Raw genomic sequence first — 114194 nt, forward strand, 5'->3', positions numbered from 1 at the left:
CTGACGGTAAGCGGCAACGGACATTCTGCCCCATTCGTTATCGGCTATCTCAGAACCTACCGGCCGTTATTTTGCAAAGACTGACGCATCCAAAAGCCAAGGTATGGGAAACGTCGGCCGAGCGTAATTGGTGCTTTTCCATCACCGTTGAGGACCCGAGTGGACCTTATCATGTCTTTTTTGAGGTAAGACGCGCTGCGCACGAAAAGCGCCAATGGCAGGAGTTGAATCTGGTAGTGGAGAGTGCGTATCACGAAGGAAAAGGCGGCGGTCCAAACCTGAAAGGATCAATGGCCTTTGCACTACTGTGCGGTAAGGTCTACTTGCGTCAACCAACCGCAACCAAACGTTAGAGGGAGAAACGAAAAAAGACGCCATGAGCGTCTTTTTCGTATTCGATAAAACAGATCCGGACACCACTTTCGAACCGCCTTGCGCGATTACGGCTTTCACCGCTGGGAAGCGCTCAATCTCATCCGGTCAGTCGCTTCGATGGACCAATCATATTCGAGCATGACAGTGTCGTCAATTGCAGCCACGGTCAGGCGCAGCCTGCGATGAGACGCGGAAAAACGCCCCAGCTCATTTCCGCCCGGCAGCAAAGGCTTCCAGACTGAACCCCGCCGCCAGGGTTTCCTTGGCGCTCTTGCGCAATTTCTTGATCAGCCGCTCCTGGCGCAGGGCCTCGCCCTTGTCGCGGCAGGCCTCCACATACACCAGCGCGACCGCCGGGCTGGAATAGAAGAAGCGCGCGCCCTTGCCACTTTGATGGGAGGCAAACCGCCGCTGCGGGTCATCGCTGATCCCGCAATACAGCGAGCCATTGGCGGCCCGCACCAGATAGACAAACCAGGGTTTGACCGCAGGCGCCGCCGGCTCGGTCTCGGCACTGAGCGTTTCGCTGATGTTCACGTGACAAAGGGCTTGATCGCTATTGAGGCCGCGATCTTAGCAGAACCTAGCGGCTCGCCTGGAAGGCCTTCAAACCTTTCAGGGCCTGGGCACGCACGGCGTTCTTGACCAAGGGCGTCCAACCCAGCAACAAGCCCTTGGTCCCCAATGCCTGACGCGACCAGCGCCACAGGTCGAAGTGGTCATGGTGCTCGCAGATCTTGCCGTCGCGGAACACAAAACGCGCATTGATATCGTTGACCACGGTGTTACCGGTCTGGCTGAACAGATAGGTCGCGACCCAATGCGCGCCGCCGCTGCGCTCGTCGGCACGGACATTGTCGAAGGTCAGGGAAAAGTCCTTGGCCCGGCTGGCCAACATGCGCCACATATCGCCAGCATCACGGCCACGCAACTCACCGAACGCCGGATCACTGAACACCACATCCTCGGTGTAGCAGGCACTCATGGCCTCGGCATCCAGCCGTTGGAAGGCTTTATAGAACTCAGTAATCAACGCGCTGTGGGCATCACTCATGAACGGGCTCCGTGCAGGTAAAAGGATCGCCTGCACGATAGTCTGCAAATGCCCGGCTGACTATCGGCATTCGCGATCCGAATACCGGGAGTGTGGGGTGATTCAGAGTTTTTCGCAGGTGACCTGGACATAACGCGCCCGACCGGCACCGAGCCCGAAGACGATAGCGCCCAGGCCGATCACGCCGAAGATCCAGCCCAGTGCCTCCCAGCCCCCGGTGAGGTCATGCACCAACCCCACCGCGAACGGCCCCATGGACGCCAGGGTGTAACCGATACCCTGGGCCATGCCCGAGAGGTTCGCCGCCACATGGGCATCGCGCGAGCGCAATACAATCAGGGTCAGCGCCAGGCTGAAGGTCCCGCCCTGCCCCAAACCGAGCAGGATCGCCCAGCCCCAGAGCCCTTCGAGCGGCGCATACAAGCAACCGTACAGGCCGCCCAACGTCAGCACCATGACCACGACAATCGCCAGCCGCTGATCCTTGCCCCGCGTCGCCAGCCAGGGCGTCGCCAATGAACTGATCAGTTGGATCAGAATCGAGCCGGACAGCACGATCCCCGCCTGGGTGGCGCTCAGGCCACGTCCGATCAGCACCGAAGGCAACCAGCCGAAGACGATATAGGCCAGGGACGATTGCAACCCCATATACAGGGTGACCTGCCAGGCCAGCGGATCGCGCAGTAAACCGCGCACACGGTAGGCCACGTGATGGGCACCGTGTTTCTGCCCCACCTGCGGCAACCAGAAAATCGCCGCGACCAATGCGGGCACGACCCAGAACCCCAGGCCGATCGACCAGCTTTCGCCAAAGTGTTGACTCAGCGGCACCGTGGCCCCAGCCGCCAACGCCGCGCCCAAGCACAGGGCCATGGTATAGACACCGGTCATGGTCCCGGCCTGCTTCGCGAAGTCGCGTTTGACGATGCCGGGCAACAGCACACCGATCACCCCGATGCTCGCACCGGCCAGCACACTGCCGGCAAACAGACCGAACTCACCCAGGGAACTGCGCAGGATGATCCCGCCGGCCAGGGTCAGCAAAATTCCCAGCACCACCCGCTCGCTGCCGAAACGCCGGGCCAGCCATGGCGCCAGGGGCGCCGCCAGGCCGAGGCAGAGCACCGGCAAGGTGGTCAACAGACCGGCCTTGGCCGCCGACAAGCCCAGGCTGCGGGACACCTCGCCGAGCAACGGCGCCATGCTCGACAACGCCGGGCGCAGATTCAGGGCCACCAACACCAGGCCCAGCAGCAACAGCCAGGGCCGGCGCAATACGGGTTGTTGCTGCTGGACCAGATCGTCATCGGCCTCGGCATCGATCAGCAGTCGATCAAGCTCCACAGGCCGCGAGTCGGCACCGGGTTCTACAGGAGCACGGGACAGGGGGCTCTCGTTTTCAAGGTTCATTGATCAAGCTCCGGCACAAGGCCTTGGCGCGCTCGGGGTCCTGTTGCTCCACCGCGTCGAGCATGGCCACATGCAGGTCGAACACCGATTGACGACGGGGGGTGATATCCAGGGTCTGGCGCAGGGCGCCGGCGATCACGCTGGAAAAGTAGCGATACAGTTCGCTGAGCATGGGGTTGTGCGCGGCGTCGATCAGGCGCTGGTGAAACACCAGGTCACAGCTGATGTAGCTGTCGAGATCGCCGTGATAGTGGTCGCCGCAGACATGCAGGGCCTCGCGCAGCCCCTTGAGGTCGTCCTCGGTCCGCCGCAGCGCCGCCAGGCCGACGGCCTCGACCTCAAAGCTGTGCCGGGTCTCGCGGGCCTGGTCGAGGGAACAGCGCGACAACGCCTGCATGGTCGTCAGCGGATCGATGGTCGCCCGCAGGTAGCTGCCGTCGCCCTGGCGGATCTCGATCAACCCGGAAAACGCCAGTACCCGCAGGGCTTCACGCATGGTGTTGCGGCTGATGCCCAGCTCCGCGGCCAATTCCGGCTCAGTGGGCAACCGCTCACCCACGGCCCAGGTGCCACGGCTAATGCGTTCGCGCAATTGCTCCAGGGCCTGGTCGACCAGGGAGCGCTTGATAAGAGGAATGCTTTGAGACATGGAAACTCGCCCTAACATCCAGTCATAGGATGAATTAGCCAAAAGGTTACTCCAAACCTGACTGCGAGTTCAAGAACCAACGTTTTCTACAACAGCGGAAAGCCCCCTCTGATCGATAAAACCCAGGCAAAAAAAACCCGGACCAGGTCCGGGTTTTTCATTCAACGTCAGCCGATCAATGCAGGATCTGGCTCAGGAACAGCTTGGTCCGATCGTTCTGCGGGTTGTCGAAGAAGTCGTTCGGTGCAGCCTGTTCGACGATTTCACCCTTGTCCATGAAGATCACGCGGTTCGCCACGGTACGGGCGAAACCCATTTCGTGGGTAACGCAGAGCATGGTCATGCCGTCTTCGGCCAAACCGATCATGGTGTCCAGCACCTCTTTCACCATTTCCGGGTCGAGCGCCGAGGTCGGTTCGTCGAACAGCATGATTTTCGGCTTCATGCACAAGGCACGGGCAATCGCCACACGCTGCTGCTGACCACCGGACAACTGGCCCGGGAACTTGTGGGCCTGCTCCGGGATACGCACGCGCTCCAGGTAATGCATGGCGATTTCTTCCGCCTGGCGCTTGGGCATCTTGCGCACCCACATCGGTGCCAGGGTGCAGTTCTGCAGGATGGTCAGGTGCGGGAACAGATTGAAGTGCTGGAACACCATGCCGACTTCACGACGGATCGCTTCGATCTGCTTGAGGTCGTTGGTCAGTTCCACGCCATCGACCACGATGCGGCCCTGCTGGTGCTCTTCCAGACGGTTGAGGCAGCGGATGGTGGTCGACTTGCCCGAGCCCGACGGGCCGCAGAGGACGATACGTTCGCCCTGCTTGACGTTCAGGTTGATGTCTTTCAACACGTGGAACTGGCCGTACCACTTGTTCACGCCCTGCATCTGAATAATGCCTTCAGGACCCACAGGCTGTTTGATCGCTTCACTCATGACAAAACTCCTAACGCTTGTGGCCTGTGTCCAGCTTGCGTTCCAAATGCATGGAATAGCGGGACATACCAAAACAGAAAATCCAGAACACCAGGGCGGCGAACACGTAGCCTTCGGTGGCCATGCCCAACCATTTCGGGTCGGCGGCGGCTTGCTTGACGCTGTTGAGCAGGTCGAACAGGCCGATGATGATCACCAGGCTCGTGTCCTTGAACAGCGCAATCAAGGTGTTGACGATCCCCGGGATCACCAGCTTCAAGGCTTGCGGCAGAATCACCAGGCCCATGGCGCGCCAGTAACCCAGGCCCATGGCGGCAGCGGCTTCGTACTGGCCCTTGGGAATGGCTTGCAGGCCACCGCGAACCACTTCGGCGACATAGGCCGACTGGAACAGGATCACGCCGATCAGCGCCCGCAGCAGTTTGTCGAAGTTCATGCCTTCAGGCAGGAACAGCGGCAGCATCACCGAGGACATGAACAGTACGGTGATCAACGGCACACCACGCCAGAACTCGATGAAGGTCACGCAGACCACCTTCACCGCCGGCATGTTCGAACGCCGTCCCAACGCCAGCATGATCCCCAGCGGCAAGGCCCCGGCGATACCGACGGTGGCGATGACCAGGGTCAGCATCAGGCCGCCCCACTCGGTGGTGGCAACGCTGGGCAAGCCCAGGTAACCGCCGCGCAGCAGGGTGAAGGCGATGATCGGGTACAGCACCAGGAAACTCAGGCCGTAGATCGCCTTGCGCGGGAAGCGCGGGATGAACAACGGCGCCACGCCGATGATCGCCAGCAACACGGTCAGGTCCACGCGCCAGCGCATCACGGGCGGGTAGTAGCCATACATGAACTGGCCGAAACGCTGCTCGATAAACACCCAGCAGGCGCCGCTCTTGGTGCAGTCGGCGCGGGTGGTGCCGACCCAGTTGGCGTCCAGGATGGCCCAGTGCAGCAGCGGCGGGATGATCAGGTAGATCAGGTAGAAGGCGAACAGGGTCAGCAGCGTGTTGAGCCAGCTGGAGAACATGTTCGCCCGCATCCACGCCACCACGCCGATACTGTTGCTCGGTGGTGGCATGTCGGGTTTGAAAGTATGCGAACTCATGGGCGTTTCCTCACCGCTCGATCAGCGCAATGCGCTTGTTGTACCAGTTCATCAGCAGGGAAATGCTGATACTGATCGCCAGGTACACGCTCATGGTGATGGCAATGACTTCGATGGCCTGCCCGGTCTGGTTCAGCACCGTACCGGCAAACAGCGAAACCATTTCCGGGTAACCGATACCGGCGGCCAGGGACGAGTTCTTCGCCAGGTTCAGGTATTGGCTGGTCAGCGGTGGAATGATCACGCGCAGGGCTTGCGGGATGATCACCTTGCGCAGGGTCGGACCGTTACGCAGGCCCAGGGAGCGCGCCGCTTCGGTCTGGCCGTGGCTGACCGACTTGATGCCCGAGCGCACGATCTCGGCGATAAACGCCGCGGTGTACACCGTCAGGGCCAGGGTCAAGGCCAGCAGCTCTGGGATCAATACCCAACCGCCGACAAAGTTGAACCCTTGCAGCTGGGGCATCTCCCAATGCACGGGGGCACCGAAGACCAGGGCACACAATGCCGGGATCACCAGGAACAAGGCCAGGCCGGCCCAGAACTTGTGGAACGGCACGCCGGTTTCTTCGAAGCGCTTGGTCGCCCAGCGGCTCATCAGCACGATGGCCACGATGGCCAACACGACGCTGATCACGAACGGCCAGAACCCCGCGGAAGCAATAGCCGCTGGCATATTCAGGCCACGGCTGCTGACGAAGAACATATCCCAGAAGTTATGGCTGTTGCGCGGTCCCGGCATGGTCAGGAATACCGCGAAGTACCAGAACAGGATCTGCAGCAACGGCGGGATGTTACGGAACACCTCGATATAGACGGTGGCCAGCTTGTTGATCACCCAGTTCGACGACAGTCGCGAGACGCCGATGATGAACCCCAGCAGGGTCGCCAGGATAACGCCGATCACGGTCACCAGCAGGGTGTTGAGCAGGCCGATGACAAACACCCGGGCATAGCTGTCCGATTCGGTGTAGTCGATCAGGTGCTGAGCGATGCCGAAACCGGCACTGCGCTCAAGAAAGCCGAACCCCGAGGTAATGCCTCGGTGTTGCAGGTTGGTCTGGGTATTGTGAAACAGGTACCAGCCCAACGAGACCACCGCGACAATCGTGATGATCTGAAATAGCCACGCACGCACTTTGGGGTCGCTGAGACTGAGTCTCTGCTTGGGTGCGCCGATTTTATTTTGCATGAAGTGCCCCAGGAAAAACGGAACAAGAACATCGCCCGGCAGTTGGCCTGCCGGGCGATAGGTCAATCAGCGCACAGGTGGTGCGTATTGAATGCCGCCCTTGGTCCACAGAGCGTTCAGGCCACGGTCGATTTCCAGGGGAGTGCTCTTGCCGAGGTTTTTCTCGAAGATCTCGCCGTAGTTACCGACCTGGGAAACGATCTTGACGACCCAATCCTTCGGCAGTTTCAGGTCCTTGCCGTACTCGCCGTCGGCGCCCAGCAGACGAGCAACGTCCGGGTTCTTGGTCGACTTGGCTTCTTCCAGGACGTTTTTCGAAGTGATACCGGCTTCTTCGGTGTTGAGCAGCGCATAGCCGACCCAACGAACGATCTTGGTCCACTCTTCGTCGCCGTTACGCACCACTGGGCCCAGAGGCTCCTTGGAGATGGTTTCAGGCAGAACCACGTAGTCCTTCGGCGAGGCCAGCTTGCTGCGCTGGGCGAACAGCTGGGATTTGTCCGAGGTCAGTACGTCGCAACGACCGGATTCCAGCGACTTGGCGCTTTCGTCGGAGGTGTCGAAGGTGATCGGGGTGTACTTCAGGCCATTGGCGCGGAAGTAGTCGGACACGTTCAGCTCGGTGGTGGTACCGGCCTGGATGCAGATGGTCGCGCCATCCAGTTCCTTGGCACTTTTCACGCCCAGTTTGGTGTTGGCCAGGAAGCCGACGCCATCGTAGTAGGTGATGAAGCCCGGGAAGATCAGGCCCATGCCGGCGTCGCGGGAGCTGGTCATGGTGGTATTACGCGACAGGATGTCGATTTCGCCGGATTGCAGCGCGGTGAAGCGCTCCTTGGCGTTCAACTGGCTGAACTTGACCTTGGTCGCGTCGCCGAAAACGGCAGCGGCCACGGCACGGCAGACGTCAGCGTCAATACCGACGATCTTGCCGGAAGCATCAGGCACCGAGAAGCCCGGCAAGCCGTCACTCACGCCACATTGAACAAAACCCTTCTTCTGTACGGCATCCAGGGTAGCGCCCGCTTGCGCGAAACCGCTGACGCCCAGTACGACGGCTGCAGTCACGACTGCCAGGGTGGATTTCAACATCTTCATTCAAACCTCCAGTTGCTCTTGTTGTGTCGGAGCTAGAGTCTAGCCGCACCCTTATGAGGCGTTGTTAACCCGTGCTGGCTTTTTTTTGGGTCAAGCGGCTAAAGACTTGAGCTATGAGTTTAGTAGGAGAAAGTCTCCCGTCTGTAAAACTCACCGCCCACCAAATTGGCCGAACGGGCCTCAGCCCTTTCCAGATTCGCTAAAGCCCTGCCGGCCCTCGGCGAACGTGAATCAGAACCCGCCGAGACGGATTCATTTGCTATCCCACGGCCAGCGGTAGACTGATAGTGTTACCGCCAGGGGTGAATGCATTCACTCGGTTCTCCCATAGCAAAGCCCGTACCATAGTGGCGGCTAAAGCGATTCAGCCACAGGTCAATAGAAAAACATTCAACAACGCGACATTTTATTAACAAATCAACTCTTTACGCACCATCACCGCGCACACATCTGGAGCGCACGCACACTAATGGAGCACACATGACTGAGCCGCTGATCATTCACCCCGCCAAGACCGCAGACGCCTGTGTTATCTGGCTTCACGGCCTGGGGGCCGACCGTTACGACTTCCTGCCGGTGGCCGAGACGCTGCAGGAGAGCCTGACGAGCACGCGCTTCGTCCTGCCCCAGGCGCCGACCCGCGCCGTGACCATCAATGGCGGCTACGCCATGCCCAGCTGGTATGACATCAAGGCCATGAGCCCGGCGCGTTCGATCAGTTTTGAAGAGCTTGAAGAATCCGCAGCGACCGTCATCGAATTGCTGGAAGCCCAGCGGGCTGCGGGTATCGACCCTTCGAGGATCTTCCTCGCTGGCTTTTCCCAGGGTGGCGCCGTGGTGCTGCACACCGCCTACCTGAGGTGGCAAGGCGCCCTCGGCGGCGTGCTGGCGCTCTCGACCTATGCCCCGACCTTCAGCGACTCCCTGCAACTTTCCGCCAGCCAACAGCGAATTCCGGCCCTCTGCCTGCATGGCCACTATGACGAGGTGGTCCAGAACGCCATGGGTCGAACCGCCTATGAGCACCTGAAGCGCCTTGATGTCACCGTGACATGGCAGGAATACCCAATGGGCCACGAAGTGTTACCCGAGGAAATCCAGGACATCGGTACCTGGCTGGCCGCTCGTTTGCGCTGATATCGGTAACGCACTACGCCGCGCCCGATTCTTGCATTACACTGGCCGGCGTACATTCCTTAACCAAATTAACGAGATGACCGTGCTCAAAGCACTCAAAAAAATATTCGGTAAAAGCGAGGCTGAGCAGCTCGCACCAGGCTCCAGCGCCCCTGTTCCCAACTCCGATAGCCGCCACCACGGCCAACCTGCGGAGCTCGCCGAGCCTGTCGCCAAACCGAAAGCCCCGGCCGCCATCCCGGAACAGCCCGCTGCGGCGGTTGAGGCGCCACGCGTCGAACAGCCGAAAGCCGAGCAACCGCGCCGTGAACGAGCGCCGAAGCCTCCCGTCAAACCCTGGAAACTCGAGGACTTCGTCGTCGAGCCCCAGGAAGGCAAGACCCGCTTCCACGATTTCAAGCTGGCGCCCGAGTTGATGCACGCCATCCAGGACCTCGGTTTCCCTTATTGCACGCCGATCCAGGCGCAGGTCCTGGGCTTTACCCTGGCCGGCAAGGACGCCATCGGTCGCGCCCAGACCGGTACCGGCAAGACCGCCGCGTTCCTGATCTCGATCATCACCCAGCTGTTGCAGACCCCACCGCCGAAAGAACGCTACATGGGTGAGCCGCGGGCGCTGATCATCGCGCCGACCCGCGAGCTGGTGGTGCAGATCGCCAAGGACGCCGCCGACCTGACCAAGTACACCGGCCTCAACGTCATGCAGTTCGTCGGTGGCATGGACTTCGACAAACAGCTCAAGCTGCTCGAAGCCCGTCACTGCGACATCCTGGTCGCCACGCCTGGCCGCCTGCTGGACTTCAACCAGCGCGGCGAAGTGCACCTGGACATGGTCGAAGTGATGGTCCTGGACGAAGCCGACCGCATGCTCGACATGGGTTTTATCCCCCAGGTCCGGCAGATCATCCGCCAGACCCCGCCGAAGAACGAACGCCAGACCCTGCTGTTCTCGGCCACCTTCACCGAAGACGTGATGAACCTGGCCAAGCAATGGACCACCGACCCGTCCATTGTCGAGATCGAAGCGCTGAGCCCGGCCAACGCCAACGTCGAACAGCACGTCTACGCCGTGGCCGGTGCCGACAAGTACAAGCTGCTCTACAACCTGGTCACCGACAATGGTTGGGAGCGGGTGATGGTCTTCGCCAACCGCAAGGACGAAGTGCGGCGGATCGAGGAACGCCTGGTACGCGACGGCGTCAATGCCGCGCAATTGTCCGGCGACGTACCGCAGCACAAGCGCATCAAGACCCTGGAAGGTTTCCGCGAAGGCAAGATCCGCGTGCTGGTGGCCACCGATGTGGCCGGGCGCGGGATTCATATCGACGGCATCAGCCACGTGATCAACTTCACCCTGCCGGAAGTGCCGGACGACTACGTCCACCGCATCGGCCGGACCGGACGAGCGGGCGCCGACGGCGTGTCCATCAGCTTCGCCGGTGAAGACGACTCCTACCAGCTGCCAGCGATCGAGACCCTCCTCGGGCACAAGATCAGCTGCGAAATGCCACCCACCGAGCTGTTGCGGCCGGTGGTGCGCCAGCGTCCGGCCTGATCGCCCAGGCCGAAAGGCACGCTGCACGACAAAACGTCGCCCGATACCCGGCGGCGTTTTTTTTCGTCCGGAGATTGCCAAATTAAACTAAAAGTCCATAATAGACAAATTAGTTTATAAAAATCATTCGGGAGCACCCCATGTCCGGCCACACCCCCTACGTGATCGACCGCCAGCAGGCCCATCGACTCCTGCAGCAGATCGACGTGCCGCAGATCCTGCACAAACTGTTTCGCGACCTGGCGGCCGGGCAGGCGGTGCAACCGGCGCAGCAGCTGGTGGAGTTCCCACAGGGTGCCGGCGACTTTATCAACTACCTCGGTGTGCTGGCCGACGACCAGGTCTATGGCGTCAAGACCTCGCCCTATATCGTCCGCGAGCAGGGTCCGCTGGTGACCGCCTGGACCCTGCTGATGTCCATGCAGACCGGCCAGCCGCTGCTGCTCTGCGATGCCGGCGAACTGACCACCGCGCGCACTGCGGCGACCACCGCCGTGGCCGTGGACGCCCTGGCTCCGCTGGACGCCAAACGCCTGGCCATCGTCGGCAGCGGTCCGGTGGCCCAGGCCCATCTGCACTACGCCAAGGGGCTGCGCGATTGGCAGGACATCAGCCTCTACTCGCCCAATGTGAGTGCCGACAAGCGCGCACGCCTGAACGACATCGAGCCCCGTCTGCGGATCGTCGAACACCTGGAGCAAGTCCTGGACGACGCCGACGTCATCCTGCTCTGCACCTCCTCGGCGACCCCGGTCATGGACCCGAGCCAGCTGCGCAAGCCGGCGCTGATCACCTCCATCAGTACCAATGCCGTGCGCGCCCACGAGGTGCCGCCGCAGGCACTGAGCGACATGCAGGTCTACTGCGACTATCGCAAGACCACACCGGGTTCGGCTGGAGAAATGCTGATTGCCGCCAGCCAGCACGGCTGGGACGCCGGGCAGATCCATGGCGACCTGGCCGAATTGCTGAGCGAGCAGACACCCCGGCCGACCTACGAACGCCATGTGTTCTTCCGCTCCATCGGCCTGGGCCTGGAAGACATCGCCCTGGCCAATGCGCTTTATCATCTGCATCACAAGGCAAGCTGAACACCAGCTCCCACAGGTTACGCATACAGCCTTTAGACCCCAGCAGGAGGCCTTGAATGAATCAGGCAGACTTCATCATCATCGGCGGCGGCATTGCCGGCGCCTCCACCGGTTTCTGGCTGGCCCGGCATGGCCGGGTGATCGTGCTCGAGCGGGAATCGCACCCGGGCTATCACTCCACCGGACGTTCCGCCGCCCTCTACACCGCTGCCTACGGCACACCCCAGGTGCGCGCCCTGACCCTCGCCAGCCGGGCCTTCTTCGACGCCCCACCGCCCGGCTTCGCCGAACACCCGCTACTGACCCCACGGGGCGAAATGACCGTGGACTTCACGGGCGACCCGGACGAATTGCAACAGCAATACCTCAGCGCCAAAGCCAGCGTGCCCGAGATGCAGTTGCTCAGCGCCGACGAGGCCTGCGCCCGCCTTCCGATCCTGCGCCGGGAAAAGGTCCACGGGGCGATCTACGACCCCAGCGCCAGCGACATCGACACCGACGCCCTGCACCAGGGCTATCTGCGTGGTATCCGCCGCCAGCAGGGGGAGATTCACACCGACTGTGAAGTCCTTGGCCTAGAGCGCGATGCCGACGGCCTGTGGCAGGTCCGCACCGCCGGGCAAACCTTCAGCGCCAAGGTGCTGATCAACGCCGCCGGCGCCTGGGCCGACCAGATCGGCGAACTGGCCGGTGCCCGTCCCCTGGGCCTGCAGCCCAAGCGCCGCGCGGCCTTTATCTTCGCCCCGCCCGAAGGCCTGGATAACCACGACTGGCCGATGCTGGTCAGCCTCGACGAATCCTTCTATATGAAGCCGGATGCCGGCATGTTCCTCGGCTCGCCGGCCAACGCCGACCCGGTCGAGCCCCACGACGTGCAGCCCGAAGAACTGGATATCGCCATGGGCATCTACCAGATCGAGGAAGCCACTACCCTGACCATCCGCCGCCCGACCCGCACCTGGGCCGGCCTGCGCAGTTTTGTCAGCGACGGCAATCTGGTCTCCGGTTTCGATCCCCTGGTCCCCGACCTGTTCTGGGTCGCGGCCCAGGGCGGCTACGGCATCCAGACTTCACCGGCGATGGGCCAGGCCAGTGCGGCGCTGGTGCGTGGCGAAGCCTTGCCCGAGCAGCTCGCGCAGTTCGGACTCGACGCCGCGATGCTTTCCCCTGCCCGTCTCGGATGACGACTGGCGCTGATTGCGGCACACTCGTTAGTACGCCCGTACCCGGGGCGCTACCCTTTCGCCGCTCGGTGATCAGGCCAACCTCCTGCGAGGCGACCGGATCACCGCACCAGCTGTTTTCCTTCGGCTCCCCCCCCAAGGATGCTGAAGTTGCCTGGAGAATCACCATGACAGCCAAACAGGCTCCCGCCCTGGATAACTTCCGGGCGATCGCCGATGCCATCGCCACGTTATTCTTCCCCCATGCCGAAGTGGTGCTGCACGACTTGCACACGCAACGGATCGACTACATCGCCAACAACATCTCCAAACGCGAGATCGGCGATGACGCGGCGCTGGAAGACATGCTTGAGGAAGGCATCAACGAGCGCAATATCGGTCCTTACGAGAAACTCAACTGGGACGGCCAGAAGATTCGCAGCGTCAGCACCATACTGCACGACGCCCAGGGCACGCCGTTGGCGGTGCTGTGCATCAACCTGAATATTTCCCTGTTCGAAAGCGCCAGGGCGGCGCTGGATCTGTTCCTCTCACCGAACAAACTGATCCCACAGCCCGATGCGCTGTTTCGCGATGACTGGCAGGAGCGGATCAATACCTTCCTGCACAGCTGGCTGCGTCAGCGGCAGTTGGGACTGAATCTGCTGACCCGCGACCACAAGCGCGAACTGGTGCTGGCGCTGCACGCCGAGGGCGCGTTCAAGGGCAAGAGCGCGGCCAACTATGTAGCCAATGTACTGAATATGGGCCGGGCGACGGTGTACAAACACCTGAAGGAGTTGAAGGCGGAGGTTTGAGGGCTCCCCATCGTCAATGTGATGTGAGTAGCCGATATTGATGCCAACACCGAACCTTGTAGGAGCAGGGCTTGCCCGCGAAGCTTTTGGCGGCCTCAAGGGCCCCTTCGCGGGCAAGCCGGGACGCCGGACCGCCTGCTCCTACAGGACCGTGTTCAGCCTTAAGTAACGGATATTGAAATTACGCCACGGTGCTACCCATCAGTCGCCGTAGATATCCGTCTTGAAGTACTTGCCCTCGATCTTCTGGTACTCGCCGCTGGTGCGCAGCCCGTCGATGGCCTTGTTCAGTTTGCTTACCAGCTCGGTGTTACCTTTGCGCACTGCGATCCCGGCGCCCTCGCCCACATACTTCGGATCTTTCAGCTCCGGCCCGACAAAGGCGTAACCGGCGCCGCGCGGCATCGAGAGGAAATCGTCCAGCGGGATGGTGTCGGCAAAGATCGCGTCCAGACGCCCGGACGCCAGGTCCATGTAGATTTCTTCGTTGTTGCTGTAGCGCATCACCTTGATGCCCAACGGCTCGAAGACTTCCGTGGCGTAACGGTCGGTGGTGGTGGAACGCTGCACACCGACGGTCTTGCCCTTCAGGCTGGCGTACTTGTCATCCACCACCGCGCCCTTCTTCATCACCAGGCGCGAGGACGTGAAGTAGTACTTGTGGGTGAAATCCACCGACTTCTTGCGCTCATCAGTGATGGTCATGGACGACAGCGCCGCGTCGATCTTCTTGACCTTCAAGGCCGGGATCAGGCCGTCGAACTCGCCTTCGATCCACTCGCACTTGACCTTCATCTGCGCGCACAGCGCATTGCCGATGTCGTAGTCGAAACCGACGATGGTGCCTTCGGCGGTCTTCGAAGCAAAGGGCGGGTATGCCGCCTCGATGCCGATACGCAAGGTCGGCTCGGCGGCAAACGCCGTGCTGCTGGCCAGCAGGCCCAATGCCAGGCCGCCGATCAGGGTGAACTTCTTCATGCTGGAACTCCCGCTCTTTATTTGAGGTGTTGTGGCAAGACAGTAGAAGGAAGACGATAACGCTATTTTGTACTTATAAATCCATCGTGGACTTATTAGTACAAATCGTCAACGAACAAATGCGTGCACTCTGTCAGAAAGCCATGCACGGATGAATGTTTGAGGGTGCCCGAATGGGCGGCGTAAGGTTCGAGGGCCTCTTCGCGGGCAAGCCCTGCTCCTACAAAGTGAGGTCGTTCACCGGCTTTGTGTACGACACCGCACTGTAGGAGCAGGGCTTGCCCGCGAAGAGGCCGGTTCAAACAATGCAAGACTCGGGAGCACCACATTGGCCTGCGCCGATCTCATAGACGCAAACCACTACTTCCAGCGCTCTGCCGCTGCCTGGTCGCTGACGCGCCCCTCGACCCAGCGCGGGCCGTCGGCGGTGTTTTCCTTTTTCCAGAATGGCGCCTGGGTTTTCAGGTAGTCCATGACGAAATTGCAGGCATCGAACGCGGCCTGACGATGGGCACTGGTGACCCCGACAAACACGATGGGCTCACCCGGCTCCAGGGCGCCGACCCGGTGCAGCACTTCCAGCCCGAGCAACGGCCAGCGTTCATGGGCTTGCGTGACAATCTTGCCCAGGGCCTTTTCGGTCATCCCCGGATAATGTTCGAGGAACATCCCCGCTACTTCACGCCCGTCGTTGAAGTCGCGCACGTAGCCGACAAAACTCACCACCGCGCCGATCCCCAGGTTGGCGGCATGCAGGGCATTGACCTCAGCCCCCGGATCGAACGCCTGCACCTGCACCCGAATCGCCATTTCAGCCTCCGGTCACCGTGGGAAAAAACGCCACTTCGTCGCCATCGGCCAACGGCTCGGCGAGGGAGCACAGGTCCTCGTTGCGCGCGCACATCAGGTTCTGTTCGCCAAGGACCTGTGTGTCCTCTCGTAACAGCAGGAACCGGCGGACATCATCGACGCTGGTGAAGTCCCCCTCCACCGCCAACTCATCCATCCCGAGCACTTCACGATAACGGGCAAAGAACTTCACCACGATCTTCATGGCGCATCCGCCAGGTAGTGCCCGCTCTTGCCGCCGAGCTTTTCCAGCAGGCAGACGTTTTCGATGATCATGCCGCGGTCCACCGCCTTGCACATGTCATAGATCGTCAGCGCCGCGACACTCGCCGCCGTCAGCGCTTCCATCTCCACGCCAGTCTGCCCGGACAGCTTGCAGCGCGCGACGATGCGCACGGCATCCTCGCCGTCGGCACTCAGCTCGACCTTGACGCTGGTGAGCATCAGCGGATGACAGAGGGGAATCAGCTCGGAAGTTTTCTTCGCCGCCTGGATACCGGCGATCCGCGCCACGGCGAACACATCGCCCTTGGGGTGGCCGCCGCTGACGATCATTTGCAGGGTCTCGGGCAACATGCGCACACGGGCCTGGGCCACCGCCTCGCGGAAGGTCACGGCCTTGTCGGTGACGTCGACCATATTGGCGCGACCTTGGGAATCGAGATGAGTCAGCACAGCGATACTCCTGATCAGGAGCGTCGATTGTAAACCTGCGGGTCAGCTTTGCGCGACAGGGCTAATAAAAAGGGCGGCCGCTTGGCCGCCCCTGGGTGTGGATGGGATTACAGGTGGGATTCGGCGTATTCGGCCAGGATCGAACGCGGCACGCCCTGCAGGGTGATGTGCACGCCGTTCGGGAAGTCCTTGAAGCGTTCGGTCAGGTAGGTCAGCCCGGAGCTGGTCGCGGACAGGTAAGGGGTGTCGATCTGTGCCAGGTTGCCCAGGCACACCACTTTGGAACCGGCGCCGGCACGGGTGATGATGGTTTTCATCTGGTGCGGCGTAAGGTTCTGGCATTCATCGATCAGGATCAGGCTCTGCTGGAAGCTGCGCCCGCGGATGTAGTTCAGGGACTTGAACTGCAACGGCACCTTGCTGAGGATGTAGTCGACGCTGCCATGGGTGCTTTCGTCATCCATGTGCAAGGCTTCGAGGTTGTCGGTGATCGCCCCCAGCCAAGGCTCCATCTTCTCCGCCTCGGTGCCGGGCAGAAAACCGATTTCCTGGTCCAGGCCCTGCACGCTACGGGTCGCGATAATGCGCCGATAGCGCTTGCTGACCATGGTCTGCTCGATGGCGGCGGCCAGGGCCAGGATGGTTTTCCCGGAACCAGCGGCACCCGTCAGGTTGACCAGGTGGATGTCCGGATCGAGCAAGGCGAACAGCGCCAGGCTCTGGTAGATGTCACGCGGTTTCAGGCCCCAGGCTTCCTGGTGCAACAGGGGTTCCTGATGCAGATCGAGAATCACCAGCACATCGGCGCGGATCTCCTTGACCCAACCGACAAAGCCTTGTTCGTCGATGATGAATTCGTTGACGTGCACCGCCGGCAGGTTGTCGGTCAGTTGCACCTGGTGCCAGGTGCGGCCATGGTCCTGGCGGGTCTCGACCTTGCTGACGCGATCCCAGAACGAGCCTTTGACGTCGTGATAACCGTTGGGCAGCAAGGACACGTCGTCGACCAACTGGTCGGTGCTGTAGTCCTCGGCCGCGATCCCGCAGGCGCGCGCCTTGAGGCGCATGTTGATGTCCTTGGTCACCAGGACCAGGCGCAGGTCCTTGTCCCGCGCATGCAGATCGATCAACTGATTGATGATGATGTTGTCGTTCAGGTGCTCCGGCAGCACCAGGTTCGGTTCGCTGCGCTTGCTCATCAGGATCGACAGCAGGCCCTTGGGACCGCTCTTGCCACGCTGGATCGGGACGCCCAGCTCGACGTCCTCGGGGCAGGCGTCGCCCAGGGTCTTGTCGATGAGGCGGATCGCCTGCCGGCATTCGGCGGCGACGCTGTGATGCCCGCCCTTGAGCTTGTCGAGCTCCTCGAGCACGGTCATCGGGATGGCGACATGGTGTTCTTCGAAATTGAGCAGGGCGTTTGGATCGTGGATCAGTACGTTGGTATCGAGCACGTAAAGGATAGGCTGGTTGGAAGAAGGAGTGCGTCCGTGATCATCCATACTCGGTCACCTTTGTGGGAGCCAGTCGACGCAATACCTTGACGGTGATGCGCCTCGAAGTGACCGCCGAATTCGCCTGTGAAGGGGCAGGCGTTCTGTGCACAAGTAGGGTCTTGTAAGACGCCACCTGTGTCGCAGGTTTCGGCGGTCTGACTCCGTAATACCGCAAAAGACATGACAGGAAAAAGCACTTTGACGTTTTTTTGAAGTTTATTTTTCAAGCTGACGAATAGCCCTTGGCGAGGCGCCCGGACACCGTTACAGTCGGAAGTCTGCCCGCACTGAAATCATCGCCTGTTTTTTCCCCGGCCCAACAAATACGGGCACTTGGGTTTTCCCTCTCTAACGAAACGCTTCCTTGCACTCCTGCCAGCCGATCCCGCTTTCGGCGGTCTGCTTGAGCAGCCAGGGCAACGCCGTGCGCGCTTTGTCCTGGGTGTCATGAAACACGATGACGCCGCGACGCCAGAGCAGCATCAAGGTCATCACCCGCTGGGCGGACTGCTCGGCGCTGAGCTTGCCGGTGGCGTCCGCCGAATCGATGTCCCACAAGGCGACCTGCAAGTGCTGGGCCTTGAAAAACGCCGCGCCGTCGGCCCGCCGCTGCCCGTAAGGCGGGCGGAACAGCGCGGCATAGTTGTTCGGCAAGGCACTCTGCACCAACGAGATGCTGCGCAGGATCGAATCCTCCCAGTCCTGCCATTGACTGTGGGAACGGTACTGCCAGCCTTCCACACCCACGCATTGCTGGCGGTAAAGCTCGCGCACCGCCGGCATCGAGGTCTTGTCCAGGCGGGCCTGCAAGGCATTGCCGAGGACAAAGAACAGGCCGCTCATCTTCTGTTTGCGCAGGTAGTCGGCCAACTCGTCGGTATTGCCCTGGGCTATGGTCGGCCCACCGTCGAAGGTCAGCAGGAACAGGCGGTCGTTGAAGCCTTCGCCATTGCGCTCGTGGTCGCCCATCAACTGGATTTCGCTACTGGTCTGCGGCAACAGCGCGGCCAGGCGCAGTTGCTCGTCCAGGTAACGTTCATTGAATGCCCGGGCCGGGTCGGCCCAGCGGGCATAAAAGGAATCATCGGCGACCCGGAACTTGCCGGCGGCTTTTTGCAGGCTGTCCATGTCCTCGACGTAGAAACAGAAGGAGGCATCCTCCTCGCAGCTCTGCTGGGCGGCGTTGTAGCTGGTCAGCAGGCGCTGCCACATGCGCTGGCGCACGGCGTCGATGGCGGTCATGTTGATCTGCTTGAGCCCCAGGCGCTTTTTCAGGGCCGGCTCGTCGAGCAGTTCGCTGACCAGCAGCAGATGGGCGAACATCAGGATTTGCGCGCGCGAGGCGACATCGAACAGCGCCGGGCTGCTCAGTTGTTCGGGCCAGGTGCTGCGGTCCAGGGTCGCGGGGTCGTTAGGCGCGGCAACGGCGGCGAAGCAGGCCAGCAGGGCCGAGAAGAAAAGAACGATACGCAAAAGGGTGCCTCCATTTCAGAACCCGCCGCGCACTATAGCCGATCTGACAGCCGGAGCCCTTGTGGTGGCTGTTGCGGCCTCTTCGCGGGCAAGCCCTGCTCCTACAAAGTGAGGTCGTTCACTGGCTTTGTGTACGACACCGCACTGTAGGAGCAGGGCTTGCCCGCGAAGAGGCCCGCAAGATCAACAAAGAGCTCCCAGGCAAACCACACAGCGACTATCGCCATCATAGGTGGAGTCAAACCGCCCAACCCCCTAGAATCCCTCGACGATTAAAGGAGACGACTTCATGCTGATGGTGATTTCCCCCGCCAAGACCCTCGATTTCGAAACACCGGCGGTGACCCAGCGCTTCACCCAACCGCAGTACCTGGACCACTCCCAGGAGTTGATCGAGCAACTGCGCACCCTCAGCCCGGCGCAGATCAGCGAGCTGATGCACGTCTCCGACAAGATCGGCGGCCTCAATGCCGCGCGTTTCGGCAGCTGGAACCCTGCCTTTACCCCCGACAACGCCAAACAGGCGCTGCTGGCGTTCAAGGGTGACGTCTACACCGGCCTCCACGCCGAAGACTTCAGCGACGCCGACTTCGACTACGCCCAGACCCACCTGCGCATGCTCTCCGGCCTCTACGGCCTGTTGCGCCCGCTGGACCTGATGCAGCCCTATCGCCTGGAAATGGGCACCAAATTCGCCAATGCCCGGGGCAAGGACCTTTATGCCTTCTGGGGCACGCGCATCAGCGAATGGCTCAATGATGCCCTGGCCGCACAAGGGGACGAGGTGCTGCTGAACCTGGCGTCGAACGAGTACTTCTCGGCGGTCAAACGCTCAGCCCTGAACGCGCGGATCATCAACACCGAGTTCCGCGACGAGAAGAACGGCCAGTACAAGATCATCAGTTTCTACGCGAAGAAGGCCCGGGGGATGATGGCGCGGTTTGTGATCCGGGAACGTATCCAGAATCCCGAGCAATTGAAGACCTTTGACGAACAGGGCTACCGGTTCAGTGCGGAACTGTCCAAGGCGGACAATCTGGTGTTTTTGCGCGATCGGGCGCCGGAGTAACGCAGTTCGTCGTAGTACCGCGTTACCGTTCTTCGCGGGCAAGCCCTGCTCCTACAAGTTTATGTCGTACACAAAATTTATGGACGACTGATAACTGTAGGAGCAGGGCTTGTCGGGACGCCGCACCGCCGCGAAGAGGCCAGCACAAACACCACAATCCCCCCAGACCAACACATCTGATGCCCTGCCCCACTCGGCGCACTACACGCAACGTGTAACCCCGACGATTCACCTCCACATCCCTCCTGCAACACCCCAAAAACCCAATTAATTGACGCCAATAAACCGCCTGTTACAACAATGAAAATTCTTTCACTCGACATTTCAAATTTTTCTGAGTAGTGGCACCAAATTTTTTCTCCATAGTGGCAAACCACCATCTCGGCATTTTCAATCCCCATAACTAAAGGGCGAAACGGAAAGTGCTATCAATATGAAGCCGTGCCATCTTTCATCCTGTTTCCAGGTTTCTCAGGAAACAGGATGAGCGGACTGGAACTTATGTTCCGAAACATTGCTCATACCACCCGTAACGATTCTCACAGAGCTTGTAAGAGAAGACTTACATGGAGGCGAGATGAAATGTTTAAGTTGCCAACAGCGACTTACAACCGCGCCCCACACTTTCAACCGACAGTAAAGGACAGGAGATACGCACCCATGATATCCCCTACAAAGGCCAAGGCAGGCCCTCAGACAAAGCCGTTGCGCGGCGGCCACAACCTGTTGATCCACAATAATTTTTCCGTGGATACAAGCAGGCACTAGGCACGCAGACAAAGGCCTTCCCGTGGAAGGCCGGCCGTATTCAAGGGCATGCCCCTAATAACAAGGCCACGCTGCGCACAACTTGAGTGCAATTATTTAGCCACTCGACACTTATATGCCTGCATTCGCAGCTGCGACCTCTTTGGGCCGCCCTGCGAGTGCGCCACGCTGACTGACTAACATCAACTTCGGCCATTTAATGGCGTGATCAAGATAGAGGTAAATGCAATGCGCATCAGCATATTCGGTTTGGGTTACGTCGGTGCAGTCTGCGCCGGTTGCCTGTCTGCACGGGGCCATGATGTGGTTGGCGTCGATATCTCCCAGGACAAGATCGACCTGATCAACAACGGCAAATCGCCGATTGTCGAACCCGGCCTGGAAGCCCTGTTGGCCCAGGGTATTGCCACCGGCCGACTGCGCGGCACCACCGACTTCGCCGAAGCGATTCGCGCCACCGACCTGTCGATGCTCTGCGTCGGCACGCCGAGCAAGAAGAACGGCGACCTGGAACTCAACTACATCGAGTCGGTGTGCCGCGAAATCGGTTTTGTCCTGCGGGACAAGACCAGCCGCCACACCATCGTGGTCCGCAGCACCGTGCTGCCGGGCACCGTGAAAAACGTGGTGATCCCGATCCTCGAAGACTGCTCGGGGAAAAAAGCTGGGGTCGACTTCGGTATCGCGGTCAACCCGGAATTCCTGCGCGAGAGCACCGCGATCAAGGACTACGACTTCCCGCCGATGACCGTCATCGGCGAATTCGACAGTGCCTCCGGTGACGTCCTGCAAGCCCTCTACGAAGAACTCGACGCACCGATCATCCGCAAGGACATCGAAGTGGCCGAGATGATCAAGTACAGCTGCAACGTCTGGCACGCCACCAAAGTGACCTTCGCCAACGAGATCGGCAACATCGCCAAGGCGGTCGGGGTCGACGGTCGCGAAGTGATGGACGTGGTCTGCCAGGACAAGACCCTCAACCTGTCCCAGTACTACATGCGCCCTGGCTTTGCCTTCGGCGGCTCCTGCCTGCCCAAGGACGTCCGCGCCCTGACCTACCGCGCCGGCTCCCTGGACGTCGACTCGCCGCTGCTCAACTCGCTGATGCGCAGCAACGAAAGCCAGGTGCAGAACGCCTTCGACCTCGTCGCCAGCCATGACAAGCGCCGCATCGCCCTGCTCGGCCTGAGCTTCAAGGCCGGCACCGACGACCTGCGCGAAAGCCCGCTGGTGCAACTGGCGGAAATGCTGATCGGCAAGGGTTTCGACCTGAGCATCTACGACAAGAACGTCGAGTACGCCCGTGTCCATGGCGCGAACAAGGACTACATCGAATCGAAGATTCCCCATGTGTCGTCCCTGCTCAACGCCGACTTCGACGAAGTGATCGACAACAGCGACGTGATCATCCTCGGCAACCGTGACGAGAAGTTCCGCGCCCTGGCCGAGAACGCCCCCCACGGCAAACAGGTCATCGACCTGGTGGGCTTCATGTCCAAGGCCACCAGCGCGAGTGGCCGGACCGAAGGTATCTGTTGGTAAACCAACCCAACCGCTGCGCGGTTGATCGCCAGCAAGCCGGCTCCTACAGGACGGGGCCGAACACAGGCATTACGTACGACTCCGCACTGTAGGAGCCGGCTTGCCGGCGATGGCGTCCGAAAGGGCGCCTCGCCTGCCTTAACCCCATCGAGCCCGCCGACAGGCTCGCCCGAGACAGAGACGGATGCAGATTATGCACAGGCTAAAACACGGCCTCCTCCAGGCCGCCGGTTGGCTGTTCTACTTGAGTTTGCTGATGGGCCTGGCCTTGTTGCTGCCTACCTCGACCTTCGACGCCGACTCCAAGGACTTTATCTTCCTGATCGGCGCCGTGGGCATCTGGCGCTACTCCATGGGCGCCACCCATTTCGTGCGCGGGATGATTTTCCTCTACATCGTCTACCCGCACCTGCGCCGCAAAGTGCGCAAGCTGGGCAAGGCCGCGGACCCGTCCCAGGTGTTCCTGATGGTCACCAGCTTTCGCATCGACGCCCTGACCACCGCCCAGGTCTACAGCTCGGTGATCCGCGAAGCCATCGACTGCGGCTTCCCCACCACCGTGGTCTGCTCCCTGGTGGAAATGTCCGATGAGCTGCTGGTCAAGAGCCTCTGGGCGAAGATGAACCCGCCGGAACGGGTCAAGCTCGACTTCGTGCGCATCGCCGGTACCGGCAAGCGCGACGGCCTGGCCTTCGGTTTCCGCGCCATCTCCCGCCACCTGCCGGACGACCGCGCGGTAGTGGCGGTGATCGATGGCGACACCGTGCTCAGTGAAGGCGTGGTGCGCAAGACCGTGCCCTGGTTCCAGCTGTTCGGCAATGTCGGCGGCCTGACCACCAACGAGTTCTGCGAAGTGCGCGGCGGCTACATCATGAGCGAATGGCACAAGCTGCGCTTCGCCCAACGCCATATCAACATGTGCTCCATGGCCCTGTCCAAGCGCGTGCTGACCATGACCGGGCGCATGTCGGTGTTCCGCGCCAGTGTGGTCACCGACCCCGGCTTTATCGCCGACGTCGAAAACGACTCGCTGCAACACTGGCGCCTGGGCCGTTTCAAGTTCCTCACCGGCGACGACAAATCCAGCTGGTTCAGCCTGATGCGCCTGGGCTACGACACTTTCTACGTGCCCGACGCGGCGATCCACACCGTGGAACACCCGCCGGAAAAAAGCTTTATCAAATCCAGCCGCAAGCTGATGTACCGCTGGTACGGCAACAACCTGCGGCAGAACTCCCGGGCCCTGGGCCTGGGCCTGCGCCGCCTCGGCCTGTTCACCAGCGTGGTGCTGTTCGACCAGCGCGTGTCGATGTGGACCTCGCTGCTGGGGCTGACCGTGGCCCTGATCGCCAGCTTCAAGTACGGCATCGCCTTCATCCTCGCCTACCTGCTGTGGATCGGCCTGACCCGGTTGATTCTGACCCTGCTGCTGGCCTGTTCCGGGCACAGCATCGGCCCGGCCTACCCGGTGATTCTCTATTACAACCAGATCGTCGGCGCCCTGATGAAGATCTACGTGTTCTTCCGCCTCGACCGCCAATCCTGGACCCGTCAGGACACCAAACTGAGCCGCGACCTCGCCAGCTTCCAAGGCTGGTTCAACACCTGGTCGTCCCGAACCATGACCTTCTCCGCCGGCAGCATTTTCGTCGCCGTGCTGATGACCATGGTTTGACCCGACCCGCCAGAACTCGCTAATGGAGCTATACCCATGAATTCCCAAGTCAATGCCAACGTCGTCCACGAATCCGAAGCCCAGCGCCAGCATGCGCGGGTGAAAATCCCGGCCAGGCTGCGCTTCCTCGGCAGCGAGAGCCAGCCCCTGGAAGTCCGGGTCCATGACCTGTCAGCCGGCGGCCTGAGCTTCAATGTCCCGCCGCAACAGGCCCTGAGCCTGAAGCTCGGCGAGGTGTACAAAGGCCGCCTGCAATTTGTCATCGACAACCTCGGCCTGGCCATGGACGTCGAGCTGCAGGTGCGCTCCTACGACCGCCAGAGCGGCCGGGTCGGTTGCCAGTTCCAGAACCTGGAGCAGCAGGACATCGGCACCCTGCGCCACCTGATCACCTCGCACCTGTCCGGTGACATCGTCAACATCGGCGACGTGCTCGCCACCCTGCAGCGCGATAACTTCACCAAGGCGCGCAAGAAAAAGGACGACGGCAGCGGCATGAGCCCGTTCGGTCGCCTGCGCGCCGTGACCTTCAGCCTCGGTGTGTTCGTGGTCGGCCTCGCGGCTTTCGGTTTTGTCCTGAAATCGGTGTATGGCCTGTACTTCGTCAGCCATGCCCAGGCAGGGCTGGTCAGCGTGCCGGGTATGAGCATCACCATGCCCCGCGACGGCACCGTGCAAAGCCTGATCCAGGAAGACGGCGTCGCCGCCAAGGGCGCACCGCTGGCGACCTTCAGCACCAGCATGCTCGACGTGCTCAAGGGCCATCTCGACGACAACCAGCTGGAGCCGGCCAAGGTCGAGGAGCTATTCGGCAAACAGATGACCGGCACCCTGACCTCGCCGTGCGATTGCACGGTGGCGCAGCAACTGGTCGCCAACGGCCAATACGCCAGCAAGGGCGATGTGATCTTCCAACTGGTGCCGAAAGGGAGCGAGGCGAATGTCGAGGCACGCTTCTCCTATCGCCAGTTCGGCGACGTGCGTCCAGGGACCCGGGTGAACTTCCAGATCGCCGGCGAAGAGCAGGTGCGCCAGGGCAAGATCGTCAGCAGCACCAGCCTGAAAAGCACCGACCTGTCCTCCGATATCCGCGTTTTGATCAAGCCTGACGAACGCCTCGACAGCACCCTCGCCGGGCGTCCGGTGGAAGTCAGCAGCGACCGCGGGCCAAGCATGAACTGGCTGATCGACAAAGCCATGGCCGCCGGTCTGTAAGCGGAGGACATGCCTGTGAACCATCGCCCCCCTTACGAGTGCCCTGCACTCGGTCGCGAGCAATGCTCCTACGATGAGCCGGTTTTCCGTGCTCTTGGCCGCGCCACGATCGCCTGTAGGAGCAAGCTTGCTCGCGATCGATCTCACGGCCAGCGCCGTCTCGCCCTGGGCACCCTGACCTTGGCCATCGCCCTGGCCGGTTGCGCCGGCCTGCCGGACCAGCGCCTGGCCAATGAAGCGCTCAAGCGCGGCGACACCGCCCTGGCCGAGCAGAATTACCGCCAGCTGGCGGACCTGGGCTACAGCGACGCACAGGTTGGCCTGGCCGATATCCAGGTGGAAAGCCGCGACCCGACCCAGCTCAAACTGGCGGAAGCGACCTACCGCGCCGCCGCCGACACCTCGCCCCGGGCCCAGGCCCGCCTGGGCCGCCTGCTGGTGGCCAAGCCCGGCGCCAGCGAAGCCGAACACCGCGAAGCCGAAGGCCTGCTGAAAAAGGCCTTCGCCAATGGTGAAGGCAACACCCTGATCGCCCTGGCGATGCTCTACCTGCAATTCCCGCAAAGCTTCCCCGAGGTCAACGCCCAGCAACAGATCAGCCAATGGCGCAGCGCCGGCTACCCGGAAGCGGGCCTGGCGCAAGTGCTGCTCTACCGGACCCAGGACAGCTACGACCAGCATCTGGACGAGGTGGAAAAGATCTGCAAGACCGCGCTCAACAGCAGCGACATCTGCTACGTCGAACTGGCCACCGTGTACCAGAAACGCGCCCAGCCGGACCAGCAGGCCGCCCTGCTCAAGCAACTGCAGGCCGCCTACAGCCGTGGCACCGTCGGTGCCCAACGGGTCGACAGCGTGGCCCGCGTGCTCAGCGATGCGAGCCTCGGCCAGCCGGATGAAAAGACCGCGCAAGCGCTGCTCGAGCAGATCGCCCCCGGCTACCCGGCGTCCTGGGTCAGCCTGGCGCAATTGCTCTACGACTTCCCCGCCCTGGGCGACGTCAAGCAGATGATGGAATACCTGGACAACGGCCGCGCCGCCGACCAGCCCCGCGCCGAACTGCTGCTGGGCAAGCTCTACTACGAAGGCAAATGGGTGCCGGCCGATGCCAAGCAGGCCGAGGCGCACTTCCAGAAAGCCGTCGGCAAGGAAGTCGCCGCCGATTACTACCTGGGGCAGATCTATCGCCGTGGCTACCTCGGCCAGGTCTACTCGCAAAAGGCCCTCGACCACCTGCTCAAGGCCGCCCGCAACGGCCAGAACAGCGCCGACTTCGCCATCGCCCAACTGTTTTCCCAGGGCCGTGGGACCAAGCCCGACCCGCTCAATGCCTACGTGTTCAGTCAACTGGCCAAAGCCCAGGACACCCCACTGGCCAATGAGCTGGCCCAACAACTCGACGCACAGCTGCCGCCTGCCCAACGCCCCGATGCCCAGCGCCTGTTGCAACAGGAACAGCGCCTGCGCGGGACCCTGAGCCGCAACCCGCTGGACCTGCAACAAGTCCTGCAGGAAGGCGACCGCGAGGAAAAAACCTTATGACTCTCAATCCTTTCGTCAAGGCCGGTATCGGCCTGAGCTTTGCCCTGCTCTGGTCCTGCCCGAGCCTGGCGGCGATCACCGAGACCAAGAACTTCGGCCTCGAAGTGAAAATCACCGGTCAATCCGAAGACGACCGCGACCTCGGCACCCTCAAGGGTGGCGACGTCAACGGCATCGGCCTGGACCTGCGGCCGTGGGTCTACGGCGAGCGCGGCAACTGGAGCGCCTACGCCATGGGCCAGGCCGTGACCGCCAGCGACATCATTGAAACCGACACCCTGCAACAGGCCGATGCCAGCCAGGAAACCTCGAGCAACGACGCCCGCAAGCCGGACAAAAGCTACCTGGCCCTGCGGGAATTCTGGGTCGGCTACAAGGGCCTGACCCCTTATCCGGGCGAGATGCTGAAACTCGGTCGCCAGCGCCTGCGCAATGACGACGGGCAATGGCGCGACACCAATATCGAGGCGCTGAACTGGACCTTCGACACCACCCTGCTGCGGGCCAACCTGGGCGCCGCCGAGCGCTTCAGCGAATACCGCACCGACCTCACCGAACTCGCGCCCCAGGACAAGGACCGCCTGCATGTCTACGGCGACGTCGCCTACCAGTGGACACCCGGCCAGTGGCTCGGCGTACGCGCCCACCACACCCATGACGACGGCAAGCTCGACTACCCGACACCCGGCGTCGTCGCCGACCCGCTGGACAAGAAGGCCAACGGCGACCTGACCTGGCTCGGTCTGGAAGCCGACAGCGATGCCTACAACTTCAAAAACACCAACACCGTCAACTACTGGGCCAGCCTGACCGGCATGAGCGGCCACCGCGACAGCGTCAACCTGCTCAACGCCGACGGCAGCCGCCCCGTGGATGCCAGCCAGGGCAGCCATATCAACGGCTGGGCCACCGACCTCGGCGTGCGCCTGCGCCTCGACCCGAACTGGCAGGTCGGCGCCGCCTATGCCCGCGCCAGCGGCGACTACGAACAGAACGGCCTGGAAAGCAACCGCTCGAACTTCACCGGCACCCGTTCGCGGACCCACCGTTTCGGCGAAGCCTTCCGTGGCGAAATGAACAACCTGCAGACCGCCACCCTGTTCGGCTCCTGGCAGCTGCGCGAGGACTACGACGCGAGCCTGATCTACCACAAGTTCTGGCGCGTCGACGGGCAGAAGGACGTCGGCAGCAACGGCATCAACGCCGTACAGGGCAACTACGACGACGCCACCGGCGCCCTGCTCTCCAGCGCCTCGCTGCCGTTGCAGGACGGCAAGAAAGACCTCGGCCAGGAAGTCGACCTGGTGCTGACCAAGTACTTCAAGCAAGGCCTGCTGCCGGCGGCCCTGAGCCAATCCATCGACGAACCTTCGGCGCTGGTGCGCTTTCGCGGCGGCGTGTTCAAGCCCGGCGATGCCTACGGCAAGAACGTCGATTCCTATATGCACCGCGCGTTTGTCGACGTGATCTGGCGCTTCTGATGCAGACCGCCAAGGGAGTGACCGAGATGAACCACAGCGCCCTGCAAGGCTCGCTCAGCGTATGGGCCGGCGCCCTGCTGCTGGCCAGTAGCGCGGCCTTTGCCAGCGTCGACGTGCCGCCGGTTAAAACCGGGCACGCACCGATCCTGGCCAAGGAACTGCAACAGGCCAAGACCTACACCATTGGCAGCGCGCCGACCGCGCCGCTGCACCTGGAAAAACCCAAGCTTCCGGACCTGCGCGGCTACACCGCCGAGGCCGTCGCGGCGAAGATCGTGCGCAGCCAACCGGGCAAGATCAGCGTGCGCCGGATGATGCAGGAAGATGCCCTCAAGGACTTTATCGGCGGTGACAACAAGATGGCCGAATGGGTGGTCCGCCAGCATGGCATTCCCCAGGCGATCTTTATCGACGACGGCTATATCAACCTCAAGGACCTGAGCAAGAAACTGCCCAAGCAATACATCAGCGAAACCTCGCCGGGGGTGTTCCTGGCCAGGCTGCCGATCGTGGTCGGACGCAAGGGCATCCTTGAAATCGACAAACAGACCCAGGAACTGCGCCTGTCCCAGGAAGGCGGTGCGTTCCTGATCAACGACGGCCAGCTATTTATCCACGACACCAGGGTCACCGGCTGGCGCGAAGCGGACAACGGCCCGGCGACCTTCCGTTCGCCCCAGGAATTCCGGCCTTTCCTGCTGGCCTGGGGCGGCACCGAGACCTATATCGTCAACAGCCGGATGGCCAGCTTCGGCTACGCCAACAGCAAGTCCTATGGCGTGAGTATTTCCCAGTACACGCCGAACATGGCCCAGGTGCTCAAGCGGCCCGAGCCGACCGGCTGGATCATCGGTTCCGAGTTCTCGGACATGTGGTACGGCTTCTACTGCTACGAGACCCGTGACTTCGTGCTCAAGGGCAACACCTACCGCGACAACATCGTCTACGGCATCGACCCCCACGACCGTTCCCATGGGCTGATCATCGCCGACAACACGGTGCACGGGACCAGGAAGAAGCACGGCATCATCATTTCCCGGGAGGTGAACAACAGCTTCATCTTCAACAACCGCAGCTACGACAACCACCTCTCGGGCCTGGTGATCGACCGTAACAGCGTCAACAACCTGGTCGCCTACAACCAGATCTACACGAACCATAGCGACGGCATCACCCTCTACGAGAGCGCCGACAACCTGATCTACGGCAACAAGGTGATCGGCAACAAGCGTCACGGCATCCGCATCCGCAACAGCGTGAATATCCGCCTGTACGAGAACGTCGCCATGGCCAACGGCCTGACCGGGGTCTACGGCCATATCAAGGACCTGAGCGACACCGACCGCGACATCGAGCTCGACCCGTTCGACACCGAGGTTTCGCTGATCGTGGTCGGTGGCGAACTGGCCGGCAACGGCAGCGGCCCGCTGTCCATCGACTCGCCGTTGAGTGTCGAGTTGTACCGGGTCTCCATGCTCGCCCCGACAAAAAACAGCGGCATCAGCTTCAGCGGGATTCTCGGCGAGCGCCAGGATGAAATTCTCGACCTGCTGGTGCGCCAGCAGAAAGCCGTGCTGATCGACCCCGTCGAACGCCAGACACCCCTGCGGGATTGAGGACGACCTTTATGAACCCACACCTGATCAAACTGCTCGGCCTGTCGGGCCTGGCCGCGGCGATCTTCGCCGCCAGCGGCAACCTCATGGCCGAGGAAGTCCAGGCGCCGAATTTTACCGCCGAGCCCTGCTGCAGCCTGTGCCCGGCAGCCCATGACGCGAAAAACTACGTCAGCCGCTACCAGCAGAACTTCACCACCCTGGTCCAGGCCCAGGGCGACTGGCTGTTCCGGACCCAGGAAGACCTGCGCACCGAGTTCGACACCAGCCCCGCCGGTTACCGGCGCCTGCAACAGCTCCACGATGCCTTCAAGAGCAAGGGCGTGGAGTTGGTGGTGGTCTATCAGCCGACCCGTGGCCTGGTGGATCGCAACAAACTGTTCCCGGCCGAGCGCGCCAAGTTCGACTATGAAAAAGCCCTGGGCAACTACCAGGCGATGCTCGGGCGCTTCGCCAAGATGGGCTACCACGTGCCGGATCTGTCACCGCTGACCAACGAGCAGCAGGCCCACGATTTCTACTTCCGTGGCGACCAGCACTGGACTCCGTACGGCGCCGAGCGCACCGCGAAGATCGTTGCCGAGACGGTGAAAAAGATGCCGGGCTTTGCCGACATTCCCCACCGTGAATTCGAGACCAAGGTCTCCGGGCGCATGGGCAAGACCGGCACCCTGCACAACATGGCCGGCCAGCTCTGCGGCACCAGCTACGCGATCCAGTACATGGAACAGTTCAGCACCGAGCCCAAGGGCGAAGCGGCGGACGGCGACCTGTTCGGCGATGCCGGCAACCCGCAGATCACCCTGGTGGGCACCAGCCACAGCGGCAAGAACTACAACTTCGCCGGCTTCCTGCAGCAGTACATCGGCGCCGACATCCTCAACGTCGCCTTCCCCGGTGGAGGCCTGGAAGGCTCGATGCTGCAGTACCTGGGCAGCGAGGCGTTCCAGAAGACCCCGCCGAAGGTGCTGATCTGGGAATTCTCGCCGCTGTATCGCCTCGACCAGGAAACCATCTACCGGCAGATGATGGCCCTGCTCGACAACGGCTGTGAAGGCAAGACCGCCGAGATGAGCGCCAGCAGCACGCTCAAGACGGGCAAGAACGAACTGCTGGTCAACAGCAACAACCGCGACCTGCGCAACAGCGGGCACCAGGTCGATATCCGCTTCGCCGACACCTCGGTGAAAACCCTGCACGCCACCCTCTGGTACATGAACGGTCGCCACGAGGACATCAAGATCGAGAAACCGCAAACCTCCGACACGGATGGACGTTTCGCCTTTGAACTGCGCACCGACGAAGACTGGGCCAACCAGAACCTGCTGGCCGTCGAAGTCCAGGGCCCGGAAGCGGGCACCGCGCCGCAGCAAGTCGAGGCGAAGATCTGCAAACGCAACGTATTCCCCAGCGCCGAGCCCCATGTGGCACAGGCCGGGTTATGAGGAGCCTACCGATGAAACTGCGCACACTGCTTGCCCCTTCGCTGCTCGGCCTGGCGATCATCGCCGGCTCGGCCCAGGCCGCCGCGCCACTGCGTCCGCCCCAGGGTTACCTGGCCGCCATCGACAAGATCAAGACCGGCGACAACAGCGACGGCTGCGACAGCATGCCCCCGCCCTACACCGGTTCGTTGCAGTTCCGCAGTAAATACGAAGGCTCCGACAAGGCCCGCTCGACGCTGAATGTGCAGTCGGAAAAGGCCTTTCGCGACACCACCTCCGACATCACCAAAATGGAGCGCGGCACCAGCAAGCGGGTGATGCAGTTTATGCGTGACGGTCGCCCGGACCAGTTGAGCTGCACCCTGAACTGGCTGACCGCCTGGGCCCAGGCCGATGCGCTGATGTCCAAGGACTTCAACCACACCGGCAAGTCCATGCGCAAATGGGCGTTGGGCAGCATGGCCTCGGCCTATATCCGCCTGAAGTTCTCCGACTCCCGTCCGCTGGCCACCCACCAGAAGGAAGCGCAGTTGATCGAGGCCTGGTTCAGCAAGATGGCCGACCAGGTGGTCAGCGACTGGGACAACCTGCCGCTGGAAAAAACCAACAACCACTCGTACTGGGCGGCCTGGTCGGTGATGGCGACCGCGATCGCCACCGACCGTCGCGACCTGTTCGACTGGTCGGTGAAGGAATACAAGATCGGCGCCAACCAGGTCGATCCCCAGGGGTTCCTGCCCAATGAGCTCAAGCGTCAACAGCGGGCCTTGGCTTATCACAACTATGCGTTGCCGCCGCTGGCGATGATCGCCAGTTTTGCCCTGGCCAATGGCGTGGACCTGCGCCAGGAAAACAATGGTGCGCTCAAACGTCTGGGTGACCGGGTGCTGGCCGGGGTCAAGGATCCTGGGGAATTCCAGGCCAGGAACGGCAAGGAACAGGACATGACTGACCTCAAGGTCGACTCGAAATTCGCCTGGCTGGAACCCTACTGCACGCTCTACACCTGCGCGCCGGAGGTGCTTGAACACAAACATGCGATGCAACCGTTCAAGACCTTCCGCCTGGGCGGCGACCTGACCAAGGTCTACGACCCTACCCATGAGAAGGGCAACAAAAGCAATTAGAAGAACACCACCGACCTGTAGGAGCGGCCGGTCGACGCTCGATTGCCCGCGAAGGGGCCCTTGAGATCGCTAAAAGCTTCGCGGGCAATCGAGCGTCGACCGGCCGCTCCTACAGATCGCGGTGGATTCGGATGTGATGCACCCCCCCATTTCCATGGGGGGTTTGGGGGGGCTTTCGGCCCTTGACCGTTGATGAAACAAGGAGAGCTCGGGATGGTCTTTTCATCCAACGTATTCCTGTTCCTGTTCCTGCCGATCTTTCTCGGCCTGTACTACTTGAGCGGGCAACGCTATCGCAACCTGCTGTTGCTGATCGCCAGCTACGTGTTCTACGCCTGGTGGCGGGTCGACTTCCTGGCGCTGTTCGCCGGCGTCACCCTGTGGAACTACTGGATCGGCCTCAAGGTCGGCGCCGCCGGCGTGCGCAGCAAACCGGCCCAACGCTGGCTGCTGCTGGGCGTGGCCGTCGACCTGGGCATCCTCGGCTACTTCAAGTACGCCAACTTCGGGGTCGACAGCCTCAACGCGATCATGACCTCGTTCGGTCTCGAACCCTTTATCCTGACCCACGTGCTGCTGCCGATCGGCATCTCGTTCTACATCTTCGAGTCCATCAGCTACATCATCGACGTCTACCGCGGCGACACCCCGGCGACCCGCAACCTGATCGACTTCGCCGCCTTCGTGGCGATCTTCCCGCACCTGATCGCCGGCCCCGTGCTGCGCTTTCGCGACCTCGCCGACCAATTCAACAACCGCACCCACACCCTCGACAAATTCTCCGAGGGCGCCACGCGGTTCATGCAGGGCTTTATCAAGAAAGTCTTTATCGCCGACACCCTGGCGGTGGTCGCCGATCATTGCTTCGCCCTGCAACACCCGACCACCGGCGACGCCTGGCTCGGTGCCCTGGCCTACACCGCGCAGCTGTACTTCGACTTCTCCGGCTACAGCGACATGGCCATCGGCCTGGGCCTGATGATGGGCTTCCGCTTTATGGAGAACTTCAAGCAGCCCTACATCAGCCAGTCGATCACCGAGTTCTGGCGGCGCTGGCATATCAGCCTGTCGACCTGGCTGCGGGACTACCTCTACATCACCCTGGGCGGCAACCGCAAAGGCACGCTGACCACCTACCGCAACCTGTTCCTGACCATGTTGCTCGGCGGCCTGTGGCACGGTGCCAACCTCACCTACATCGTCTGGGGTGCCTGGCACGGCCTGTGGCTGGCGCTTGAAAAAGCCCTGGGCATCGACACCTCGCCACGCCGTTTCAACCCAATCCGCTGGGCCCTGACCTTCCTGCTGGTGATCATGGGCTGGGTGATCTTCCGCGCGGAAAGCCTCCATGTCGCCGCCCGCATGTACGGCGCCATGTTCAGCTTCGGCGAGTGGTCGCTGTCGGAACTCAACCGCGCCAGCCTCACCGGCCTGCAAGTGGCGACCCTGGTGCTGGCCTACGCGACCCTGGCGTTCTTCGGCCTGCGGGACTTCTACAGCAACCCGCCCGCCGCCAAGGCCAAACCCGCCGATGGCCCGGCCAGCGCACAACCCGGCCTGATCAAGGCCGTCCCCGGCGAAGCGGCCAGCAGCATCCACGAACACGGCTACAGCGTCGGCAGCGAGGCTCAAGTGCAACCGGCCTACTGGGTCGCCGAATGGCCGCGTTATGTGATGCGCACCCTGGTGCTGCTGCTGTTTATCGCCTCGATTCTCAAACTCTCGGCGCAAAGCTTTTCGCCGTTTCTCTACTTCCAATTCTGAGGGAGCCGACCATGACCCGCTCATTACGCATCCTCTACATCGCCCTGTTCCTCGCCACCTTGCTGGCGCTGGGGCTGTGGTCGCTGCGCAGCTTTATCGGCTTCAGCACCAACGCCGACGCCACCCTGCTCGACGGGCGCTGGACCAAGGCGGTGGAAACCCGTTACGACGGCGAATTCCCGATCAAGCGCCTGGGCACCAACCTCTGGGCCGCGCTGGACTTCAAGCTGTTCAACGAAGGCCGTCCCGGCGTGGTGCTGGGCCGTGACCAGTGGCTCTACAGCGACGAGGAATTCAACCCCATCGCCGGCGAGCAGCAGAACCTGCAAGACAACTACGCCCTGGTCGAAGGCGTGCGCCAGACCCTCAAGGCCAAGGGCGTGAAGCTGGTGATGGCGATCGTTCCGGCCAAGGTCCGCCTGTACCCGGAACACCTGGGCGATGTCCGTCCGGCGAGCATCCACGCCAACCTCTACCAGGACTTCCACGCCCGGGTCGCCGCCGACCGGATCCTCGCCCCCGACCTGCTCGGCCCGCTGCAACAGGCCAAGGACCAAGGCCGGCAAGTATTCCTGCGCACCGACACCCACTGGACCCCGGACGGCGCGCAAATCGCCGCGACCCAACTGGCCGACGCCATCGGCAAGCACGCTCCACTCAGTGGCGAGCCGCAACGCTTTGTCACCGAAGCCGAGAAGATCGAACAGCACAAGGGCGACCTGACCCTGTTCCTGCCGCTGGACCCGCTGTTCAGCAACCTGATGCCGCCCCAGGAGCCCCTGGAAAAGCGCACCACCCGCGCGGTGGACGATCAGCCGGCCGGCGAAGACGCATTGTTCGCCAACACCGAAGTCCCGGTGGCGCTGATCGGCACCAGCTACAGCGCCAACCCGAACTGGAACTTCGTCGGCGCGCTGAAACAGGCCCTGCACCGCGACGTGGTGAATTACGCCGAAGACGGCCACGGCCCGATCCTGCCGATGCTTGCCTACCTGGAAAGCGACGCCTTCAAGAACAGCCCGCCGCAGTTGCTGATCTGGGAATTCCCGGAGCGCTACCTGCCGGTCAACAACGAAATCGGCGATGCCGACCCGCAGTGGGTCGCGCAATTGAAAGCCGCTGGAATCCGTCAACAGAACCTGGTCCAGAACACATCTAAATCCGAGTCGCCTATACGGGCGCAAAACTGAAAGAGGTACTTACCATGACCTTCAACATCACTCGTAAAAACACTCAACCGCGCATGGTCAAAACCCTGGCCCTGACTGCCGGCCTGAGCCTGCTGTCCCTGCCGGTCTGGGCGGGTGGAGATGCCGCGCTGTACGGCCCGGTCGCGCCGAAAGGCTCGAGCTTTGTGCGTATCTACAACGCCAGCAACCAGGAAGTCAGCGCCACCATCGGCGCCACCGCGATCAATGACGTCGCCCCGCTGGCCAGCAGTGATTTCAGCTTTATGCCCGGCGGCGACTACAGCGCCAAGGTCGGTAGCCAGGCCCTGCCGCTGAAACTGGCCGCCGACCACTATTACACCCTGGTCAACAACGCTGGCGGCCAGCCGCAACTGATCGAAGAGCCGCCGTTCAAGAACAAGCAGAAGTCCTTGGTGCGGGTGCAGAACCTGAGTGACAAGGCCCTGACCCTGAAGACCGCCGACGGCAAGACCGACGTGGTCCAGGCGGTGGCGGCCAAAGGTCGCGGAGAGCGTGAGATCAACCCGGTGAAAGTCAGCTTTGCGCTGTACGACGGCGGCACCAAGGTCAGCGACCTCAAGCCGGTGGCCCTGGAGCGCGGCGAAGCGGCGGTGCTCTACGTCACGGGAAACGGCAGCAACCTGTCGCCGGTGTGGGTCAAGCGCCCGGTTTCGACCCGCTAATGAATTCGCCGGACGAAAACAGGCCCCACGAACACCACCGACCCATTCGCCGAACAACCACAGGAGCCACGAACACCGCCGACCTGTAGGAGCAGGGCTTGCCCGCGAAGGCGTCCTTGAGGGCGCCAAAAGCTTCGCGGGCAAGCCCAGCTCCTACAGATACGGGTGTTCTCAGGATCAGTGACCGTCCGGCCCGAAACAACAACAACAAGAGTGAAACGACAGAACGCAGTAGCTCTAACCCATAGATCGCTTAAAGGAGTAACACCATGATTCCAGTAATCCTCTCAGGTGGTAGCGGCTCACGTCTTTGGCCGCTTTCGCGCAAGCAGTTTCCCAAGCAATTCCTCGCCCTTACCGGCAAGGAAACGCTGTTCCAGCAAACCCTGGAACGCCTGGTATTCGACGGCATGGAAAGCCCCATCGTGGTCTGCAACCTGGACCACCGTTTTATCGTCAACGAACAACTGAGCAGCCGTCAGCTCACCACCCAGCGCATCCTGATGGAGCCCTTCGGCCGCAACACCGCCCCGGCCGTGGCCCTGACCGCCATGCTGCTGGTCAACGAGGGCCGCGACGAACTGATGCTCGTCCTCCCCGCCGACCACGTGCTCGAAGACCAGAAAGCCCTGCAACGCGCCCTGGCCCTGGCCACGGTAGCCGCCGAGCGCGGTGAAATGGTGCTGTTCGGTGTCCCGGCAACCAAACCGGAAACCGGCTACGGCTACATCAAGTCGAGCAACGACGCGCTACTGCCGGAAGGCGTCAGCCGAGTCTCGCAATTCGTCGAAAAGCCCGATGAAAAACGCGCCATCGAGTTCGTCGAAGCCGGCGGTTACTTCTGGAACAGCGGCATGTTCCTGTTCCGCGCCAGCCGCTTCCTCGAAGAGCTGAAAAAGCACGACCCGGACATCTACGACACCTGCCTGCTGACCCTGGAGCGCAGCACCCAGGACGGCGACGGCGTGATCCTCGACGAAGCCACCTTCGCCCAGTGCCCGGACAACTCCATCGACTACGCGGTAATGGAAAAAACCCAGCGTGCCTGCGTGGTGCCATTGAGCGCCGGCTGGAGTGACGTGGGTTGCTGGTCATCGTTGTGGGACGTGCATGAAAAGGACGAAAACGGCAACGTCAGCAAGGGCGACGTGGTGATCCAGGACAGCCACAACTGCATGATCCACGGCAACGGCAAGCTGGTCTCGGTGATCGGCCTGGAAGACATAGTCGTGGTCGAAACCAAGGACGCCATGATGATCGCCCACAAGGACAAGGTTCAGGGCGTGAAACAGATGGTCAACACCCTCAACGAACAGGGCCGCAGCGAAACCCAGAACCACTGCGAGGTCTACCGGCCCTGGGGTTCCTATGACTCGGTGGACATGGGCGGGCGTTTCCAGGTCAAGCACATCTCGGTCAAGCCGGGGGCCTGCCTGTCGTTGCAGATGCACCACCACCGCGCCGAACACTGGATCGTGGTCAGCGGCACGGCCGAGGTGACCTGCGACGAGAAGGTGTTCCTGCTGTGCGAGAACCAGTCGACCTACATCCCGATTGCTTCGGTGCACCGCCTGCGTAATCCGGGGAAGATTCCGCTGGAGATTATCGAGGTGCAGTCCGGTAGCTACCTGGGTGAGGACGATATCGAGCGGTTTGAAGATGTGTACGGGCGTTCGACGGCGCCGGAGCAGGAGGTGAAAACCATCGCCCAGTAACCTACAGTGTTCCACTCACCCCCGCCTCGCTGGCTGCGTACCCCCTATCCGCAGCCAGGGAGTCGGGGGTGTTTTTTGCCCACTTACTCACACCGAAAACGTATTTCCTCGCGGTGAGTTGTATCCGGTGGCTCAGATCTCGACGACCTTGTTCCATGTGAACAACGGGTTTTCAGGTGCCCTCGAACGTTGATCGCTATATCCACGCGGATTACAGATCACACGTGTTCCTTCTGCGAAATAATCGAATGCGGTATGGGTGTGACCATGGACCCACAGCGCAACCGGCGCGCGCACGAGGGAAGGCAGATCGCTCACATAACCCGCCGAGGCGCGATCCGTCGCGAACTTCTCCGCCAGGCTTGGCCTGAGCGGCGCATGGTGCGTGACCACAATCGTCTGGCCATCGAAGGGTTTTACCAGCTCATCTTCCAGCCATGCTCGCGCTTGCTTGTGGAGCGCCAGCGAGTCGCGGGGAGTAAACGAACGTAGCGGGGCTTCGAGTTCGGGCGATGAGACCTGAATCACACCCTGGTAGTCGAGTATGACCCGCTCGGCCTCTGCAATGGACTCGCGCAGCGCCACATCGCCAGCGCCGAACAACGAGAAGTCTGTCCACAACGTAGTACCGAGGACCCGCCATTGGCCATTTCGCTCCGTGAACGTTGTGTTGTTCAGGAAATGCACATTGGGCAAGCTGCGCGCGGCGGCTTGCATCGCGCTTTCGAGTGCAGCGAATTCACCACCGTAATACTCGTGGTTGCCCGGCACATAAATAACCGGCACCTGTGAATCGAAGTTTTCCGCCGCCCAACGCAGGCCTTTCGCATGGTTGTGGATATCACCGGCCAGCACGACGAGATCGGCCTCCACGTGCGGGATGGCAAGCGGTTCGTCGTACTCAAGATGCAGGTCGGACAGAACGCGAATCTTCACGACGTGGTTCTCCTCAATGCTGTTCCCGATGCATCTAAGTATGAATGCCACCGATCAAACCGACCTGACTCAGGTTCTGCTGGGATACCGGATCTAGTAATCACCTGATCCACGCTGCCGGCTACTGTCAGAAATGACAGGCCCGATAAATGGTATTGAGCTGCCCACGGTCCAATGTCAGGCAGTCAAGAAAATGGGATATTGAAAACACTACGCAACTTGTAGGAGCAGGTCTTGCCCGCGAAGCTTTTAGCGATCTCACGGGCCTCTTCGCTGGCAAGCCAAGCTCCTACAGGGACCGTGTTCGCCTTAACGGGTAGGTATTTGCTCATAGCCGGAGGCTTTCCGAAAATGAGTTCGGATCTGAGCCGGTAGGATATTCACGAAGACTATTCCCTTTCGCCGCCCTTGGGCAGCGACGGCGGCGTGATGCTGAAGTTCTCTTGTGGGTCCATCGCCGGGCTCCAGGCAGATCTGCTGGGAGCTAATGTGGGCGCAATCCGGGGGCCTCATCTACTGTCAGAAATGACAGTTTTTTAGTGATTAACGAAATAAGAAAGCGCCAAACAGGGCATATGCCGGCCGGCCCAGGCGATAACGTGACCCCATGACTCACTATTAACGACCAAGATCGAGCATAAAACGACCCATCCATTACAACGCAGCCCCCCGATTTCTGACCACAACCCCTTGATTTTATGGAAGTACACCTGCGGTAACACTCTTTCAGCCGACTCGCTCAGCAATGATGGCGCTTTGACACCCGTCATTTCTGACAGGTTACATTGGATCACATTTGACGTTGAATACTCCCCAACACCGAAACAGGGCGGCAGGGCATCGAGCATGAAAGGGACGAACACGGTCATCGAGATAAAAACTCGACAAGCGTTCAGGGCAGAGCTGGGCAGCCTGGAGGTGCCATTGATCCGGCCCCGACCCGCCGTGGTGCTGGTCTATAGACGTAACTGTCCACCGTGCGACAAGCTCAAGCCCTTGCTTGAGGCCCTGGCCGCGGGCCCCTACCGGGATCGGGTGGCGTTCTATCAGATCAGTTACCCGATTTTCAAACTGTTCCAGCCGGAGATCAAACTGGAGTACCTCCCGGCCCTGTTTTTTCTGGATGGTCATGGCAACCAGACACACATGTATGGCACGCAAAAGGACGAGGTAAAGAAGGGCCTCGATTCGCTCATTTTTGTCTCGGACGGGGTATTCTCAGAGATCTTCGACTCTCGACAAGCCCACTAAGGAAGTGCCATGCCCGTTGCCCTGATTACCGGATGTTCCAGCGGCATCGGCCGCGCGTTGGCGGATGTGTTCAAGCACGCGGGTTACCAGGTCTGGGCTTCGGCGCGTCGGGCCGATGATGTGGCGGCGCTCGCGGCAGCCGGGTTCACCGCCGTGCAGTTGGACGTCAATGATGGCAATGCCCTGCAGCGACTCGGCGAACGGCTCAACACCGAGTGCGGCGGCCTTGATGTACTGATCAACAATGCCGGTTACGGCGCCATGGGACCGCTGCTCGATGGCGGGGTTGAAGCGATGCGTCGGCAATTCGAAACCAATGTGTTCTCCATTGTCGGGGTGACCCGGGCGATGCTCCCGGTGTTGCGCCGCGGCCGAGGGCTGGTGGTGAATATCGGCAGCGTGTCCGGGGTGCTGGTGACGCCGTTCGCCGGGGCTTATTGCGCCTCGAAGGCGGCGGTGCATGCCTTGAGCGATGCCTTGCGCATGGAGTTGGCGCCGTTCGGGATCCGGGTGATGGAAGTGCAGCCCGGGGCTATCGATACCAGCTTTGCCAAGAATGCCGGGCATGAGGCTGAACAGTTGATTGGCGAGCAATCGCCCTGGTGGCCGCTGCGCGAGGGGATTCGCGCGCGGGCCAATGCCTCGCAAAACAATCCGACCCCGGCCACCAGCGTGGCCGCCGACTTGCTCAAGGCCGTGCAGCAGGACCGACCACCACGGCTGTTGCGCCTGGGCAATGGCAGCCGGGCCTTGCCGTTGATGGCCTGGTTGCTGCCCAAGGGGCTGCTGGAAAAGGTGTTGATGAAGCGCTTTGGTTTGGGGGTACGGCTGTAACGACCGCTCAGGCGTGCTCTTTCATGAAGTCGATAAACACCCGGACCTTCAACGGCAAATGCCGAGTGTCCGGGTACAGGGCATAAATCCCTTGTTCGACAAAGCGATAGCCGTTCAACAAGCTGCACAGGCGCCCTGCCTCCAGATCCTCACGCACCAACCAATCCGGCAAAATCGCCACGCCCTGCCCCGCCAGGGCAAAACCGCGCAGCACCGAGGAATTGTCCGCGACAATCCGTGACTGCTCGGCCGCCGGCCGGAAGAAAAACGGCTCGCCGCTCTTCACATGGGTCAGGCCCAGATCGCCCAGGCGCCGATGCACCAGGCTCTGCACCTGTTGCAAGTCCTCGAAGGTGTGCAACTCGCCGCCGGGTAGCCCGGCAACAAACTCCGGCGAGGCCACGGCAAAGATCTTGAACGTGGCGAGCTGCGTGGCCCGGTGATTGGAATCCGAGACCTGGCCGAGCCGGATCGCCACGTCGAAACGTTCCGAGATCAGGTCGGCGTGGGTCGAGGAGGTCGACAGATGCACCTTCAACTCCGGGTGAATCCGCCGGAACAGCTCCAGCGCCGGAACCACCTTGGCCAGGGCATATTCGACCGTGGTGGTGATCCGCAGCGTGCCGCGCAGTTGCGTATGTTCCGAACGCGCCTCGTCGATCGCCAGCCGGGCCTGTTCCAGCATGCTCAGACAGCGCCCGTAAAAGCGCTCGCCGGCCTCGGTCAGGGCCAGGCGCCGGGTGTTGCGGGTCAACAGGGTCACCCCCAGTTCGGCCTCCAGGCGCTTGAGGGTAAAGCTGACCACGGCCCGGGTCTGCCCCAGGCGTTCGGCGGCGGCGGTCAGCGAACCGGCCTCTACCACGGTCTTGAAGGTCTCGAAACGATCCAGGCTGACCATGGGTCAAGGTCTCCATTGTCAAAATATTTTTGACAAACTAGCAGTCAATGCGCGGTTTCCCAAGCCTTGCCGGCGACCTAACCTGTCGCCTTATCCGATGGAGACCGTCATGAGCTATCGCTCGAAAATCGCCCTGGTGTATCTGCTGGGGTTTTCCCTGGACCTGGTGAACATGTTTGTCGCCAATGTCGCCTACCCGGAAATCGGCCATGAGCTGCGGGCCACGGTGACGCAACTGGCCTGGGTCGGGAACGCCTATATGCTCGGGCTGACGGCGATCATTCCCCTGAGTGTCTGGCTGGCGGCGCTGGTCGGCGAGCGACGCTTGATCGCGGCCTCGCTGGTGCTGTTCGCCGTGGCCTCCTGGTGCGTGGCCCAGGCCGGCTCCATCGAGGCGCTGATCGGTTGGCGGTTGGTGCAGGGCCTGGGCGGCGGTTTGCTGATCCCGGTCGGACAGGCCATGGCCTACCGCAACTATCCGGTGAACGAACGCGCCGGACTGACCTCGCGGATGATGCTGGTGGCCTTGCTGATCCCGGCCTTGTCCCCGGCGCTGGGCGGGCTGATTGTCGACCATGCGTCGTGGCGCTGGATCTTCTACGCCAATATCCCGCTGGCACTGCTGCCTCTGCTGCTGACCGGGTTGTGGTTCAAGCCGGACGTGCGCCCGGCCCAGCGGCCAGGGTTCAGCCATCGCGGCCTGTGGAGTGCAGCCCAGGTGGCACGTATTCCGCTGTTGCGCCTGGCGATGCTGGTGTACCTGTTCGTCCCCGGGGTGTTTATCGGCACCCAGTTGGTGGCAATTCTCTATCTGCGTGGCCTGGGGGCGAGCGCGGCGCAGACCGGTGCCCTGATGCTGCCCTGGGCACTGGCCTCGGGGGTGGCGATTGTGTTCGGCAAGCGCCATTTCAACCGACTCGGCCCCAAGCCCTTGTTGCTGGCGGGCCTGTTCGCCCAGGCACTGGGCATCCTGTTGTTGGTATTGATCATTGATCCCCACGGACCGCTGCCGATCATCGCCTATGCGCTGATGGGCCTCGGCGGCAGCCTGTGCAGCAGTACCGCGCACAACTGCGCGTTTCTCGATGTCGAGTTACCGCGCATGGGCCACGCCAGCTCGGTGTGGAATATCAATCGGCAACTGAGCTTCTGCCTCGGCGCGGCGCTGCTGATGGGACTGCTGGATCAGTTGGGTAGCACGCCGTTCGGGTTTCACGGCTGTTTTCTGATTGCCGCGGCGTTGACCCTGGTGCCGCTGTTCGCCGTCTTTCGTCTCGATACGCCAACGGTGCTGGCACTGTTAACCCCCAAACAAGGAGAACCTGCATGAGCGATAAAGCGCTGTACCTCAATGAAGTGATCGAAGCCCATAAAGTCATCGAGCAATGGTTTGCCGGAGCCCTGGAGAACGACGCGTTGGCGCCGCTGCTGGCGCGGTTCTCGGAAGCCTTTTCAATGGTCACGCCGACGGGCAGGCCATTGGACAAGGCGGGATTGGGCGAGCTGTTTGCCGGTGCGGGCGGACGTCGACCGGGTTGCACCATCACCCTGGGCGAGCTTGAAGTGTTTGCGTTGCACGAAGCCGGCGCCATCGTTCGTTATCGCGAATGGCAGGCCGATGACACGGGCACGCGTACAGACCGGCTATCGACGGCGGTGTTTGAGAAACAGTCGGATGGGCCGGTGCTGTGGCGGCATCTGCATGAGACCTTCACTCAGGCCTGAGAAATTAGTACATGTTTTTTTGGGGCAGTCATAAGGCAGCCTGTGGCACTGTCAGCCTTGGAAGAGTAGGATTAAAATCTACAGACTCAATTTTAATATTATTGAGTCCACAGATTATACTTCAAGGATATGATCATGACAGTCACCTCACCTGCTCCAGGACTGACCAAAGCGCATGGCGTGACAGGTCTGAGAGCCGCCGTGGGCGTACTCGAAAAATGGCAGGCCTCGAGTGACCAGGCCTGTCGTATCTTGCGTATTTCCCGCAGCACCTACACCCGCGCCAAACAACGTGATCCCGAGTGGTCCGTTGCCCTGGATGCCGACCAGATGCAACGGATCAGCTTCGTTTTGAACATCCACGCGGCCTTGCGCGGCATTTTCGATAATCCCGAGAACGCCTATGGTTTTCCGGCGATGGCGAACGCTAACGAGTTTTTCAACGGACGTGCCCCGCTGGACATCATGGCGCAGGGCGACATGATCTCGCTGTACGAAACGTTTCGGCGGATTGACGCCCTGCGGGGCGCGCAATGGTGAAAACAGGCGATTTGCCGACGTTGCCCGGTGAGCGCTTGCAAGCTTACCGATTGGTCAATTCCAAGTTCCCACCGATTGCCTTGTTCGATGACGTGGCGGACGCGGATGAGTTCGAGGTGCTTTACCAGATTCAGGCCCTCACCAATCCAAGGCTGCAGAATGAGCTGGGTCGATTGGAACTGATCTCACGCGATGAGATCCCCTTCGGCATTCCCGGATGCGCGTACGCGACGGCGCCCTTCACTCACGTCAATCCGGCGGGGTCGCGGTTCAGCGATGGCAGTTTTGGCGTGCTGTATCTGGCCGATACGATGGAAACGGCACTGGCCGAGGTGCGGCATCACCAGAACCATTACTGGTCGAAGGTGCAGGGCCTCAACTACGAACGTTTTGTTTTCCGGGGGCTTTCTTGTCAGTTCACTGACGCGGCAATGAAAGATGCCATGTCCATCCCTCTGGCAGACCCCATTTATGATCCGGATGACTACACCCATTCCCACGCATTGGGGAAGGCGGCCAAGAGTGAACGGTGCCCCGGCCTGCGCTACCGATCCGTGCGCCATCCGGGCAACCACTGCTGGGCGCTGATGACCCCACGCCCGGTCTTATCGATCATTCAAACCGCTCATTACGAAATGATCTGGAACGGCAAAATCACCGGTGTCAACCAGATCACCGGCGCCTGATCGTGATGGTGCGAGAAGCGGGTGTTTGTGGAGCCCCTTAAGCTCTTGGCGATCGTCAGGCCCCCGCCGGCTTGACAATCACCGTGCAGGTAATCCCCGCCGCCAACAGCACCCCGTCCGGCACCTCGTCGATATGAATCCGCACCGGCACCCGCTGGGCCAGGCGCACCCAGTTGAACGTCGGGTTCACATCCGCAATCAGCTCACGACTCTCGGGATTGTCACGGTCATAGATCCCCCGCGAGATACTCTCCACATGCCCCTTGAGTACCTGGCCGCTCATCAGTTGCATATCCGCCGGATCACCCACCTGGAGATGCGGCAACTTGGTCTCTTCGAAGAAGCCATACACCCAGAACGAGTTCATATCGACCACCGCCATCTTCGCCTCGCCGATCCGCGCATAATCGCCACGATGCACATTGAGGTTGGTGACGTAACCGTCCACCGCCGCCCGCACTTCAGTGCGCGCCAGGTTCAACTGCGCCGCCTCCAGCTGCGCCTGGGCCTGCTGATAGTCGGCCAGGGCCGCGTCGGCGGTGTTGCTGGCGTCGTCGCGGCTTTCCTTGGAGATCACCAGGTTGTCCAGGTCGGCGCGGCGGTGGGCGTTGAGCTTGCGCATCTCCCAGGTGGCCTTGCGCGAGTCCACCAGCGACTGCGCCTGCTTGACCGCAATCCGGTAGTGCTCGGGGTCGATGCGCATCAGCAGGTCGCCCTTTTTCACCACCTGGTTGTCGCGCACCGGCACGTCCACCACTTCACCGGTGACGTCCGCCGCGACGTTGATGATATCGGCGCGCACCCGGCCATCGCGGGTCCAGGGGGTTTCCATGTACTGGACCCACAGGACCCGGCCGATCCAGATCGCCAGGGCCAGGACCAGCAAGGTGGCGATCAGGCTGAATAGCTTTTTCATCAGGTCGTTCTCAACGGTAGACAGTGAGCGCCAAGGCGCCGAACAAGCAGCAGAACAGGCTCAGGCGCAACAGCGCCGGATGCCAGAAAAAACGGTACAGGTCATGGCTGGCGATAAAGCGGTCCAGCGCCCAACCAAGCCCGGCCGCGATCAGGAACATCAGGGTCATGGTCGGCATATAGACGCCGTGGAAAGCGATTTCACGGGGCATGAGAGAGTCTCAGGTCGGCCAACGGGGATTGCGGGTCCAGCAACGAGGTGCGGATAAAGTGCAGGTAGCTCTGCACCCGGCGCAGCGCCGAGGTGTCGAAGTGCCGGGCAAAAGGCTCGTCGGTGGACTGGACCCGGCTGATAGCATGGTCCACCGCCACCAGGGCGCGCTCCAGGTTGCTCGCGTTGGGCTGGATAAACAGGCGCATCAGCGCCCGCCCCATGACCCGGATCGACTGGCGCCACGGCTGCGATTCGGCATAGGCCGGGTGCACCGGCAGGATCGCCTGTTCCTTGCGCAACTCGATAATGGCGTGGCCGACTTCCAGCACCACGAACATCCAGCGCAACAGTTGGCTCTGCACTTTCGGCTGCCGGACGGCCAGGCCATAGGCCTGGTGCAGCAGGTCGCGGGTGCCGCTTTCGAAGGTCGAGCCGAGGCCCTTGAGCTTGCCGCTGATGGCGAACACCACCTGTTCGCGCAGGTCCTGCTCCAGCCGCCGCCATAGCCAGCGGCTGTTGGGCGGCAGGATGATCGCCCCCGCCGCCGCGCACACCAGCATGCCAATGACCATGCCGATGTAGTCGTTGATAAAGGCATAGGGGTTGTAGACCGTCAGGTTGTCCGGCACCGAACCTATGCTGAAAAAGATCAGCAGACCCAGGCCGACGCCCGCGTACGCCGGACGCGAGGCCAGGAAGGCGCCGAGCACGATCACCGGCGCGAGCGTCAGGCACAACAGCGCAAAGCCGTCGATGTAGGGGAAGACGAAGAACATCTCGACAAAACCGATCAACGCCCCGAGCAAGGTGCCACAGGCCATCTGGAACGCCATGCGCTTGGGGTTCGGCGTGGCCGCCGCCAGGCCGACCGTGGCCGCGGCGACCAGGGTCATGGTCGCCCCGCTCGGCCAGGCGGTTGCCACCCAGTAGCTGCCGAGCACGATCAGCACGAAGGCAGCGCGAATCCCCGAGGCCGAGGCCGCCAGCCAGTTGGTTTTCGGTACATAAGGCTCGTCCCACTGTTCGCGTTCGTGGTGGTGATCGGCCAGGGAGGCGTGGGTCAGGGCGTAGCTGTGCAGTTCCTCGACGAAGCGATAAAGCAGTTCGTAGGCGGTGTGGAAATCCAGCAGGTCGGCTTCGCTCGGTTCGCTTTGCAGGAAACTCGCCCGCAGGCTGCGTACCTGCTCCGGCAACCCCAGTTTGTAGTCGGCCAGGCGGCTCGCCAGGCGCTGGGCATCGGCGTCGGTCAGGGCGCGTCCGGCAAAATCGTCGAGCAGTTCGCCCAGTCCCGGAAAACCCGGTTCGATGGCCGCCAGCACCTGCGTCCGATCCCGACTGCGCAGGCGTTCGAGCAACTGGTGCAGGGCGTTGAAGCGGGTGGTCAGGGTCATGAATTCGCTGTTCAGGCGGTTCAGGCGGCCATTGCGTCGACGCATGTGCGGGTCTTCGAACACCGTGACACTGCGCAGGCCCTCAAGCCCCACCGCCTGGGCGATAAAACCGATATTGGCGCTTTCAAACGCCGCGCTGGCATGGGGACCGCGCAAGCCGGCGCTGACAAATCCGGCAAACACGCCGAAGCGTTGATAGAGCGCATTGCGCATGGCCGCACTGGAGGTCTGCGGCAGGATCGCGGCGCTGACGCAGGTCGAGCAGACAATCCCCAGGGAGATTTCCAGTACCCGCCATACCGCCGCCATAAAGGCCCCTTCCGGATGGGCCAGGGCCGGCAGGCCGACCATCGCGGCGGTGTAGCCGGCCAGGACAAAACCGTAGGCGCGGAAGTTGCGGTTGCGTTGCGCGCCGGCCGAGCAAAGCCCGACCCAGATCGCCAGCGCGCCGATAAACAGTTCGGTGTACTGGGCGAACAGGGCGATCAGCGCGACCATCACCGCCGACCCGGCCAGGGTGCCGAGGAAGCGGTAGAAACTCTTGGCAAACACATGGCCGCTCTGCGGCTGCATCACGATAAACACGGTGATCATCGCGGTGCGCGGCTGCGGCAGTTCCAGGCGCATCGCCAGCCACAGAGTGAGGAAGGCGGCGGCCAGGACCTTGAAGATATAGATCCAGGTCACGCCGTCGCTACGGGCCCAGTCAAAGAAGCCGCGACGCCATTCCAGGGAGTACAGCCAGCGCACCGGGGCGGGCAAGGGAGTCATGACGCGGTTCTCAGTGATCGAAGGCAGCCAGCACGGCCGGAGGTTTGTTCGCCACGGTGCGGTTCTCGGCCGGTACGTCGTTGCCCGCGCCCAATCCGCCACCCAGTTCGGTGACCAGTTCGGCATGGGCACTCAGGCGCGCCGCCTGGACCTGCTGTTCGACCTGCTGCTGATGGAACAGCAGGGTCTGGGCGTTGAGCACATTGAGGTAGTCGGTCAGTCCGCGTTGGTAGGCGACCATGGCGATGTCGTAGGTTTTCTGCGCCGAGGCCACGGACTGGGCGGCGAACACCTGCTGCTTGTCCAGGGACTCGCGGCGGATCAACTGGTCGGAAATGCCCTTGAGGGCGTTGACCAGGGTCTGGTTGTATTTCGCTACGGCGAGGTCATAACCCGCCGCCGCTTCGCCCAGTTCGGCGCGCAGGCGGCCGCCGTCGAAGATCGGCAGGGACACCGCCGGGCCGACGCCATAGTTGAATTTCTTGCCGGTGAGAAACGCCAGCGGGCCGCCGCCGGTGGCCATGTAGCCGAGGTTGCCGACCAGGTCGATGTTGGGATAGAAGCCGGCGTGGGCGACATCGATGCCACGGGCCTGGGCCGCCACTTGCCAGCGACTGGCGACCACGTCCGGGCGCTGGCCGAGCAATTGCGCGGGCAGTGCCGAGGGCAGTTTCAACGCGGTGTGCAGGGACAGCGACGGGCGTTGCAGCTGCGCACCCTCCCCTGGACCGACGCCAGCCAGGGCGGCCAGCTGGTTGCGGCTCAGGGCGATCTCTTCGTCCAGCGCATCGAGCTGGCGATGGGTTTCCGGCAGCGGTGTCTCGGCCTGGCTGACTTCGAAATGGGTGCCGATGCCGCCGTTCAGGCGTTTTTGCGCCAGGTCGAGAATCTGCATCTGCTGCTTGAGGGTGGCTTCGACGATATCGCGCTCGGCGTAGTGCAATGACAGCTGGATATAGGCGTGGACGATGCTGTTCTGCAATTCGAGCCGGGCCTGGCGTGCTTCGGCGACGCTCATATGGGCCAGGTCCACGGCCCGTTCGCTGGCGTTGCTTTCGCGACCCCAAAGGTCCAGGGAATAGCTCAGGCCCAGCCCGGCATTGTTGTCCCAGGTGGTGGTGCTCGCCAACTCACCGGGGCCGTAGAACTGATCGTTGGCCCAGTTATGCCGTTTGAGCGCGGCGTCGCCCTTGATCTGCAGCGACTCGGCGGACTCGGCCAACCCGGCCATGGCCCGGGCCTGGCGCACGCGGGCGGCGGCCATGGCCAGGCTCGGGCTGCCCTGCACGGCGCGGTCGATCCACTGGTCGAGTTGGCGGTCGCCATAGGCTTTCCACCACTGCGCGGCCGGCCAGTGCGCGTCGCGCTCGGCGCCCTGGATCGCCTGGTCGGTCAGCAGGGTATTGGCGGCCAGGGCCTGACCCTGTGGAGCAATACCTCCGGTGCCGATGCAGCCGCTGATAGCCAAGGATAAAGCCCAAACACTGAGAGTCTTCAGCTCTCTGCTGATGCGACGCGGCACTGCTGCAAATTCCTGGGGTGGGGAGAAAAGCGGTTTTCTGTGAGCACGGGATTGGTCACAACGCCGTCCTGTAGGAGCAGGGCTTGCCCGCGAAGGGGCACTTGAGGCCGCCAAAAGCTTCGCGGGCAAGCCCTGCTCCTACAGTTATGAGGTGTTCTTGAGATTGGAGGGTGCACACAGGTCGGGGCAATTCTAGAGGGTGGCCTGTCAGACGATAAGATGGCCTTTCTGTGAAGCTTTGTTACCGTTAACGCGATAATCCCTTGGTCGTATGCCCATCACCCTGTTACTTCGTGTCACAATTTACCGTCACCCCAGAGAGCCTTCCATGGACACTTTGCAAAATATGCGCGCCTTCAGTTGCGTGGCCGAAGCCGGCAGTTTCACCGCCGCCGCCGTGCAACTGGACACCACGACGGCCAACGTCTCGCGCGCGGTCTCGGCTCTTGAGGCCCACCTGCAAACCCGCCTGCTCAACCGTACCACCCGGCGTATCGCCCTGACCGAGGCCGGCAAGCGTTATCTGCTGCGTTGCGCGCAGATCCTGGCCTATGTCGAGGAAGCCGAAGCCGAGGCCAGCGACGCCCATGCGCGCCCGGCCGGGCAGTTGAAAGTGCACTCGATGACCGGGGTCGGCCAGCATTTCGTGATCGATGCCATCGCCCGTTATCGCAAGACCCATCCGGACGTGACCTTCGACCTGACCCTGGCCAACCGCGTGCCGGACCTGCTGGACGAGGGGTATGACGTGTCCATCGTGCTCGCCGGCGAGTTGCCGGACTCGGGATTTGTCTCGCAGCGCCTGGGGATCACCTACAGCATCGTCTGTGCCTCGCCGGCCTATGTCAAAGCCAACGGCTGCGCGCAGCGGCCCAGCGACCTGCTCAACCATGCCTGTTTGCGCCTGGTGAGTCCGGTGATCGCCCTGGACCGCTGGGCCTTCGATGGTCCGGATGGTCAGGAAGTGGTGAACATTGCGACCTCGCCGTTTCTGGTCAACTCCGCCGATGCGATGAAGGCGGCGATCACCAGCGGCATGGGGGTTGGGGTGTTGCCGGTGTATGCGGCGATCGAGGGGCTGCGCAATGGAAGCCTGGTGCGGATGATGCCCAGCTATCGGTCCCAGGAGCTGAATGTGTATGCGATCTATCCGTCGCGCCAGTACCTGGATGCCAAGATCAAGACCTGGGTCGAGCACTTGCGCAGTACATTGCCGGAAATCCTCGCGGGCCATCAGGCCGAGTTGGCGGCGTATGAGTTGAAAAACGTGCGTATCGCCAACTGAATGTTGTTGTAGGAGCGAGCTTGCTCGCGATGGGCGTCAACGATAACGCGGGGCATCTGATACCCCGCGGTGTCTGGACCACCATCGCGAGCAAGCTCGCTCCTACAAAGTCAGAATCCACCGCACAAATCCGACGAAAAATGATAGCGTGCTTGGCATTCCCGCCGTTCGATGAGCCCTGCGATGAAAAAGACCGTACTCGCCTTCAGCCGCGTCACCCCCGCCATGGTCGAGCACCTGCGCCAAGACTTCGAAGTGATCGTCCCGGATCCCAAGCTCGGTGATCTCAACGCTCAGTTTGACGAAGCCCTGCCCCATGCCCACGGCCTGATCGGCGTCGGTCGCAAGCTCGGGCGCGCCCAGTTGGAAAACGCCGCCAAGCTCGAAGTGGTCTCCAGCGTCTCGGTCGGCTACGACAACTATGACGTGGCCTACTTCAACGAACGCGGGATCATGCTCACCAACACCCCCGACGTGCTCACCGAAAGCACCGCCGACCTGGGCTTCGCCCTGCTGATGAGCAGCGCCCGCCGGGTCGCTGAGCTGGACGCCTGGACCAAGGCCGGGCAATGGCAAGCCAGTGTCGGCCCGGCCCTGTTCGGCGGTGATGTGCACGGCAAGACCCTGGGCATCGTCGGCATGGGCAATATCGGCGCCGCCGTGGCCCGCCGTGGTCACCTCGGTTTCAATATGCCGATCCTCTACAGCGGCAACAGCCGCAAGCCGGAACTCGAACAGCAACTCGGCGCGCAGTTCCGCAGCCTCGACGCGCTACTGGCCGAGTCCGACTTCGTGGTGCTGGTGGTGCCCCTGAGCGACAAGACCCGTCACCTGATCAGCCATCGCGAACTGGGCCTGATGAAGTCGGACGCGATCCTGGTGAACATTTCCCGGGGTCCGGTGGTGGACGAACCGGCACTGATCCAGGCCCTGCAAAACGGCACCCTTCGCGGCGCCGGCCTGGACGTCTACGAGAAGGAACCCCTGGCCGAGTCGCCGTTGTTCCAACTGAAAAACGCCGTGACCCTGCCGCATATCGGCTCCGCCACCCACGAAACCCGCGAGGCCATGGCCAATCGGGCGCTGGCCAACCTGCGCAGCGCCTTGTTGGGCGAGCGCCCGCGCGACCTGGTCAATCCCCAGGTCTGGAAAGGCTGAGCGAACACCGGGCCCGGCTAATCCTGCCGGGCGTCGAGGTCTACCCGGAAAAGCCTGGGCAAGGCCTGGCGCGTGAGGATTCGCAGCCAGTTTTCACGCCGCTTCAGGTACTCACGCTGCAACGCTTCGCCACGGTTCTTGTAGTCCTGCGTGGTCTCGCCTTCCAACGGTTCATAGTCGAAGAACTCGCCAAAGAGCCGGTCGTGCTCGCTGATATGGCTGTTCTTCAGGAACGTCTGCCAGTGACGGTTGCCCATCAATATATTATCCAGCCCTTGTTCGGTTTCGACGTGCAGGACGAGCAGGCGCATGGACTCGACCGCCCTTGGATCAACGGCCCTCGGCGCCACGTCGTCAAGAAACAGCGGCGGCAGGTGCAGATCGCCGAGCTCGGAGACGTACCCCCGAAAACGCTCCTCCGGATACTGGACGTTCTGTCTGTACACCTCATTGTGCAAGGTGAAAAAGCGGAACTCTCCCCGGGCCAGAACAAAGACCCCCAGCTCCGTCTCACTCACCTCGGTCTGACGGCGCGCGAACGCATAAAACGCCTCCAACTCCATCTGCCGGAAAATCTCAAAGGCCGTCGAGTCCCCCAGCCCACCGTAGTGAACGATATCGAATAACCGGGTGCGCAACTCCCGGTCCTGTGCGCCCAAAGAGAGGAGGTACTCCATATGCCTGACCAGGTCGTCGCGAATCGCATCCTTGCTCTCCAGATACAACTCGGGAAGCTTGGCCAATTCCCTGAAAAAACCCAGGAACGCCTCCCCCGAGGCGTCGGACAAGCTCCGCCAGGCCTGCGTAAGCGCCTCGTCGAGGCCTTCCGAATGCCCCCCCAGCCACAGATCGAGCCCCTCCACTTCCGGCACATCAAAACCGAAACGGCTAGAGGGATGACTCAGTTTGAAGTATTGAAGGCGCCGCCGCGTATTGCCTGAAAGCGGGTTGTTGGTCAGCGTCACCGCTACCGGTTCAGCATTCTCGGCCCTGGCGGCCGCGAACCCGGTGAAGACCCGTCCCGAAATATCCCGAATGCGGTTGTTGCTCAAGTCGGCAAAGACCAGTTGGCGCAGCTGCTCGATCCCCTCAGGCAAGGTTTCTATCCGGGTATTGTGCAGATCCAGCTTTCTCAGCAAATGCAGCTCGTCGAGATCGGGTGGATACCCCAACGGATTGTCACTCAGGTCCAGCTGGACCAGTTCGCTCATGCCGGCCAGGCGCCGATGACCGCCCCGGGGAAAGGCAATGCGGTTATGCGCCAGCTTGAGCCGGCGCAACTCGCGCATCGAGCCTTCCAATACAGGAAAATCGGACAGCCGATTGTGGGACAGATCCAGTTCCTGCAACGACACGAACTGACGCAGGAACTGGTCGAGAAACACCGGCGCCTCGATCCTCATGCTGCGCATCGACAAGCGCGTGACGTGGGAAAAATCGGCCACTCGGGGAAACAACGGAAAGCGACTGACCTCCAGGCGGTCCAGGCTCAGTAGGTAACCGGCTTCTCCACTGTTTTGCGCGGGGGCGCGCAAGGTTTCCCGGCGCCAACACTGCTTGATGCGTTTGGCGAACTGATACAAATGCGCCCGTGATTCAGCGTTATACCTCGTCTGGCGCCAGCGCTTGAGATCGCCTCGGAGTGCGTCCAGCTCCCGAACCCGTTGACGGATCACCCCGTCACGACTGGCGAAATCCTCCCCCAGCAACGCCAACTGTCGAGATGCTTCGGCATAGGAATAGCCCGAATACAGGCCTCTGAAACGCTTCAATTGCCGATTGTGCCGCCCTTCACCACCACTCAGTTCATAGCCGACCCGGCCGTCGGCCAGACGCCGGGGCGGCACGAAACCGGGGATCTCGGGGCGCATGCCCAACAAGCGCTTCGCCCGCCCACGGTCAGCGACCGCCGCACCGGCCAGGTCTCGCCGCAACTGGCTGGCAAACCCGCTGGGGACCAGCGCCCTGCGCGCGGGCTCCGGCAACGCGGCCACTATCGAGGGAATCAGGTTGCGACTCACCGGACGCAGGCCACGACCCTGACCGGCGGCAGGCGCGTAGCCTTCGGCGGACTTGACGATCACTGCCCGCTGGGACGCATCGGCACTGCCCAGGCTGTCGAGCAGCGTCCCCGAGGCCGAGGTCTCGCGGATCTCGATACGCAGGTCGGCCGGCCATCCCGGCAGATGTTCGAGCAGATGCAAGGCCAGCCGGTCGTTGTCGCCATTGATCAAGCTGTCGACCTGAAAGCCTTCCAGCGCCCGAGCGAGCCGGACATCCTGAATCCACCAGCGCGCCTCTTGCCCCAGCGCCAGGGGCAGCTTGCCGGTTTCCATCTCTCGGATCTGCGGGTCATCGGCCTGCTCGACGATCTCCCGGGCCAGCGGCTCCGGCAGGCTGGGGAAAAGCCGACGAATCAGCGCGGTCGACGGATCGCTGTCAGGCGCCCGGGCCCGCTCAAGCGCATTGCCCAGCAGGCTCTTGAGTGCCTGGGTGTCCTCGCGGTTTTTTTCACCCAGCGCCTGCACACGGCTCGCTTCATCCCGTTCGCTGTCACCGAAGAGTGCGAGGCGCTCCTGATCGTTCAACTGTTCGAGCGCCCGGCTCAGCACCTTGTCGAGCTGGCCGGTGCTACCCAGCCGATCGAGGCTGTCGCCGACCCGCACATGACTGTCCACCCGCTGCAACGTATCCATCAGCAGGCCCGGTGCCCGCGAACGGGTCACATGCACCTTGCGCAACTGGTTCTCGCTGACATCACAGATCGCCATCAGTTGTCGCGCCAGCTCATCGGATTGCGCCGCCGCCCGCTCACCCAGCCGCCGAAACAGCTTCAGCCCTTCCCATTCCAGCGGCTGCTCCTGCTCATGCCACCAGGCACCGGCGCCGTTGTGCTCCAGCTCAAGCCGGTAAGCTCCGGGCAAGCGCGGATGCTCGATGCCCCAGTCGTCGAACAGCGGATGCCGGTCGACCTCGAACAGCCCGTCATCCAGGGGCAGCCAGGTCTTGTCCTGCCAGCGATACAGCCCCAGCGAATCGGGTTCCAGCTCGGCAGGCAGGTCGACGGGTTGCCGGTAGGCGAGCGCCGAATCGTTCCAGGGCCGTATATCACCGTCCTCGGTGCGCCGGTCCGTCAGGGCGTCCCCCGCGTCGCGGCGCAATCGCCCGGCATTGTCCGCTGTCGCATCGTTGATCCCCAGGCGGATCTGATCATCACGGTTCAACGCGCGGTTGAACGCCTTGTAGAAGTTGTCATCGCCCGCCGGGACCGGGCGCTCATCCTGGCTGAGCGTATCGAATACCGCATAACGTCCCTGCCCGTGATGGCGCAGCAGCACCTGCTTGCCCGCCGGGTCGGCGGCAACCGACGCCACGGGTTGCCCCGGCCGGACCTCGGTAATCTCCAGGGTCATCCCGAGTTTTTGCCCGAGCAGCGCCGCCATGCCTTCACGGGCCCAGGCATCCGTCGACGCATTCCAGGCCCGGCGGTGATAGATGCCATCGAGCGCCCGCTCCAGGCTCAGGCTTCTGGCTGCTTGCGCGAGCCCATGACGAGGGCCTTCGGACAACAGGCCCGAGGTCATGAACCCGGCCCGTTCGGCGCTCGACAATGGCTGGCTGCGCCACCACTCGGCAACCCGCGCGGGGGACAGGTCCGGATGCAAGGTCAAGGTCTGTTCGAGCAACGCCGGTCGCGGCGTGCTCGCCACCGGAAGAAACCTGCGCAGACCCGGCGCCAACTCCGACCGCTCGGACTTCAGCCGCCCCGGATAACGGCTCAGGGCTTCGAACAAGTGGACTCTTTCACGAATGACAAGATCAACCACCCGCCGCCTGAGGATAACGGCCCTGCTCGAAAACGCCTGGTTGGGCGCAACGGGCCGGCTTATCGCCGCATCGCTCGGCAACAACCCAAGAATCAACCCCACCGGCCCCAGATCGTGATCGGCGATGGCCTCCGGCGCAGCGTGATCCACATACCCACCATCCGCCAGACGGCGTATCGAAACATGCAGGTCATGTTCGGCCAGGGTATCTTTTTTCCCGTAGGCCTCCAGCAGCGCGCCCTCCTGGTCATGAATACTCAGGGCCAGCTCGTCCGGCCACTCCGGCAATTGCGTCAGCGCCGAGAACAGTGCCCGATCACCTTCCTCCGGCAACGGCAGCCGCGACACCAACGGTGCGCTCAAGGCCCGCAGGGCGCGGTCGGTGTTATGCCGCTTGATGGTGTCGACCAGCGCGGCCGGCGCCGGCTCGCCCGCCCAGACCCGCTGCAGGGTATGCGAGCGGCTCCCGCTGATCCGGCTCAAGCGGGTCAGCTCCTGGCCGGTCAAGGGCCCGCCGGGCAGCAGTCGCTCGCCCAGTTGGCTCAGGGTCGGCGGCCCGGGGTTGTCGAGTGCCAGTTGCCAACGCTGCAGGTCCGGGTCGAAATTCACCGCCGGGCGGAATACGTCGGGGTCCGGATGCACCAGGGTGTATTGCCCGGAGACGGGGTCCTGGGCCAGCTCGAACGCCTGCCGTTCGCCCTCGACCAGAAATTCGCCGTATGGCTTGCCGCCCCGTTCGATCACCCCGGAGGCCCGCACCGCTTCGCCATGCAGCAGGCCGATTTTCACACTGACATAACGGTCCAGCCGGGAGGCCCAGAGGGTGTGCTTGCCCGCCACCTGGACCCGGTGCACGGCGCCCAGGCAACCCTGCAGTTCGCGGTGACGGCGTATCGACCACTTCACCGCGTTGCGATGAAGGCCCGCGCTGATCAACAGATTGCCGATATCGATGACCGACTGGGCCAGTTGCTCCGGACGCCCTTTCGCCGCTTCCGTCAGGCCCTGGATAAAGTTGTAGCCCAGGCTCCCGAACAGGGCGATCTGCACCACCCGCCCCATGCCGCGCAGCCCGCCCGGCACCGGCAACAGCAACAGGCCGAGCACTTCATCGAGGACCGCACTGGCACCTTCGATAAATGCGCGCCAATCCTGAACCGAGCGTTCGACCGCCAGTTCGTTGAGGTTCTGCTGGTCACGTTGTCGGTAGTAGTCTCTCAATGCCTGCGCGGGCGTGGTCGTCAGCTCCAGGTACTTCCACTGGAGTGTTTCGAGCAGCGGCGCCGGAAAAGCCCAATGGAAGGCATCGTAGAGCCCGCCGGTCACGGCGTTCAGCCCTTCCGGGCGTGGATGCTCGGTGACGATATCGCGCACCACGGCCTGCTGCTTGATACTCAACGGCGCCAGGAACCAGTTGAGGCGCTTTTGCCCATTGTCGTCCTTGAGCTGCTGCTTGAACTCGGTCTCGAACGTTGACCTGTCGCAGTGATAACGCAACGCCCCGCCCAGGCGGTTCGGGTAGTAACTGAAAACACCGTCGAACCGCTCGATTTCGAAGGTGAACAACGGCAGTTCGAGAAAACTGGAGATCACGTCGCTCTCGCCAAAAAGCGCCTTGCCCAGTTGATAGGAGAGGTTGACCTTTTTCAGAATGGCCACGACTTCGTTGTCCGGGAGCCGGATCGATACGGCATTCACCGTCACGCTGTCCGGCGCGCTCCATAAAGCATGGCGCAGGACAGTGAAGGGCGCGTTGGTGACCCCGGTGGCGGCGCCATTGCGATAGGCCTCGTAGGGATGGAACAGGATCTCGGCCCAGGCCATCTGCTCCAGGTGCTGGCCCAGCACGCCCCCCTCGCCCAGCGCCTTGTCCACGCGCGCCTTGAGATCGCGCCCGAAATCCAGGTCGCGGGCGATGCTCACGAAGTCGTGGATCGGCATCATGCTGACCTGGTTGATTTCATGGGGCGGGAAGCCCCATCGATACCCGGGGCCGGGCCGCTCGTTGATCCAGCTGGCACGCACCTGGTTGGAGCTGAACAGATCGCCGAAGCCGAAGTTGAGGCAGGCCGCCTGCCAGAGCGACAAACTGTAGACATGGGCCAGCGGTGCGTTGGAGTCGTAGGCCCGCTTGTTGCGTTGGCCGGGTACCCAACCGCTCTCCTTGAATTCCATGTGCAGGGTGTGGATATAGATCTTGCGGGGGTCCAGGTCGCGCCCGGTGCTTTCGCGCAAGGCTTCACGCAAACGCTTGAGCCCGTCCTGCTCGAAGGTGCTGCCGAGCTTGCGATTCTCGGCTTCGACAGCCTCGGTCATTTTGCCGAGGTAGCGAAACGCGCTGGCATAGGTCAGCCGCTCGACCTCGTTCAGGGGCCCCATCGCCGCGGCGGAAACGGACAACAGATGATTGCCGATATCCGCGAATCGCCAACTCTTGCGCGAGTGCACAAAACGTTGCTGCTCCTCGATAAGCGATTGGGTCTCAAGCTCGACAGCGGGGTCGGGAAGGGGGTGGGAAGCGTCCATGGTTGCTCTTTTCATTGCTGGAAAAGCCCAGCCTAGCCCTCCCTCCCTGGGCAACGGTTCTAACTAAATACGACAGGTGTCGTCACGCCGTAGACCTCATACGCCGTGGAAAGCCTCAGTCAATCCAGCCAGTGATCCGGAACTGATCTACATAGCTTTGCCGTGCCTTATGCCACCCTGGCCGACGCCGGCCGCAACGGCGTCCCGGGCTTGCGGAACACCAGCACGTTGCCCGCCATCACCGCCACCAGCCCGAGCAGGGCCGGCGCGCTCCAGTGATACCCCTCGGCATAGGCCGAGACATTCAGCGCCACCAGCGGAAACAGCACCGTGCAGTAGGCCGCGCGCTCCGGCCCCATGCGCCCGACCAGGGTCAGGTAGGCGGTGAAGCCGATCACCGAGCCCGGAATCACCAGGTACAGCAAGGAGCCGATATAGCGGATGTTCCATTCCATCGCGAACGGGATGCCCTGGACCAGGCAGTAGACCGCCAGCATCGTCGCGCCGTAGAGCATGCCCCAGGCGTTGGTGGTCAGCGGCTTGAGCCCGGCCTTCTGCTGCAGGCTGGACAACAGGTTGCCGGCCGAGAAAAACAGCGTGCCGAGCAAGGCCAACCCCAGGCCCAGCAGGGTGTGCGGGCCGGCAGTGTGCCCGGAGAGTTCCGGCCAGAACAGCAAACCGAGTCCGAGCAGGCCAAGAGCGCCGCCCATCAGCACATTGCGGGCAATCTTCTGCTTGAAGAACACCCGGGCATTGAGGGCATTCCACAAGGTCGCGGTGGAAAACACCACCGCCACCAGGCCGCTGGGCACCCACTGGCTGGCGGTGAGGAAACACATGAAGTTCAGGCAGAACAGGCACAGTCCCTGGGCCAGGCAGATCAGGTGACCGCGGCGGTTCATCGGTTGCAGGCGGCGACTGAGCAGCAGCAGGACGAACAGCACCAGCGCCGCCAGGCCGAAGCGATAGACGATGGAAACCGGAATCGCCACCACCCCCAGTTGCAGTTTCAGGGCGATCCAGGTGGTGCCCCAGATCAATACGGTCAGCAGGTAGAGAAACAGGTTCATGCGGCAGACTCCAGAAGACAGGCTTCAGTGTCTGCGGACAAGCCGCTCCCGCGCTTGCAAAAACTTGCGCTTTTATCGGCCCGCGACTGCCAGGGCATTACGCGACGGAGTAGGATGCAAGGCGTTGGAGAACAGACCATGCCCGCACTGGATACCCTACAAGTCTTTCAAGCCCTGAACCGCTCGCCCCATTCGCGCCTGGAGCACAGCGCGGAGCTCGGTGACGGTTTGGCCGCGGCGTTGTGGAGCAACCACCACGACGCCCAGGACTACGAGGCGCCCGGTCATCACACCCTGTCCTGCTACATTGCCGGCGGTACCGGGACCTTTCGCCGTGACCGCCCGGACACCAAGGGCGGCCCGGACAAGCTGTGTATCCTGCCCGCCGAACATCAGTCCGGTTGGGTGATCAACGGCAGTATTCGCCTGGCTCACCTGTATTTCAGCCCGGAACAGTTTGCGCTCGGTTGTGTGACGCTGTTGGACCGTGAGCCCCGTGAGCTGCAGTTGCAGGAACATACTTTTCTGGATGACCCGCAGCAGGCCCTGCGCTTTCGCCAACTGATCAGCCTGGACTGGGATGAACCGGGAGAGCGCCTGCTCAGCAGCAGCCTGGCCCATGAGTTGCTCGGCCATACGTTGCTCAATCAGGTGGGGATGCGCCAGGGCTTGCGATTGAAAGGCGGTTTGGCGGCGCATCAGCGACGGCTGTTGGTGGAGTGCATCGACAGCCGCTTGGACCAGCCGTTGAGCCTGGGTGAGTTGGCCGGGTTGTGCGCGCTGTCGGAATACCACTTTGCGCGGATGTTTCGTACCAGCTTCGGCTTGCCGCCCCATCAATATGTACTGGCGCGGCGCCTGGAGCGGGCGCGGCTGCTGTTGCGCGGTAGCGGGCAGCCACTTGGGGAGATTGCCCTGGCGTGCGGGTTTGCCAGTGCCAGTCATTTCGCCAATCGGTTTCGCCAGGTGCTGGGCGCAACGCCCGGCGAGTACCGGCAAGCCTTCGCGCACTAAAGCCGAACACCGCCCCTGTGGCAACCCCATTCCGGTAGGAGCAGGGCTTGCCCGCGAAGAGGCCCCTGAGATCGCCAAAAGCTTCGCGGGCAAGCCCTGCTCCTACAGGTTATGCGGCGTTTTCAAGATCCCGTTTCTTCACTCAGCCTTGTTGGCCAACGCCGTCACCACCTGGTCCTCCACCGCCTTGACCTGCCGTCCACCTACCAGATAGTTGTTGCTCAGCATGGCGAACACCAGCAGCCGCCCATCACGGCTGGTGACATAACCGGCCAGCGACGACACACCGCCCATGCTGCCGGTCTTGGCATGCAGGTTGTTCGCCGCCGCCGTGCCATGCAGGCGTTTGCGCAGGGTGCCGCCGATCATCCGCTCGGAATTACCGGCAACCGGCAACGCCGCATACCAGGCCTGGAACCAGGGGCGACTGCGCGCCACCAGCAGCAAATCGCTGAGGGTCTGCGCCGACACCTGGTTACGCCGTGACAAACCGGAACCATCGAACTGCAGCAACTGCGCCGACGCCACCCCGTGTCCCTGCAGGAACCCGTTGACCGCCGCCACACCCGCCGCCGCCGTGCCCTCATGGGCGGTCTTGCGGCCCATGGACTTGAGCAGGATCTCCGCCATATTGTTGTTCGACAATTTGAGCAGCGGCGGCATCAGTTCCGCGAGGACCGGCGACTGGTGCTCGACCAGCGGCTGCGCCGCGGCCGGCGTGGCGACACCCAGCAAGCTGCCGCCTTCCACCGCGATCCCCTGCTGGAGCAGGGCGCTGCGGAACAGATCGGCCACCAGCCCGGTCGGCTCCCAGACGCTGACCTGGGCAATGCGCTCCGCGCCCTTGGGCAACGCGCCGTCAATGCGCAACAGGTTGCCGCCATGGCCGCGACTGACCACCAGCGGACCGCCACGGCCGGTCGTGGCCCGGTTGAGCACGTTCATGTAGTGGTTGGCCGGGGTGAAGCTGACCCGAACTGGCTGGCGCGCGGCGCCACCGGCACGCACATTCACCAGGATCGAACCGACATCGAGGTCCGCGTTCGGCGACACGCTCAGCGCGGAAATCTGCGCCGCAAAATACTGTTGCTCGTCATCGGCGGACCAATCGACCCCCAGCCGTTCGTGGTCGAAGGCGGTGTCATCGAGGATCAGCCGTCCGCGAACCCGCGTGATGCCTTTACGCGCCAGCCCCGCCGCCAGGGCCTGGTAGTCTTCCTGGCGCATGCTCGGGTCGCCCGTGCCGCGCAGGTACAGGTCGCCGTTCAGCACGTTGCCCTGCTGCACACCGGTGCTCAACAGGGTGGTGGAAAACCGATAATCGGCACCGAGGATTTCCATCGCCGCCGCCGTGGTCACCAACTTCAGGCTGGAAGCCGGAATCAGGCGGAATTGCGGGTTGTATTCACACACCAGTTTGCCGGTGTTCGCCTCGCGTATCACCAGCGAGGTCATCGCGCCTTGCAGCGCCGGGGCGCGCAGGACACTGTCGAGCCCGGCGCAAAAAGCCGAGCGTGGCAACGGCAATGGTAACTGCGCCGCCTGCAGGACCACCGTCCGGGCCGGCTCGGGAGCCTTCGGTGCCTTGCTCGAACAGGCCGCCAACAGTACGCATAACGCCAGCGCGACGCCCTTGCCCATGAAACCCTGTACCGAATTCATCTTCCGCCTCGAACTCAACCAATAAACACACAATAGCCGCTACCCGCGACTCATCACTCAGGAGGCACGTAAGAACAAGGTACTTAGCGAGTCAACGGGGGAATTATGCGGGAACACCGTCCCCGGAATCCATGCGTGGCGATTCGTTTTCCGGGGACAGAGTTTGTGGTTCAGGGCGCCAGGGTGGTGACGGAAAAGCTATTGGCGTGAAACAGTGGATCGGCCTTGGCTTCGCCCTTGGCGGTCGCCGGCAGGGTGAAGTCCATGGCGGGCAGGTAGACCTTGCCGCTCAGCGGGTCGAACGCCATGTTGTAGGCCATCGGCAAGGTGCTGACGCTACCCAGCGTACGGTAGTGATCGAGGTCCGTCTGTTCCACCAGCGTCAGGTTGGCGTCCACCCCGCTGGGGATGATCAGCCGATGTTGCCGGGCATCCCAGGCCAGGGCGTTGACGTCCCGGGTGATCGGCAGGCTGGCCTTGACCGCGCCGCTCTCCAGGTCGGCCACGATCAGCCGGGGCTGCTCGCCACGACAGGCGACGAACAGGCGCTGTCCGGGCTTGTCCTCGGCCAGGGCGCTGGGTTTGGGGCAACCCTCGAAGCTCCAGCTGTCGAGCACTTCGAAGGTGCTGGCGGAAAACCGCGCCACCTTGCCTTCGTCGCGCATCGGCAGGAAGAAACTGCCATCGCCCTTGACCAGCAACGGGTCGATCTTCTTCACGTCCAGTTCATGGGCGGCGGTGATCTTTTCCTGTTGCGGGTCGAAGACAAACAGCGTCGAACGATCCGCCCGCCGTCCGCTGACGACGATCACCTGGCCGCTGCGCGGCTCATACACCGCGCTGTTGAGATTGCTCTGGGCCACGGGAATGCGTTTGAGCAGCTTGAGGCTCGACAGCTCCACCACGCCGAGGCTGCCGTCGGTATTGAGCACGAACACGCGATTGCGTTCGGGCACGAACACCACGGCGTTGGCCCCTGCCGAATGCTCGAGGGTTTTCACTAGGCGCTGTTTCGCCACGTCGAACACGCTCAGGCCGTTTTCCCGACGGGCCAGGAACAGGTAGGGCCGGGTTGGATCGAGGGCGGCGAATCCCCAACTGTCGCCGGAGCCGGGCAAGGTCACCTGATGCTCACGCTGGTACAGGCGCCCCTCCCCGTGTGCCGCCAGGGCGGTACCACTCAGGGTCAGGGCCAGCAGGACTGCACTGATTCGTTTCATCAAAACTCCAGGGTGCTGGAGACAGACACCTGGCGCGCATCCCCCATGGAGACGAACAGCTGGCTGACCGCCGAGGTGTAGTAGACCTTGTTGAACAGGTTCTTCACGTTGAGCTGGAACTTGACCTTCTGCCCTTCGAGCTTGGTGTCGTAGGTGGCGAAGGCATCGGCCACGGTGTAGCCCGGCAGGTCGAAGGTGTTGGCCGCATCCCCGGTGCGATGACCGATATAACGCGCGCCGGCGCCGGCCCGCAGCTTGTCGCCACCGCCCATGATCGAACCGAAGTCGTAGACCGCCGACAGCGACCCAGCATTCTTCGCCACGTTCTGCAGGCGGTTGCCCTGGTAATTGGCGTCCTTGGTGACCTGGGCATCGGTGTAGGCGTAGCTGCCGATCAGGCTCCAACGATCGCTCAACTGACCGCTGGCATCCAGTTCCAGCCCGCGCGAACGGACCTGGCCGGCAATGCTGTACTGGGTGGTCAGGCCGTCGGCGACGGACACCAGCACGTTGCGCTTGTGGATATCGTAGATCGCCGCCGTGGCGGTGATGCGCCCTGGAATATCCAGCTTGGTGCCGATTTCCCAGGCCTTGGATTGTTCCGGTTCAAGGGAGCCGTCCAGCACCAGGCGGGTATTGCTGGTCACCGCCAACGGGGCGATGGTGGAGTTGGGCTTGAAGGATTCGGTGTAGCTACCATAGAACGACAGCTCGTCGGTGTAGCGATACACCAGGCCGGCGCGCGGCACGAACTTCTCGCCATTGCCGTTGGTGTTGACCTGGAACGGCCGGCCCTTGCCCGCGAACTGGTCATACATCTGGTAGCGACCGCCGGCGACCAGGATCCACTGGTCGTTGAGGTGGATCGAGTCCTGGGCGAACAGCGAGTCGCTGCGCAGCAGGTCGGTCTGGTCGCTGTCCTTGGGGCTGACGGTGGAGCCCGGGACTTCGCGTCCGTAGATCGGGTCCAGGTAGCTGAAGGTGTTCAGCGGGCTCTGGCGGATCAGGTCGGAGCGGTAGATCTTGCGGTACTCGTCGTCCATGCCGAACACCAGGTCATGCTGCATGCCGGCCACATCGACCTTGCCTTCGAGGCTGGCGGTGGTGAAGCGGTCGGTGGTCAGAGCGCCTTTGGTGCCGTCCATGCTGCGCACCAGGGTGCCGTTGGCCGGGTTGACCGAAACCACCCGGACCTGGCTGGCATCGTAGGTTTCGCGGTTCCAGCTGTAGCCGAGGTGCGCTTTCCAGCTGTCGTTCAGGTCGTGGTCGGCTTCGAAATGGACCAGGTCGGAACGGCCTTCCATGTTGTTGAACGGCTCATCCAACCGGCGATCCTTGGGGATGGCCAAGGGGTGGTTGGTCCGCGGGTCGATGGCCGTGCCACGGTCGAACGGGGTCAGGAACTCGCGGTGCTCGTAGGACAGCAGCAGCTTGGTGGTCTCGCCGAACCAGGCCAGGGACGGGGCGATCAGGGTCTCGCGGTGGGCACCGAAGTCGCGCCAGTAATCTTCGTCTTCACGGTCGAGGACCATGCGGTAGGCCAACCCGGAATCGCCGAGGGCGCCGGTGCTGTCGAGGCTGCCGCCGCTGCCGTTCTTGCCGGCGCCGTAGGTCGAGCCGCGCAGGGTCACGGCGTTGTACTGCTCCAACTGGGGTTTCTTGCTGACCAGGTTGACCACCCCGCCCGGGTCCTGGATGCCGTAGAGCAGGGAGGCCGGGCCCTTGAGCACTTCGACCCGATCGGTGGTGGCGTTCAGCGCGCGGCCCTGCACCAGCGGCATGCCGTCCTGCATGATCGAACCGTTACGGTTGTCGCCGAAGCCACGAATCATCACCGCGTCCTGGGTGCTGCCGAGGGTGTTGGCCTGGGTGATGCTGCTGATGTTGTTCAGCGCGTCATCAAGGTTGCGCGGGGTCTGGTCGCGCAGGACCTGGGCCGAGACCACGTTGATGGTCTGGGGGATTTCCTGCAGCGAGGCGCTGGAACGGGCCACCGAGGTGACCTGTGGCGGCTGGTAGCTGGTGGAGGACGCCTGCGGGGTGCCGTTGATGGTGGTGGCGCCGAGGTTCAGGGCGCCCTGGGTCGGCACGGGTTCGAGGGCCAGGGTGTGGTCGTCGGTGCGGCGGAAGGTGAAACCGGAGTTGCTCAGCAGCTGTTGCATGGCCTGCTCGGCGCTCATCTGCCCGTTGATCGCCGGGGCCTGGTGACCGTAGGCGGCTTCGTCGGTGTAGACCACGCTCAGGCCGGTCACCCGACTGAAGTCGTTCAGGGCCTGGGGCAGCGGTTTGGCGGCAATGGCGAAGGTGAACTGCGCGCTGTGCTGCGCCGCGGACTCGGCTGCCAGGGCCACGCCCGGGGGCAGCAAGGCCAACCCCGATACCGCCAGCGCCGACGCGCCGAACCACCGCTTGACCGAACTGCCTGCCACCGATTTTGCCCTGGACTTCATGTGTGCCTGACCCATACGTAGAGAAATCATTAATGCGAATGAATCGCACTTTCAACCACTACACGGATGGGCTTCGCGTTTACCTCACCTTTATTTTGAAAATATTTTCTCGGGTCAGCGCAAGACGATGACCCGACCCAGCAGACTGTGCTGTTCAAAGCCCAGCACGCCTTGCAACGAATCGAGCACCGCCCGCGGATCCTTGTTCGGAAAACTGCCGCTGATCCGCCGTGCCGCCAGGCTGTCGTTGAATACCAGGATCCGTCCCGGATAATACCGGCCCAGGTCCTGGACCACCTCGGCGACGCTGGCTTTCGAATAGTTCAGCCAACCCTGGCGCCAAGCCAGCAACTGGTCGCTGTTCACCGGATGCAACGGTTGCGCCGAACCGTCGGCATAGGCCACTTGCTGGTTGGCACCGAGAATCTGCTGCGGCGCGCCCGCACTCGCGCGAACCCCGACCCGTCCGGACAACACCGTCACCCGCGCACCACCCGGTTGCAGGCGCACTTCGAACTGCGTGCCGAGCACCCGCGCCTCGCCCCCCTGCGCATCCACCACAAAGGGCTCGCCGGTATGGGTCACCTGGAAAAACGCCGAGCCGCGACGCAGCCGGACATGCCGTTCGCCCGCGCTGAAATCCACGGAGATCGCACTGTCGGTGTCCAGGGTGACTTCGGAATGATCGGCCAGGGTCACCGTGCGCACCTGCCCCGGCACCGACACATAGTCGGCGCCGCGGTCATCGAGCCAACGACCGGGCTCGAAACCCAGGCCCATGGACACTGTCAGCAGCAGGCAGGCGGCCATGGCCAGGCCCGCCGACCAGCGCCAGCGCGTTGCCGGCTTGGGCCGGTCCATGGCCGCGAGCAGACCTTGCAAGGCCACGGCCTCTTCTTTGGCCAAGGTACTCGCCGGCACTTCGCTCAGTTCCCAGAGCACCTGGGCCTGGGCATAGGCCTCGACATGGGCCGGATCGGCTTGCAGCCAGAGACTGAAGCGCGCCTGGTCACCCCGGCTCGGTTGATTGTGCAACAGGCTGAGCCAGGCCAGGGCGGCCTGTTCCTGGTCGGGTGTCACGGCAATGCTGGAAGAATGGATCACGATGCTTTCCCTGGCAGACGTGTGGCGGATGGCGCTCGATGCCCGGCCGAAGGCTCTCGCAGACTGGCCTTGCAAGCCTCAAGGGCACGCATCATGTGTTTTTCCACGGCACTTTTCGAGAGGCCCATGACCTTGGCGATCTCGGTGTACTTGCGACCATGGATCCGGTTGAGCAGGAAAATCTGCCGGGTGCGCTCCGGCAGGCTGCGCAGCGCCGCCTCGACATGACGCAGATCGTTACCGGCCTCCAGGGCCGCCTCGGGCTCGCAGCCCTGGTTATCCTGCTGCTCGGGCAGCCAGCCTTCATTGACCCGCACGCGAACACCCTCGCTACGCAAATGGTCGATGGCAATGTTGCCGGCGCAGCGCAGCAGGTAGGTGCTCAGCTCCTCCACCTGCACCAGGGGCCGACGCCAGAAACGCAGGAAGAGGTCCTGGACCAGGTCCGCCGCCGTCGCCCGACAACCGACCCGGCGGCTGACCAGCGCCTCCATCTGCGAACGCTGGGACAGGAACACTTGCAAGAAGTGCGCGCGACCGGCGTGCAACTCGGTCCTCTCGGCATCCGGGTTCTCGGGGGGGCGCATGGCCAGGTTCATCACGACACTCCCAGCAACAGTCAGCCGCCGAGCAGCAGTGGGCCAGCGGAAAGGACGCCAATATTAATGATAAAAATTCTCATGCGCAAAGACATCCGACGAGCCGTGGTGGCACAAGGACATTGAGCGTTGACGAGCCGAACGGTTGTTCAGCGCTGAATAAGGCTGGCGGACGGGTCGGGTTCCGGGCCAATCATTGAATGGAGCACAACGAAAACGGGCCTGCAAATGCAGGCCCGTCATGGTCAGTGTTGAAGATCAGCCGTTAGCGGCCAGCCGTACACGTTCTTTCTCTTCGAACTCCTCTTCCAGCAGTGCGTCTCCCAGGTCGCGGCGCTCGCCCTTGATGGCGGTCGCGCGTTTGGCTTGCAGTTTGCCGAACAGATGCTCCAGTGCATGTTCCAGTTTGGTGGCCGCGCCATCGATCGCCTGTTCCAGCGTATCGGCTTTATGGGTGACCGAAATCGGTTGATGGCCTTTTGGCCGCGCTTCCATCTGGCAGCGCATATCGTGGGGACCCGGCTTGTCGCCGTTCTCGTCCGCCAGGTGAACTTCGACCCGTGTCAGGTCTTCTTCATAACGTTCGAGCGCGGTCTCTACGCTCGTCCGGACCCACTCCTCCAGTCGAATGCTGCTTTGAATATGGTTATCACTATTGACTTGGATTTGCATAGTTATTCCCTTATTTCAGCTAGCTAGTAAGAGACTCGTCGGCAGCGCCTGAAGGCGTGCTGAACATGACCTCTTGATGACAGAGTTGGGCAGTTGGAAAAACAATTCAACCCCTTTGAAAAGATAAATAATTATCCGACGAAATAGCCGGACAAGCTGGTAAAGCGCTGTTAATGTCGGGAGTTGGGTCGAGTCGCTTTCCTGTCATTTCCTGCAACAACCTTCCTGAAAAAGCCCCACTACAAGCTCGGCCAAAACGCCTTGAAGCAGCGGACATCCTTGTCCGGCACTCGAACACATCAAGCCTCGCGCAACCCTGGCACCACCTTGCGTTCACGGGTGTAGCTCAGCACGAAATGCGCCACCAGGCCGAAGATCAATCCCCAGAACGCCGCCGCCAACCCCAGGTAACTCATGCCTGAAGCGGTCACCAGAAAGGTGATCAGCGCCGCTTCCCGCTGTTTCTCCTCGGCCATGGCCCCCGTGAGCCCGGCACTGATCGCGCCGAACAGCGCCAGCCCGGCCAGGGACGCGATCAACTCCTTGGGCAAGGCGCCGAACACCGAGGCCAGGGTCGCGCCAAAGGTGCCCATCAGGATGTAGAAAACCCCGCAGGCGATGCCGGCGATATAACGCTTGTCGCGGTTTTCGTGGGCCTCGCGACCAGTGCAGATGGCCGCCGTGATCGCCGCCAGATTGAGGCCATGGGCACCGAACGGTGCCAGCAACACCGCGCCCACCGCCGTCAGCGAAATCATCGGCCGGGCCGGCTGGGTATAACCGGCGGTGCGCAACACGGCCATGCCCGGCACGTGCTGGCCGGTCAGGGTCACCAGGGCCAGCGGCAGGCCGATATTGATGATCGCGTGCCAGCTCCACTCGGGCGCGGTGAAGATCGGATGGGCCACCGCCACGGTGATCGCCCCCTGGTTCAACTCGCCCATCAGCGCGGCGAAACCACAGCCGACGATCAACACCGAGAGAATCGCGTAGCGCGGCGAAAAGCGCTTGCACACCAGGTAGACAGCGATCATCGACAACACCAGCGCCGGTTGCAGGCGGATCGAGGTGAACAGCTCGGCACCGAAGCGAAACAGGATCCCCGCCAGCATCGCCGCGGCAATCGCCTTGGGCAGGCGGCTCATCAACTTGTCGAAGGCTCCCGACAGCCCGACCACGAGGATGATCACCGACGCCACCACATAGGCGCCGATCGCTTCGGCGAATGACACCGTCGGCAGCATCGATACCAGCAGCGCCGCACCGGGGGTCGACCAGGCGGTGATCACCGGGATCCGCAGGCGCCAGCTCAACAGCAGGCCGGTGACGCCGCTGCCGATGGAAATCGCCCAGATCCACGACGACACCTGGTCGCCGGACAGATGGGCCTGGGACGCCGCCTGGAACACGATGATCAGCGGGCCGGCGTAGGAAATGACCACGGCGATAAAACCGGCGATCACCGCGGATAACGAAAAGTCCTGTCTGAGGCTGCTCATAAGCGTCGGTACCTGGAGGTGGAAGTCATTGAGTCGATTGATGCGCATATAACCGCATAAATTGATTCGATTCAATAGAATCAATTTTGATTCATACACCCTGTGATAAGCTTGCCCGCACTTTTCAGGATCGGTAGCCATCAAGCATGTGGGTTCCTCGGCTCAGCGACTTCAACCAACCGGTGTACCTGTCCATCGCCGACGCGCTGGCGCGGGATATCGCCAGCGGTACGCTGAAAACCGGCAGCCGCCTGCCGACCCTGCGTGAACTGGCCCAGGCGCTGGAGGTCACGCCCGGTACCATCAGCCGCGCCTACAGCGAGGCGCAGCGGCGCAAGCTGGTGCAGGGCGAAGTCGGACGCGGCACCTATGTGCTGGAACAGGGCGCACCGATGCCGACCCGCCAACAGGCGCCGGCATTGCTGGCGCCGGGGCCGACCGACCTGCTCGACCTGTCGATCATCAAGCCCCACGGCGAGCCCCTCGAACACGAGCTGCGCGATGCCCTGGTGAACATGGCCAACGACGCGGATTTCGCCCGCGCCCTGGACTATGCCCCCGACGGCGGCCACCCTGCCCACCGCGAGGCCGGCGCGCAGTGGTTGCGCCAGTCGGTGCCGGATGCGCAATGGCAACAGGTGGTGATCACCGCCGGTGCGCAACATGGGCTGATGGTCGCCATGAGTGCCCTGAGCAACAGCGGCGACCTGGTGCTCTGCGAAGCGCTCTGCTACCCCGGCATCATCTCCCTGGCCCATGGCCTGGAGCGCCGGCTAGGCGGTGTGGAAATGGACGCGGAAGGGATCATTCCCGAGGCCCTGCGCGAGCGTTGCCTACGGGAAAAACCGGCGCTGCTGATCTGTGTCGCCACCTGCCAGAACCCGACCACGGCGATCATGTCGGCGGCGCGCCGGGCGCAGATCGCGGCGATTGCCGAAGAGTTCGATTTCATCATTATCGACGACGATATCTACGGTTTCCTCGCCAACGATCCGTCGATCAGACCGCTGTCCAGCTACGCCCCGGAGCGTTCGGTGTACCTCACCAGCCTGTCGAAATCGGTGATGCCGGCCCTGCGCATCGGCTACCTGTACAGCCCGCCGAAACTGCTGTCGCGCCTGACGTCGATGGTGCGCAGCAGTATCTGGATGCCCTCGCCGCTGACTGCTCAACTGGCCAGCATGATGCTCAGCGAAGGGCTGGACACTCGGTTGGTCGCGGTCCAGCGCGCCGAGGCGGCCGCGCGCCAGGCCATCGCCGCCGAAGTCTTCCACGGCTTGCAGATCACCACCCAGCCCCACAGTTATCATCTGTGGCTGACCTTGCCCGAGCCCTGGAGCGGCGATGAGTTCACCCTGCTGGCGCGGGCCAACGGCGTGCTGGTGCTCAGCGGCACACAGTTCCAGGCCGAGCGCCTTGGGCATACCCGCAGCGTGCGGATCGTGCTGATGTCACCCACCAGCCGCGACGAACTGCGTTTCGCCCTGACCAAGCTGGCCAGCCTGATCGACGCCGACCCGCGACGTTTCTACTGAACGGTCGTTTACCCGGCACAAGCCTTGCAAATTCAAATGGTGTAGTTGTGCCCCGACATGAGGTCAGGGCACCGATCTGCCGCCGGTCCGGAAGCGACGAACCAACCCGCCCGGCGCGCAGTCAATGAATGCAGGTTTCGATCAGAGTGGTGACACACATGGATAACCCCTTTCAGTTGATCAACGAGGCTTTCCAGCCCGAATACCGAGTCAACCTCAGCCTCCAGGGACTGGACGGCGACGTCATGCTGACCCTGTCCAACGCCGATGGCGTGGTGGCCAAACGGATGATCAGCGCCGAGCAACGCAATGATCCCAGACGACTGAAACGCCTGATCCAGAGCGTTCAGTTCGGCATCGCCATCGAGCAGGGGCACAGCGCGATGGATATCCTCACGGCCATGACCGACAGCGACAGCCTCAAGCTGGGAACGCTCCCGGCACCGGTCTGGAGCGGTGCCGGCCATCGTGTCGGGCGCCCGGTCACACCGACCGGACGGGTAGTGACGCTGCCGGTTCGTTAAGCAGCCGCTACACCAACTGCAACCCATTGGGGCGTGCGCCGGGAAAAACGCTCTGAAGTTGCGCAGTGGACAAACCCCAGGTGCGGCCCAACAGGCCGCCCAGCAAATCGCGGTAGTTGTTCAGCACCGGATAGTCGCGGTTCTGCAACAGGCTGCCCGGCGCCACTGCCACTTGCTCGCCGACGATGCGCCCACCGTGCACGCTGCCGCCCAGCACCCAGTAGACCGTGCCATGGCCATGATCGGTGCCGCGATTACCGTTCTCGCGAAAGGTGCGACCAAACTCCGAGACCACCACCACGGTGGTGTCCTTCCACTGATCGCCCATGGCATCGGCAAAGGCCGCGAGGCCCTGCCCCAGGTTTGCCAGGTTGTTGGACAGCTGACCCTGGGCGCCGCCCTGGTTGACGTGGGTATCCCAGCCGCCGACATCGACGAAACCCAGTCGATACTGATCGCGCATCAGGGTGGCGATACGCCGGGTTTCCGCGGCGAAGTTCTGCGCCGTCTGCGCACCACGCCCGGCCTTGGTCATTTCATCCTGCAGGTCCTTCGACACTTGCTGGCGCAGTTGCAGGCCGTCGGTTACCGGTGCGGCCAGCGTCGTACCTTTGTACATCGAGGCGAGGATCGAGGACTGGCGCTCGTCGAACACCGGTTTTGAAACCCCACGCAACGACAGATTGGGAATATCCCGACCGCCCTGGAAACTCAGGGGCAAGGCGTCGGTAAAGGCAATCGGCGCACTGCCGGGCATGGCCCCGGCCAAACGGGCGAGAAAGCCCGAGCCATAGTGCCCATGCTGGTCGCCGGCCAGCCCGGCCTCGATATTGTCCTGGGTTTCGAAATGGCTGCGCGACAGGTCGTCGGTGCCGGCAAAGGGCACGAAGGCGAGCTGCTTGCGTTGCCAGAGCGGATAGAGCGAATCGTGCAACACCGGGTTTAGCCCCCAATGGCCGTCGAGAGCAATGGCGCTGTTGGGGTTGTGCGGGTCGGGCCGGGCAATCGCCAGGGTCGGCCGCGACTCGTAGTAGAAATCGCTGGCATAGGGCACCAGCAGGTTGTTGCAGTCGTAGCCGCCACGCAGGAACACCATCAGAAAACGCGGTGCCGACGCGGGAGCGGCGAACAACTTGCCGGAGAACGACAAGGTCGGCAGGGTCGCGGCGGCGACCGCTGATGCGACCAGAAAGTCTCGACGATTCATCACTGCACCTTCCTTGAAGAGCACGACGTTAACGGTTGTTGAAGTCCGGTGAAGACAACAGGAAGGTGTTCCATTCCTGCGGCGAGGTGGCCTGATTCAGCGCGGCTGTGGTGGCGGCCGACAGATGCGGGCCGATGGCCTCGTAATACAACGGCGTGGTGATCATGGGGAAACCGCCCTGAGCCTTGTCACTGCCTTCAGGGGTAAACAACTTGTTGTAGCCCGAGCCGATGGACCGGGCGATTTCGAAACGCTTCGACATCTGCCCCGAGCTGGCCCAACCAGCGGCGTCCAACGGCCAGCCGTCCGGGGTCTGCCGGCCGAACACCGGTTCCCCCAACTGATTGAGCCAGTTGAGCATCGGCCGTGGATTGGCGATGGGCTTGCCGTCGTAAGCCAGGCGTACCGCCGAGACCACGAACTGGGTCGGGTCCTTGAATTTTTTTCCGGCGCTTTGCAGCAGTTCCGGCGACTCGAAGAGCGTGCGCAACACCTGGGCGATATCGCCATCACTGCGCTGGAAGGTCACGCTCATGCGGTCCACCAGGGACTGCGGCGGCTGGTCGGCGACAAAGTATTGCGCCAGTTTGCGCGAGATGAATTGCGCACAGGCTTTCTGCCGGGTGATCAGGTTCACCGCCTGGGTGATTTCATCGAAACCGCTGCCCTGGATCGATTCGCCCAGCAGCACCTTGTCGGAGAAGTCATGGCGCTTGGGATTGAACTGGAACATCCCGTCATTCACCACCAACGGCGCCACCCGGGGCCCGAACTTCTGCACCCGGCCATCCAGCGGCCGCACCCCGGCACCGGTAAGGATCAGCGCCAGTTGCTGGACATCCTGCTGGGTGTAGCCGGAACCGACCCCCAGGGTGTGCAGTTCCATCAGTTCGCGGGCGTAGTTTTCGTTGACCTTGCCATTGGCGTTCTGGGCATTGTCGAGAAACTCCAGCATGGCCGGACTCTTCAGGGTCGCCAGGACCAGATCCCTGAACTTGCCCAGGGCATGCGGGCGGATCACCTGCTCTTCGTAGTCCGCCGCCATCAGGCGTACCGCGCCCTTGCCGGCAAACACGCTGAAGTGATTGAGCCAGAAGCCGACCATCTGCTCCTTGAGCTGGTTGCTGCCATAGACCGCCCGCAGCAGGGTGATTTGCCGGGCCTGGTCGGCGGCGTCATTGAGCTGTTGCTGCTGGGTCTTCTTGGCATCGGCCTTGGCATCGCCGTCCGGCATCGACTGCAGTTGCTCCTGGCCCTGCTTGAAGGCGAGCAAGGTAGCCTGCAGCGGTTGCGCAAGGATCGGGAAGGCCCGCAATTGTGCGTCGATACCCGGCGGCAACGGGTCACGAATACGGTCGCTCAGTTGCGCCTCGAGCAAGCCGCTACGGCCCATGGCCCGAAAGCGCGCGACGTTCGCCGCGTCCAGGTCGTAACCATCGCGCCGCAGCCAGGCCGAATCGGCGGGACTCAACGGCACGACAGGTGCCGCCACGGCGACGACGGGAAGGCCCGCCGCCAGACACACCGACAACCCCAGACAACGTAGAACAGCACCCGGTACTGGCATATCAAGAGGCTTCCAAAGGTGAGAACGGCAGTAATCCTTTCATCCCCAGTGTCTGTCGAACTGGCTGTACCAATGCTGACAAATGCGCATTCAGTTCTATCCTGCCAGAGGTCTGTGACAAGCGGCTCTTGCCGCAAAAAGACTGTGTCGGGTTCAGGAACCGGACAGATACATACTGTTACAACAAGCGTAGCCGGTGAGAAAACACGGCAACGATCCGTTCGCCAGGCGCGTGCCGTGGGCGGACCATCCCGAGGAGGCAACATGTTTTTACGTTACGCAGCACTTGCAGCGGTAGTCGTGGCGGCTTCCGGTTGCGTACAGGAACGCGTGGTTCACGATCGCCAGGTGGTGGTCGAACGGCCCGCGCCGCAATACGTGGAAGTGGTGGCTCCGCAGCCACCACCGCAGGAAGTGATCGAAGTGGAGCCGGCCTATCGCCCTGGATTTATCTGGGCACGGGGTTACTGGCATTGGGACGGGCGACGCTATGTAGCGATGCACGGTCATTGGGAACCGGTGCGCCAGGGTTATCGCTATGTACACCCGCACTGGGAACGGCATAACGATGGCTGGCATTTGCGTGCCGGGGCCTGGATCAACTGATCCACCGATAGGCTTCCTTTTCCTGCAGGAGCGAGCTTGCTCGCTCCTGCAGGGGGTTCAAAGCTCGCCCTTCTCCACTTCCGGATGCTCGCTGGAGCCCTCGCCGGTCTTGCGTTGCGGGTGCTCGATCTTCACCGACGGAAACTGCGACGAGGCATAGCGCACCACCAGGATCGCCAGCGCCAGCAACAGGATCGCACCGGAAAGGTAAACCACGCCCATGTCCGGTGGATTGTGGTGCGACACGTTGGAGATCAGCAGCCGGGTCAGCGCGGTGATCGCCACGTAGATCAGGAAGCGCACCGGCATATGGTTGGTCTTGAAGTAGATCCCCACCATCGCCCCCAGTTCGAGGTAGATGAACAGCAGCAGGATGTCGTCGATCTTCAGATGACCCTCTTCGATCATCGTCAGGAACTCCATCACCGCCGCCCAGGCAGTCACCCCGCCAATGGCGAACAGCGCCAGGTAATGAAACGACTCGACGAACAGGTTGCCCAGGGATTCGGCCACCTGATGCACGTTCTGTCGCAGGTTCTCGGCCCAATTGATTTTCACGGTACAGATTCCTTGGTTCGGCTTGATCGAATGATGCGGGTGGAAGATGACTGTTGTCCCTCTCTGCACAAGCATGCAGAAAAAAGGCCAGAGACAGGGGTGAGATGATAGTAGGTGGCCGGCGCTTATCCATGACTCGACCACCACGCAATGCAGTTCTAACTATTCATACTGAGGATCGATAACGCTCTGCTGGCTCGGAGTTGCTAAAGCCGGAAGCGAGAACACTCCTTGCCTGCTCGAAAGCCTCCCAGGCGGCCACTTCAGGCACAGGAGGAATTGTCACCAACTCCCGGCGATCAAAGCCGAGCAACGCAGCATCCACCAAAGCCTCTACTTCCATGACGTCTGGCACCTTGCTGATGTCACCACCCGCTCGCTCATATATTTCAGTGCGCGTTGCCGCGGGCAGTACAGCTTGCACGTACACCCCTTTTGCTGAAACTTCGGCCGCCAGGCTTTGCGACAGCGTCAGCACGTAGGCCTTGGTGGCTGCATAGATCCCATGAGAATACTCCGGTAGCAGCGCCAACACCGAAGCAATGTTGATGATCGAGCCGTTGCCACGCGCCAGCATATTATCGATGACGGCAGAGGCAAGCAGGGTTGGAGCGACGACGTTGAGGCGCAGCAAGGTTTGCATCTTGTCAGGCTCAGCGCAGGCAAAGTCACCGACCAGTGCCGCCCCAGCGTTATTCACCAAGATATCGATCACTGGTACGCTGCGCAGGCGCTTCAGAACAGGGTCAAGTTGGATCGAGTCGGTCAAGTCGGCAGTGATGACTTCAACTGAAACACCATGCGCATCGCGCAACTCGGATGCAAGCGCATTGAGTCGATCAGTGGCACGAGCGACAAGCACCAGGTCATGGCCTCGCGCTGCCAAGCGGCGTGCATAGATTGCACCAATGCCGCTTGAGGCGCCGGTGATAAGGGCGGTCGACATAAAAAGATTCCTCATAAAATTACAATGTCCTGCACTGTAATTTGTAAATTACTAGCGTTTATAAAGTCGTATGGTAAATTGGTATTGCGACGTACATGGGGGGGGTCAAGGACGCGCTGTCAGGTGCAGCATGGTGCAGTGCTCGTAATGGCCAACTCCGTTCTTGATGATGGGGTCTTGCGATGTCAACTCAATAACATCCTGGTCGTCAGCAAGTTGGTAAAGTGAGACGCCATAACCTCCCGCCTCATCTATTACAGGACCGTGAGCGACAATCAATCCTTTATTGAGCAGGTCATTCATATACACACCATGCTGCTTCATCCACTCCCGCTCATTGCTAGACATGGTTGCCAGGAAGTCTGCGCGAGGAGGAATGAATTTACACAAAAAATATTTCATGCCTTGGCTCCGCGATATATAGAAAAGAGTTTTTCCAGGCGAAGTGCTGCCATGGAGTACAACTCGCGCTCCGGCCGTTCGCAAATTAAAAGTGCAGCCGCGACTTGAAAAGCCAAACCGATTGGCTTTGGGGCACGCCAGATATGATGAGCAGACTATCGGGCCCGACTTAAAAAAGCTTACTCACTCGACAGCAACTGGAATAGCAGCAATTCGCTTGCCCACCTCAACGGATAATGCCAGCACGACGCCTGCTGGTCGCATCATTACCATGAAGTCAGCAATCTTGCCCTCATCATTGAACTCAATAAGGTCGACACCCGTTACACGGTCATCGCCTATAGTCGCACTGAACTCCAGTACGTAGCCTGTTTCACTACCGAAGTGCCTGTGATATTCAAAGTTTTCGAGAACGCTGAACACCGCAGGCAGAATCACGTGCATTGGGCCCTTACCTTGAGAGGGTTCGAAGGTAGATGGATTGCGAAAGACAACGTCCTCGGCGAGCAAGCTTGGAAGCTCTTTCCAATCTGACTCGGCAACGATGCGATGCCACTCCTTGATTCCTGCCTGGGCGGCCGCATGTGGCCGAGCTGTTTGGATAGAATGTGCAGTATGCTGGTCAATTTTCTTCATTTTCATCTCCGGTTCTATATATCCAGGGGGACATTGCCTATGTCAGGTATTAAGTTTGGATTGGCTTACTTTGCCGACTGCACGCTCTTCAATATTGAGCCTTCAAACATTTTAGGCATGTAGCTTTGCAGAAAAAGAATCATGCCAGTCATTTTCCCTACCGGATTACTGAATTTGGAGCTCTTGGCTTCAATGAGCGTTCTGATTTTTTCCACAACGGCGCCTGGTTCCTCGGCGTCATCAATGCCCTTCTGCGTGGCCGCGTTGACTTTCGTCCGATAAGCGTCATAGTCAGCAATGCGGTTGTTTGTTACAGAAATCGCATTGACAGCCAAATTGGTCTTAAACCATACCGGCTCGACCATGTTGACTTTTATGTTGAATTGATCCAGCTCAAAACGCAGAGATTTGAAGTAACCTTGAACCGCGTGCTTAGAGGCTGTGTAAAATGAAAGATTCGGCGGACCAATCAAACCGACGATAGAGCTGACAGTAATTATCTGCCCCTGCTTTTGACGTCTGAAATAGGGGAGCAAGGCATTGGTCACCTTGACAGTGCCCCAAAAATTGGTCTCAAACTGTTGATGACCAAGCTCCATAGGCGTTTCTTCTGCGATACCAGTGACCATGTAACCGGCGTTATTTACCAGAACGTCCAAATGCTTAATGTATTGGAACAAATTTTCCGTAAACCGTCTGATAGAAACATCATTATCAACATCCAGTTCAAGCAATTTGAACGGCAGTTGCGCTGCGTGTTTTTCGGGTGTACGGCTGGTGCCGATGACATTAAAACCTTGCTGGTGCAGGTTTTTCGCCAGCCTCAATCCAAAGCCGGACGATGCACCAGTGATCAGGATTGTCTTTTTCATATGTCTACCAGTAATGGGAGGTCTCATCCCTTCAAGTACGCGGTTGGTTCCGGCAGGTCGGGATTTGTCGCATCGATAACTTCATCGAACGGACGCTCCCGGACCCCGGATGACATATAGATTGCTGGGGATACCACAATTTGGCACTCGCCTAACACGCCTATATGACTGCAAAACCCGCCAAGATCGCACTGGCATATTGGCGCGATCTGTCGTTGTCGTGGCGTGATCGGCTCACTAGACTGGGGTGCCTGGATACTGGAAATACCCCCCAAAAAGGAGGAATTAAATTTCATGGCAGGCAAGCGCAGCTCCGTTTTGGACTTCTCTGTTTGGCCCGGATGGCGATTGCTGATGCATGATGCCGGATTGGCCACTGCACCTGTTTTGCGTCGCGCACAGATGCCAGGCGATCTGTTCACGCGGCAAAACGTGCGCTTGGATTCCGCACATTTTTTCAAGCTGTGGCGGGCGATTGATGCTGAGGCTGCGGCTGTTTGCGCAGAGTTGCCTGCGCCGTTGCAGATCGCGAGGGTAATGTCCTCCGACTGGTTCGATCCGGAGCTTTTCGCAGCATTGTGCAGTACCCATTTAGGCGGCGCTCTCGAACGGATTGCCCAGTACGTGCGGCTAATAGCACCTATGACGATTCGGGTCGTTCGTACTGACGCGCACACCACGGTAACCATGGACTTTCTAGATCCTTCCGAGCCGCCACCAGAAGTTTTCTTAGCCTTTAAAATCGTGTTCTTCGTGCAACTGGCAAGGTTAGCGACTCGTAGCCATGTGCAACCATTGCAAGTGAGCTGGCCCTCGCTAGCTATTGAGTCGGATTCAGATGCCTATCAGGCTTACTTCGGTATTCCTGTGACTAGAAGCCCCCTGGCCTGCGTAGTATTCGCTGCAGCAGACGTCGAACGACCTTTTCTGACCGAGAACCACAAGATGTGGTTGTTCTTCGAACCTAGCCTGCGTCAGCGATTGTCCGACCTGGAGAGGACGTGCGGCATGGCCGATAGGGTACGCAGTGTCCTGCTTGAATCCTTGCCCGCAGGCGAGGTATCGATGCAGTCGGTCAGTCGAAAGCTCGCGGTCAGTACCCGTACATTGCAGCGTAAATTGCACGATGAAGGGACAACGTTTCAACAGACATTAGATACGCTACGCGCTTCGTTGGCGCGTCACTATCTACGGAACACGGCCATGTCGAGCGCTGAGATCTCTTTCCTTCTAGGGTTTGATGATTCCAATTCCTTTGCTCGAGCATTTCAGTCCTGGAGTGGCATTACACCGGCCAGGGCGAGATCGCAAATGCTTGTCTCCAGTGAGACTCAGCCTCCCGTAGCAAAGCGGGAGCAGCAGGATTGACCTTGCATTTGCTAGCGCGGTCAGCGTGTTCCTGGCCGAGCAGCTCGCCCCCCTTATCGTCGCTGTCAGTCATAAACATCCCCATTTGCCCATCCCCTATCTCAAGGGGGAACGGTGTCCGCGAGATCGCCAAAGGCAGCTCAGTCCACCTGAAAAACCACGAAATAGGTCTACATTAAAAAGCCACTACCCAAACCCTGGGGATTCGCTTATGCTTTTAGCTGTATATAAATACAGTAATTGCAAAACACAACTATCGTGAAGGCATGTGAGGTGGTGAATGGCCGTCGAAGTGGTATACCGCAGCAGCCGAGATCTGGAGCGTTTGTTCATGGATAAAGCCGAAGCTGACCGTCATGACAAAATGCTCGAATTGGCCGAGCTGTTGGCCGAAGTCCTGCAAAAAGCCGTGCCCTCGCTGAGCGAGCAGCAGGTGGAAGAAGCCGGCATCTACATGGCGAAAAACCGCGATGTGTTCGCCCGGGCGTTCAAGAGCCAGCCGGATGCGCTGAGCGAATTGCTCTCGCCCCCTACCCCTGTCGAATAAAACAGCGCCAGACGGCAGGAACCGGTTCGTTCAACGGTAAAGCAGGCGCTCCGCCAGTTCGTCGGCCACCCGCGCCGGCGAGCGCTTTTCCGCCTGGGCATGGGCGAAGACTTCGGTCAGGCGCGTGCCGATACGGGACAAGTGGGCGGTGATGGTCGACAGTTCCTCGCCCCGGTGCCTGAGGGTGACATAGATCAATCCGCCAGCGCTGATCACGTAGTCGGGCGCATAAAGAATCCCGCGTTTTTCCAACTGATCGGCAACGCTGATATGGGTCAGCTGGGTGCTGGCCGAACCCGCCACCGCCGCGCAACGCAGCTGCGCCACGCTCTGGCTGGTGAGCACATTGCCCACGCTGCAAGGGGCGAGGATATCGCATGGGGTACTGAGCAAGGCTTCACAGGCAATCGGATGGGCCCCCAGTTGCTCCATGGCCAGTTGCACCTTGCCCGGGTCGGTATCGCTGACCAGCAACTCCGCACCCGCCGCGTGCAACTGCTCGGCCAGGGCATAACCGACGTTACCCAACCCTTGCACCGCCACTCGCAAACCTTCCAGGTTGTCGCTGCCCAGCCGCGCCATGGCGGTGGTGCGAATCCCGGCAAACACGCCCATGGCCGCGTGCGGCGACGGGTCGCCAGCGCTGGTGGTGCTGGTGACATGCTGGGTGTATTGGGCAATGCAGTCCATGTCGGCGGTGGAGGTTCCGCTGTCGATGGCGGTGATATAGCGCCCGTTGAGCTGCTCGATACAACGGCCGAAGGCTTCGAACAAGGCGGCGCGGCTTTCCACATGGGGCGGACGAATGATCACCGCTTTCCCACCGCCCACCGGCAACCCGGCGAGCGCGGCCTTGTAGCTCATGCCCTGGGCCAAACGAATGGCATCGACCATGGCACTTTCATCGTCGGGATAGGCCAGGTAACGACAGCCACCCAGCGCCGGCCCGAGGCGACGGTTGTGGATGGCAATCACCGCCTTCAACCCGGTTACCGGATCGACACTGAGGTGCAGCGACTCAAGACGAGTGCTTTGCATGAGAGCGAACATCGAGAGGCCCCCTGGATACTGCCTGTAGCGAGTATAGGCTTCGTGGGAAAGCTTGCAGAAGCAAGCAGGAATAAGCCCCTGGCGTTTGCAGTTTTTGCGACATAACCCTCGAGCGCTGCAAGCGGACTGGACGAAAGCCCATCACGGGGCTAAAACAGAGACTCTGCCGGAGATCTCGATGAACCCCCGCCAAGCCTTTTTCGCCTGCCTGCAACGTACACCGCCCGCCGTGTTTGAAGCAGCCGTGTGGATAGCAGCCGAACATGACCCGCAGGTCCTGCCTGAATCCGTATTGCGCGATTTCCGCGACCTGCAGCAACGGGTCAGCGCCGGCCTGCCGATGCTGCCGGTCAGCGAGTTGGGCCAGCCGCTGTTGCGGCGGCTGAACGAACTGGGGTTCCAGCAGGACGAGTTCACCCCACTGCGGCCTCACGCGGCACTGCTCGACAAGGTCCTGCAGCGCAGGCGCGGGCAACCGCTGGCGCTGGCGTTGATCGCCCTGGAACTGGCCCGGCAGTTGGAGATTCCGCTGGTGGGGGTGAATTTTCCCGGGCATTTCCTGCTGCGGGTGCCGGGGGCCGACCATCTGCTCGACCCGTGTGGCGGCCGGCGCCTTTACCCCAACGACTGCCGCGAACTGCTGGTCCGCCAGTACGGCCCGAGCACGGTGCTGAAGGCCGAGCACATGCATAACGCAACGCCAGTGCAGATGCTCCAGCGCCTGTCGCGCAATCTGCGGCAATTGCACCAGGCCAACGACGACTTCCTCGGGGCCCTGGTGGATGCCGAGCGGGTCCTGGAACTGGGCCAGGCCAATGCTGGCGACTACCTGGCCCGCGCCAGCCTGTACCAGCGCCTCGATTGCCCACGGGCCGAACGCCATGATCTGGAACGGGCGCTGCTGCTCAGCGAAGACCCGCTGCAGCGACTAAGGCTGACGGAACGGCTGGGGCAATTGCCGCCGAATGCGGTGGTGCATTAGGCGGCATGCCTTACAACGGAGTATCCGGCTGGTTCGCCGGATGCGCCTGGATAAACGCCGGATGCTGTTCCGCCAGCGCCGCCACCCGGCGAATACGCGGATAAGCCTCCAGCGATACCTTGAAACGCTGCGCCGCATACAGCTGCGGAATCAGGTACACATCCGCCAGCCCCGGCTCCTTGCCAAAGCAATAACCGACCTCGCCAATCAACTGCTCCACCGCCGTCAGCCCCTGGCTGACCCAATGACCGATCCACTCCTGCACCTGGGCATCGTCATGCCCCCACTGGCGCAGCAGGTTGGTGGTGCCGGAGTTGTGCAACGGATGAATATCGCAACCGATCACCGCCGCCACCGCCCGCGCGCGGGCACGGGTCATCAGGTCCGAGGCCAGCAGCGGTGGCTGTGGATAACGTTCCTCGAGAAACTCGATGATCGCCGGCGACTGCGTCAGCACATCCCCGGCATCGGTGCGCAAGGCCGGCACCCGGCCCTGGGGGTTGATCGCCAGGTACTCCGCCTGACGCTGCTCACCGCCACCCGGGGCGATCAGGTTGATCGGCAGCGCATGGTAATCCAGGCCCTTGAGGGCCAGGGCGATCCGCACGCGGTAGGACGAGGTGGAACGGTAATACGTGTAAAGCTCCATGGTCCTCTCCTCTCAACGCGCCGAGACAATCTTGCCGCGGCATTCGCCGAAGCCGATGGAAGCAAAACCTTCACGGTTGCACCGCGCCCGCAGGATGATTTCGTCGCCGTCCTCAAGGAACTTGCGCACTTCGCCCGATGGTAGCTCCACCGCTTTTTTACCCCCTTCGGTGATCTCCAGCAGGCTGCCGAACTGCCCCGCTTCAGGACCGGACAAGGTGCCCGAGCCGAACAGGTCGCCGGCCTGCAACTGGCAGCCGTTGACGCTGTGGTGCGCCACCAGCTGCGCCACGGTCCAGTACATGTGCCGGGTGTTGCTCAAGGTCAGGCGCTGGGCCGGCAGGTTCTGCTCGCGCATCGCCTCGGTCAGCAGCAACACTTCCAGTTCGATATCAAAGGCGCCGCCCTGCTGATCGCCCGCGTCGAACAGGTACGGCAACGGCTGCGGATCGCCTTGCGGACGCGCCGGCTGGGCCTGGCGGAACGGCGCCAATGCCTCGGCCGTCACCACCCAGGGCGAGACGCTGGTGATAAAGCTCTTGGACAGGAACGGCCCCAGCGGCTGGTATTCCCAGGCCTGGATATCCCGTGCCGACCAGTCATTGAGCAGGCAGAAACCGGCGATATGCTCGGCGGCATCACCGATGGCAATCGACTCCCCCATGGCATTGCCCTGGCCGATCCAGATGCCCAGCTCCAGTTCGTAGTCCAGTCGTGCGCAGGGACCGAAAGTCGGCTCAGTCTGCCCAGCGGGCAAGGTCTGGCCCTTGGGCCGCCGCACCTCGGCGCCGGACGGGCGCACGGTCGAAGCGCGGCCGTGATAACCGATGGGCACGTACTTGTAGTTGGGCAGCAGCGGGTTGTCGGGGCGGAACAGCTTGCCGACATTCTGCGCATGCTCGATGCCCACATAAAAATCGGTGTAGTCGCCGATCCTGGCCGGCAGGTGCAACTGGCAATCGGCAGCCAGGTGCAGCAGCTTCGCACCCTGGGCTTCGATCTTGCCACGCAGGCTGCTGCCTTCGCCGAGCAGTTCCAGCAGGCGGGCACGCAAGGCCACGCGAGCCGCGGTGCCGAGTTCGAAAAAGGCATTCAACTGACCGCCACGGGTCGCTTCGACAGCGGCCTTGGCCAGACCGTCAAACAAGCCGAACTCCAGGGCTGCTTCCAGATCGAAGATCTGCTCGCCGATCGCCACGCCACTGCGCGGGGTAGAACCCTGGTAACTGAACACCCCCAGCGGCAGGTTCTGCAACGGGAAATCGGTATGGCCGTTGGCAGAGGCAACCCAGCTGCGAAGGATGGTTGGCTGACTCATGGGTTATCTCCGATTCGGGTTGAAAGTGACGGGCAAGGTGGCCCAGCAAGTATCGTAGTTGCTTTGCAGCTGCGGGCAATCGAGGGCAAAGCGGCTCGCACGCAATACCTGGCTGGTCTCGAACATGAAGGCCATGGTGTTGTCGATCTTGCTTGGCGCCAGTTCGGCGGCAATCGCCCGGGTGCAGGTTTCACCGTCCGGGCCGTGGGCGCTCATGCAACTGTGCAGCGACGCGCCGCCGGGCAGGAAGCCTTCGGCCTTGGCGTCGTAGGCGCCCTGGATCAGGCCCATGAATTCGTTCATCAGGTTGCGATGGAACCACGGCGGACGGAAGGTATTCTCGGCCACCATCCAGCGCGGCGGGAAGATCACGAAGTCGAGGTTGGCCATGCCCGGCACGCTGGTGGGCGAAGTCAGCACGGTGAAGATCGACGGGTCCGGGTGATCGAAGCTGACCGTGCCGATGGTGTTGAACCGGCGCAGGTCGTATTTGTACGGCACGTTGTTGCCGTGCCAGGCGACCACGTTGAGGGGCGAATGATCGAGCTCGCAGCCCCAGAGCTCACCGAGGAACTTCTGCACCAGGGTGGTCGGTTGCCGCAGGTCTTCGTAATGGGCGACCGGCGTGAGGAAGTCCCGCGGGTTGGCCAGGCCGTTGCTGCCGATCGGCCCGAGGTCCGGCAGGCGTAGCGGCGCGCCATGGTTTTCGGCGAGGTAACCACGGGCTTGCGGGTCGAGCAGTTCGACGCGGAATTTCAGGCCACGGGGCAGGACGGCGATTTCCAGCGGTTCAATTTCCAGCACACCGAGTTCGGTGACGAGCCGCAGCCGCCCCTGTTCCGGGACCAGCAGCCATTCGCCGTCGGCGTTGAAGAACACCCGTTCCATGGAGCGGTTGGCGCGATAGCTGTAGATGCTGATGCCGGCCGGTTTCTCCGCCGCCGAGTTGGCCGCCATGCTCACCAGGCCGTCGAGGAAATCCGTGGGCTCGCCCGGGATCTCCAGCGGGTTCCAGCGCAGGCGGTTGGGGGTGACCGAACCCAGCGGGCCACCGGCCAGTTGCCGCTCCAGCTTGACGAACGCCGGGTGCCGGGCCGACGGCTGGATGCGATACATCCAGGTACGCCGCGCTTCGCTACGGGCCATGGTGAAGGCCGTGCCGGAGAACAGTTCGGTATACAGACCGTAAGGCGCTTTCTGTGGGGAGTTCTGGCCGACCGGCAGCGCGCCGGGCAAGGCCTCGCTGCTGAATTCGTTACCGAAGCCGGACTGATAGGCCAGCACCGTGGAATCGGGACTCATGGAGCCTCCTGGAGGGAGTGGACCTGGGGCTGCCTGCTGATTCGAGAGGCATGCAGCACGGGTCGGTTTATTTTTATGGAAACGAAATTATGCATAACGTGACTTGATTATGCAGAACGTAATTTGATTGACAGTGCCCGTCAAGCTATAAAGACGCCCATTCGTCCCGGGATTACATCGCTTCCATGGAAAAGCCGCGTCCTACCAGCGACAGCAACGGTAAACAGAAAGTCCGCTCGGCGGAGGTCGGTACCGATATCCTCAAGGCACTGGCCGAACTGTCACCCAGCACCTCGCTCTCACGCCTGGCCGAGCATGTGCAGATGCCGGCGAGCAAGGTCCACCGTTATCTGCAGGCCTTGATCGCCAGCGGCTTCGCCGAACAGAACCGGGCGACCAACCACTACGGCCTGGGGCGCGAAGCACTGCGGGTCGGCCTGGCGGCGCTGAACAGCATGGAGGTGCTGCATGTGGCGGCGATGCCACTGGCGGAGCTGCGCGACGACCTGAATGAAAGCTGCTTCCTCGCGGTCTGGGGCAACCACGGGGCGACCGTGGTGCATATCGAACCGGCCGTGCGCGCGGTGACGGTGGTAACGCAGTTGGGTTCGGTGCTGCCGCTGCTCAGTTCGTCCACGGGGCTGGTGTTCAACGCGTTCCTGCCGGATCGGGAAACGGTCGAGTTGCGGGAAGCGGAACTCAAGGCCGGCCACCCTCACCCGCTGGCCGATGTCAGCGTATATACCGCGACCTGTGAACAGATCCGCCGGCGCGGGCTGCATTTCGTCCATGGCTTGCTGATGCCGGGAGTCGATGCCTTGTCGGCGCCGGTGTTCAATGCGCTAGGCCAGGTGGTGGCGGTGCTGACGGTGGTGGGGCCGACGTCACTGTTCCACGCCGATGAAGACGGCCCGGCGGCCAAGCGGTTGCTGGCGGCGAGCGAGGCGGTCAGTTGGCGGATGGGTTATCAGAAGACCTGAGTACCCAGCCGCTACCCCATCAAGCCCAGGGCCTTGGCCTTGGCCACTGCCTGGGTCCGACGCTCCACCCCCAGCTTGCTGTGAATCCGCCGCGCATGGGTTTTCACCGTGTGCAGTGAAATAAACAGCTGATCAGCGATCTGCAGATTGGAGCTGCCCAGGGCAATCAGCTTGAGCACCTCCAGCTCACGCTGGCTCAAGGGATTGTCACCCGTGGCGATCAGCGCCTCTTCAAACCCCAGGCTCGCCAGCATGCCCGGCTGGCGCAAGCGCAACTCGCGCAAGGCCTGTTGCAGATTACAGCGGCTGACCAGCGCCAGCCCCTCCTCCAGGTGACTCTTGGCCAGCGCCGCTCGCCCTTGCAGAAAAGCCACTTCCGCCAGCGCCAGGCGCAGTTCGGTTTCCATGCCCTGCATGCCCCGTCGCTGGGCCTGTTCAAGCAATAGCGCCAACGCCTCCAACGGCGCCAGGGCCTTGTGCAGATAGACCTGCGCCAACACCAACAGGTATTCAAGACGCGGGATCAACTCCAGCGTCGCCGGTGGCGCCTGCACCCCGTCCGCGCCGCTGTAGTGACGCAGTACCCGGGTCAGCGCCTCTTCCGCCAACTCCGGCCGCCCCTGCTGCAACCAGAAATGGCAGCTGACCATCAGCAGCACCGCGCGATACACCACATCCGGAATATGCCGTTGCTGCATCAAGCGTTCGGCATCGCGCAGGCGCACAAACGCCTGGGCGTAGTTGCCGTGGTTGGCATCCAGCAAGGCCAGCCCGAGAAAACCGTACAAGGCCTGTTTATCCTGGCTGCGCAGGCATTCATCCAGGCCTGCCTGGAAATGCTCGGCGGCTTGTTGATCACGGCCCTGGCGCAGGGCGATCCGTCCCTGGCGCAAGGCGATCCGCCCCAGCAACGGGCCCGCCAGGTAACGCTTGGCCGACAACAGGGCATGCATATTGTCCAGCAGGCTCTCGCTGCGATGCAGGGCACCGCGCTGCTCCAGCAACTGCGCATGGTCCAGTTCCAGCAGCGCCTCGAACAACAGCGAGCCTTGCGCCCGTGCCAGGCACAGGGCTTCGCGACTCAAGGCATGGGCCTGCTCCAACTCGCCATCGAGCAGCGCCTGCTGGGTCAGCCCCGACAGGCAGAACAACCGCGCCGGCCAGGCGACCGGCGGCAGGTCCTGCAAGGCTTCGAGAAAATGTCCGCGTGCCCGTTGCGCCTGCCCCTGCAAGTGCAGCAACCAGCCCTGCTGGGCCTGCCAGCGCGCCACCAGTTGCCGCTGTGCCGCCGCCGACGATTGCGGGGAGAAACGGGCCATCTGCTCGATGCTGTGGGCCGCCTCGTCGAAGCGTCCGGCGAACAACAACGCCGTGGTGATCAACCCCACCAGATGCGGCGTGCCGAACATCAGGTCATCCGGCTGCTGCTCGTGCAGGCGCAACAACAGCGCCACGTTCTGTTCCTGGAACAGGTAATCGAAGGTGAAGTTGTGCAACAGGCTGGCCGCCACCTCGAACTCTTCGGCGGCCAGGGCCTGTTCCACCGCCGCCTGCCAGTCGCCGCGGGCACTGAACCACTGGCAGGCGCGGCGATGCCAGGAACGCCCGGCCGGCCAGGGTTCGTCGCGCAGCAGCAGGGCCAGCGGCGCGAACACCCGCAGCCATTCCGAGGAGTCTTCCCAGGGTTCGATAAAACACCCCAGTTCCTGCAGGGTACGCATCCACTGGGCGCCCTCCCCCGCACCGAACAGGTGCTCGCAAAGGTCGGCATTGAAGCGCGGCAGATGCACCAGCACGCGCCAGGCTTCGGCCAGCTCCGGTGCCAGGGCATCGAACAGTTCGTGTTGCAGGTAGTCGAGCAAGGTCGCCGAACGTCGCGATCCGGCGTCGGGAACATTGGCGATCCAGGCCGGCGCTTCCAGCATGGCGACCCGCACCCCGGCGCACCAACCGGCGGTGAACTGCTCCATTCGATCGAGACATTGTGGGGTCAGGGTGATCGACGGGTGACTGACCAACTGTTCGATTTCGCCGCGTTCGAACGCCAGGCTCGGGCCCTCGACCTCGTAGAGTTCACCTTCGAGCAACAGCCGTGGCCAGTTGCAGTGAGGCCGCCGCCGCACGCCCAGCCACCAGTTGAGGACCGGACTGCTGAGCGCCAGCAAGCGATCGAGCAGTTGATCCAGTGCCGGGTTAGGCAAACGGCAATAGTCGTCGAGAAAAACCCAGGTAGGGGTGGTCCAGCGCGCCAGTCGCGCCAACAGACTCGATTCGTCCTGGAACTCGTCCAGCCCAAGTGCCTGGGCCAGGGCCGCGCAGAAGGCGTCGGGGGTGAGATTCGCACCGGACAGCGGTAGCCAGCACACGCCACAGCTGGGCGGGGCTTGCAGCAGGCATTCGGCGAGCAACGCGCTCTTGCCGCTGCCGGCGGGCGCGCAGAGCAGGCGGACCCGTGCCTGGGACTCGATCAAGGGTGTGCTTAGCCGCGAACGTGGCAAATGGCGGGAAGATAAACGAGGCAGGAACCCGGGACGGTCCAGACGCGGGGTCATGGCGGTCATTGCGGCGGCCTTTCTTGATTTTATCCAGTCACCCTAGCCCTGTTAGCGCCTGGAGATGAACAAATATTCAGGAAACTTATCGCAGACCATAAAAAAAGGCCCCGAAAGGCCGATGAACGGGACCTTGAAAGCACCACGCAACCTGTAGGAGCCGGGCTTGCCCGCGAAGCTTTTAGCGCCCTCACGGGCCTCTTCGCGGGCAAGCCCGGCTCCTACAGGACGATGGAGGCTTAGCGAACCCCGCTCGCCCGCAGCGCCGCCGGCGTGTAGTCCGCCGCCTTGCCGACAAAGCCGAACTGGAAGCTGTGCTTCTCTTCGTTCTTCATGCCCAGGGCGATGTAACGCCCGGCAATCAGGTCATACAGGGTTTCAACGGTATAAGCCGGCACCTGGTGGTCGTAGTAGAACTGCGCATGACCTTCGGCCACCCGCCACAGTTGGCCGCGACCGTCGTAGTGATCCACCAGCGCGACCTGCCAGCTGTCTTCGTCGAGGTACATATGGCGCTTGGCATAGATATGCCGCTCGCTCGGCTTGACCGTGCCCTCGATTTCCCAGACCCGGTGCAGCTCGTAGCGGGTCAGGTCCTGGTTGATATGACCGGCCTTGATGATGTCGGTGTACTTGAGGGTCGGCGAGTCGAGCTTGTAGCTGTTGTAGGGGATGTACATCTCCTTCTTGCCGATCAGTTTCCAATCGTAACGGTCCGGCGCGCCGGAGAACATGTCGAAGTTGTCCGAGGTGCGCAGGCCGTCGGCGGCGGTACCCGGACCGTCATAGGCGACTTGCGGGGCGCGACGTACACGGCGCTGGCCGGCGTTGTAGATCCAGGCCAGACGCGGTTCCTTCACCTGGTCGAGGGTTTCGTGCACCAGCAGCACGTTGCCTGCCAGGCGCGCCGGCGCGGTGACTTCCTGCTTGAAGAAGGTCAGCACGTTGGCGCCCTTGTCCGGCCCCAGGTCGGGGATCTCCGACGGCACGGCGGCTTCTTCCTCGAAGGTGATCGGGGTGAAGGAACCGTCGGTCTGCGGCGTGGCCTGGGTGATGGTGCGACGCAGGTTGCCACCGTGGTAGCGGGTGATGTGGTTCCACAGCACTTCCACGCCGGTCTTCGGAATCGGGAAGGCGTAGTAGCGGTTGCCGGTGAAGTTCGCCAGGCCGTTGCCGTCATTGATCGTAGTGACGTTCAAGGCGCTGCGCTTGGCCGCCTCGAGAACCGCGTCCGGCAGGACCACCGTGCGGTGGGTCGGATAGACCGGGATCTTGTAGGTCTGCGGATAGCGCTTGAACATAGCGAGCTGGCCTTCGGAAAGCTTGGCCTTGTACTGCTCGGCGGTGGCCGCGGTGATGATGAACAAGGGTTTTTCATTGGCGAATGGGTCGGCCAGGAAACCTTTACTGTCCACCGCACCGGCGTTTTTCGGGATACCGCCGGTGTAGGCCGGGATCGAGCCGTCGGCATTACCGGCCTTTTCCGCGCCGATGGCGGTCAGGCTGGTGCCGAGCTTGGCCGCTTCCTCCGGGGAAACCGCCGCCATGACGTTGGCGGCCAGCAGGCTCAGGGCCAGGGCGCCACATTGCAAAATCATCTTGCGCATAAAGTTGTCCTTCTCAAGCCTGGATCAGAAGTTCGCGCCGACGCTGAGCGCCACGAAGTCACGGTCAATCAGGGTGTTGTAGTTGCCACCGAAAAAGTCGGTGAAGCTGAGGCTCGCGGTGTAGGTGTTGCGGTAGTCGGCGTCCACACCGATGCTGACCGCCTTGGCGCCCTGGTTGAAGATGCCGTTGGGGCCATAACCCTTGACGTCATGGGACCAGGACAGGTTCGGCTTGAGGTTGATCCCGGCGAACACGTTGCTGTAGTCGAGGATCGCCCGGGCACGGTAGCCCCAGGAGGTGGCGGTGACGAAACCACTGGTATCACCCTGGAAGCCGTAGGCACCGTAGACCGAGTCACGCCCGTAACGCAGCTTGTCCTTGGTCTCCAGGCCGCCGACGTAGGTCATTCCCGCCTCGCCCACCAATGTCAGGCGCTCGGCACCCAGGACCTGGTCGAAGAACTGCGTCAGGGTGCTTTGTATCTGGGTGATTTCCTTGCGGCGGTAGCCGGGGTTGTCGGAACCGGGGCTGGTCTGGATCGGTGAGGCAGCACCACCGGCAATCGGATTGACCAGTGCCAGGGTCAGGTCGGTGGTGTTGAGCTGCACCGGGGCGTTGGGACGATAGCTGATCTCGCCACTCCAGGCCGTACCGGTTGGCAAGGTGGTGGAGAAGCTGGCGCCGTAGAGGCGGATGTCTTCCGGGTACTCGAGATAGTACTGACCGCGTCCCAGCATGATGCTTTGCGCCAGGCCGCTACGGAACGGTGCCGGTGTCAGCGGCAGGATACTGCCCAGCGCCGTGATGGTACTGGCACTGGCGGTGGTGGTGCCGACGGTCGGGGTTCGGCTGTGGTAGTTCATGAAATACAGGCCGTACTCGGTGTCGCTGCCCAGCCAGCGCAAGGCCATGCCCCATTGGCCACCGTCACGGGCATCGCGGTCATCGCCGCGCTGCACCACAACACCTTCCGGAGTGACCTGAAAGCCCTGGCCGAACGCCGCGGCCAGCGGTTGCAACGGCGCGATCGCCGGGCTGCCGACGGTGTAGTTGTTGTTGCAACCGTGTTGCACCACATCGTTGCCGAAGAAGGTCCCGCAGTTGTCGACGACGGTGTTTTCCCAGTTCAACTGGTAGAACCCTTCGACCGTCAGTTGGTCGGTCAGGCTCTGGGAAGCGAAGAACATATTGACCGGGATCAGGCCTTCCTTGATCTCGGCACCCGGCCGGCGGAAGGCCGAGACGTCGATGGGGTTGATGCTGTTGATCGAGTTACCGATAAAGGTACTTTCACCCCAACTGACCACCTGCTTGCCCAGGCGCACAGTGCCCGGCAGGTCGGCGATGGAGTAGTTGTGATAGATGAAGGCGTCGAGGATTTGCGCGCCCGAAGAACGTGCCGCTTCATCACGATGGTGATCGCTGATGTCCTTGAAGTCCTGGCTTTCGTCGGCGGTCGCGAAATCGTACCAGTACTTGCCCCGGACGAAGACGCCGGTGTCACCGTACTTCAATTCCAGGTCATGAATGCCCTTGATGATCTTCGAGAAGGCTTCGCCCTTCTTGTAGTTCAAGCGTCCGTCATCACCGGTGGAGGCCTGGCCGGTACCGCCGTTGGGCACCCCTACCAGGCTCTTGTCGGCATCGCGCAGGCCCCAGCTCACGCCGGCCGACAGGGATGAGTCGAATTTGCCTTCGATTTCCCCGATATTGAACGAAACCGCCTGCGCCTGCGCACTGACGCCCATGGCAACCGCGATGGCCAGAGCCTGCGGCGTGAAGATGGCGCGCATTGTTGTTTTTGTCATGCGTCTTCCCCGGTGTGTGACAGAAGGCTTCACCCTACTCACCACCAACGGGAGCGATAAGCGCACCAAGGAGGTATTCGTGCTGTACCTCGAAAGGATGAACGAGTGCCTGCGGCGCGCTTTGCAGCGCGCCATCGAACCTGTGGATAACGCGTCATAGCGCATATGGATGGAGGGCAGCCGGGACGGCTCCGGGTGTAGTGACTTGCGCAGACGACTGTTACTCCAACGGTAACAGTGATTGTCGCAAAGCAGGCTGTTTCAACGAAACCGAACGCCTTATTATGAACGTCATCTACTCTTTACTGACGTTGATTTACTCCTTGATCGAACGTCTTCCCTTGGCCACTGCGTTTGCAGTGGCTTTTTTTATGCCCGCGCCATTCAAGGTCACGACAGGCTTTCAGGACCGCTGAAACTTCACAAGCAACCAGGGACCCTTCTTACAATCTGGAAAGACCCAGGCCGCTATTCCGGCTCAACACCACGACTCACCCTGTTCCACTCAACAACATCACGGGATAGGGAAGGAGTCGCTTATGAAATCGATCAATTACAACACCTATCGCAGCACCCGGGGTTTCAACGACAGGGTTCGCTTTCTGGTGCTGCATTACACCGCCATCGACTTCGCCAGCTCGGTCAAGGCCCTCACCGGCGCCCAGGTCAGCAGCCATTACCTGGTGCCCGATGTCACCGACCCGAGCTATCTCCAGGCCGGTTTCAAGGAGCAGGAAATCTTCAATCTGGTCGACGAAGACAAGCGCGCCTGGCATGCCGGTGCCAGTGCCTGGGCTGGCAGAACGCAGCTCAACGACACCTCGATCGGCATCGAGATCGTCAACCTGGCTTCAGACAGCGGGGGGCAGTTTCATTTTCCGCCCTATGAGCCCCGGCAGATCGAGGCGCTCAAGCAGTTGTCGTTGAATATCCTCGCCCGCCATCCCGAGATCACGCCCACCCAGGTGGTCGGACATTCGGATATCGCCTGGAGCCGCAAGAGTGATCCGGGAGCCGCCTTTCCCTGGCACGATCTGTACCTGTCGGGCATCGGCGCCTGGTTTGACGAAAGCACCCGCGACCGCTACCTGCAGCACTATCTGCGCGCGGGCCTGCCCCCTCAGAAAACAACCTTGGAGCGGTTCAAGAAGTACGGGTATGACGTGACGGGAGCCGACACGCAAACGGGGTTCAAACAACTGGTCAGGGCCTTCCAGTTGCATTTCCGAGCGGAGAATTACGATGGGGTGCTGGATGCCGAGACCGCGGCGATCCTCGCGGCACTGGTGGAGAAGTACTTCCCGGGGGCAATACAGGCCAACTGAGGCAAAACCGGTGCAGGGCTTGCCCCTGTCCGGTTATTACCCCCCCCTGTAGGAGCCGGTTTGCCGGCGATGAGGACTTTGAGCCTTGTATCGCCCTCGCGGCCGCTATCGCCGGCAAGCCAGCTCAGATGCTGCGTTGTGTCAGGCAGCCCTGTTTTCAGGCCAGGTATTTCTGCAGATTCGCCATCATTTCCCGCAGGGCTTCAGGCGTGTCCTTCGGGTGCACGGCACCGTCGAAATCGCAGATCTGCTTCCAGCTGGCCGCCACGTCCTCCACGGAAAAACCATTGTGCGGATCGAAGCCGGCGCCCAGGCTGCGCTCCCAGCGGGTCTTGCCGATCCAGCCGCCACCGACTTCGAACAGGCCGGATGTTTCATCGCACTGCTCACTGCCGAGGAATACCACCAGCGGGCTGATCAGCTCCGGCTTGAGCAGCTCGAAGACCTGCGGCGGAATAAGGCCTTCGGTCATGCGCGTGCCACCCGTCGGGGCAATGGCGTTGACCAGGATATTGTTCTTGCGCCCCTCGATGGCCAGGGTCCGGGTCAGGCCATACAGGCCAAGCTTGGCCATGCCATAGTTGGACTGGCCGAAATTGCCGTAGATACCGGAAGTCGATGCGGTGAAGATCACCCGGCCATAGTTTTGCTCACGCATATGCGGCCAGGCAGCGTGGGTAACTTTGTAGGCACCTTCGACATGCACCCGGTAAACCAGGTCCCAGTCGGCATCCTCCATTTTCAGGAAGGTCTTGTCCCGCAGGATGCCGGCGTTGTTCACCACCACATCGATACGACCAAAGGCATCCAGGGCGTTCTGCACGATCTTGTCGCCATCGGTGACCGAGTCATGGTTGGCCACTGCGGTACCGCCGGCCTCGCGAATCTCGGCCACCACCTTGTCCGCCGCCGAGGCATTGGCGCCTTCGCCGTGGGCCGAGCCGCCGAGGTCGTTGACCACCACTTTGGCCCCATGGCGGGCGAACAGCAGTGCATGGGCACGTCCCAGGCCGCCGCCAGCGCCAGTGACGATCACCACTTTATCTTCGAAGCGCACAGACTCACTCATACAGGACTCCAGCCAGGGCCGATGGAAATAGACGCCGAGTGTCTGACACCCGGCCTTTGGTCACAATAAAGTCGGCCAGGGCTGAATGGTACGCGATAAGGCAGAGGGATAGTCCGGCCCTGGCCGCGCCTGTCCCTGTTGACGCACGCCGAGCAGCGGCCTCAGAGCCGGAACCCGGAGTCCTCTTTGTCCAGCTTGCGCAGCAGCGCCGGCCAGGCCAGCGCCCCGCCCATGCCCTGGGCACTACGGGTGACCGCGGCGACCATGGCCTTGGCTCCGGCGAGTATCTGCGGCTCGATGGCGATCAGCGGCGCCGCGCCATTTTGCGCCAGCACCTGGATATCGCAGGCGCGCTGGAAGGTGAACATCATCAGGAAGGTGTCGGCGATGGTCGAGCCACAGGTGAGCAGGCCGTGGTTGTGCAGCATCAGAAAGTTGTTTTCGCCGAGATCGGCCTGCAACCGCGCTTTCTCCTCATGGTTGAGGGCCACCCCTTCGTAGGCGTGATAGGCCAGGCTCGACAGCACGAACAGCGATTGCTGGCTGATGGGCAACACGCCCTGCTGCTGTGCCGAAACCGCGACACCGGCGGCGGTGTGGGTGTGCAGCACACAGGTCACATCGTGCCGCACCTCATGGATAGCGCTGTGGATGGTGTAGCCGGCCGGGTTGATCTCGTAGGGGCTGTCCAACAGCTTGTTGCCGGCCTGGTCGACCTTGACCAGGCTCGACGCGGTGATCTCGTGGAACATCAGCCCATAAGGGTTGATCAGGAAATCCTCGGTACCCGGCACCTTGGCCGAGATATGGGTGAAGATCAGGTCGTCCCAGCCGTGCATCGCCACCAGGCGATAACAGGCCGCCAGGTCCACGCGGGTCTGCCATTCGGCGGCGCTGACTTGGCTCTTCACATCGGGTGCGGCGGTAACAGGGGCTGCGTTCACGGCACTGACCTCGGGGTTTGCGGTTTTTATTCTAGTACCGACCAGTCTAGAACAGCCGGTTACCCCGACGGAGTCGCATTGCCAGCCAGCTTGATGACTCAGCGGGTCAGCGAGTCATCAGATCACTGCCGCCAACAGCGGTGCGGCAAACAGGTTCAGCAAACCGGTCAACACCATCACCAGGCCCGCCACCGAGCCCTCTTCGCCACCGACTTCACGGGCGCGACTGACCCCGGCACCGTGAGCCCCCACACCGAACAACGCACCGCGGGCCAGACTGCTGCGCAACGGCAACCACTTGAGCAGCAGCCCGCCGAGAAATGCCCCGAACACCCCGGTGACCATCACGAACACCGCAGTCAGTTCCGGCACGCCGCCGAGGTCCTGCGCCAGCGGCATGGCAAAGGGCGTGGTGATCGAGCGCGGCACCAGCGACAGGGCCAGACTGTTATCCAGCGACAGCGCCCTGGCCAATCCGTAGGAAGTGCCGATGGACGCCGCGCTACCGGCGAACATCCCCAGCAGCAATGCCGGGCCATGGCGCATCAGCATCTGCCGCTGCTGCCAGATCGGCACCGCGAAGGCCACGGTGACCGGCCCGAGGATCAGCATCAGCCAGTGGGTATCGCGCGAATATTCGGCGTACGCCGTGTGCAGCGGCAGCGCCACCGCCAGCAGCACGAACGGCACCAGGATCAGTGGCGACAACAGATAGCGGCCCGTGCGGCCATACACCCAACGGCTGAACACATAAGCGGCCAAGGTCAGCCCCAGCCAGAACAGCGACATCCACTCAAGCTTCATGACGGCTGCTCCAGCGGCAGACAAACTCGACGGTAAAGGCCGTCGCCAGCATCACCGCCAGGGTACTGACGCCGATCACCAAGAGGATCCGCCAGCCGTCCTGACGGACCATGGCGCCGTAGTCCAGCAGGCTCATCACCGCCGGGATAAAGAACAGCAACATCTCCGCCATCAGCAGCCCGGCCCCCAGTTGCAGGGTGGCGGGCTTGACCCGGCCGGTGGCGAAGGCCAGCAACAGCAGCGCCAGGCCGATCACCCCGCCGGGAATCGGCCAGTGGCTCCAGGCGGCGAACAGCGTGCCCAGCTGATAGAGCCCCAGCAACACGGCCAGTTCGGCGAGCAGGCGGCAGGATTTTTTCAGCAACAGACGGTTCATCGGATTCAGTCCTCTCAGGAAGCCGATTTTAAAGTTGTCACTGTCATCCCAAAAGCGAATTGTTAGACTGGCAGCCATTCCACTTTGGAATCAGGCCATGGAATTCAAGCAACTGCGCAGCTTTATCGAGGTGGTCCGCCAAGGCGGTTTCACCCAGGCGGCGAAAACCCTGCACATCAGCCAGTCGGCGGTGAGCAAGCAGGTCGCCCAGCTCGAGCACGACCTCGGTACGCCGTTGCTCGACCGCCACGGCTCGCGGGTCCTGCTGACGGCGGCGGGCGGCGTGGTCATGCAACGGGCCGAAGCCATGTTGCGCCTGCGCAACGAGTTGCTCAGCGAACTGGATGACCTGAGCCACCTGGCCCGCGGTGAACTGCGCCTGGGTTTGCCGCAACTGGGCGGCGAGGCCCTGTTCGCCAGCCTCTTCGCCGAGTACCGACGGCGCTACCCCAATATCAGCATTCACCTGCTTGAAGGCGGTAGCCTGACGATCGAGCCGGCGGTGCTGAGCGGCGAGCTGGAACTGGGGGCGGGCCTCAAGCCGAGCGATCCGGCACTCGACTACCAGCCGTTTTGCGATGAGCCCCTGGATGTGTTGCTGGCGACCGATCATCCGCTGGCCGAGGAAGGCTCCATCCGCCTGGAACAATTGGCCGATACGCCGTTTCTGCTGTACCAGCGCAGCTTCGTACTCAACCACCGGTTGATGGAGGCCTGCCGACAAGCCGGGTTCACCCCCAAGGAGAGCGGGCGCAGCGGCCAGGCGGACTTTCTCGCCGCACTGGTGGCCGCCGGGCAAGGCGTGGCGTTGTTGCCCAGCGTGGTCGCGCGTTCGCTGATACGGCCCGGGGTGGTGCGCCTGACCTTGAGCTCACCGACCGACCTGCGCTGGGACATCGCCTTTGTCTGGCGGCGCGGCGCCTACCTGTCCAAGGCCGCCCAGGCCTGGCTGGCGCTGGCGCGCGAGCGACCCAGCCTCAGCGCAACGCGCTGATAAACTCGGCCAGCCAGGGCTCGGCGTCGGTTTCCGGGGTGACGCTTTCGCTGGCATCCAGGCGCAGCATGCCCTTCACCTCGCGCACGCCCAGCTCGGCAAACAGCTCGCGCATTTGCTCGCCGCCGCCGCAGAAGGTGTCGCCGTAGCTGGAATCACCGAGGCCGATCACCCCGCCCGGCAAGCCGCGCCACGCTGCCGGTAGCTGGTCGCGGATGGCGTTGTACAACGGTTGAAGATTGTCCGGCAACTCACCCATGCCAGTGGTGGCGGTCACGGCCAGGAAGGCCTGCGGGGCAAAGGCCTGGACATCGGCGAGGGTCGCCCGCGGGTTGTGCCAGGCCTCGAAACCGGCCTCGCGAAGGATTTTTTCAGCGTGACGGGCAACTTCTTCGGCGGTGCCGTAGACCGAGCCGGAAAGGATGGCGACTTTCATCAATCTGATCCTGATGCTTGATAAAAAACCCAGGATACCAGCAGATGAGAGACTTTCTCACAAAACCCGCCCCTCGCCGCTCGCAAATGGGATGGATTATTCAGGACGATGTCTTAAACTTTGCCGGACATGTCAATGGATTGCGCGGGCGTTGAACAATGATAAATCCCAAACTGCTGCAAATGGTGATTGACGCGTCGAACGACGGCATCGTGGTGTCCGAACAGGAAGGCGAAGACCATATCCTGATCTACGCCAACCCGGCGTTCGAACGCCTGACCGGTTACACCAACGAAGAAATTCTCTATCAGGACTGTCGCTTCCTGCAGTCGGGCGACCGCGACCAGCCGGCGCTGGAACTGATCCGCGAAGCCCTGCACACCCGCAAGCCGTGCCGGCAGATCCTGCGCAACTACCGCAAGGACGGCAGCCATTTCTGGAACGAGCTGTCGCTGTCCCCGGTGTTCAACGAAAGCGACCAACTGACCTACTTCGTCGGCGTGCAAAAAGACGTGACGGTGCAGGTCAAGGCGCAGCAGCGGGTGGCCCAGCTGGAAGCGCAACTGGCCGAGGTCCAGGCGCAACTGGCGGCGCTCAAGGCGGCAGGCACAAACCAGCCATGACCGATCAGCGCGGCCGGCCGGTGCAGGAGACGCCTGAGCGGCGATCAGGTGTCGAGGCGGCCCGCCAACAGTTGTTGCAGGCGCCGGCGCATCAGCCGGCCGTCATTGCCCAGGCAACCGATGCTTGAGCCTTCCAGGCGCTCCTGTAACAGTTCCGAGACATCCCCGGCCAACATCACCGCACAGTCCACCGACAGCGCCAGGCGGTTGAGGCGGCGTGGCAGATCCGTCGTCGGCGAACGGTTGGAATACAGCACCAGCGCCTCGGGCCGGACCTTTTCACAGACCAGGGTCAGTTCATCGAAGGGCTGGCCAACCGCCAGGACACTGACGCAGCGGTCGCCGTCACCCAGCAACAGGCCGGCCACCAACAATTCGAGCTCACGACATTGATCCGGTAAAGCGGCGAGCACGATGCGCTGGGAGGGCAGCCCGCGAACCACGTGCAGGCGCTGCAGGACCCGCGCGCGCAGGAAGGTATCGAGAAACAGCCACTCGCTGGTCTGGCCGAACTCACCGCTCTGCAACTGCAGCCGCTGCCACAGCGGCAGGAGGATATTCTGGAACACCACGGTCAGCGGGTAGCTGGAAAACACCTGTCCGTAGAGACGTTCGAGGGCCGGTTCGTCGAAAGCGCTGACCGCCGCGCGCAATTGCGTCTGCCAGTCGTCCCATTCCGTCTGGGCAATCGATTGCACCGCAATGCCGGAAGGGGTGTGAATGGGCGCTGCCTGGGCGGCGGTCTTCGCCAGGATCTTGCCGACCTTGCTCACCGCCACGCCGCGCTCGATCCAGCCCATGATGGTGCGGACCGTCTCGATATCGCTCATGGCATAGAGCCGATGCCCACTTTCGGTGCGGGTCGGCTGAATCAAACCGTAGCGCCGTTCCCAAGCCCGCAGGGTGACCGGATTGACGCCGGTCAGGCGCGAAACTTCGCGAATGGGAAACAACTCTTCCTGTTTCAGCGCCCGCAACAGCGGCGCGGCAGGTTCAAGTTCGGTCATGACGGGCATCTGTCACACATTTATGGGTAGGATTTAACCGATATTCTAGCCCACTGGATCCAACACCCTGCAAATCATACGCAATGCGACTTACTGGCTTGGTGCATTTCCCGGGAATAGGGAATAATTCTTGCCTGTCCAAACACGCAGCCCACCACCCCGGCGCTGCGTTGCGCATCAGCCCTATCCGGGCGGCATGCTTGTCTTACGGAGATACATGATGTCTACCTCACCCGTCACCATGATGGTGGCCCGGCGCGTTGCCGATGGCCGCTACCAGGACCTGCTCGCCTGGTTGCACGAAGGCGAACTGCTCGCCACCGACTTCCCCGGTTACCTGGGCTCCGGCGTGCTCGCCCCGCCGCCCGGGGACAACGAATTCCAGATGATTTTCCGCTTCAGCGATGCCACGACCCTGGGCGCCTGGGAGCACTCCGCTTCGCGCAAGGCCTGGCTGGCGCGCGGCAGCGACCTGTTCGCCGGGCCACAGGAGCGCCGGGTCAGTGGCATCGACGGCTGGTTCGGCGTCGTCGGCCAACGTCCACCGCGCTGGAAGCAGGCGGTGGCGATCTGGCTGGCGTTCTTTCCCGTGTCGCTACTGTTCAACTTTGGCCTCGGGCCGTTGCTCGCCGAGCTGAATCTGCTGCCACGGGTACTGGTCAGCACCCTGGTGCTGACCCCGCTGATGGTCTACTTCTTCATTCCGCTGTCGACCCACCTCCTCGCGGGCTGGTTGCACAGCACCCAGGCCAAGGCGCTGCCCGGCGACACGGCCACTGCCCGGCATTGACGGTACGCAGTATCCGGCTTGGCAGTTGTACAAGCGGTGTGGCTGGTATAGCTTTGACTTCAACGTCAACCGACGCCTCTCCACCGCTGCCACGAGCCTTCGATGCCATCGTCTTGTGCCCCCATCCTGATTACTGGCGCCGGCCAGCGTGTCGGCCTGCATTGCGCAGAGCGACTGCTGGCCGACGGCTACCCGGTGATCTTCAGCTATCGCAGCGAGCGCCCAGGCGTCCAGGCCCTGCGCGACCTCGGCGCCACCGCGCTGTTCGCCGATTTCTCCAGCGAAGCCGGGATCCTGGCCTTTATCGAAACGCTGAAGCAGCACACCGACTGCCTGCGGGCGATCGTCCACAATGCCTCGGCCTGGCTGGCGGAAACTCCCGGTAACGAAACCGCGGCCTTTACCCGGATGTTCAGCCTGCACATGCTCGCGCCCTATCTGATCAACCTGCACTGCGCCGAACTGCTGGAACGCTCGCCAATGGCCGATATCGTGCACATCAGCGACGATGTCACCCGCAAGGGCAGCAGCCAGCACATGGCCTACTGCGCCAGCAAGGCCGGCCTGGACAGCCTGACCCTGTCCTTCGCGGCCCGCTACGCGCCACGGATCAAGGTCAACGGCATCGCCCCGGCGCTGCTGATGTTCAACCCCGACGACGACGCGGCGTACCGCGCCAGGACCCTGGCCAAATCGGCCCTGGGTATCGAGCCCGGAGCCGGGGTGGTCTACCAGAGCCTGCGCTACCTGCTGGACAACCCCTATGTCACCGGCACAACCTTGACCGTCAACGGCGGCCGGCACCTTAAATAAGCCGCCCCGCGAGGAATCCTTTCCATGAGTGCCACACTGCCCGAGCATTACCGCGAGATCCTTCTGGGGCTGGGCGAAAACCCCGACCGCGAGGGCCTGCTGGACACCCCGAAACGGGCCGCCAAGGCCATGCAGTACCTGTGTCATGGCTATGAGCAGAGCCTCGACGAGGTGGTCAACGGCGCGCTGTTCGCTTCCGACAATGACGAGATGATCATCGTCAAGGACATCGAGTTGTACTCGCTGTGCGAACACCACCTGCTACCCTTTATCGGCAAGGCCCATGTCGCCTACATGCCCACCGGCAAGGTTCTGGGGCTGTCGAAGATCGCCCGGATCGTCGACATGTTCGCCCGCCGCCTGCAGATCCAGGAAAACCTCACCCGGCAAATCGCCGACGCCATCGAGCAGGTGACCCAGGCCGCCGGCGTGGCGGTGGTGATCGAAGCCCAGCACATGTGCATGATGATGCGCGGCGTGGAAAAACAGAATTCGACCATGAATACCTCGGTGATGCTCGGCGCCCTGCGCGACTCGAGCACCACCCGCATGGAGTTCCTGCAACTGATTGGACGGAGCAAGTAGCAATGCCACAACTTCAACCCGGCATGGCACGCATTAGGGTCAAGGACCTGTGCCTGCGGACCTTTATCGGCATCAACGAGGACGAGATCCTCAACAAGCAGGATGTGCGGATCAACCTGACCATCCTCTATGCGGCCCAGGAAGCGGTCCGCGACAACGACATCGATCACGCCCTGAACTACCGCACCATCACCAAGGCGATCATCCAGCATGTGGAGGGCAATCGCTTTGCCCTGCTCGAACGCCTGACCCAGGAACTGCTGGACCTGGTAATGAGCAACGAAGCCGTGCTCTATGCCGAGGTCGAAGTCGATAAGCCCCATGCGTTGCGCTTTGCCGAGTCAGTATCGATTACGCTCGCGGCGAGCCGTTGAGCCACTGAGCCGTCTGGCGTTCGCCGCGCCAGGCTCTTATCATCGCGCCCTACTTCACCCGCACAGAGCCCATCATGACCGAGCAAGAACGCCTCGAACTCGAAGCCGCCGCCTTTCGCCGGCTGGTCGCCCACCTGGACAGCCGCAAGGATGTGCAGAACATCGACCTGATGAACCTCGCCGGGTTCTGCCGCAACTGCCTGTCCAAGTGGTACAAAGCCGAAGCCGACGAACGCGGGGTCGAGGTCAGCCTCGACGACGCCCGTGAAGTCATCTACGGCATGCCCTATGCCGAGTGGAAGGCCCAATACCAGCAAGAAGCCAGCGCCGAACAACAGGCGGCGTTCGCCAAAGGAAAACCCCATGAGTGATTTGAACACCCTGCGCGCCAGCCTCAACAGCGGCGAACATGTTTTTGCCGACACCCTGGCTTTCGTGGCCGCCGGTTACGACTATCAGCCACAAGCCTTCAACAACGGCGGCGTGGAAAACGCCGCCGGGCAGAACGAAGGCTCGTGCAAGACCCTGGGCCTGGCGCTGCTGGAAGGCTTGAGCGACCAGGAAACCTTGCTGGCCTTCGGCGAGCATTACCGTTCGGTCCTCGCCACCCCTGAAGGCAGCGACCACGGCAATATTCGCGCGTTGATTGCCCACGGCCTGGCCGGCGTGAAGTTCACCCAGGCGCCGCTGACCCGGCGCTGATTCAAGCGCCCGGCCGGCACATCGCAACTTTTAAGATTGACCCGGCGACTTTATTTCGTTTGCCGGGGACCGCTGCTCACGGCTTAGATAAAAAGAAGTCTTCCTTCTTTCGAGTCAGGTCTCCATGAGCAGCGAAACCATCAGCCAGTCGATTTCCATCGTTCACCCGATCAGCCTCAGCCACGGCAAGAACGCCGAGGTCTGGGACACCCACGGCAAACGCTATATCGATTTTGTCGGTGGCATCGGCGTACTCAACCTCGGCCATTGCCACCCGCGTATCGTCGAGGCCATTCGCGAACAAGCCACCCGGCTGACCCACTACGCCTTCAACGCCGCGCCCCATGCGCCCTACCTCGAACTGATGGATCGCCTGACGGCGTTTATTCCCGTGACCTACCCGGTCAGCGGCATGCTCACCAACAGCGGCGCGGAGGCGGCGGAAAACGCCTTGAAGATCGTCCGTGGCGCCACCGGTCGCACCGCCGTGATCGCCTTTGACGGCGCCTTCCACGGCCGCACCCTCGCCACCCTCAATCTCAACGGCAAGGTGGCCCCCTACAAACAGAAAGTCGGGGTACTGCCCGGGCCGGTGTATCACCTGCCCTTCCCCAGCCAGGACAATGGCGTGACCTGCGCCGAGGCGCTGAAGGCCATGGAGCGGCTGTTCAGCGTCGAAATCGATGTCGAGGACGTCGCCTGTTTTATCCTCGAACCGGTGCAGGGCGAAGCAGGCTTCCTGGCGTTGGACGTGGAGTTCGCCCAGGCCCTGCGACGTTTCTGCGATGAGAAAAAGATCCTGCTGATCATCGATGAAATCCAGTCCGGTTTCGGTCGCACCGGCCAGCGTTTTGCGTTCTCGCGACTGGGGATTGAGCCGGACCTGATCCTGCTGGGCAAGAGTATTGCCGGCGGTGTGCCGCTGGGGGCGGTGGTCGGCCGCAAGGCGCTGCTCGACACCTTGCCCAAAGGCGGACTGGGCGGCACCTATTCGGGCAACCCGATTGCCTGCGCCGCGGCCCTGGCGACCCTGGATGAAATGACTGATGCGAACTTGCAGGCCTGGGGCGCGCAACAGGAAGAGGCGATTGTCGGCCGTCACCAGGCCTGGCGCGCCAAGCAGCTTTCACCCTACCTGGGGCGCCTGACCGGTGTTGGCTCCATGCGCGGCATCGAGTTGATCAACCCCGACGGCAGCCCTGCGTCGGCACAGTTGACGCAATTGCTGGCCCTGGCCCGCGAGGCCGGTTTGCTGCTGATGCCCAGCGGCAAGTCGCGGCACATCATTCGCCTCCTGGCCCCCTTGACCACCGAGGCGGCAGTGCTGGAAGAAGGGCTGGATATCCTCGAGGCGTGCCTGGCCAGGCTTACCTGAAATCCGCGGGCAAAAAAAAACCGGCCGAGGCCGGTTTCTTCATAACGATGCAATCAGAACGAAGCGTTCTGCAGGTCGTCGAGGTAGCGCTCGGCGTCCAGTGCGGCCATGCAGCCGGCGCCGGCCGAGGTGATGGCTTGACGGTAAACGTGGTCGGCCACGTCACCGGCGGCAAACACACCTTCCACGCTGGTGGCGGTGGCATTGCCGTCACGGCCGCCCTGCACCACCAGGTAGCCGTCTTTCAACGCCAACTGGCCTTCGAACAGCGAGGTGTTCGGGGTGTGGCCGATGGCGATGAACACGCCGTCGACTTTCAGCTCGTCGAAGCTGCCGTCGTTGTTCTTCAGACGGGCACCGGTGACGCCCATGTTGTCGCCCAGGACTTCGTCCAGGGTGGCATTGAGCTTGAGGACAATCTTGCCCTCGGCGACGCGGGCATGCAGTTTGTCGATCAGGATCTTCTCGGCACGGAAGGTCTCGCGACGGTGCACCAGGGTCACCTTGCTGGCGATATTGGCCAGGTACAGCGCCTCTTCCACGGCGGTGTTACCACCACCGACCACGGCGACTTCCTTGTTGCGATAGAAGAAACCGTCGCAGGTGGCGCAAGCGGAAACGCCCTTGCCCATGAACGTCTCTTCCGACGGAAGGCCCAGGTAACGAGCGCTGGCGCCGGTGGCGATGATCAGGGCGTCACAGGTGAAGGTGCCGCTGTCGCCCACCAGGGTGTAGGGCTTTTTCGCCAGGTCCACCGCATTGATGTGGTCGAAGACGATTTCGGTTTCGAAACGCTCGGCGTGCTCTTTCATGCGGTCCATCAGCGCCGGGCCGGTCAGGCCGTGCACGTCGCCGGGCCAGTTGTCGACTTCGGTGGTGGTGGTCAATTGCCCGCCGGCCTGCATGCCGGTGATCAGCAGCGGCTTGAGGTTGGCACGCGCGGCATAGACCGCGGCGCTGTAACCGGCAGGGCCGGAACCGAGAATAATCACTCGCGAATGGCGTACTTCAGACATGACTCACTCCTATCGACCGCCCGTCAGCTACCGGTGCGGAACGCCGGCGGACCGGCTGGAATAAAAAAGGACTGCGAAAGCACTTGGGGAAGGCTTGTAGCACACAGTCCTGAAAAATAATGAGGTGCAGCGTATCGAGGAGGCGAAGATTAAGGAAATACGCAATAACAATCCAGCTCATAGCAGGTCTCTATCCTGAGCGGTGTTCTTCAAGACGCCTTTGTTACTGTAAATGTCGAACCTTTCACCGGCCCTGCAAAGCCGGTAAGGTCGGCGCGTTTCCCCCATCTCGGAGCACGTTATGCCCGCACCCGTCCTGTCCGGCCCGCAATATCTGCGCGAGGGCCTGAAGCTGGTCCTGAGCCCGGGCCTGCGCCTGTTCGTCCTGCTGCCGCTGGCGATCAACCTGGTGCTGTTCGTCGGCTTGATCTACCTGGCCGGCCATTATTTCAGTCTCTGGGTCGATACGCTGATGCCGACCCTGCCCGGCTGGCTGAGTTTCCTCAACTACATCCTCTGGCCGCTGTTCGTGGCGCTGGTGGTGCTGATGGTGTTTTTCACCTTCACCATGATTGCCAACGTCATCGCCGCGCCCTTCAATGGTTTTCTCGCCGAGAAAGTCGAAGTGGTGGTGCGCGGCACCGACAATTTCCCGGCCTTCAGCTGGGCCGAACTGCTGGCGATGATTCCCCGCACCCTGGCGCGGGAAATGCGCAAGCTGGGTTACTTCCTGCCGCGGGCCATCGCGCTGTTGGTGCTGTCGTTCATCCCGGTGGTGAATATCATCGCCGCACCGCTGTGGTTGCTGTTCGGGGTGTGGATGATGGCGATCCAGTACATCGACTACCCGGCGGACAACCACAAGCTGAGCTGGCAGGGCATGCTCGCCTGGCTGCGGCAGAAACGCTGGCAGTGCATGAGTTTTGGCGGGATCGTCTACCTGGTGCTGCTGGTACCGGTGGTCAACCTGCTGATGATGCCGGCGGCGGTGGCCGGGGCGACCTTGTTCTGGGTCCGTGAGCGCGGCGACGAGGCGGTGGCCGGCGAGAAGCGCTGAGGCGCCCGCAAACCCTTTAGAGACCGTTCGCTAATCACGCTTGAACTGCCCTTTCCCAGCCAACTGATACACAAGGCTGGTACACATGGCACTGATAGCCCAACCGTTCCGGCACCCTGATTCGGGTATTTATTACCTTCGACGCAGGGTGCCGGATGACCTCCGACAAGTGATCGGCAAAACTGAAATTCGCCGTTCGCTGAAGACGCGAAATCACCACCAAGCCAAGGCCGCATTCGCCATCGCTTTTACGGAATCCGAACGCGTATTCAGTGATGCCCGCAATGGGCTTAGCATCGAATGGTTCCAACCAGAGACACCCCCGCCGACCTCACCTAGACTAGCGCTATCCACGTCCCCAGAACCCCTTGTAAAGCTGTCACAGGTGTTAGGCCGCTACATCCAGTCCGTATCGATGTCTGGCAGGTCTGAATACGTTCTACAGCGTCATACAGTCGATTATGGCCGTGCCGTCAATCGGTTCATCACGAAGATGGGAGACCAACCCATTACGGCGATTCAACCTTCTGACATCCATGCGTTTGCGGCCGATCTCATCCAACCTAAAGACGCAGATGAAAAACCGCTTGCGACTTCAACCACGCGATTGTTGCTGGCGAGGCTGTCATCGGTTCTGGCGTTCGCGGTGGATTCCGGCTTGCTCGAATCGAACCCCGTCCTCGTCTCTCGCATTCACAAGCGTCTCGGCCCGAGCAAACCCAAACGTCGACTAAACGACAATAGGGGTTACACCTGGAATGAGCTGATCACTCTGTTTGGCCACCCTGAATTTCAACGACTGAGGTATGCACAAGGCCGTCCAGGAAGTGCCGTGTTCTGGCTACCATTGATTGCGGCATATACGGGTGCTCGCCGTGAGGAAATAGCTCAACTGTATGTCGGAGATTTCCACCAGCACGAAAGTAGCCAATGGTTCATCAGGATCATCGATGACCGTCCGGATAAATCAGTCAAAACCGACAGTAGCCGTAGGGAAATCCCCATTCATGACGATTTGATCGTCCTGGGCTTACTGACACTGGTGCTGGGCCGAGAGCCTGACTCAAGGATTTTTCCACAACTGATCAAGGTATCTGACGGTTTTGCGGGGATCGTATCCAAAACATGGCGTCCGATCAGCCAACGCTGCGGGGTATACCGACCAGACTGCAATCCGCTCCACGGCTTTCGACACAGCTTCAAGACGCTTGCCAGGGAGCACGGGATACCCAAAGAGGTAAGCGATTGGATCACCGGGCACGCATGCACGAATGAAGGTGATCGTTATGGAGTGAACCCTTTGTCCCGGATGGCAGAAGAAATCCAGAAGCTTCCGAGTATTGCGAGGGCCGCCGGACTAATCCCCAAAAAATAAAAAAGGGGTGCATCTCAAAGCTGTTTCCACCGAGAAGGCACCCCAGACAATTACATCAATTCAAAAACAAATAATTAACACCACAGTACACCACCAACAAAACAGCGCCCACAACGTTTCAATCAAATAATCATTCAATACAAGCAAGCAAATCCCAAACAACATCATCACCCCCTAAAATTAAAAATAATTCTTGAAACTGTTTAGATTGGGACGATTTGGCCTCATACTCCACTCAACCAAAACGAAATTCCCGCTGATACCGATGATCACCGTCATTATCAGCAGGGATTAACTCAACCACAAAAAGGTACATTCGTAATGCCCATCAAGTATATTCACACCGCCATTGCCGCCCCAGGGGCTGGAAAAACGAACGCCGTAATCAATAAGATTCCAGATTATATTGGAAGCGGGTACAACGTCATCATGGCGCTTCCAACTTTAAAATTAAACGACGACATTTTGAAAAGCATGAAAAAAGCGAATCTAACCCCTCTGATCATTAACAGTGATCAGGATGAAATCAAACACAATAAAACATCAGTAACAAGGGTCCTGGCCCAAGCGCTTAAGAGCAAGGCTCATCCGTTGATTATCACGACCCACGACTCCTTGAGACGTACCGACCCTATTCTTCTCAAAGGTTATATCCTGATCATTGACGAAATTCCCGAAATTATGGATATCAATCATTTCACCTTGAAATCCAAAGAAGCAGAAACAATCTTTGCAACCACCAAAGCTTTTAATAATCAACTGCAAATCAAGGATGGTCTGCTTACGGAAATAAAGGCTCGGGTAAAAACGTACAAATCATCAATGTCGAATAAGGATAACGCGTCTACATTATCGGCAGTTGAACATAAAATTTATGACACAATCTTGACCGGAAATATCGTACTCTTTGAAACTGAAAAAAGTGGTTTTATCAACTTCCACACTATTGTTGATAAAACCGTGTTTAATCAGATTGATCGGGCAAGGGAAACCCATATCTTGGCTGCGAATATTGAAGGGGGATTCTTTGACCTTTTTGCGAAGAGAATGGGCTACAAATACACACGCTCGAAGTTCACTCCAGAACCGTCAAAATATAACTGCCCCATCTATATTTATCCGATGTTAAACGGTAGCTGGTCAAAAACAAAAGTACTAGCAAATGAAGAAGGAAACCTGGGATACACTCATGACGGGCAGAACAATCAAATCATTGATCGGGTATTCGAAACAGCAATTCAGCATTCGCCCAATGAAAGCTTTTTGGTCATTCAGAACTCATGGTCTAAATTCAGCGAAAAATATCAACCATCGGCTCAAAAAGTGAATACTAAAATTAAATTTGTCCCGATGGATTGTCGCGGATTGAACTGTTATCAGGACAGCACCGCTGCCTTACTGTTGTTTTCCGGAAAACCAAGCCCAAACGATACAATCTGTCTAAAGGTTGTAGGTGACAGGTACGATATTAATTTAACTGAGCTAATTAAAGCTTGGATCGTTAGAAATAAGAATGAGGCAAGCTTGCAAGCTGTCACCCGCACTGCAATCCGGACTTGGGGAAATACCAAGCCGGTGTACTTTTACGTGCAGGATACAGAAGTCGCGAACTACTTCAAGCAAACGTATATGACGGACGCTATTATTGATCATCGTTTGGCGTTGACCATTTCTGCGAAACCAGACGGCAGGTCTAAAACCCCACCCGATGAAAAAACCAAAGCTATTAACTTCATCAAACATGGGTTCAATAACGGATTTAAACAAGCCGATATCAACAAGGCCGTGACGGAGCTTTGGAAGGTAGCAGAGAGAACTGCCCGTACATGGACAAAAAACGTACGCGAAAGCTTACCAGTCAAGCCTGCCGAAGGCCTGGAACAGTTCTTCGTATAATAGATTCCGCCCGGTGAAAGCTGGGCGGCTAGCCTGCATAAAAACGGCCGCATCCCTAAGAATACTTCTTAGAGATACAGCCAACTTTTAAAATCTTCAAGCATATTCTAAAACCAGAATAGCCATTCCAAGCACAGAGAAGATCAGAACGCACGAAGTGTGTTCTGCGCGAAGCGTGCACCTAGAACAACCTGACGAACTGAACACTATAGTGATTTTAGATTTCAAAACCACTAGAACCATCAATTCTCAGCAGACGGCTTGGATCTTCGAATACCGCTAAAAAACTAGGAGCATTTGAATTCTATCAAACCTTAAAATAGCAATCGGTTCATATGGGTCTACCCAGCCCTGCGGGTGCACTCGCAAGCTCGTGCATACCCATATCAACTTCGCAGAATCCTAGCAGTTCATTTAAACGCTTTTAACGGTATATACCTCCGAGAAGAGAGTCCGTTCCATTCGCCTACGGCGTTGTTTCGGGTGTACTTGACGAACACCAGAAACATCAAGCCCCCTCCTATGCAGCCATATCACATCCCCCTCGCCGAAAGCATCAATATTTTTATATAAATGTTTTGCAGCATTTTGGTTTCCAAACATCTATCTCAGTTCTTCCTAGAAAACCAAACTTTAGCAGCACATCTGTTACACCAGTACACCAAAGCATCTGTTTTAGGCAGATTTTATTGGATGTCATTCACCAGACCATCCGGTACAAGTGCTATGTATCTTTCGCATACTTAGACGTTACACCATTCTATCTCATGCTCTATTAAATCAAGGGTATCTTGGATGACACAACAAAAGCGGCACACATGAAAAAGCCCCTAAAAGCGGGGCTTCGTACTACTGTGTTATCCGGCTTTCAAACCTAGCCAAATGCAGCAAGTATCAATAGTGAGGCAATAGTTACGACCACTGATGCAACTGTCCATTTGACCGAAGACAGAAAGGTGGTCTTACTGGCCATCCCGAACCTAAATCCTAACCCCCACAACCTCCACTTATTTGCCGAATACATCACCATCGGTGCAACAATAGCCGCAAGTATCCAGAAGAGCATACCAGGTTCTTGATTGGCCTTGGTTCCTGCAAGCGCAAACCGTGCAAATCCCGTAAGAACTACAATAACCATCAACGCGAATTTGTTCATAACATCCCCCTACAAATTGAGTAATTAGATCGACCCACATGATACGGTGACATCGGCGGTCCTTTCGTCAGGTTGCCAAACGATACGACCGGTCAAATCGGCGGGAATCCGATAGATCAGCTTAGTGTGATAGGTGATTAATGGATTGATAGGTTCGACTGCAACACCAAAGCCATCTCCACCAACCATTTCGACCTTATCAAACTTATAAGTCCTCCCACCTTTATGAATCATTACACTCCCCGGCGATGGATACCTGCTGGTAGTCGAAATGTTCTTGAAACTGGCGTTGAGAATCAGAAACCTTGAACCAGCCCACGATTGAGGTTCTAAGACGGGATTCAGAGTTCCGATCTTCCGACGTGCTACACAACCATTTGCAACAACCTGAAGGCCGCCTACATTCGCCGAGTTGCTTCTAGGATGTAAAAGCTGTTTTTGATAGGTCACATCATCATGAACCGTTTTGTCAAAGCTCTCTTTGTCGACATCGGCCCATGCATTGATCGCAACAAAGGCCAGTCCGCAGAACACCAATTGGCTGGGCACCATTGTCCTTACGCCCGTCAGATGGGCCGGTTGTAGGCTCAATGACGATAGAAGCATCCCGATGTGCCGTTTCATTTTGATCCGTTTCAGGGTTATGCATGGCCGATTGCCATGTGCTTCCAAATTTATCTGAAAATCAGATATCTGAAAAGCGGATATAGCGTGTAGGGCTATTTTCAATGGATAGCCGTATGCCCAAGGCCATTTACCGACCCGAATACGAGGTGTTTCTGACCTTGCTGAAAGACCGACGGATCAAGGCCGGTCTGACACAGGTGGAATGCTCAAACGCACTGGGACGCCCGCAGTCCTTCATGAGCGACGTGGAGCGAGGCACCCGCCGATTGGATATCATCCAGATTCACGACCTGTGTGAGGTGCTTGGATGCGACCTTGTGGAGCTGATCCAGGATTTTACCGATGGGATTCAAAGGATAAAGTGATACACCACCAGTGAGCTCGGGTCCTTGCTGGCCCAAGATGATGAAGCACCGTGATGTGGAGGCATCTTTACTTGGAAAATAGATATTCATCCCACATCAAGGAACACATCCAGTGCCAGACCGTGATGCCACCATCGCCGACGCCCTTGAGCTGATTGCACTCAATCAGAACGCGCTGGGTGCCGCGATAGAAGAGATTTCTCGTTGGGTCCTCGAACGCGGTAGCCAGAACGTCCACGTCAATGTCTTGTCGGCGCTACAAACAATCGACATCAACGCCGAAGGCATCGCCAACGCAATCAAATTGCTACGCCGTTAGCTATCAAAGAACTCTACTTCTCTGGTAGTTCGATAACTTTCCGCCAGCCACTATCAAATATCTATTGTATATAGCTATCCGATCGAATTATCATTTGTCTATTCGGTTAAACCATAAAGGATAGTCATGATCGCTCACCTCTACCTACGAGCATCCACAAAGGATCAAGATGCCAACCGCGCCAAGGCATCCTTGGAAGCGTTTGCTGCTGACAAGGGCCTGAACATCGCTGGGGTCTATGCCGAGAACATCAGCGGCACGAAGTTGAACCGCCCTGAGCTGATGCGTCTGCTCGATGTAGCTGAAGCTGGTCAGTGCATCCTGTGTGAATCTGTAGACAGGCTGTCCCGGTTGTCGCAGTGTGACTGGGAAACCCTGAAAGCCACGATCAAAGCCAAAGGCCTTCGGCTTGTAATCGCTGACCTGCCCACCTCTCATATGATGGTCGAAGACAACGGCATCACCGGCCAGATTATGGAGGTCATCAACAACATGTTACTGGACCTCATGGCAACCATGTCGCGTCTGGACCAAGAAAAAAGGGTAGAGCGGATCAAGCAAGGCTTGGCAAACAAACGTACCGTAGACCCGGACTGGAAACCATCAGGTAAGGGTAAAGATGCTGTGCTGTGGGCGAAGGTACGTGCACTGATGATCAAGCACCCAACCATGTCAGCCGATCAGGTAGCCAAACTGGCTGACTGTGGCGTTGCAACGGTGTACCGGATCAAGCGTGAGACGAAATAGCCATTGTGGTGGTTCGCATACCCGCGTAATGGATGTTTTGGCTTGCGTGGAACTCATGGGAGCAGATGAACCTGGAGGGGGCGGTGGCTTGTAACCTTGACTTGAGACCGGCTAATGGGTGTCCTCTATCTGCATACGATGCAATTTCGCCAGGTCAGCTGAGCCTGTATTGAGCAACCGCAGAACTCAGCCGAAGGCCACCATTACCCCAGCATCTCGTCGAGCATGCTGTCAAAAGGCTTCTTGAACAAAAATTCTAGGTACTCGAAACCTGCGTCGCCGTGCTCATAGCGGTAAACATAATCTCCAATTGTCGCCCAAAAATGAATGCCACTCGATGGATCCCCCTGGAGGGTTACATAAAAGAATCCCAGATGTTGGGCCTTATAAGCGTTCTCTGTACTGGATCTGAAATATTCGCGCGCGTGGGCTTCGGTTTGAGCAGGCACCACGTACTGCTGCTCGCCATAGCCATTCCTGACGAAAACGTTGTAGAACCTTGATTTCTGAGCCATTGCGTAGCCTCTTTAGCTGAAAGACAATTGGGAGCGGTGCCTGCCTTCTTTAGGTGGTTCACCACGATAGCTAAATAGTGGCTCGGCGATCTTTTTTCAAGTCGTTACGTTTGGCTGTGATGGATCGTTCTCTGCCGGTCATGCCCAAGAAACGCGCTAGTCAAATCCGATGAAACAAGCTGGACCACTTTACACCGATTAACCAGCTTGGACGGGGCTACGC

103 protein-coding genes and 1 pseudogene are annotated in these 114194 nt (G+C 61.2%); 51 read left to right on the plus strand and 53 right to left on the minus strand.

Features of this window, described 5'->3' with window-relative positions; all coding sequences use genetic code 11:
• A pseudogene (locus tag M5C56_RS20860) lies at positions 1-353 on the plus strand (hypothetical protein); the annotation flags it as partial.
• Positions 354-582: 229 nt separating this feature from the next.
• On the opposite strand, the gene M5C56_RS20865 reads toward M5C56_RS20860, so the two are convergent.
• From M5C56_RS20865 to M5C56_RS20900, 8 genes are all read right to left on the minus strand, one after another.
• Positions 583-912, minus strand: coding sequence for a GIY-YIG nuclease family protein (locus tag M5C56_RS20865; protein ID WP_100941828.1), 330 nt, complete (start codon positions 910-912; stop codon positions 583-585).
• 46 nt (positions 913-958) lie between these two features.
• Positions 959-1429 (minus strand): nuclear transport factor 2 family protein, encoded by a 471-nt coding sequence (locus M5C56_RS20870; protein WP_103499301.1) that lies wholly within the window; start codon positions 1427-1429, stop codon positions 959-961.
• Positions 1430-1531: 102 nt separating this feature from the next.
• Complete coding sequence (locus tag M5C56_RS20875; protein WP_103499300.1) at positions 1532-2839, minus strand: CynX/NimT family MFS transporter; 1308 nt, start codon at positions 2837-2839, stop codon at positions 1532-1534.
• Positions 2829-3488 carry a FadR/GntR family transcriptional regulator gene (locus M5C56_RS20880; protein ID WP_103499299.1) on the minus strand — a complete coding sequence of 220 codons (660 nt, stop codon included), beginning with the start codon at positions 3486-3488 and terminating at the stop codon, positions 2829-2831. Before M5C56_RS20880 ends, M5C56_RS20875 begins: the two co-directional genes overlap by 11 nt.
• A gap of 175 nt (positions 3489-3663) precedes the next feature.
• Complete coding sequence (locus M5C56_RS20885; protein WP_103499298.1) at positions 3664-4428, minus strand: amino acid ABC transporter ATP-binding protein; 765 nt, start codon at positions 4426-4428, stop codon at positions 3664-3666.
• Positions 4429-4438: 10 nt separating this feature from the next.
• Complete coding sequence (locus M5C56_RS20890; RefSeq protein WP_103499297.1) at positions 4439-5536, minus strand: amino acid ABC transporter permease; 1098 nt, start codon at positions 5534-5536, stop codon at positions 4439-4441.
• A gap of 10 nt (positions 5537-5546) precedes the next feature.
• On the minus strand, positions 5547-6728 hold the full coding sequence (locus M5C56_RS20895) for an amino acid ABC transporter permease (RefSeq protein ID WP_103499302.1): 1182 nt from the start codon (positions 6726-6728) through the stop codon (positions 5547-5549).
• Positions 6729-6794: 66 nt separating this feature from the next.
• Positions 6795-7826, minus strand: a complete 1032-nt coding sequence (locus M5C56_RS20900; RefSeq protein ID WP_103499296.1) for an amino acid ABC transporter substrate-binding protein — start codon at positions 7824-7826, stop codon at positions 6795-6797.
• A gap of 480 nt (positions 7827-8306) precedes the next feature.
• On the opposite strand from M5C56_RS20900, the gene M5C56_RS20905 reads away from it, so the two are divergent.
• The 5 genes from M5C56_RS20905 to M5C56_RS20925 all read left to right on the plus strand — a co-directional run bounded on the left by M5C56_RS20905 (position 8307) and on the right by M5C56_RS20925 (position 13590).
• Positions 8307-8963 (plus strand): alpha/beta fold hydrolase, encoded by a 657-nt coding sequence (locus M5C56_RS20905; protein ID WP_103499295.1) that lies wholly within the window; start codon positions 8307-8309, stop codon positions 8961-8963.
• A 76-nt stretch (positions 8964-9039) separates the two neighbouring features.
• Positions 9040-10518, plus strand: a complete 1479-nt coding sequence (rhlB, locus tag M5C56_RS20910; RefSeq protein ID WP_103499294.1) for an ATP-dependent RNA helicase RhlB — start codon at positions 9040-9042, stop codon at positions 10516-10518.
• 140 nt (positions 10519-10658) lie between these two features.
• A complete protein-coding gene (locus M5C56_RS20915; protein ID WP_103499293.1) occupies positions 10659-11609 on the plus strand; it encodes an ornithine cyclodeaminase family protein in 951 nt (316 codons plus the stop codon).
• A 56-nt stretch (positions 11610-11665) separates the two neighbouring features.
• On the plus strand, positions 11666-12793 hold the full coding sequence (locus M5C56_RS20920) for an FAD-binding oxidoreductase (protein WP_103499292.1): 1128 nt from the start codon (positions 11666-11668) through the stop codon (positions 12791-12793).
• A gap of 167 nt (positions 12794-12960) precedes the next feature.
• Entirely contained in the window at positions 12961-13590 is a 630-nt protein-coding gene (locus M5C56_RS20925; protein WP_103499291.1) for a PAS domain-containing protein, read from the plus strand.
• Positions 13591-13791: 201 nt separating this feature from the next.
• Here the strand turns inward: M5C56_RS20925 and M5C56_RS20930 are convergent, their stop codons facing one another.
• From M5C56_RS20930 to M5C56_RS20955, 6 genes are all read right to left on the minus strand, one after another.
• Entirely contained in the window at positions 13792-14568 is a 777-nt protein-coding gene (locus M5C56_RS20930; RefSeq protein ID WP_103499842.1) for an ABC transporter substrate-binding protein, read from the minus strand.
• Positions 14569-14928: 360 nt separating this feature from the next.
• Complete coding sequence (gene moaE / locus M5C56_RS20935; protein ID WP_103498876.1) at positions 14929-15378, minus strand: molybdopterin synthase catalytic subunit MoaE; 450 nt, start codon at positions 15376-15378, stop codon at positions 14929-14931.
• Position 15379: 1 nt separating this feature from the next.
• Positions 15380-15622, minus strand: a complete 243-nt coding sequence (locus tag M5C56_RS20940; RefSeq protein WP_103498875.1) for a MoaD/ThiS family protein — start codon at positions 15620-15622, stop codon at positions 15380-15382.
• The gene (gene moaC, locus M5C56_RS20945) at positions 15619-16092 is read right to left on the minus strand and encodes a cyclic pyranopterin monophosphate synthase MoaC (RefSeq protein WP_100941813.1); all 474 of its coding nucleotides are present in this window, start codon (positions 16090-16092) and stop codon (positions 15619-15621) included. Before moaC ends, M5C56_RS20940 begins: the two co-directional genes overlap by 4 nt.
• Positions 16093-16199: 107 nt before the next feature.
• Positions 16200-17594: a PhoH family protein gene (locus M5C56_RS20950; protein ID WP_100941812.1), complete on the minus strand. Its 1395-nt coding sequence runs from the start codon at positions 17592-17594 to the stop codon at positions 16200-16202.
• Positions 17595-17936: 342 nt separating this feature from the next.
• Positions 17937-19061, minus strand: a complete 1125-nt coding sequence (locus tag M5C56_RS20955) for a polysaccharide deacetylase family protein (protein WP_103498874.1) — start codon at positions 19059-19061, stop codon at positions 17937-17939.
• Between the two features lie 289 nt (positions 19062-19350).
• Here M5C56_RS20955 and yaaA point away from each other — a divergent pair, with 289 nt between their 5' ends.
• From yaaA to M5C56_RS21020, 13 genes are all read left to right on the plus strand, one after another.
• Positions 19351-20130: a peroxide stress protein YaaA gene (gene yaaA, locus M5C56_RS20960; protein ID WP_103499868.1), complete on the plus strand. Its 780-nt coding sequence runs from the start codon at positions 19351-19353 to the stop codon at positions 20128-20130.
• A gap of 996 nt (positions 20131-21126) precedes the next feature.
• Positions 21127-22443 (plus strand): nucleotide sugar dehydrogenase, encoded by a 1317-nt coding sequence (locus tag M5C56_RS20965; RefSeq protein WP_103499061.1) that lies wholly within the window; start codon positions 21127-21129, stop codon positions 22441-22443.
• A 190-nt stretch (positions 22444-22633) separates the two neighbouring features.
• The gene (alg8, locus tag M5C56_RS20970) at positions 22634-24118 is read left to right on the plus strand and encodes a mannuronan synthase (protein ID WP_247263319.1); all 1485 of its coding nucleotides are present in this window, start codon (positions 22634-22636) and stop codon (positions 24116-24118) included.
• A 36-nt stretch (positions 24119-24154) separates the two neighbouring features.
• Complete coding sequence (locus M5C56_RS20975; RefSeq protein WP_103499059.1) at positions 24155-25333, plus strand: alginate biosynthesis protein Alg44; 1179 nt, start codon at positions 24155-24157, stop codon at positions 25331-25333.
• Positions 25334-25498: 165 nt separating this feature from the next.
• On the plus strand, positions 25499-26875 hold the full coding sequence (gene algK, locus M5C56_RS20980) for an alginate biosynthesis TPR repeat lipoprotein AlgK (RefSeq protein WP_103499063.1): 1377 nt from the start codon (positions 25499-25501) through the stop codon (positions 26873-26875).
• Positions 26872-28356: an alginate export family protein gene (locus M5C56_RS20985; protein WP_103499058.1), complete on the plus strand. Its 1485-nt coding sequence runs from the start codon at positions 26872-26874 to the stop codon at positions 28354-28356. Before algK ends, M5C56_RS20985 begins: the two co-directional genes overlap by 4 nt.
• Positions 28356-29972 (plus strand): mannuronan 5-epimerase AlgG, encoded by a 1617-nt coding sequence (gene algG, locus M5C56_RS20990; protein WP_247263314.1) that lies wholly within the window; start codon positions 28356-28358, stop codon positions 29970-29972. Before M5C56_RS20985 ends, algG begins: the two co-directional genes overlap by 1 nt.
• Before the next feature lie 11 nt (positions 29973-29983).
• The gene (locus M5C56_RS20995) at positions 29984-31417 is read left to right on the plus strand and encodes an alginate O-acetyltransferase (protein ID WP_103499057.1); all 1434 of its coding nucleotides are present in this window, start codon (positions 29984-29986) and stop codon (positions 31415-31417) included.
• The gene (locus M5C56_RS21000; protein WP_103499056.1) at positions 31414-32544 is read left to right on the plus strand and encodes a mannuronate-specific alginate lyase; all 1131 of its coding nucleotides are present in this window, start codon (positions 31414-31416) and stop codon (positions 32542-32544) included. Before M5C56_RS20995 ends, M5C56_RS21000 begins: the two co-directional genes overlap by 4 nt.
• A gap of 213 nt (positions 32545-32757) precedes the next feature.
• Positions 32758-34308: an MBOAT family protein gene (locus tag M5C56_RS21005; protein ID WP_103499686.1), complete on the plus strand. Its 1551-nt coding sequence runs from the start codon at positions 32758-32760 to the stop codon at positions 34306-34308.
• A gap of 11 nt (positions 34309-34319) precedes the next feature.
• Entirely contained in the window at positions 34320-35498 is a 1179-nt protein-coding gene (locus M5C56_RS21010; RefSeq protein WP_103499685.1) for an alginate O-acetyltransferase, read from the plus strand.
• 14 nt (positions 35499-35512) lie between these two features.
• The gene (locus M5C56_RS21015) at positions 35513-36181 is read left to right on the plus strand and encodes an alginate O-acetyltransferase AlgF (protein WP_103499684.1); all 669 of its coding nucleotides are present in this window, start codon (positions 35513-35515) and stop codon (positions 36179-36181) included.
• A 269-nt stretch (positions 36182-36450) separates the two neighbouring features.
• Entirely contained in the window at positions 36451-37896 is a 1446-nt protein-coding gene (locus M5C56_RS21020; protein WP_103499719.1) for a mannose-1-phosphate guanylyltransferase/mannose-6-phosphate isomerase, read from the plus strand.
• A 132-nt stretch (positions 37897-38028) separates the two neighbouring features.
• Here M5C56_RS21020 and M5C56_RS21025 read toward each other — a convergent pair whose 3' ends face one another.
• On the minus strand, positions 38029-38832 hold the full coding sequence (locus tag M5C56_RS21025) for a metallophosphoesterase (protein ID WP_103499718.1): 804 nt from the start codon (positions 38830-38832) through the stop codon (positions 38029-38031).
• Between the two features lie 846 nt (positions 38833-39678).
• Here M5C56_RS21025 and M5C56_RS21030 point away from each other — a divergent pair.
• Entirely contained in the window at positions 39679-40083 is a 405-nt protein-coding gene (locus tag M5C56_RS21030) for a thioredoxin domain-containing protein (RefSeq protein ID WP_103498502.1), read from the plus strand.
• Between the two features lie 9 nt (positions 40084-40092).
• Complete coding sequence (locus M5C56_RS21035) at positions 40093-40917, plus strand: SDR family oxidoreductase (RefSeq protein WP_103498492.1); 825 nt, start codon at positions 40093-40095, stop codon at positions 40915-40917.
• 7 nt (positions 40918-40924) lie between these two features.
• Here M5C56_RS21035 and M5C56_RS21040 read toward each other — a convergent pair whose 3' ends face one another.
• A complete protein-coding gene (locus tag M5C56_RS21040) occupies positions 40925-41815 on the minus strand; it encodes a LysR family transcriptional regulator (RefSeq protein WP_103498493.1) in 891 nt (296 codons plus the stop codon).
• A 109-nt stretch (positions 41816-41924) separates the two neighbouring features.
• On the opposite strand from M5C56_RS21040, the gene M5C56_RS21045 reads away from it, so the two are divergent.
• From M5C56_RS21045 to M5C56_RS21060, 4 genes are all read left to right on the plus strand, one after another.
• Positions 41925-43145, plus strand: a complete 1221-nt coding sequence (locus M5C56_RS21045; RefSeq protein WP_103498494.1) for an MFS transporter — start codon at positions 41925-41927, stop codon at positions 43143-43145.
• Positions 43142-43540: a DUF4440 domain-containing protein gene (locus tag M5C56_RS21050; protein WP_103498495.1), complete on the plus strand. Its 399-nt coding sequence runs from the start codon at positions 43142-43144 to the stop codon at positions 43538-43540. Before M5C56_RS21045 ends, M5C56_RS21050 begins: the two co-directional genes overlap by 4 nt.
• A gap of 135 nt (positions 43541-43675) precedes the next feature.
• Positions 43676-44080, plus strand: a complete 405-nt coding sequence (locus M5C56_RS21055; RefSeq protein WP_103498496.1) for an antitoxin Xre-like helix-turn-helix domain-containing protein — start codon at positions 43676-43678, stop codon at positions 44078-44080.
• Positions 44074-44766, plus strand: a complete 693-nt coding sequence (locus M5C56_RS21060) for an RES family NAD+ phosphorylase (protein WP_103498497.1) — start codon at positions 44074-44076, stop codon at positions 44764-44766. Before M5C56_RS21055 ends, M5C56_RS21060 begins: the two co-directional genes overlap by 7 nt.
• A 55-nt stretch (positions 44767-44821) precedes the next feature.
• Here the strand turns inward: M5C56_RS21060 and M5C56_RS21065 are convergent, their stop codons facing one another.
• The 4 genes from M5C56_RS21065 to M5C56_RS21080 are packed head-to-tail and all read right to left on the minus strand — an operon-like array spanning position 44822 to position 49579.
• Positions 44822-45682 (minus strand): HlyD family secretion protein, encoded by an 861-nt coding sequence (locus tag M5C56_RS21065; RefSeq protein WP_103498498.1) that lies wholly within the window; start codon positions 45680-45682, stop codon positions 44822-44824.
• A 10-nt stretch (positions 45683-45692) separates the two neighbouring features.
• A complete protein-coding gene (locus M5C56_RS21070) occupies positions 45693-45893 on the minus strand; it encodes a DUF1656 domain-containing protein (RefSeq protein ID WP_040064387.1) in 201 nt (66 codons plus the stop codon).
• Positions 45883-48057 (minus strand): FUSC family protein, encoded by a 2175-nt coding sequence (locus tag M5C56_RS21075; protein WP_103498499.1) that lies wholly within the window; start codon positions 48055-48057, stop codon positions 45883-45885. The genes M5C56_RS21070 and M5C56_RS21075 overlap by 11 nt, the downstream gene beginning before the upstream one ends.
• Positions 48058-48067: 10 nt before the next feature.
• On the minus strand, positions 48068-49579 hold the full coding sequence (locus M5C56_RS21080) for an efflux transporter outer membrane subunit (protein ID WP_103498500.1): 1512 nt from the start codon (positions 49577-49579) through the stop codon (positions 48068-48070).
• 328 nt (positions 49580-49907) lie between these two features.
• On the opposite strand from M5C56_RS21080, the gene M5C56_RS21085 reads away from it, so the two are divergent.
• Together M5C56_RS21085 and M5C56_RS21090 are read left to right on the plus strand one after the other, a co-directional pair.
• Positions 49908-50864: a LysR family transcriptional regulator gene (locus M5C56_RS21085; RefSeq protein ID WP_103498501.1), complete on the plus strand. Its 957-nt coding sequence runs from the start codon at positions 49908-49910 to the stop codon at positions 50862-50864.
• 183 nt (positions 50865-51047) lie between these two features.
• A complete protein-coding gene (locus M5C56_RS21090) occupies positions 51048-52022 on the plus strand; it encodes a D-glycerate dehydrogenase (protein WP_103496597.1) in 975 nt (324 codons plus the stop codon).
• Positions 52023-52039: 17 nt separating this feature from the next.
• Here the strand turns inward: M5C56_RS21090 and M5C56_RS21095 are convergent, their stop codons facing one another.
• Both M5C56_RS21095 and M5C56_RS21100 read right to left on the minus strand, forming a co-directional pair.
• On the minus strand, positions 52040-58375 hold the full coding sequence (locus M5C56_RS21095; protein WP_103496596.1) for an NEL-type E3 ubiquitin ligase domain-containing protein: 6336 nt from the start codon (positions 58373-58375) through the stop codon (positions 52040-52042).
• Positions 58376-58542: 167 nt separating this feature from the next.
• On the minus strand, positions 58543-59445 hold the full coding sequence (locus tag M5C56_RS21100; RefSeq protein WP_103496595.1) for a DMT family transporter: 903 nt from the start codon (positions 59443-59445) through the stop codon (positions 58543-58545).
• Positions 59446-59583: 138 nt separating this feature from the next.
• Between M5C56_RS21100 and M5C56_RS21105 the strand changes: the two genes are divergently transcribed.
• On the plus strand, positions 59584-60459 hold the full coding sequence (locus M5C56_RS21105; RefSeq protein WP_103496594.1) for an AraC family transcriptional regulator: 876 nt from the start codon (positions 59584-59586) through the stop codon (positions 60457-60459).
• Positions 60460-60597: 138 nt separating this feature from the next.
• Here the strand turns inward: M5C56_RS21105 and dacB are convergent, their stop codons facing one another.
• The 7 genes from dacB to M5C56_RS21140 all read right to left on the minus strand — a co-directional run bounded on the left by dacB (position 60598) and on the right by M5C56_RS21140 (position 69665).
• On the minus strand, positions 60598-62121 hold the full coding sequence (dacB, locus tag M5C56_RS21110; protein WP_103496592.1) for a D-alanyl-D-alanine carboxypeptidase/D-alanyl-D-alanine-endopeptidase: 1524 nt from the start codon (positions 62119-62121) through the stop codon (positions 60598-60600).
• Between the two features lie 170 nt (positions 62122-62291).
• Positions 62292-63341, minus strand: a complete 1050-nt coding sequence (locus M5C56_RS21115; RefSeq protein ID WP_103496591.1) for a hypothetical protein — start codon at positions 63339-63341, stop codon at positions 62292-62294.
• Complete coding sequence (locus M5C56_RS21120; protein WP_103496603.1) at positions 63341-65791, minus strand: TonB-dependent receptor; 2451 nt, start codon at positions 65789-65791, stop codon at positions 63341-63343. Before M5C56_RS21120 ends, M5C56_RS21115 begins: the two co-directional genes overlap by 1 nt.
• Positions 65792-65905: 114 nt before the next feature.
• Positions 65906-66895, minus strand: a complete 990-nt coding sequence (locus M5C56_RS21125) for a FecR family protein (protein ID WP_247263313.1) — start codon at positions 66893-66895, stop codon at positions 65906-65908.
• Positions 66892-67482, minus strand: a complete 591-nt coding sequence (locus M5C56_RS21130) for a sigma-70 family RNA polymerase sigma factor (RefSeq protein ID WP_103496601.1) — start codon at positions 67480-67482, stop codon at positions 66892-66894. The genes M5C56_RS21125 and M5C56_RS21130 overlap by 4 nt, the downstream gene beginning before the upstream one ends.
• A gap of 270 nt (positions 67483-67752) precedes the next feature.
• Positions 67753-68166: an HPF/RaiA family ribosome-associated protein gene (locus tag M5C56_RS21135; RefSeq protein WP_103496590.1), complete on the minus strand. Its 414-nt coding sequence runs from the start codon at positions 68164-68166 to the stop codon at positions 67753-67755.
• 299 nt (positions 68167-68465) lie between these two features.
• Complete coding sequence (locus tag M5C56_RS21140) at positions 68466-69665, minus strand: benzoate/H(+) symporter BenE family transporter (protein WP_103496600.1); 1200 nt, start codon at positions 69663-69665, stop codon at positions 68466-68468.
• A gap of 146 nt (positions 69666-69811) precedes the next feature.
• Here M5C56_RS21140 and M5C56_RS21145 point away from each other — a divergent pair, with 146 nt between their 5' ends.
• Together M5C56_RS21145 and M5C56_RS21150 are read left to right on the plus strand one after the other, a co-directional pair.
• Positions 69812-71200 carry a PLP-dependent aminotransferase family protein gene (locus M5C56_RS21145; protein WP_103496589.1) on the plus strand — a complete coding sequence of 463 codons (1389 nt, stop codon included), beginning with the start codon at positions 69812-69814 and terminating at the stop codon, positions 71198-71200.
• A 158-nt stretch (positions 71201-71358) separates the two neighbouring features.
• Positions 71359-71724 carry a DUF3509 domain-containing protein gene (locus M5C56_RS21150; protein ID WP_103496588.1) on the plus strand — a complete coding sequence of 122 codons (366 nt, stop codon included), beginning with the start codon at positions 71359-71361 and terminating at the stop codon, positions 71722-71724.
• A gap of 7 nt (positions 71725-71731) precedes the next feature.
• Here M5C56_RS21150 and M5C56_RS21155 read toward each other — a convergent pair whose 3' ends face one another.
• Both M5C56_RS21155 and M5C56_RS21160 read right to left on the minus strand, forming a co-directional pair.
• The gene (locus M5C56_RS21155) at positions 71732-72931 is read right to left on the minus strand and encodes a DUF1501 domain-containing protein (protein WP_103496587.1); all 1200 of its coding nucleotides are present in this window, start codon (positions 72929-72931) and stop codon (positions 71732-71734) included.
• A 28-nt stretch (positions 72932-72959) separates the two neighbouring features.
• Entirely contained in the window at positions 72960-74498 is a 1539-nt protein-coding gene (locus M5C56_RS21160) for a DUF1800 domain-containing protein (RefSeq protein ID WP_103496586.1), read from the minus strand.
• Between the two features lie 264 nt (positions 74499-74762).
• Here M5C56_RS21160 and M5C56_RS21165 point away from each other — a divergent pair, with 264 nt between their 5' ends.
• Positions 74763-75104 carry a YXWGXW repeat-containing protein gene (locus M5C56_RS21165; protein WP_103496585.1) on the plus strand — a complete coding sequence of 114 codons (342 nt, stop codon included), beginning with the start codon at positions 74763-74765 and terminating at the stop codon, positions 75102-75104.
• A gap of 57 nt (positions 75105-75161) precedes the next feature.
• Here the strand turns inward: M5C56_RS21165 and M5C56_RS21170 are convergent, their stop codons facing one another.
• From M5C56_RS21170 to M5C56_RS21190, 5 genes are all read right to left on the minus strand, one after another.
• On the minus strand, positions 75162-75662 hold the full coding sequence (locus M5C56_RS21170; RefSeq protein ID WP_103496584.1) for a phosphate-starvation-inducible PsiE family protein: 501 nt from the start codon (positions 75660-75662) through the stop codon (positions 75162-75164).
• A 166-nt stretch (positions 75663-75828) separates the two neighbouring features.
• A complete protein-coding gene (locus M5C56_RS21175) occupies positions 75829-76608 on the minus strand; it encodes an SDR family oxidoreductase (protein WP_103496583.1) in 780 nt (259 codons plus the stop codon).
• A 105-nt stretch (positions 76609-76713) separates the two neighbouring features.
• Positions 76714-77010 (minus strand): YciI family protein, encoded by a 297-nt coding sequence (locus tag M5C56_RS21180; RefSeq protein WP_103496582.1) that lies wholly within the window; start codon positions 77008-77010, stop codon positions 76714-76716.
• Between the two features lie 183 nt (positions 77011-77193).
• Positions 77194-77646 carry a nuclear transport factor 2 family protein gene (locus M5C56_RS21185; protein ID WP_103496599.1) on the minus strand — a complete coding sequence of 151 codons (453 nt, stop codon included), beginning with the start codon at positions 77644-77646 and terminating at the stop codon, positions 77194-77196.
• A 65-nt stretch (positions 77647-77711) separates the two neighbouring features.
• The gene (locus M5C56_RS21190) at positions 77712-78518 is read right to left on the minus strand and encodes an SDR family NAD(P)-dependent oxidoreductase (RefSeq protein ID WP_103496581.1); all 807 of its coding nucleotides are present in this window, start codon (positions 78516-78518) and stop codon (positions 77712-77714) included.
• A gap of 354 nt (positions 78519-78872) precedes the next feature.
• On the opposite strand from M5C56_RS21190, the gene M5C56_RS21195 reads away from it, so the two are divergent.
• Positions 78873-79886: an AraC family transcriptional regulator ligand-binding domain-containing protein gene (locus M5C56_RS21195; protein WP_348648047.1), complete on the plus strand. Its 1014-nt coding sequence runs from the start codon at positions 78873-78875 to the stop codon at positions 79884-79886.
• Positions 79887-80166: 280 nt separating this feature from the next.
• Positions 80167-80433 (plus strand): YebG family protein, encoded by a 267-nt coding sequence (locus M5C56_RS21200; RefSeq protein WP_103496579.1) that lies wholly within the window; start codon positions 80167-80169, stop codon positions 80431-80433.
• A 30-nt stretch (positions 80434-80463) separates the two neighbouring features.
• On the opposite strand, the gene M5C56_RS21205 is transcribed toward M5C56_RS21200, so the two are convergent.
• The gene (locus M5C56_RS21205) at positions 80464-81483 is read right to left on the minus strand and encodes a Glu/Leu/Phe/Val dehydrogenase dimerization domain-containing protein (RefSeq protein WP_103496578.1); all 1020 of its coding nucleotides are present in this window, start codon (positions 81481-81483) and stop codon (positions 80464-80466) included.
• 178 nt (positions 81484-81661) lie between these two features.
• Here M5C56_RS21205 and M5C56_RS21210 point away from each other — a divergent pair, with 178 nt between their 5' ends.
• Positions 81662-82465, plus strand: a complete 804-nt coding sequence (locus M5C56_RS21210; protein ID WP_103496577.1) for a transglutaminase family protein — start codon at positions 81662-81664, stop codon at positions 82463-82465.
• Positions 82466-82475: 10 nt separating this feature from the next.
• Here the strand turns inward: M5C56_RS21210 and maiA are convergent, their stop codons facing one another.
• The 3 genes from maiA to hmgA are packed head-to-tail and all read right to left on the minus strand — an operon-like array spanning position 82476 to position 85733.
• Complete coding sequence (gene maiA / locus M5C56_RS21215) at positions 82476-83114, minus strand: maleylacetoacetate isomerase (RefSeq protein ID WP_103496576.1); 639 nt, start codon at positions 83112-83114, stop codon at positions 82476-82478.
• Between the two features lie 12 nt (positions 83115-83126).
• Positions 83127-84431: a fumarylacetoacetase gene (fahA, locus tag M5C56_RS21220; RefSeq protein ID WP_103496575.1), complete on the minus strand. Its 1305-nt coding sequence runs from the start codon at positions 84429-84431 to the stop codon at positions 83127-83129.
• 3 nt (positions 84432-84434) lie between these two features.
• Complete coding sequence (gene hmgA, locus M5C56_RS21225) at positions 84435-85733, minus strand: homogentisate 1,2-dioxygenase (RefSeq protein WP_103496574.1); 1299 nt, start codon at positions 85731-85733, stop codon at positions 84435-84437.
• Positions 85734-85918: 185 nt separating this feature from the next.
• Between hmgA and M5C56_RS21230 the strand changes: the two genes are divergently transcribed.
• Entirely contained in the window at positions 85919-86713 is a 795-nt protein-coding gene (locus tag M5C56_RS21230; RefSeq protein ID WP_103496573.1) for an IclR family transcriptional regulator, read from the plus strand.
• 11 nt (positions 86714-86724) lie between these two features.
• On the opposite strand, the gene M5C56_RS21235 is transcribed toward M5C56_RS21230, so the two are convergent.
• The 3 genes from M5C56_RS21235 to M5C56_RS21245 form a co-directional block, all read right to left on the minus strand.
• Positions 86725-89274, minus strand: a complete 2550-nt coding sequence (locus M5C56_RS21235) for a LuxR C-terminal-related transcriptional regulator (RefSeq protein ID WP_103496572.1) — start codon at positions 89272-89274, stop codon at positions 86725-86727.
• Positions 89275-89504: 230 nt separating this feature from the next.
• The gene (locus M5C56_RS21240) at positions 89505-90872 is read right to left on the minus strand and encodes a DUF1329 domain-containing protein (protein WP_103496571.1); all 1368 of its coding nucleotides are present in this window, start codon (positions 90870-90872) and stop codon (positions 89505-89507) included.
• Positions 90873-90896: 24 nt separating this feature from the next.
• Positions 90897-92681, minus strand: coding sequence for a DUF1302 domain-containing protein (locus M5C56_RS21245; RefSeq protein ID WP_103496570.1), 1785 nt, complete (start codon positions 92679-92681; stop codon positions 90897-90899).
• 539 nt (positions 92682-93220) lie between these two features.
• Between M5C56_RS21245 and M5C56_RS21250 the strand changes: the two genes are divergently transcribed.
• Positions 93221-94006 carry an N-acetylmuramoyl-L-alanine amidase gene (locus tag M5C56_RS21250; RefSeq protein WP_103496569.1) on the plus strand — a complete coding sequence of 262 codons (786 nt, stop codon included), beginning with the start codon at positions 93221-93223 and terminating at the stop codon, positions 94004-94006.
• A 157-nt stretch (positions 94007-94163) separates the two neighbouring features.
• Here the strand turns inward: M5C56_RS21250 and M5C56_RS21255 are convergent, their stop codons facing one another.
• The 4 genes from M5C56_RS21255 to M5C56_RS21270 all read right to left on the minus strand — a co-directional run bounded on the left by M5C56_RS21255 (position 94164) and on the right by M5C56_RS21270 (position 97199).
• A complete protein-coding gene (locus M5C56_RS21255; RefSeq protein WP_103496568.1) occupies positions 94164-95075 on the minus strand; it encodes an SDR family oxidoreductase in 912 nt (303 codons plus the stop codon).
• Positions 95076-95236: 161 nt separating this feature from the next.
• Entirely contained in the window at positions 95237-96019 is a 783-nt protein-coding gene (locus M5C56_RS21260) for a class II aldolase/adducin family protein (protein ID WP_103496567.1), read from the minus strand.
• 117 nt (positions 96020-96136) lie between these two features.
• Entirely contained in the window at positions 96137-96823 is a 687-nt protein-coding gene (locus M5C56_RS21265; RefSeq protein ID WP_103496566.1) for an LrgB family protein, read from the minus strand.
• The gene (locus M5C56_RS21270) at positions 96813-97199 is read right to left on the minus strand and encodes a CidA/LrgA family protein (RefSeq protein ID WP_103496565.1); all 387 of its coding nucleotides are present in this window, start codon (positions 97197-97199) and stop codon (positions 96813-96815) included. Before M5C56_RS21270 ends, M5C56_RS21265 begins: the two co-directional genes overlap by 11 nt.
• Positions 97200-97296: 97 nt before the next feature.
• On the opposite strand from M5C56_RS21270, the gene M5C56_RS21275 reads away from it, so the two are divergent.
• On the plus strand, positions 97297-98193 hold the full coding sequence (locus M5C56_RS21275; protein WP_103496564.1) for a LysR family transcriptional regulator: 897 nt from the start codon (positions 97297-97299) through the stop codon (positions 98191-98193).
• Here the strand turns inward: M5C56_RS21275 and M5C56_RS21280 are convergent.
• Complete coding sequence (locus tag M5C56_RS21280) at positions 98177-98629, minus strand: flavodoxin (RefSeq protein WP_103496563.1); 453 nt, start codon at positions 98627-98629, stop codon at positions 98177-98179. The genes M5C56_RS21275 and M5C56_RS21280 overlap by 17 nt on opposite strands.
• A gap of 158 nt (positions 98630-98787) precedes the next feature.
• Between M5C56_RS21280 and M5C56_RS21285 the strand changes: the two genes are divergently transcribed.
• Complete coding sequence (locus tag M5C56_RS21285) at positions 98788-99252, plus strand: PAS domain-containing protein (protein ID WP_103496562.1); 465 nt, start codon at positions 98788-98790, stop codon at positions 99250-99252.
• A 44-nt stretch (positions 99253-99296) separates the two neighbouring features.
• Here M5C56_RS21285 and M5C56_RS21290 read toward each other — a convergent pair whose 3' ends face one another.
• Entirely contained in the window at positions 99297-100268 is a 972-nt protein-coding gene (locus M5C56_RS21290) for a MerR family transcriptional regulator (RefSeq protein ID WP_103496561.1), read from the minus strand.
• A 211-nt stretch (positions 100269-100479) separates the two neighbouring features.
• On the opposite strand from M5C56_RS21290, the gene M5C56_RS21295 reads away from it, so the two are divergent.
• The 7 genes from M5C56_RS21295 to M5C56_RS21325 all read left to right on the plus strand — a co-directional run bounded on the left by M5C56_RS21295 (position 100480) and on the right by M5C56_RS21325 (position 104898).
• Positions 100480-101049 carry an antibiotic biosynthesis monooxygenase gene (locus M5C56_RS21295; RefSeq protein WP_103496560.1) on the plus strand — a complete coding sequence of 190 codons (570 nt, stop codon included), beginning with the start codon at positions 100480-100482 and terminating at the stop codon, positions 101047-101049.
• A 102-nt stretch (positions 101050-101151) separates the two neighbouring features.
• Positions 101152-101862: a dihydromonapterin reductase gene (folM, locus tag M5C56_RS21300; protein WP_103496559.1), complete on the plus strand. Its 711-nt coding sequence runs from the start codon at positions 101152-101154 to the stop codon at positions 101860-101862.
• Between the two features lie 24 nt (positions 101863-101886).
• Positions 101887-102447, plus strand: coding sequence for a GTP cyclohydrolase I FolE (folE, locus tag M5C56_RS21305; protein WP_103496558.1), 561 nt, complete (start codon positions 101887-101889; stop codon positions 102445-102447).
• Positions 102448-102449: 2 nt separating this feature from the next.
• On the plus strand, positions 102450-102821 hold the full coding sequence (gene folX, locus M5C56_RS21310; RefSeq protein ID WP_103496557.1) for a dihydroneopterin triphosphate 2'-epimerase: 372 nt from the start codon (positions 102450-102452) through the stop codon (positions 102819-102821).
• 74 nt (positions 102822-102895) lie between these two features.
• A complete protein-coding gene (locus M5C56_RS21315) occupies positions 102896-103192 on the plus strand; it encodes a DUF1244 domain-containing protein (protein WP_103496556.1) in 297 nt (98 codons plus the stop codon).
• The gene (locus M5C56_RS21320; RefSeq protein ID WP_103496555.1) at positions 103185-103523 is read left to right on the plus strand and encodes a HopJ type III effector protein; all 339 of its coding nucleotides are present in this window, start codon (positions 103185-103187) and stop codon (positions 103521-103523) included. Before M5C56_RS21315 ends, M5C56_RS21320 begins: the two co-directional genes overlap by 8 nt.
• A 124-nt stretch (positions 103524-103647) precedes the next feature.
• Positions 103648-104898 (plus strand): aspartate aminotransferase family protein, encoded by a 1251-nt coding sequence (locus tag M5C56_RS21325; protein ID WP_103496554.1) that lies wholly within the window; start codon positions 103648-103650, stop codon positions 104896-104898.
• 53 nt (positions 104899-104951) lie between these two features.
• Here the strand turns inward: M5C56_RS21325 and trxB are convergent, their stop codons facing one another.
• The gene (gene trxB / locus M5C56_RS21330) at positions 104952-105914 is read right to left on the minus strand and encodes a thioredoxin-disulfide reductase (protein WP_100942218.1); all 963 of its coding nucleotides are present in this window, start codon (positions 105912-105914) and stop codon (positions 104952-104954) included.
• A gap of 301 nt (positions 105915-106215) precedes the next feature.
• Between trxB and cysZ the strand changes: the two genes are divergently transcribed.
• The 3 genes from cysZ to M5C56_RS21345 all read left to right on the plus strand — a co-directional run bounded on the left by cysZ (position 106216) and on the right by M5C56_RS21345 (position 110242).
• Complete coding sequence (gene cysZ / locus M5C56_RS21335; protein ID WP_247263312.1) at positions 106216-106971, plus strand: sulfate transporter CysZ; 756 nt, start codon at positions 106216-106218, stop codon at positions 106969-106971.
• Positions 106972-107056: 85 nt separating this feature from the next.
• On the plus strand, positions 107057-108346 hold the full coding sequence (locus tag M5C56_RS21340; protein WP_103498444.1) for a DUF6538 domain-containing protein: 1290 nt from the start codon (positions 107057-107059) through the stop codon (positions 108344-108346).
• A gap of 321 nt (positions 108347-108667) precedes the next feature.
• Positions 108668-110242, plus strand: coding sequence for a hypothetical protein (locus M5C56_RS21345; protein WP_103498445.1), 1575 nt, complete (start codon positions 108668-108670; stop codon positions 110240-110242).
• 874 nt (positions 110243-111116) lie between these two features.
• Here M5C56_RS21345 and M5C56_RS21350 read toward each other — a convergent pair.
• The gene (locus tag M5C56_RS21350) at positions 111117-111398 is read right to left on the minus strand and encodes a hypothetical protein (RefSeq protein ID WP_103498446.1); all 282 of its coding nucleotides are present in this window, start codon (positions 111396-111398) and stop codon (positions 111117-111119) included.
• A gap of 24 nt (positions 111399-111422) precedes the next feature.
• Complete coding sequence (locus M5C56_RS21355; RefSeq protein ID WP_247263311.1) at positions 111423-112022, minus strand: hypothetical protein; 600 nt, start codon at positions 112020-112022, stop codon at positions 111423-111425.
• A gap of 116 nt (positions 112023-112138) precedes the next feature.
• Between M5C56_RS21355 and M5C56_RS21360 the strand changes: the two genes are divergently transcribed.
• The 3 genes from M5C56_RS21360 (at position 112139) to M5C56_RS21370 (ending at position 113456) form a co-directional block, all read left to right on the plus strand.
• A complete protein-coding gene (locus M5C56_RS21360) occupies positions 112139-112390 on the plus strand; it encodes a helix-turn-helix transcriptional regulator (RefSeq protein ID WP_103498447.1) in 252 nt (83 codons plus the stop codon).
• Between the two features lie 112 nt (positions 112391-112502).
• Positions 112503-112709: a hypothetical protein gene (locus M5C56_RS21365; RefSeq protein ID WP_103498448.1), complete on the plus strand. Its 207-nt coding sequence runs from the start codon at positions 112503-112505 to the stop codon at positions 112707-112709.
• Between the two features lie 126 nt (positions 112710-112835).
• Entirely contained in the window at positions 112836-113456 is a 621-nt protein-coding gene (locus tag M5C56_RS21370) for a recombinase family protein (protein ID WP_103498449.1), read from the plus strand.
• 203 nt (positions 113457-113659) lie between these two features.
• On the opposite strand, the gene M5C56_RS21375 is transcribed toward M5C56_RS21370, so the two are convergent.
• Positions 113660-113971 carry a hypothetical protein gene (locus M5C56_RS21375; protein ID WP_103498450.1) on the minus strand — a complete coding sequence of 104 codons (312 nt, stop codon included), beginning with the start codon at positions 113969-113971 and terminating at the stop codon, positions 113660-113662.
• Positions 113972-114194 lie beyond the last annotated feature (223 nt).

Source organism: Pseudomonas sp. MWU13-2862 (assembly GCF_023242495.1).
Classification (GTDB): domain Bacteria; phylum Pseudomonadota; class Gammaproteobacteria; order Pseudomonadales; family Pseudomonadaceae; genus Aquipseudomonas; species Aquipseudomonas gingeri_D.

Bases quoted from the DNA above. Each gene is read 5' to 3' on its own strand.
- M5C56_RS20870 (WP_103499301.1), bottom strand. From the start codon at position 1,429: ATGAGTGATGCCCACAGCGCGTTGATTACTGAGTTCTATAAAGCCTTC.
- M5C56_RS20875 (WP_103499300.1), bottom strand. From the start codon at position 2,839: ATGAACCTTGAAAACGAGAGCCCCCTGTCCCGTGCTCCTGTAGAACCC.
- M5C56_RS20880 (WP_103499299.1), bottom strand. From the start codon at position 3,488: ATGTCTCAAAGCATTCCTCTTATCAAGCGCTCCCTGGTCGACCAGGCC.
- M5C56_RS20885 (WP_103499298.1), bottom strand. From the start codon at position 4,428: ATGAGTGAAGCGATCAAACAGCCTGTGGGTCCTGAAGGCATTATTCAG.
- M5C56_RS20890 (WP_103499297.1), bottom strand. From the start codon at position 5,536: ATGAGTTCGCATACTTTCAAACCCGACATGCCACCACCGAGCAACAGT.
- M5C56_RS20895 (WP_103499302.1), bottom strand. From the start codon at position 6,728: ATGCAAAATAAAATCGGCGCACCCAAGCAGAGACTCAGTCTCAGCGAC.
- M5C56_RS20900 (WP_103499296.1), bottom strand. From the start codon at position 7,826: ATGAAGATGTTGAAATCCACCCTGGCAGTCGTGACTGCAGCCGTCGTA.
- M5C56_RS20905 (WP_103499295.1), top strand. From the start codon at position 8,307: ATGACTGAGCCGCTGATCATTCACCCCGCCAAGACCGCAGACGCCTGT.
- rhlB (WP_103499294.1), top strand. From the start codon at position 9,040: ATGACCGTGCTCAAAGCACTCAAAAAAATATTCGGTAAAAGCGAGGCT.
- M5C56_RS20915 (WP_103499293.1), top strand. From the start codon at position 10,659: ATGTCCGGCCACACCCCCTACGTGATCGACCGCCAGCAGGCCCATCGA.
- M5C56_RS20920 (WP_103499292.1), top strand. From the start codon at position 11,666: ATGAATCAGGCAGACTTCATCATCATCGGCGGCGGCATTGCCGGCGCC.
- M5C56_RS20925 (WP_103499291.1), top strand. From the start codon at position 12,961: ATGACAGCCAAACAGGCTCCCGCCCTGGATAACTTCCGGGCGATCGCC.
- M5C56_RS20930 (WP_103499842.1), bottom strand. From the start codon at position 14,568: ATGAAGAAGTTCACCCTGATCGGCGGCCTGGCATTGGGCCTGCTGGCC.
- moaE (WP_103498876.1), bottom strand. From the start codon at position 15,378: ATGGCGATTCGGGTGCAGGTGCAGGCGTTCGATCCGGGGGCTGAGGTC.
- M5C56_RS20940 (WP_103498875.1), bottom strand. From the start codon at position 15,622: ATGAAGATCGTGGTGAAGTTCTTTGCCCGTTATCGTGAAGTGCTCGGG.
- M5C56_RS20950 (WP_100941812.1), bottom strand. From the start codon at position 17,594: ATGGATGATCACGGACGCACTCCTTCTTCCAACCAGCCTATCCTTTAC.
- yaaA (WP_103499868.1), top strand. From the start codon at position 19,351: ATGCTGATGGTGATTTCCCCCGCCAAGACCCTCGATTTCGAAACACCG.
- M5C56_RS20965 (WP_103499061.1), top strand. From the start codon at position 21,127: ATGCGCATCAGCATATTCGGTTTGGGTTACGTCGGTGCAGTCTGCGCC.
- M5C56_RS20975 (WP_103499059.1), top strand. From the start codon at position 24,155: ATGAATTCCCAAGTCAATGCCAACGTCGTCCACGAATCCGAAGCCCAG.
- M5C56_RS20985 (WP_103499058.1), top strand. From the start codon at position 26,872: ATGACTCTCAATCCTTTCGTCAAGGCCGGTATCGGCCTGAGCTTTGCC.
- algG (WP_247263314.1), top strand. From the start codon at position 28,356: ATGCAGACCGCCAAGGGAGTGACCGAGATGAACCACAGCGCCCTGCAA.
- M5C56_RS20995 (WP_103499057.1), top strand. From the start codon at position 29,984: ATGAACCCACACCTGATCAAACTGCTCGGCCTGTCGGGCCTGGCCGCG.
- M5C56_RS21000 (WP_103499056.1), top strand. From the start codon at position 31,414: ATGAGGAGCCTACCGATGAAACTGCGCACACTGCTTGCCCCTTCGCTG.
- M5C56_RS21005 (WP_103499686.1), top strand. From the start codon at position 32,758: ATGGTCTTTTCATCCAACGTATTCCTGTTCCTGTTCCTGCCGATCTTT.
- M5C56_RS21010 (WP_103499685.1), top strand. From the start codon at position 34,320: ATGACCCGCTCATTACGCATCCTCTACATCGCCCTGTTCCTCGCCACC.
- M5C56_RS21015 (WP_103499684.1), top strand. From the start codon at position 35,513: ATGACCTTCAACATCACTCGTAAAAACACTCAACCGCGCATGGTCAAA.
- M5C56_RS21020 (WP_103499719.1), top strand. From the start codon at position 36,451: ATGATTCCAGTAATCCTCTCAGGTGGTAGCGGCTCACGTCTTTGGCCG.
- M5C56_RS21030 (WP_103498502.1), top strand. From the start codon at position 39,679: ATGAAAGGGACGAACACGGTCATCGAGATAAAAACTCGACAAGCGTTC.
- M5C56_RS21035 (WP_103498492.1), top strand. From the start codon at position 40,093: ATGCCCGTTGCCCTGATTACCGGATGTTCCAGCGGCATCGGCCGCGCG.
- M5C56_RS21040 (WP_103498493.1), bottom strand. From the start codon at position 41,815: ATGGTCAGCCTGGATCGTTTCGAGACCTTCAAGACCGTGGTAGAGGCC.
- M5C56_RS21045 (WP_103498494.1), top strand. From the start codon at position 41,925: ATGAGCTATCGCTCGAAAATCGCCCTGGTGTATCTGCTGGGGTTTTCC.
- M5C56_RS21050 (WP_103498495.1), top strand. From the start codon at position 43,142: ATGAGCGATAAAGCGCTGTACCTCAATGAAGTGATCGAAGCCCATAAA.
- M5C56_RS21055 (WP_103498496.1), top strand. From the start codon at position 43,676: ATGACAGTCACCTCACCTGCTCCAGGACTGACCAAAGCGCATGGCGTG.
- M5C56_RS21060 (WP_103498497.1), top strand. From the start codon at position 44,074: ATGGTGAAAACAGGCGATTTGCCGACGTTGCCCGGTGAGCGCTTGCAA.
- M5C56_RS21065 (WP_103498498.1), bottom strand. From the start codon at position 45,682: ATGAAAAAGCTATTCAGCCTGATCGCCACCTTGCTGGTCCTGGCCCTG.
- M5C56_RS21070 (WP_040064387.1), bottom strand. From the start codon at position 45,893: ATGCCCCGTGAAATCGCTTTCCACGGCGTCTATATGCCGACCATGACC.
- M5C56_RS21075 (WP_103498499.1), bottom strand. From the start codon at position 48,057: ATGACTCCCTTGCCCGCCCCGGTGCGCTGGCTGTACTCCCTGGAATGG.
- M5C56_RS21085 (WP_103498501.1), top strand. From the start codon at position 49,908: ATGGACACTTTGCAAAATATGCGCGCCTTCAGTTGCGTGGCCGAAGCC.
- M5C56_RS21090 (WP_103496597.1), top strand. From the start codon at position 51,048: ATGAAAAAGACCGTACTCGCCTTCAGCCGCGTCACCCCCGCCATGGTC.
- M5C56_RS21095 (WP_103496596.1), bottom strand. From the start codon at position 58,375: ATGGACGCTTCCCACCCCCTTCCCGACCCCGCTGTCGAGCTTGAGACC.
- M5C56_RS21100 (WP_103496595.1), bottom strand. From the start codon at position 59,445: ATGAACCTGTTTCTCTACCTGCTGACCGTATTGATCTGGGGCACCACC.
- M5C56_RS21105 (WP_103496594.1), top strand. From the start codon at position 59,584: ATGCCCGCACTGGATACCCTACAAGTCTTTCAAGCCCTGAACCGCTCG.
- dacB (WP_103496592.1), bottom strand. From the start codon at position 62,121: ATGAATTCGGTACAGGGTTTCATGGGCAAGGGCGTCGCGCTGGCGTTA.
- M5C56_RS21115 (WP_103496591.1), bottom strand. From the start codon at position 63,341: ATGAAACGAATCAGTGCAGTCCTGCTGGCCCTGACCCTGAGTGGTACC.
- M5C56_RS21120 (WP_103496603.1), bottom strand. From the start codon at position 65,791: ATGAAGTCCAGGGCAAAATCGGTGGCAGGCAGTTCGGTCAAGCGGTGG.
- M5C56_RS21130 (WP_103496601.1), bottom strand. From the start codon at position 67,482: ATGCGCCCCCCCGAGAACCCGGATGCCGAGAGGACCGAGTTGCACGCC.
- M5C56_RS21135 (WP_103496590.1), bottom strand. From the start codon at position 68,166: ATGCAAATCCAAGTCAATAGTGATAACCATATTCAAAGCAGCATTCGA.
- M5C56_RS21140 (WP_103496600.1), bottom strand. From the start codon at position 69,665: ATGAGCAGCCTCAGACAGGACTTTTCGTTATCCGCGGTGATCGCCGGT.
- M5C56_RS21145 (WP_103496589.1), top strand. From the start codon at position 69,812: ATGTGGGTTCCTCGGCTCAGCGACTTCAACCAACCGGTGTACCTGTCC.
- M5C56_RS21150 (WP_103496588.1), top strand. From the start codon at position 71,359: ATGGATAACCCCTTTCAGTTGATCAACGAGGCTTTCCAGCCCGAATAC.
- M5C56_RS21155 (WP_103496587.1), bottom strand. From the start codon at position 72,931: ATGAATCGTCGAGACTTTCTGGTCGCATCAGCGGTCGCCGCCGCGACC.
- M5C56_RS21160 (WP_103496586.1), bottom strand. From the start codon at position 74,498: ATGCCAGTACCGGGTGCTGTTCTACGTTGTCTGGGGTTGTCGGTGTGT.
- M5C56_RS21165 (WP_103496585.1), top strand. From the start codon at position 74,763: ATGTTTTTACGTTACGCAGCACTTGCAGCGGTAGTCGTGGCGGCTTCC.
- M5C56_RS21175 (WP_103496583.1), bottom strand. From the start codon at position 76,608: ATGTCGACCGCCCTTATCACCGGCGCCTCAAGCGGCATTGGTGCAATC.
- M5C56_RS21180 (WP_103496582.1), bottom strand. From the start codon at position 77,010: ATGAAATATTTTTTGTGTAAATTCATTCCTCCTCGCGCAGACTTCCTG.
- M5C56_RS21185 (WP_103496599.1), bottom strand. From the start codon at position 77,646: ATGAAGAAAATTGACCAGCATACTGCACATTCTATCCAAACAGCTCGG.
- M5C56_RS21190 (WP_103496581.1), bottom strand. From the start codon at position 78,518: ATGAAAAAGACAATCCTGATCACTGGTGCATCGTCCGGCTTTGGATTG.
- M5C56_RS21195 (WP_348648047.1), top strand. From the start codon at position 78,873: ATGCATGATGCCGGATTGGCCACTGCACCTGTTTTGCGTCGCGCACAG.
- M5C56_RS21200 (WP_103496579.1), top strand. From the start codon at position 80,167: ATGGCCGTCGAAGTGGTATACCGCAGCAGCCGAGATCTGGAGCGTTTG.
- M5C56_RS21205 (WP_103496578.1), bottom strand. From the start codon at position 81,483: ATGTTCGCTCTCATGCAAAGCACTCGTCTTGAGTCGCTGCACCTCAGT.
- M5C56_RS21210 (WP_103496577.1), top strand. From the start codon at position 81,662: ATGAACCCCCGCCAAGCCTTTTTCGCCTGCCTGCAACGTACACCGCCC.
- maiA (WP_103496576.1), bottom strand. From the start codon at position 83,114: ATGGAGCTTTACACGTATTACCGTTCCACCTCGTCCTACCGCGTGCGG.
- fahA (WP_103496575.1), bottom strand. From the start codon at position 84,431: ATGAGTCAGCCAACCATCCTTCGCAGCTGGGTTGCCTCTGCCAACGGC.
- hmgA (WP_103496574.1), bottom strand. From the start codon at position 85,733: ATGAGTCCCGATTCCACGGTGCTGGCCTATCAGTCCGGCTTCGGTAAC.
- M5C56_RS21230 (WP_103496573.1), top strand. From the start codon at position 85,919: ATGGAAAAGCCGCGTCCTACCAGCGACAGCAACGGTAAACAGAAAGTC.
- M5C56_RS21235 (WP_103496572.1), bottom strand. From the start codon at position 89,274: ATGACCGCCATGACCCCGCGTCTGGACCGTCCCGGGTTCCTGCCTCGT.
- M5C56_RS21240 (WP_103496571.1), bottom strand. From the start codon at position 90,872: ATGCGCAAGATGATTTTGCAATGTGGCGCCCTGGCCCTGAGCCTGCTG.
- M5C56_RS21245 (WP_103496570.1), bottom strand. From the start codon at position 92,681: ATGACAAAAACAACAATGCGCGCCATCTTCACGCCGCAGGCTCTGGCC.
- M5C56_RS21250 (WP_103496569.1), top strand. From the start codon at position 93,221: ATGAAATCGATCAATTACAACACCTATCGCAGCACCCGGGGTTTCAAC.
- M5C56_RS21255 (WP_103496568.1), bottom strand. From the start codon at position 95,075: ATGAGTGAGTCTGTGCGCTTCGAAGATAAAGTGGTGATCGTCACTGGC.
- M5C56_RS21265 (WP_103496566.1), bottom strand. From the start codon at position 96,823: ATGAAGCTTGAGTGGATGTCGCTGTTCTGGCTGGGGCTGACCTTGGCC.
- M5C56_RS21270 (WP_103496565.1), bottom strand. From the start codon at position 97,199: ATGAACCGTCTGTTGCTGAAAAAATCCTGCCGCCTGCTCGCCGAACTG.
- M5C56_RS21275 (WP_103496564.1), top strand. From the start codon at position 97,297: ATGGAATTCAAGCAACTGCGCAGCTTTATCGAGGTGGTCCGCCAAGGC.
- M5C56_RS21280 (WP_103496563.1), bottom strand. From the start codon at position 98,629: ATGAAAGTCGCCATCCTTTCCGGCTCGGTCTACGGCACCGCCGAAGAA.
- M5C56_RS21285 (WP_103496562.1), top strand. From the start codon at position 98,788: ATGATAAATCCCAAACTGCTGCAAATGGTGATTGACGCGTCGAACGAC.
- M5C56_RS21290 (WP_103496561.1), bottom strand. From the start codon at position 100,268: ATGCCCGTCATGACCGAACTTGAACCTGCCGCGCCGCTGTTGCGGGCG.
- M5C56_RS21295 (WP_103496560.1), top strand. From the start codon at position 100,480: ATGTCTACCTCACCCGTCACCATGATGGTGGCCCGGCGCGTTGCCGAT.
- folM (WP_103496559.1), top strand. From the start codon at position 101,152: ATGCCATCGTCTTGTGCCCCCATCCTGATTACTGGCGCCGGCCAGCGT.
- folE (WP_103496558.1), top strand. From the start codon at position 101,887: ATGAGTGCCACACTGCCCGAGCATTACCGCGAGATCCTTCTGGGGCTG.
- folX (WP_103496557.1), top strand. From the start codon at position 102,450: ATGCCACAACTTCAACCCGGCATGGCACGCATTAGGGTCAAGGACCTG.
- M5C56_RS21315 (WP_103496556.1), top strand. From the start codon at position 102,896: ATGACCGAGCAAGAACGCCTCGAACTCGAAGCCGCCGCCTTTCGCCGG.
- M5C56_RS21320 (WP_103496555.1), top strand. From the start codon at position 103,185: ATGAGTGATTTGAACACCCTGCGCGCCAGCCTCAACAGCGGCGAACAT.
- M5C56_RS21325 (WP_103496554.1), top strand. From the start codon at position 103,648: ATGAGCAGCGAAACCATCAGCCAGTCGATTTCCATCGTTCACCCGATC.
- trxB (WP_100942218.1), bottom strand. From the start codon at position 105,914: ATGTCTGAAGTACGCCATTCGCGAGTGATTATTCTCGGTTCCGGCCCT.
- cysZ (WP_247263312.1), top strand. From the start codon at position 106,216: ATGCCCGCACCCGTCCTGTCCGGCCCGCAATATCTGCGCGAGGGCCTG.
- M5C56_RS21340 (WP_103498444.1), top strand. From the start codon at position 107,057: ATGGCACTGATAGCCCAACCGTTCCGGCACCCTGATTCGGGTATTTAT.
- M5C56_RS21345 (WP_103498445.1), top strand. From the start codon at position 108,668: ATGCCCATCAAGTATATTCACACCGCCATTGCCGCCCCAGGGGCTGGA.
- M5C56_RS21350 (WP_103498446.1), bottom strand. From the start codon at position 111,398: ATGAACAAATTCGCGTTGATGGTTATTGTAGTTCTTACGGGATTTGCA.
- M5C56_RS21355 (WP_247263311.1), bottom strand. From the start codon at position 112,022: ATGAAACGGCACATCGGGATGCTTCTATCGTCATTGAGCCTACAACCG.
- M5C56_RS21360 (WP_103498447.1), top strand. From the start codon at position 112,139: ATGCCCAAGGCCATTTACCGACCCGAATACGAGGTGTTTCTGACCTTG.
- M5C56_RS21370 (WP_103498449.1), top strand. From the start codon at position 112,836: ATGATCGCTCACCTCTACCTACGAGCATCCACAAAGGATCAAGATGCC.
- M5C56_RS21375 (WP_103498450.1), bottom strand. From the start codon at position 113,971: ATGGCTCAGAAATCAAGGTTCTACAACGTTTTCGTCAGGAATGGCTAT.